At 46.0% G+C, this 115,343-nt stretch carries 103 protein-coding genes, 9 tRNA genes and 3 pseudogenes (2 of these 115 running past the window's edge); 76 read left to right on the top strand and 39 right to left on the bottom strand.

Annotated features, from left to right (window positions below; all coding sequences use genetic code 11):
• From FTT89_RS03560 to fahA, 7 genes are all read right to left on the bottom strand, one after another.
• Positions 1 to 948, bottom strand: partial view of an OmpP1/FadL family transporter gene (locus tag FTT89_RS03560; protein ID WP_180172684.1) — the 5' portion only. 204 nt of this gene lie to the left of the window's left edge; 948 of the gene's 1,152 nt are visible here — the first part of the coding sequence; it begins with the start codon at positions 946 to 948; the stop codon falls past the left edge of the window.
• Positions 949 to 1,258: 310 nt separating this feature from the next.
• A complete protein-coding gene (locus tag FTT89_RS03555; RefSeq protein WP_160242894.1) occupies positions 1,259 to 2,761 on the bottom strand; it encodes an outer membrane protein transport protein in 1,503 nt (500 codons plus the stop codon).
• A 450-nt stretch (positions 2,762 to 3,211) separates the two neighbouring features.
• Entirely contained in the window at positions 3,212 to 3,859 is a 648-nt protein-coding gene (locus FTT89_RS03550; protein ID WP_104470933.1) for a 3-oxoacid CoA-transferase subunit B, read from the bottom strand.
• A gap of 3 nt (positions 3,860 to 3,862) precedes the next feature.
• Positions 3,863 to 4,564 carry a CoA transferase subunit A gene (locus FTT89_RS03545; RefSeq protein ID WP_180172683.1) on the bottom strand — a complete coding sequence of 234 codons (702 nt, stop codon included), beginning with the start codon at positions 4,562 to 4,564 and terminating at the stop codon, positions 3,863 to 3,865.
• 18 nt (positions 4,565 to 4,582) lie between these two features.
• Positions 4,583 to 5,158, bottom strand: coding sequence for a VOC family protein (locus tag FTT89_RS03540; RefSeq protein WP_180172682.1), 576 nt, complete (start codon positions 5,156 to 5,158; stop codon positions 4,583 to 4,585).
• A 25-nt stretch (positions 5,159 to 5,183) separates the two neighbouring features.
• Entirely contained in the window at positions 5,184 to 5,822 is a 639-nt protein-coding gene (gene maiA, locus FTT89_RS03535; RefSeq protein ID WP_104472661.1) for a maleylacetoacetate isomerase, read from the bottom strand.
• Positions 5,809 to 7,119: a fumarylacetoacetase gene (gene fahA, locus FTT89_RS03530; RefSeq protein ID WP_180172681.1), complete on the bottom strand. Its 1,311-nt coding sequence runs from the start codon at positions 7,117 to 7,119 to the stop codon at positions 5,809 to 5,811. Before fahA ends, maiA begins: the two co-directional genes overlap by 14 nt.
• A 233-nt stretch (positions 7,120 to 7,352) precedes the next feature.
• On the opposite strand from fahA, the gene FTT89_RS03525 reads away from it, so the two are divergent.
• Entirely contained in the window at positions 7,353 to 8,129 is a 777-nt protein-coding gene (locus FTT89_RS03525; RefSeq protein WP_005179671.1) for an IclR family transcriptional regulator, read from the top strand.
• A 105-nt stretch (positions 8,130 to 8,234) separates the two neighbouring features.
• On the opposite strand, the gene FTT89_RS03520 is transcribed toward FTT89_RS03525, so the two are convergent.
• Positions 8,235 to 8,310 (bottom strand) — tRNA-Arg (locus FTT89_RS03520).
• An 85-nt stretch (positions 8,311 to 8,395) separates the two neighbouring features.
• Positions 8,396 to 9,751 carry an amino acid permease gene (locus tag FTT89_RS03515; protein WP_034597873.1) on the bottom strand — a complete coding sequence of 452 codons (1,356 nt, stop codon included), beginning with the start codon at positions 9,749 to 9,751 and terminating at the stop codon, positions 8,396 to 8,398.
• A 328-nt stretch (positions 9,752 to 10,079) separates the two neighbouring features.
• Between FTT89_RS03515 and prpF the strand changes: the two genes are divergently transcribed.
• Positions 10,080 to 11,270 (top strand): 2-methylaconitate cis-trans isomerase PrpF, encoded by a 1,191-nt coding sequence (gene prpF, locus FTT89_RS03510; protein WP_180172680.1) that lies wholly within the window; start codon positions 10,080 to 10,082, stop codon positions 11,268 to 11,270.
• A gap of 209 nt (positions 11,271 to 11,479) precedes the next feature.
• Entirely contained in the window at positions 11,480 to 12,388 is a 909-nt protein-coding gene (locus FTT89_RS03505) for a farnesyl diphosphate synthase (RefSeq protein ID WP_005179661.1), read from the top strand.
• Positions 12,389 to 12,424: 36 nt separating this feature from the next.
• Here the strand turns inward: FTT89_RS03505 and FTT89_RS03500 are convergent, their stop codons facing one another.
• On the bottom strand, positions 12,425 to 12,781 hold the full coding sequence (locus FTT89_RS03500; RefSeq protein WP_005179658.1) for a hypothetical protein: 357 nt from the start codon (positions 12,779 to 12,781) through the stop codon (positions 12,425 to 12,427).
• A gap of 470 nt (positions 12,782 to 13,251) precedes the next feature.
• Here FTT89_RS03500 and ndhC point away from each other — a divergent pair, with 470 nt between their 5' ends.
• The 16 genes from ndhC (at position 13,252) to FTT89_RS03420 (ending at position 30,238) form a co-directional block, all read left to right on the top strand.
• Positions 13,252 to 13,797 carry an NADH-quinone oxidoreductase subunit A gene (gene ndhC, locus FTT89_RS03495; protein WP_005179655.1) on the top strand — a complete coding sequence of 182 codons (546 nt, stop codon included), beginning with the start codon at positions 13,252 to 13,254 and terminating at the stop codon, positions 13,795 to 13,797.
• Positions 13,798 to 13,803: 6 nt separating this feature from the next.
• Positions 13,804 to 14,481 carry an NADH-quinone oxidoreductase subunit B family protein gene (locus tag FTT89_RS03490; RefSeq protein WP_005179652.1) on the top strand — a complete coding sequence of 226 codons (678 nt, stop codon included), beginning with the start codon at positions 13,804 to 13,806 and terminating at the stop codon, positions 14,479 to 14,481.
• 87 nt (positions 14,482 to 14,568) lie between these two features.
• Complete coding sequence (gene nuoC, locus FTT89_RS03485; RefSeq protein ID WP_005179647.1) at positions 14,569 to 16,356, top strand: NADH-quinone oxidoreductase subunit C/D; 1,788 nt, start codon at positions 14,569 to 14,571, stop codon at positions 16,354 to 16,356.
• 14 nt (positions 16,357 to 16,370) lie between these two features.
• Positions 16,371 to 16,880, top strand: a complete 510-nt coding sequence (gene nuoE / locus FTT89_RS03480; RefSeq protein WP_005179645.1) for an NADH-quinone oxidoreductase subunit NuoE — start codon at positions 16,371 to 16,373, stop codon at positions 16,878 to 16,880.
• Positions 16,877 to 18,208, top strand: a complete 1,332-nt coding sequence (gene nuoF, locus FTT89_RS03475) for an NADH-quinone oxidoreductase subunit NuoF (protein WP_005179643.1) — start codon at positions 16,877 to 16,879, stop codon at positions 18,206 to 18,208. The genes nuoE and nuoF overlap by 4 nt, the downstream gene beginning before the upstream one ends.
• A gap of 11 nt (positions 18,209 to 18,219) precedes the next feature.
• Entirely contained in the window at positions 18,220 to 20,898 is a 2,679-nt protein-coding gene (gene nuoG / locus FTT89_RS03470; RefSeq protein ID WP_005179641.1) for an NADH-quinone oxidoreductase subunit NuoG, read from the top strand.
• A 3-nt stretch (positions 20,899 to 20,901) separates the two neighbouring features.
• Positions 20,902 to 21,903 carry an NADH-quinone oxidoreductase subunit NuoH gene (gene nuoH, locus FTT89_RS03465; RefSeq protein ID WP_005179637.1) on the top strand — a complete coding sequence of 334 codons (1,002 nt, stop codon included), beginning with the start codon at positions 20,902 to 20,904 and terminating at the stop codon, positions 21,901 to 21,903.
• Between the two features lie 16 nt (positions 21,904 to 21,919).
• The gene (gene nuoI, locus FTT89_RS03460; protein ID WP_005179629.1) at positions 21,920 to 22,462 is read left to right on the top strand and encodes an NADH-quinone oxidoreductase subunit NuoI; all 543 of its coding nucleotides are present in this window, start codon (positions 21,920 to 21,922) and stop codon (positions 22,460 to 22,462) included.
• On the top strand, positions 22,462 to 22,980 hold the full coding sequence (gene nuoJ / locus FTT89_RS03455; protein WP_171065113.1) for an NADH-quinone oxidoreductase subunit J: 519 nt from the start codon (positions 22,462 to 22,464) through the stop codon (positions 22,978 to 22,980). The genes nuoI and nuoJ overlap by 1 nt, the downstream gene beginning before the upstream one ends.
• Positions 22,980 to 23,288, top strand: coding sequence for an NADH-quinone oxidoreductase subunit NuoK (nuoK, locus tag FTT89_RS03450; RefSeq protein ID WP_005179622.1), 309 nt, complete (start codon positions 22,980 to 22,982; stop codon positions 23,286 to 23,288). The genes nuoJ and nuoK overlap by 1 nt, the downstream gene beginning before the upstream one ends.
• Entirely contained in the window at positions 23,285 to 25,180 is a 1,896-nt protein-coding gene (nuoL, locus tag FTT89_RS03445) for an NADH-quinone oxidoreductase subunit L (protein ID WP_005179621.1), read from the top strand. The genes nuoK and nuoL overlap by 4 nt, the downstream gene beginning before the upstream one ends.
• Before the next feature lies 1 nt (position 25,181).
• Entirely contained in the window at positions 25,182 to 26,795 is a 1,614-nt protein-coding gene (gene nuoM, locus FTT89_RS03440) for an NADH-quinone oxidoreductase subunit M (protein ID WP_104491474.1), read from the top strand.
• Between the two features lie 3 nt (positions 26,796 to 26,798).
• Positions 26,799 to 28,292, top strand: coding sequence for an NADH-quinone oxidoreductase subunit NuoN (nuoN, locus tag FTT89_RS03435; RefSeq protein WP_005179615.1), 1,494 nt, complete (start codon positions 26,799 to 26,801; stop codon positions 28,290 to 28,292).
• A gap of 122 nt (positions 28,293 to 28,414) precedes the next feature.
• The gene (gene upp / locus FTT89_RS03430; protein ID WP_045796291.1) at positions 28,415 to 29,050 is read left to right on the top strand and encodes a uracil phosphoribosyltransferase; all 636 of its coding nucleotides are present in this window, start codon (positions 28,415 to 28,417) and stop codon (positions 29,048 to 29,050) included.
• Positions 29,051 to 29,130: 80 nt separating this feature from the next.
• Positions 29,131 to 29,424, top strand: coding sequence for a cold-shock protein (locus FTT89_RS03425; RefSeq protein WP_005179613.1), 294 nt, complete (start codon positions 29,131 to 29,133; stop codon positions 29,422 to 29,424).
• 112 nt (positions 29,425 to 29,536) lie between these two features.
• Positions 29,537 to 30,238 carry an excalibur calcium-binding domain-containing protein gene (locus tag FTT89_RS03420; protein ID WP_180172679.1) on the top strand — a complete coding sequence of 234 codons (702 nt, stop codon included), beginning with the start codon at positions 29,537 to 29,539 and terminating at the stop codon, positions 30,236 to 30,238.
• A 50-nt stretch (positions 30,239 to 30,288) separates the two neighbouring features.
• Here the strand turns inward: FTT89_RS03420 and gigC are convergent, their stop codons facing one another.
• Positions 30,289 to 31,170, bottom strand: coding sequence for a LysR family transcriptional regulator GigC (gene gigC / locus FTT89_RS03415; RefSeq protein ID WP_005179612.1), 882 nt, complete (start codon positions 31,168 to 31,170; stop codon positions 30,289 to 30,291).
• Positions 31,171 to 31,255: 85 nt separating this feature from the next.
• On the opposite strand from gigC, the gene FTT89_RS03410 reads away from it, so the two are divergent.
• Entirely contained in the window at positions 31,256 to 32,017 is a 762-nt protein-coding gene (locus FTT89_RS03410) for a ferredoxin--NADP reductase (RefSeq protein ID WP_034597870.1), read from the top strand.
• Between the two features lie 70 nt (positions 32,018 to 32,087).
• Positions 32,088 to 32,750 (top strand): hypothetical protein, encoded by a 663-nt coding sequence (locus tag FTT89_RS03405; RefSeq protein WP_180172678.1) that lies wholly within the window; start codon positions 32,088 to 32,090, stop codon positions 32,748 to 32,750.
• Between the two features lie 94 nt (positions 32,751 to 32,844).
• Here the strand turns inward: FTT89_RS03405 and FTT89_RS03400 are convergent, their stop codons facing one another.
• The gene (locus FTT89_RS03400; protein ID WP_034598216.1) at positions 32,845 to 33,267 is read right to left on the bottom strand and encodes a hypothetical protein; all 423 of its coding nucleotides are present in this window, start codon (positions 33,265 to 33,267) and stop codon (positions 32,845 to 32,847) included.
• 441 nt (positions 33,268 to 33,708) lie between these two features.
• Between FTT89_RS03400 and FTT89_RS03395 the strand changes: the two genes are divergently transcribed.
• The 4 genes from FTT89_RS03395 to FTT89_RS03380 all read left to right on the top strand — a co-directional run bounded on the left by FTT89_RS03395 (position 33,709) and on the right by FTT89_RS03380 (position 36,581).
• Positions 33,709 to 34,041: a hypothetical protein gene (locus tag FTT89_RS03395; RefSeq protein ID WP_005179600.1), complete on the top strand. Its 333-nt coding sequence runs from the start codon at positions 33,709 to 33,711 to the stop codon at positions 34,039 to 34,041.
• A 198-nt stretch (positions 34,042 to 34,239) separates the two neighbouring features.
• Complete coding sequence (locus FTT89_RS03390) at positions 34,240 to 36,030, top strand: mechanosensitive ion channel (RefSeq protein ID WP_180006960.1); 1,791 nt, start codon at positions 34,240 to 34,242, stop codon at positions 36,028 to 36,030.
• A gap of 79 nt (positions 36,031 to 36,109) precedes the next feature.
• A complete protein-coding gene (locus tag FTT89_RS03385) occupies positions 36,110 to 36,301 on the top strand; it encodes a hypothetical protein (protein WP_104470037.1) in 192 nt (63 codons plus the stop codon).
• 133 nt (positions 36,302 to 36,434) lie between these two features.
• The gene (locus tag FTT89_RS03380; protein ID WP_164844933.1) at positions 36,435 to 36,581 is read left to right on the top strand and encodes a hypothetical protein; all 147 of its coding nucleotides are present in this window, start codon (positions 36,435 to 36,437) and stop codon (positions 36,579 to 36,581) included.
• Between the two features lie 24 nt (positions 36,582 to 36,605).
• Here the strand turns inward: FTT89_RS03380 and FTT89_RS03375 are convergent, their stop codons facing one another.
• Positions 36,606 to 37,808 (bottom strand): NAD(P)/FAD-dependent oxidoreductase, encoded by a 1,203-nt coding sequence (locus tag FTT89_RS03375; protein ID WP_075167132.1) that lies wholly within the window; start codon positions 37,806 to 37,808, stop codon positions 36,606 to 36,608.
• A 331-nt stretch (positions 37,809 to 38,139) separates the two neighbouring features.
• Between FTT89_RS03375 and FTT89_RS03370 the strand changes: the two genes are divergently transcribed.
• The 3 genes from FTT89_RS03370 to FTT89_RS03360 all read left to right on the top strand — a co-directional run bounded on the left by FTT89_RS03370 (position 38,140) and on the right by FTT89_RS03360 (position 40,610).
• A complete protein-coding gene (locus tag FTT89_RS03370; RefSeq protein WP_180074717.1) occupies positions 38,140 to 39,438 on the top strand; it encodes a YncE family protein in 1,299 nt (432 codons plus the stop codon).
• Positions 39,439 to 39,448: 10 nt separating this feature from the next.
• Positions 39,449 to 40,018, top strand: a complete 570-nt coding sequence (locus FTT89_RS03365; RefSeq protein ID WP_180172677.1) for a hypothetical protein — start codon at positions 39,449 to 39,451, stop codon at positions 40,016 to 40,018.
• A gap of 262 nt (positions 40,019 to 40,280) precedes the next feature.
• Entirely contained in the window at positions 40,281 to 40,610 is a 330-nt protein-coding gene (locus tag FTT89_RS03360; protein ID WP_104487491.1) for a hypothetical protein, read from the top strand.
• 25 nt (positions 40,611 to 40,635) lie between these two features.
• Here the strand turns inward: FTT89_RS03360 and FTT89_RS03355 are convergent, their stop codons facing one another.
• Complete coding sequence (locus FTT89_RS03355) at positions 40,636 to 41,496, bottom strand: 1-aminocyclopropane-1-carboxylate deaminase/D-cysteine desulfhydrase (protein ID WP_180172676.1); 861 nt, start codon at positions 41,494 to 41,496, stop codon at positions 40,636 to 40,638.
• 160 nt (positions 41,497 to 41,656) lie between these two features.
• Here FTT89_RS03355 and FTT89_RS03350 point away from each other — a divergent pair, with 160 nt between their 5' ends.
• On the top strand, positions 41,657 to 41,863 hold the full coding sequence (locus tag FTT89_RS03350) for an NF038215 family lipoprotein (protein ID WP_168397518.1): 207 nt from the start codon (positions 41,657 to 41,659) through the stop codon (positions 41,861 to 41,863).
• 235 nt (positions 41,864 to 42,098) lie between these two features.
• Positions 42,099 to 42,722, top strand: coding sequence for a LysE family translocator (locus FTT89_RS03345; RefSeq protein WP_168395409.1), 624 nt, complete (start codon positions 42,099 to 42,101; stop codon positions 42,720 to 42,722).
• Positions 42,723 to 42,795: 73 nt separating this feature from the next.
• On the opposite strand, the gene FTT89_RS03340 is transcribed toward FTT89_RS03345, so the two are convergent.
• A complete protein-coding gene (locus tag FTT89_RS03340) occupies positions 42,796 to 43,800 on the bottom strand; it encodes an ammonium transporter (protein ID WP_180172675.1) in 1,005 nt (334 codons plus the stop codon).
• A gap of 449 nt (positions 43,801 to 44,249) precedes the next feature.
• On the bottom strand, positions 44,250 to 45,221 hold the full coding sequence (locus FTT89_RS03335) for an MBL fold metallo-hydrolase (RefSeq protein ID WP_180172674.1): 972 nt from the start codon (positions 45,219 to 45,221) through the stop codon (positions 44,250 to 44,252).
• Positions 45,222 to 45,319: 98 nt separating this feature from the next.
• On the opposite strand from FTT89_RS03335, the gene FTT89_RS03330 reads away from it, so the two are divergent.
• On the top strand, positions 45,320 to 46,375 hold the full coding sequence (locus tag FTT89_RS03330; RefSeq protein WP_016659352.1) for a hypothetical protein: 1,056 nt from the start codon (positions 45,320 to 45,322) through the stop codon (positions 46,373 to 46,375).
• 66 nt (positions 46,376 to 46,441) lie between these two features.
• On the opposite strand, the gene metG is transcribed toward FTT89_RS03330, so the two are convergent.
• The gene (metG, locus tag FTT89_RS03325; RefSeq protein ID WP_180172673.1) at positions 46,442 to 48,499 is read right to left on the bottom strand and encodes a methionine--tRNA ligase; all 2,058 of its coding nucleotides are present in this window, start codon (positions 48,497 to 48,499) and stop codon (positions 46,442 to 46,444) included.
• Between the two features lie 250 nt (positions 48,500 to 48,749).
• Between metG and apbC the strand changes: the two genes are divergently transcribed.
• A complete protein-coding gene (gene apbC / locus FTT89_RS03320; RefSeq protein WP_005179565.1) occupies positions 48,750 to 50,027 on the top strand; it encodes an iron-sulfur cluster carrier protein ApbC in 1,278 nt (425 codons plus the stop codon).
• Positions 50,028 to 50,080: 53 nt separating this feature from the next.
• On the opposite strand, the gene FTT89_RS03315 is transcribed toward apbC, so the two are convergent.
• Genes FTT89_RS03315 through FTT89_RS03305 form a run of 3 tightly spaced genes read right to left on the bottom strand, consistent with a single transcriptional unit; the run spans position 50,081 to position 53,594 of the window.
• Entirely contained in the window at positions 50,081 to 52,099 is a 2,019-nt protein-coding gene (locus FTT89_RS03315) for a TRAP transporter permease (RefSeq protein WP_104484228.1), read from the bottom strand.
• Positions 52,096 to 52,593, bottom strand: coding sequence for a DUF1850 domain-containing protein (locus FTT89_RS03310; RefSeq protein ID WP_180172672.1), 498 nt, complete (start codon positions 52,591 to 52,593; stop codon positions 52,096 to 52,098). The genes FTT89_RS03315 and FTT89_RS03310 overlap by 4 nt, the downstream gene beginning before the upstream one ends.
• Positions 52,593 to 53,594, bottom strand: a complete 1,002-nt coding sequence (locus FTT89_RS03305; protein WP_104490423.1) for a TAXI family TRAP transporter solute-binding subunit — start codon at positions 53,592 to 53,594, stop codon at positions 52,593 to 52,595. Before FTT89_RS03305 ends, FTT89_RS03310 begins: the two co-directional genes overlap by 1 nt.
• Before the next feature lie 407 nt (positions 53,595 to 54,001).
• Here FTT89_RS03305 and FTT89_RS03300 point away from each other — a divergent pair, with 407 nt between their 5' ends.
• The 6 genes from FTT89_RS03300 (at position 54,002) to FTT89_RS03275 (ending at position 61,395) form a co-directional block, all read left to right on the top strand.
• Positions 54,002 to 54,613, top strand: coding sequence for a LysE family translocator (locus tag FTT89_RS03300; RefSeq protein ID WP_180172671.1), 612 nt, complete (start codon positions 54,002 to 54,004; stop codon positions 54,611 to 54,613).
• Between the two features lie 112 nt (positions 54,614 to 54,725).
• Positions 54,726 to 55,295, top strand: coding sequence for a dCTP deaminase (gene dcd, locus FTT89_RS03295; protein ID WP_005179553.1), 570 nt, complete (start codon positions 54,726 to 54,728; stop codon positions 55,293 to 55,295).
• Positions 55,296 to 55,539: 244 nt separating this feature from the next.
• Positions 55,540 to 57,000, top strand: coding sequence for a hypothetical protein (locus FTT89_RS03290; protein WP_180172670.1), 1,461 nt, complete (start codon positions 55,540 to 55,542; stop codon positions 56,998 to 57,000).
• Positions 57,001 to 57,013: 13 nt separating this feature from the next.
• Positions 57,014 to 57,667 carry a hypothetical protein gene (locus FTT89_RS03285; protein ID WP_005179550.1) on the top strand — a complete coding sequence of 218 codons (654 nt, stop codon included), beginning with the start codon at positions 57,014 to 57,016 and terminating at the stop codon, positions 57,665 to 57,667.
• A gap of 27 nt (positions 57,668 to 57,694) precedes the next feature.
• Positions 57,695 to 59,950 (top strand): DUF6160 family protein, encoded by a 2,256-nt coding sequence (locus tag FTT89_RS03280; protein WP_180172669.1) that lies wholly within the window; start codon positions 57,695 to 57,697, stop codon positions 59,948 to 59,950.
• Between the two features lie 29 nt (positions 59,951 to 59,979).
• Entirely contained in the window at positions 59,980 to 61,395 is a 1,416-nt protein-coding gene (locus FTT89_RS03275; protein ID WP_180172668.1) for a hypothetical protein, read from the top strand.
• A gap of 54 nt (positions 61,396 to 61,449) precedes the next feature.
• Here the strand turns inward: FTT89_RS03275 and FTT89_RS03270 are convergent, their stop codons facing one another.
• The 4 genes from FTT89_RS03270 to FTT89_RS03255 form a co-directional block, all read right to left on the bottom strand.
• Positions 61,450 to 63,165, bottom strand: coding sequence for a proline--tRNA ligase (locus tag FTT89_RS03270; RefSeq protein ID WP_127801595.1), 1,716 nt, complete (start codon positions 63,163 to 63,165; stop codon positions 61,450 to 61,452).
• Positions 63,166 to 63,262: 97 nt separating this feature from the next.
• Positions 63,263 to 66,367 carry an efflux RND transporter permease subunit gene (locus FTT89_RS03265; protein WP_104488692.1) on the bottom strand — a complete coding sequence of 1,035 codons (3,105 nt, stop codon included), beginning with the start codon at positions 66,365 to 66,367 and terminating at the stop codon, positions 63,263 to 63,265.
• 6 nt (positions 66,368 to 66,373) lie between these two features.
• Positions 66,374 to 67,519: an efflux RND transporter periplasmic adaptor subunit gene (locus tag FTT89_RS03260; RefSeq protein WP_180172667.1), complete on the bottom strand. Its 1,146-nt coding sequence runs from the start codon at positions 67,517 to 67,519 to the stop codon at positions 66,374 to 66,376.
• A 54-nt stretch (positions 67,520 to 67,573) separates the two neighbouring features.
• Positions 67,574 to 68,167 carry a hypothetical protein gene (locus tag FTT89_RS03255; RefSeq protein WP_171525083.1) on the bottom strand — a complete coding sequence of 198 codons (594 nt, stop codon included), beginning with the start codon at positions 68,165 to 68,167 and terminating at the stop codon, positions 67,574 to 67,576.
• A gap of 329 nt (positions 68,168 to 68,496) precedes the next feature.
• Between FTT89_RS03255 and pilG the strand changes: the two genes are divergently transcribed.
• From pilG to FTT89_RS03225, 6 genes are all read left to right on the top strand, one after another.
• Positions 68,497 to 68,880, top strand: a complete 384-nt coding sequence (gene pilG, locus FTT89_RS03250; protein ID WP_005179541.1) for a twitching motility response regulator PilG — start codon at positions 68,497 to 68,499, stop codon at positions 68,878 to 68,880.
• 16 nt (positions 68,881 to 68,896) lie between these two features.
• The gene (locus FTT89_RS03245) at positions 68,897 to 69,265 is read left to right on the top strand and encodes a PleD family two-component system response regulator (protein ID WP_005179539.1); all 369 of its coding nucleotides are present in this window, start codon (positions 68,897 to 68,899) and stop codon (positions 69,263 to 69,265) included.
• A gap of 3 nt (positions 69,266 to 69,268) precedes the next feature.
• The gene (locus tag FTT89_RS03240; protein ID WP_005179538.1) at positions 69,269 to 69,805 is read left to right on the top strand and encodes a chemotaxis protein CheW; all 537 of its coding nucleotides are present in this window, start codon (positions 69,269 to 69,271) and stop codon (positions 69,803 to 69,805) included.
• 45 nt (positions 69,806 to 69,850) lie between these two features.
• Entirely contained in the window at positions 69,851 to 71,923 is a 2,073-nt protein-coding gene (locus tag FTT89_RS03235) for a methyl-accepting chemotaxis protein (protein WP_160241098.1), read from the top strand.
• 156 nt (positions 71,924 to 72,079) lie between these two features.
• A complete protein-coding gene (locus FTT89_RS03230; protein ID WP_104488694.1) occupies positions 72,080 to 76,573 on the top strand; it encodes an Hpt domain-containing protein in 4,494 nt (1,497 codons plus the stop codon).
• Positions 76,570 to 77,031, top strand: coding sequence for a hypothetical protein (locus FTT89_RS03225; protein ID WP_180172666.1), 462 nt, complete (start codon positions 76,570 to 76,572; stop codon positions 77,029 to 77,031). The genes FTT89_RS03230 and FTT89_RS03225 overlap by 4 nt, the downstream gene beginning before the upstream one ends.
• A 69-nt stretch (positions 77,032 to 77,100) precedes the next feature.
• Here the strand turns inward: FTT89_RS03225 and dapE are convergent, their stop codons facing one another.
• The 3 genes from dapE to FTT89_RS03210 form a co-directional block, all read right to left on the bottom strand.
• Positions 77,101 to 78,234, bottom strand: a complete 1,134-nt coding sequence (gene dapE, locus FTT89_RS03220) for a succinyl-diaminopimelate desuccinylase (protein ID WP_104488695.1) — start codon at positions 78,232 to 78,234, stop codon at positions 77,101 to 77,103.
• Between the two features lie 128 nt (positions 78,235 to 78,362).
• Positions 78,363 to 78,509: an entericidin A/B family lipoprotein gene (locus FTT89_RS03215; protein WP_005179532.1), complete on the bottom strand. Its 147-nt coding sequence runs from the start codon at positions 78,507 to 78,509 to the stop codon at positions 78,363 to 78,365.
• 100 nt (positions 78,510 to 78,609) lie between these two features.
• Positions 78,610 to 79,512 carry a DUF1853 family protein gene (locus FTT89_RS03210; protein WP_168396748.1) on the bottom strand — a complete coding sequence of 301 codons (903 nt, stop codon included), beginning with the start codon at positions 79,510 to 79,512 and terminating at the stop codon, positions 78,610 to 78,612.
• Positions 79,513 to 79,602: 90 nt separating this feature from the next.
• Here FTT89_RS03210 and FTT89_RS03205 point away from each other — a divergent pair, with 90 nt between their 5' ends.
• From FTT89_RS03205 to FTT89_RS03155, 11 genes are all read left to right on the top strand, one after another.
• Complete coding sequence (locus FTT89_RS03205) at positions 79,603 to 79,992, top strand: YbaN family protein (protein ID WP_180006974.1); 390 nt, start codon at positions 79,603 to 79,605, stop codon at positions 79,990 to 79,992.
• Positions 79,989 to 80,519 carry a cell wall-recycling L,D-carboxypeptidase ElsL gene (gene elsL, locus FTT89_RS03200; RefSeq protein WP_104488696.1) on the top strand — a complete coding sequence of 177 codons (531 nt, stop codon included), beginning with the start codon at positions 79,989 to 79,991 and terminating at the stop codon, positions 80,517 to 80,519. The genes FTT89_RS03205 and elsL overlap by 4 nt, the downstream gene beginning before the upstream one ends.
• A 277-nt stretch (positions 80,520 to 80,796) precedes the next feature.
• A tRNA-Val gene (locus tag FTT89_RS03195) sits at positions 80,797 to 80,872 on the top strand.
• A gap of 26 nt (positions 80,873 to 80,898) precedes the next feature.
• Positions 80,899 to 80,975: transfer RNA gene (locus FTT89_RS03190), tRNA-Asp, on the top strand.
• Between the two features lie 51 nt (positions 80,976 to 81,026).
• A tRNA-Asp gene (locus FTT89_RS03185) sits at positions 81,027 to 81,103 on the top strand.
• Positions 81,104 to 81,123: 20 nt separating this feature from the next.
• Positions 81,124 to 81,199: transfer RNA gene (locus tag FTT89_RS03180), tRNA-Val, on the top strand.
• A gap of 15 nt (positions 81,200 to 81,214) precedes the next feature.
• Positions 81,215 to 81,291: transfer RNA gene (locus FTT89_RS03175), tRNA-Asp, on the top strand.
• 65 nt (positions 81,292 to 81,356) lie between these two features.
• A tRNA-Val gene (locus FTT89_RS03170) sits at positions 81,357 to 81,432 on the top strand.
• A gap of 51 nt (positions 81,433 to 81,483) precedes the next feature.
• Positions 81,484 to 81,560, top strand: a tRNA-Asp gene (locus tag FTT89_RS03165).
• A 99-nt stretch (positions 81,561 to 81,659) separates the two neighbouring features.
• Positions 81,660 to 81,735: transfer RNA gene (locus tag FTT89_RS03160), tRNA-Val, on the top strand.
• 75 nt (positions 81,736 to 81,810) lie between these two features.
• Positions 81,811 to 82,272 (top strand): DUF2750 domain-containing protein, encoded by a 462-nt coding sequence (locus FTT89_RS03155; RefSeq protein WP_005179520.1) that lies wholly within the window; start codon positions 81,811 to 81,813, stop codon positions 82,270 to 82,272.
• 13 nt (positions 82,273 to 82,285) lie between these two features.
• Here FTT89_RS03155 and FTT89_RS03150 read toward each other — a convergent pair whose 3' ends face one another.
• The 4 genes from FTT89_RS03150 to yccS form a co-directional block, all read right to left on the bottom strand.
• Positions 82,286 to 83,080 carry a YdcF family protein gene (locus FTT89_RS03150; protein WP_168406253.1) on the bottom strand — a complete coding sequence of 265 codons (795 nt, stop codon included), beginning with the start codon at positions 83,078 to 83,080 and terminating at the stop codon, positions 82,286 to 82,288.
• A gap of 114 nt (positions 83,081 to 83,194) precedes the next feature.
• Positions 83,195 to 85,795 (bottom strand): sulfite reductase flavoprotein subunit alpha, encoded by a 2,601-nt coding sequence (locus tag FTT89_RS03145; protein WP_180108441.1) that lies wholly within the window; start codon positions 85,793 to 85,795, stop codon positions 83,195 to 83,197.
• Positions 85,796 to 85,961: 166 nt separating this feature from the next.
• Positions 85,962 to 86,522 carry a YcxB family protein gene (locus FTT89_RS03140; RefSeq protein ID WP_005179510.1) on the bottom strand — a complete coding sequence of 187 codons (561 nt, stop codon included), beginning with the start codon at positions 86,520 to 86,522 and terminating at the stop codon, positions 85,962 to 85,964.
• 84 nt (positions 86,523 to 86,606) lie between these two features.
• Entirely contained in the window at positions 86,607 to 88,781 is a 2,175-nt protein-coding gene (gene yccS / locus FTT89_RS03135) for a YccS family putative transporter (protein ID WP_168399061.1), read from the bottom strand.
• 135 nt (positions 88,782 to 88,916) lie between these two features.
• On the opposite strand from yccS, the gene FTT89_RS03130 reads away from it, so the two are divergent.
• Entirely contained in the window at positions 88,917 to 90,137 is a 1,221-nt protein-coding gene (locus FTT89_RS03130) for a multidrug effflux MFS transporter (protein ID WP_180172665.1), read from the top strand.
• A gap of 93 nt (positions 90,138 to 90,230) precedes the next feature.
• Here the strand turns inward: FTT89_RS03130 and FTT89_RS03125 are convergent, their stop codons facing one another.
• On the bottom strand, positions 90,231 to 90,935 hold the full coding sequence (locus FTT89_RS03125) for a nitroreductase (protein ID WP_104471189.1): 705 nt from the start codon (positions 90,933 to 90,935) through the stop codon (positions 90,231 to 90,233).
• Positions 90,936 to 91,319: 384 nt separating this feature from the next.
• On the opposite strand from FTT89_RS03125, the gene FTT89_RS03120 reads away from it, so the two are divergent.
• From FTT89_RS03120 to FTT89_RS03110, 3 genes are all read left to right on the top strand, one after another.
• On the top strand, positions 91,320 to 92,576 hold the full coding sequence (locus FTT89_RS03120; protein WP_180172664.1) for a DcaP family trimeric outer membrane transporter: 1,257 nt from the start codon (positions 91,320 to 91,322) through the stop codon (positions 92,574 to 92,576).
• 598 nt (positions 92,577 to 93,174) lie between these two features.
• A complete protein-coding gene (gltS, locus tag FTT89_RS03115) occupies positions 93,175 to 94,413 on the top strand; it encodes a sodium/glutamate symporter (protein WP_016659325.1) in 1,239 nt (412 codons plus the stop codon).
• Positions 94,414 to 94,487: 74 nt separating this feature from the next.
• Positions 94,488 to 95,963, top strand: a complete 1,476-nt coding sequence (locus tag FTT89_RS03110; RefSeq protein ID WP_180087678.1) for a sodium:alanine symporter family protein — start codon at positions 94,488 to 94,490, stop codon at positions 95,961 to 95,963.
• Positions 95,964 to 96,029: 66 nt separating this feature from the next.
• Here the strand turns inward: FTT89_RS03110 and chrA are convergent, their stop codons facing one another.
• Positions 96,030 to 97,229, bottom strand: coding sequence for a chromate efflux transporter (gene chrA / locus FTT89_RS03105; RefSeq protein ID WP_180087679.1), 1,200 nt, complete (start codon positions 97,227 to 97,229; stop codon positions 96,030 to 96,032).
• Between the two features lie 129 nt (positions 97,230 to 97,358).
• Between chrA and FTT89_RS03100 the strand changes: the two genes are divergently transcribed.
• The 7 genes from FTT89_RS03100 to FTT89_RS03070 all read left to right on the top strand — a co-directional run bounded on the left by FTT89_RS03100 (position 97,359) and on the right by FTT89_RS03070 (position 103,246).
• On the top strand, positions 97,359 to 98,390 hold the full coding sequence (locus tag FTT89_RS03100) for a patatin-like phospholipase family protein (protein WP_180087680.1): 1,032 nt from the start codon (positions 97,359 to 97,361) through the stop codon (positions 98,388 to 98,390).
• Between the two features lie 269 nt (positions 98,391 to 98,659).
• The gene (locus FTT89_RS03095; protein ID WP_225876368.1) at positions 98,660 to 98,839 is read left to right on the top strand and encodes a hypothetical protein; all 180 of its coding nucleotides are present in this window, start codon (positions 98,660 to 98,662) and stop codon (positions 98,837 to 98,839) included.
• Between the two features lie 286 nt (positions 98,840 to 99,125).
• Positions 99,126 to 99,641: an acyl-CoA thioesterase gene (locus FTT89_RS03090; RefSeq protein ID WP_005179490.1), complete on the top strand. Its 516-nt coding sequence runs from the start codon at positions 99,126 to 99,128 to the stop codon at positions 99,639 to 99,641.
• A 153-nt stretch (positions 99,642 to 99,794) separates the two neighbouring features.
• Positions 99,795 to 100,376, top strand: a complete 582-nt coding sequence (locus FTT89_RS03085) for a TetR/AcrR family transcriptional regulator (RefSeq protein WP_160241108.1) — start codon at positions 99,795 to 99,797, stop codon at positions 100,374 to 100,376.
• A 4-nt stretch (positions 100,377 to 100,380) separates the two neighbouring features.
• Positions 100,381 to 101,580: an MFS transporter gene (locus tag FTT89_RS03080; RefSeq protein ID WP_168370091.1), complete on the top strand. Its 1,200-nt coding sequence runs from the start codon at positions 100,381 to 100,383 to the stop codon at positions 101,578 to 101,580.
• Between the two features lie 11 nt (positions 101,581 to 101,591).
• Positions 101,592 to 102,485, top strand: a complete 894-nt coding sequence (locus FTT89_RS03075; RefSeq protein ID WP_075174579.1) for a LysR substrate-binding domain-containing protein — start codon at positions 101,592 to 101,594, stop codon at positions 102,483 to 102,485.
• 143 nt (positions 102,486 to 102,628) lie between these two features.
• The gene (locus tag FTT89_RS03070) at positions 102,629 to 103,246 is read left to right on the top strand and encodes a glutathione S-transferase family protein (RefSeq protein ID WP_005179481.1); all 618 of its coding nucleotides are present in this window, start codon (positions 102,629 to 102,631) and stop codon (positions 103,244 to 103,246) included.
• Between the two features lie 70 nt (positions 103,247 to 103,316).
• Here FTT89_RS03070 and FTT89_RS03065 read toward each other — a convergent pair whose 3' ends face one another.
• Complete coding sequence (locus tag FTT89_RS03065) at positions 103,317 to 104,921, bottom strand: bifunctional 3-(3-hydroxy-phenyl)propionate/3-hydroxycinnamic acid hydroxylase (protein WP_180134255.1); 1,605 nt, start codon at positions 104,919 to 104,921, stop codon at positions 103,317 to 103,319.
• A gap of 311 nt (positions 104,922 to 105,232) precedes the next feature.
• Positions 105,233 to 105,445 (bottom strand): hypothetical protein, encoded by a 213-nt coding sequence (locus tag FTT89_RS03060; RefSeq protein ID WP_168384290.1) that lies wholly within the window; start codon positions 105,443 to 105,445, stop codon positions 105,233 to 105,235.
• A 456-nt stretch (positions 105,446 to 105,901) separates the two neighbouring features.
• Here FTT89_RS03060 and FTT89_RS03055 point away from each other — a divergent pair, with 456 nt between their 5' ends.
• From FTT89_RS03055 to FTT89_RS03040, 4 genes are all read left to right on the top strand, one after another.
• Positions 105,902 to 106,909 carry a GTP-binding protein gene (locus FTT89_RS03055; protein ID WP_104505543.1) on the top strand — a complete coding sequence of 336 codons (1,008 nt, stop codon included), beginning with the start codon at positions 105,902 to 105,904 and terminating at the stop codon, positions 106,907 to 106,909.
• A gap of 63 nt (positions 106,910 to 106,972) precedes the next feature.
• Positions 106,973 to 107,503 carry a YaeQ family protein gene (locus FTT89_RS03050; protein ID WP_180108435.1) on the top strand — a complete coding sequence of 177 codons (531 nt, stop codon included), beginning with the start codon at positions 106,973 to 106,975 and terminating at the stop codon, positions 107,501 to 107,503.
• Between the two features lie 125 nt (positions 107,504 to 107,628).
• Positions 107,629 to 107,970 carry an FKBP-type peptidyl-prolyl cis-trans isomerase gene (locus tag FTT89_RS03045; protein WP_005179461.1) on the top strand — a complete coding sequence of 114 codons (342 nt, stop codon included), beginning with the start codon at positions 107,629 to 107,631 and terminating at the stop codon, positions 107,968 to 107,970.
• A 117-nt stretch (positions 107,971 to 108,087) separates the two neighbouring features.
• Positions 108,088 to 109,971 (top strand): diguanylate cyclase, encoded by a 1,884-nt coding sequence (locus FTT89_RS03040; RefSeq protein WP_180108434.1) that lies wholly within the window; start codon positions 108,088 to 108,090, stop codon positions 109,969 to 109,971.
• A gap of 15 nt (positions 109,972 to 109,986) precedes the next feature.
• Here the strand turns inward: FTT89_RS03040 and FTT89_RS03035 are convergent, their stop codons facing one another.
• The gene (locus tag FTT89_RS03035) at positions 109,987 to 110,385 is read right to left on the bottom strand and encodes a GNAT family N-acetyltransferase (RefSeq protein WP_228148571.1); all 399 of its coding nucleotides are present in this window, start codon (positions 110,383 to 110,385) and stop codon (positions 109,987 to 109,989) included.
• Positions 110,386 to 110,742: 357 nt separating this feature from the next.
• On the opposite strand from FTT89_RS03035, the gene FTT89_RS03030 reads away from it, so the two are divergent.
• From FTT89_RS03030 to FTT89_RS03010, 5 genes are all read left to right on the top strand, one after another.
• On the top strand, positions 110,743 to 111,207 hold the full coding sequence (locus FTT89_RS03030) for a hypothetical protein (RefSeq protein ID WP_104505545.1): 465 nt from the start codon (positions 110,743 to 110,745) through the stop codon (positions 111,205 to 111,207).
• A gap of 119 nt (positions 111,208 to 111,326) precedes the next feature.
• Positions 111,327 to 111,905: a nicotinamide riboside transporter PnuC gene (gene pnuC, locus FTT89_RS03025; RefSeq protein ID WP_104488711.1), complete on the top strand. Its 579-nt coding sequence runs from the start codon at positions 111,327 to 111,329 to the stop codon at positions 111,903 to 111,905.
• Between the two features lie 9 nt (positions 111,906 to 111,914).
• On the top strand, positions 111,915 to 112,208 hold the full coding sequence (locus FTT89_RS03020; protein ID WP_104488712.1) for a hypothetical protein: 294 nt from the start codon (positions 111,915 to 111,917) through the stop codon (positions 112,206 to 112,208).
• Between the two features lie 156 nt (positions 112,209 to 112,364).
• Positions 112,365 to 112,862, top strand: a complete 498-nt coding sequence (locus FTT89_RS03015) for a DUF2505 domain-containing protein (RefSeq protein WP_104488713.1) — start codon at positions 112,365 to 112,367, stop codon at positions 112,860 to 112,862.
• 217 nt (positions 112,863 to 113,079) lie between these two features.
• Positions 113,080 to 113,499 (top strand): DsrE family protein, encoded by a 420-nt coding sequence (locus tag FTT89_RS03010; protein WP_104505546.1) that lies wholly within the window; start codon positions 113,080 to 113,082, stop codon positions 113,497 to 113,499.
• A gap of 63 nt (positions 113,500 to 113,562) precedes the next feature.
• Here FTT89_RS03010 and FTT89_RS03005 read toward each other — a convergent pair.
• A pseudogene (locus FTT89_RS03005) lies at positions 113,563 to 113,979 on the bottom strand (helix-turn-helix domain-containing protein); the annotation flags it as partial.
• On the opposite strand from FTT89_RS03005, the pseudogene FTT89_RS03000 reads away from it, so the two are divergent.
• A pseudogene (locus FTT89_RS03000) lies at positions 113,970 to 114,557 on the top strand (IS3 family transposase); the annotation flags it as partial. The pseudogenes FTT89_RS03005 and FTT89_RS03000 sit on opposite strands and share 10 nt — an antisense overlap.
• Before the next feature lie 35 nt (positions 114,558 to 114,592).
• On the opposite strand, the pseudogene FTT89_RS02995 reads toward FTT89_RS03000, so the two are convergent.
• Both FTT89_RS02995 and FTT89_RS02990 read right to left on the bottom strand, forming a co-directional pair.
• A pseudogene (locus tag FTT89_RS02995) lies at positions 114,593 to 114,727 on the bottom strand (IS982 family transposase); the annotation flags it as partial.
• A 74-nt stretch (positions 114,728 to 114,801) separates the two neighbouring features.
• Positions 114,802 to 115,343 carry the 3' portion of a hypothetical protein gene (locus tag FTT89_RS02990; protein ID WP_228153072.1) on the bottom strand. The gene runs 25 nt beyond the window's last position, so only the last 542 of its 567 coding nucleotides appear in the window; the start codon falls outside the window, past its right edge; its stop codon occupies positions 114,802 to 114,804.

The following is a 115,343-nucleotide window of genomic DNA, read 5'->3' as shown; positions in this document are numbered from 1 at the left end:
AGGGTTACCTGCACCAGAATCCCAACCTACAGATGCAGAACCAGACCATTTGCTAGTAAATTTATGACCTACACCAACGGTTGCAGAAATTTGATCATCTAAATAGTCAATTAAATTTTGAGCTTTACCTTTAGCGAGTTTACTAGCACTTGCTAAAGCTGCTGGGCTTACGGCAAACTGATCCCAATGTACCCAACGTAGATTAGCAAAAGCTAAAGTATCTTTTGCAATACCTGTTTGGAAATCAAGGTTCACAGATTGTGGTGTAACCACTTCTGTTTGGCTTGTCATAGAACGTAGATCAATACCGTATGATGGAATATAAACATTTGAAGTTTCTGTAGTATCTAATTCATGTTTAATTTCAGAGCGATACGTGATCGCTGCTTTTAGAGCAATTTCAGGGATTTGGTAAGCTGCACCAGCTAACCAACCAAATGCATCGTCTTCTTTCAGGTCAATGTTGTAGCCAGAAAGTAATGAGTAGGCTGTACCGCGTAAAGATACATTACCTTTAACTGTTTGATAAACAGGACCTGCGTAGAAATTCCAGTTTTCTGTAGGTTGGTAACCAATTAAAGCTGAAAGATTGTGTGTTTCTACTTCTACTTGGGTTGCTTCACCATTCGCGCCAAAAACTAGATTATTTGAAGGGTAGAGAGATTCGGCGCCAAATGGTTGGTCATATAAAAGACCTATAGAAATGTGTTCAGTTGCTTGTACTTTAAGCGCAGCAGAAGGGAAATAATAATCTTCTGCCATATCGTTAACTTTCAATTGATTAGATTGAACTTTGGGATCTAAAACTGAAATACCTGCTTCTGCATAATTACCCGGTTGTAAAAATGCAGCAATAGATTGACCAGAACGGTCTAAGCCAGCAGCAAGCGCAGGTGTAAGTGGGAGAGTGCTAAGTAAAATAGCCGAATAGATTTTATTGAGCTTCATGGTCGTTCCCTGATGCTTTATGTAACAAAAAGTGCAGGAAAAGTAACATATTTGAAAAAAGAGTAAATGCTCAACTTCGCAGAATAAATGAACTGAATAAGTTATAAATAGCAGTTGATTAGAGTGAAAGTACTATTTTTAGGTCTTAAGTAAATGAATTTTATTAAATAATTTTTTAGGGTGGTATTTGGGTAAATATGTGTTTAATTGTTTTAAATTTGAACATTTAGTTAACACTTGTATAAAAAAGAGGAGTTTTAAGTGCAAAAAAAGCCACCTCGAAGGGTGGCTCTTTTGAAAAATATTGGAATTAGAAGCGGTAACCGATTTTGAGGCCATACGCCCAAGCATCGTTATCTTCGAACTCTGCTACATACTCATTGCCGCCTGCTTGAGCACCGGTCTGTGCTTTAGCATCACCTAACATGAAATATTTAACGCCCCCAGCAATGAAGTAGTTTGGTGCAGGTGAATATTGAACACCTAAACCGACATTCCAATAACCTTCTGTTGGGCCAAGTGTTGATACAGGGTTACCTGCACCTGAATCCCAACCTACAGAAACGTTACCCGCCCATTGCTCACTTAGTTTGCGACCTACACCTACAGTTGCAGAAATTTGGTCATCTTCATACTCAACTAGATTGAAGCCATTAGGACGTTCAACGATAGGGCCAACTGCTTCGGAAATTAAACCGAACTTATATGGGCGAATTGAGAAGTTAGACCAATCTACCCAACGTACATTTGCGAAGGCAACAGTATTGGCCATAATACCTGTTTGGAAATCTAGATTAACAGATTGAGGTGTAGTAATTTTAGTTTCACCACTTGCCGCTGCAATAGCTGCTGCTGCTTCAGCACCTCCATCTAAAAGTGCTAAAGCAGGAAGGGTAGGAATATTCTCATTAATATTAACGTTGTGATCAATCTCTGAACGATACGTTAGGGATGCTTTTAATGCAATTTCAGGAATTTGATAAGCAATACCTGCTAACCAACCTACAGCGCTGTCTTCTGGAATGGAGGCATCATAGCCATTGTATAGGCTGTATGCCTGACCACGTAAAGATACATTACCTTTAATAGTTTGATAAACAGCACCACCATAAATATTCCAGTTCTCAGTCGGTTGATAACCCATTACAAACGATAGATTTTGAGTATCAACTTCAACTTGAGTATTGCCTACACCCAGTAAACCATTGACATTGGCCAATCCTGCATCAACTTGAGCTTCTACTCCAGCGAGAACACCTGCATCAATTTGTTCTTTTACTGCATCAATAGTGTTGTATGCGGTTAAAGTGGTGGTGTATTCAGCTTGTCCAGCTGCCGTTGTTAAATCAACTCCTTGAGCTTGTAATGCTGCGCCAACTCGTTGTTCTGGCGTTAGACTATTAAAGGCAGTATCAATAGTTTCTTGGCGAATTCCAGCGAGGGCAGCGGGATCCAGAATTGTATTTGTTTCATCGGAAACAAAGATGTTATTTCCGCTATATGCGGCATCTGCTCCATATGGTTGATCGTATAAAATACCAAATGAGAAGTTTTTAGTTGGTTGCAGTTTTAAAGCAGCACTTGGGAAATAATAATCATCTGCCATGTCACCGATGTGGCGACTAGTGTTACTAGTGCCAGCTTCTTTACCAGTAACTTTTGGGTCTAATACAGAAATCCCTGCTTCAAAATAGTTACCTGGTTGTAAAAATGCAGCCATAGATTGGCCAGAACGATCTAGAGCTGCGGCAAAAGCACCCGTCATTGGTACTGTCGCCAAAATCATTGCTGCGCTAAGCGTTTTTAATTTCATTCTTCATTTTCCCTTGATGCACAAAGTTTTAACAAAATTTTCTGATGCTTGTTTGTTTGTTGACTCTGGAGAGATCAGTGTTTTATCACTGAAATCCTTTGTTACTCCATGTGACAAAAATAGCACAATTAAAATAAGAGTAAATGCTCTACATGGGTTATTGCGTATAAAAATCAGCCTGCTTAGAGCTTAAACTCTAAATTTATTTTATTTCTTGCTTATTAATATTTGATAAATAAAAAGAAAATAATAAAAATAGATATTTTTTGCATATTCTATTTGAGTGAAATTTGATCAATTTTGGTGGTTGAAAATTTGAGGCTTATTTATTTGAAACTATAATTTTTGAGATTTAATTCAAAATTTTAGAAACCGGCGTGCTCTTAAAAATCAGGTGATTAGTGGGTTAAAAACAGAAGCAGCTATGTGGCTGCTCCTGATCGGTGGAATTTAAGCTGCATCTAGCCCCGTTGTGATCAGCTTTGCCCCTGTAGCAGCCTGAATTTGTGCAAGGGTCACATCTTTGGCCAGTTCTACGAGCTTTAAGCCCTGTTCAGTCACATCAATCACGCCGAGATCACTAATAATCCGGTTGACGACGCCTTGACCGGTCAGGGGTAGACTACATTCGGAAAGTAGTTTTGGGCTGCCATCTTTGGCACAGTGTTCCATGAGCACCACGACTTTCTGTACCCCAACCACCAGATCCATGGCGCCGCCCATGCCTTTGACTTTTTTACCTGGAATCATCCAGTTAGCCAAATCGCCACGTTCCGACACCTCCATGGCACCTAAAATGGCAATGTTGACATGCCCACCGCGAATCATAGCGAAGGACTCTGCGCTCGAGAAAAATGATGCACCCGCTTGTGCGGTTACCGTCTGTTTCCCGGCATTAATTAGATCGGGATCAACCGTGTCCTGAGTCGGAAACTCACCAATGCCCAGCAGGCCATTTTCAGACTGTAGCCAGACGTTGATATGTTCTGGAATATAGTTGGCGACCAGGGTGGGCAGGCCAATCCCTAAATTAACATAAAAGCCATCTTGCAGCTCAAGCGCAGCACGCTGGGCCATTTCATTTCGCGTCCATGCCATGGTTTAAGCCTCCGCCTTTAAGGTCATCTGTTCAATCCGCTTTTCGGGTGTGCTGTTTAGTACCACGCGGTTGATATAAATTCCAGGCAGATGGATCTCATCCGGGTCCAGCTCGCCGATTTCCACAATCTGCTCGACTTCCGCAATGGTAAATTTGCCGGCCATGGCACATTCAGGATTAAAGTTACGGGAAGTTTTGCGGAATATTAAATTTCCGGCTTTATCTGCCTTGTAAGCTTTAATTAATGCAACATCGGCAGTTAAGGCGTGTTCCAGAATATAGGATTTTCCTTCAAATTCACGAACTTCTTTGCCTTCGGCAATCAGCGTGCCGACCCCGGTTTGTGTATAAAATGCCGGAATCCCCGCGCCGCCAGCACGTAATTTTTCTGCCAGTGTGCCCTGAGGGGTTAGTTCCACTTCCAGTTCACCGCTTAAATACTGGCGCTCAAATTCCTTGTTTTCACCAACATAGGAAGAGATCATCTTTTTAATCTGTTTGGTCTGTAGCAATTTACCCAAACCAAAATCATCGATCCCAGCATTGTTGGAAATACAGGTCAGTCCCGTCACCCCGGTATTTTTTAGCGCTTCAATTAAGGCTTCAGGAATGCCACAGAGGCCAAAACCACCCACTGCGAGCGTTTGCTGATCGGCCACCACATCGGCCAACGCCAGCTCAGCAGTTGCTACTACTTTATTCATTTGTTTTAACCTGCTTGTTTAGCTGTCGACTTTGGCACTGCCAGCGTTGTGGTCTAACTCGGAGGCATGCAGGAAATGGGTATGATGCGGCGCGCGTTTGGTTTTGCTCCATTGCTCCAGCATTTCATGCTTCATGTCTTCGGTAATCAGGGCGATTTTTTCTGGCGCAGCTTCATCATCGTAGGCCAGTTCCAGACGATGGCCATTCGGATCAAAAAAGTAAATTGAATGGAAAATGCCATGATTGGTCACGCCTAAAACCTCGACACCATTGGCTTCCAGATGCGCTTTGGCTTCGAGCAGTGCAGCGCGGTCTTTGACTTTCAGGGCAATATGCTGCACCCATTTCGGGGTGTTTTCATCACGGCCCATTTCTGGCTGGGTCGGCAGTTCAAAAAAGGCCAGTACATTGCCATTGCCGGCATCCAGGAATAAATGCATGTATGGGTCAAAGGCTTTGGTCGACGGTACATAGTCTTCGGCAAAAGCCAGAATAAAGTCCATATTCAGGTTTTTTTTGTACCACTCGACGGTTTCTTTGGCATCTTTACAGCGATAGGCAACGTGGTGAATTTTTTCAATTTGAATGGTCATGGTTCAATATCCTTATTGATGAATCTTAAGCGGCATCTGCCTGTGCTTCGGGTGCGGCCTGTTGAAATGAAGGCAGAGTGAAACAATGGCTATAAATCGCGGCAATTTTTGGAAAGTCGGTTAAATCGACATGAAAGCGCTGGGCGTTATAGACCTGTGGAATCAGGCAGCAGTCTGCAAAAGTGGGCTGATCGCCAAAACAGAAACGGCCATTGGAATCGGTCAATTGTGCCTCCAGACTCTGAAAGCCCAAAGTCACCCAATGCTGATACCATGCCGTTTTCTGTTCATCGCTGAGTTGTAGCGTTCCGCTTAAATATTGCAGCACGCGCAGGTTATTAATCGGATGAATATCGCAGGCAATGCTCTGGCAAAAGGCGCGGATTTTGGCGCGTTGCTGTAGATCGGCCGGTAACAGGGCTGGCTGCGGATATTTTTCTTGCAGATATTCCAGAATGCTCAGCGACTGGCTCAGCTGAAAATCATCCTCCACCCAGGCCGGAATCAGGCCGCTTGGGTTGATTTGACGATAGGCAGGCTGATGCTGTTCGCCGCCATTGTTTAGCAAATGTACCGGAATAATCTCAGCTTTTAAGCCCTTCAGGTTCAGCGCAATCCGCACCCGGTAAGCAGCTGAACTGCGAAAATAACTATACAGTTTCATGGGCAGCATCCTGCGCTTCATCTGTGGCAAAGTTAAATTGCACTGCAGGCAAGACGGTGCCGCTGACTTCACCAAAGCCAATGCGCAGGCCATCTTTTTCACAGTAGCCTTTCATGATTAGCGTGTCGCCATCTTCCAGGAAGCCGCGTTGTTGACCGTTGGCCAAGGTTAACGGTTTGCTGGTGTTCCAGGTCAGTTCCAGCAAGGAGCCATAAGAATCCGGCGTTGGACCAGAAATGGTGCCGGAACCCATTAAATCGCCAACCTGAACATTACAGCCTGAAACGGTGTGATGGGTCAGCTGCTGTGCCATTGACCAGTACATATATTTAAAGTTGGTCTGGCAGATCACATCGCTCTGTTCCGATTGTGCGGCTTTGAGCTCAACCGACAAATGGATGTCATAGCTGTTATCGATCTGTTCTTCACGTAAATAGACCAGGGGACGTGGCTCTTGCACCGGGGTACGGGTTTTAAACGGTTCCAGCGCCTCCATGGTCACAATCCATGGTGAAATGGATGAAGCAAAGGTCTTGGCATTAAACGGCCCTAAAGGCACATATTCCCATTGCTGGATATCACGTGCTGACCAGTCATTGAACAGCACCATACCAAAAATATGCTCCCAGGCATTTTCAATCGAGATGGGTTCACCCAGTTTGTTCGGTTTGCCAACAATAAAGCCGGTTTCCAGTTCAAAATCGAGTTTACGGCAGGCCGAGAAAATAGGACGTTCGGCATTCGGTAACTTGATCTGGCCGGATGGACGTACCACCGGTGTACCACTCACCACCACAGAACTGGCGCGGCCGTTATAACCGACCGGTAATTCTGACCAGTTTGGTAGCAGGGCATTCTTCGGATCGCGGAAAATGCAGCCGACATTGGTGGCATGTTCTTTAGATGAATAGAAATCGGTATAGCCCGGAATATGCACCGGCAGATGCATATACACTTCTGCCTGAGCGAAGAAAGCCTGTGCACGTAAACTGTCATTGTCACGTAATGTCGGGTTGTCGGCAGACAGCAGGCTTTGTAATTCCTGACGGATTTTGCGCCAGTTGTGTTGACCCGATTCAATAAATTTATTCAAGGTCGGCTGATTAAAATAACTTTCGCCGGCCTGAATGCTGAGAAAACCGTTCGCTTCCAGCATGGCCAAATCCACCACCCATTCACCTAAGGCTACACCAATACGGCGATGGCCCGTTGGGCTTTCGCTAAATACGCCATACGGCAGGTTCTGAATCGGGAAATCTGAATGTGCTGCAACGTCTACAAATGCTTGCTGAGTCATATGGGGTTCCTGCATATCTCGATGAAAACGGTCCAGTGTTTTCTATCTGGGGAGTGATCTGGATCACTTGATTTTTGTCATAAATCTCATCATACTCATTTTTATTAATTACGCAATAGTTAATTAAATTACGAATATCGTAAAAATGTAAATAAAAGAATTCTGCAGAGATGCATTTATAAATCAGAACAGCACGCTAAAATGCTCGGTGTTTACAGGAGAGTAAAATTCTTATGTCAGAAAAGAATCAGGTGGGCGTGCAATCTTTAGAGGTGGGTTTAACCGTGCTGGATGCGCTGATGACCTATCGTCATCCGGTCATGCTCAAAGATTTATCTGAAAAACTGGCTATGCATCCGGCCAAGGTGCACCGTTATATGGTCAGTCTGGTACGTATGAATTATGCCAAGCAGCTGGAAGATGGTCGTTATGCACTGGGCGATCAGGCTTATCGTTTTGGTCTGAGCTGTATCCAGCGCAGTGACAGTCTGCAGGCGGCACAGGCACAGATTAATGAACTGCACCGGCATTTGGATTGTGGATTGCAGATTAGCAAATGGACGACGCAAGGCCCACTGATTGTACAGTGGCTGGAGCCGAATCAGCCAGTTTCGGTAATTACCCGTGTCGGTTCGATCATGCCGATGCTGAATTCGGCCACCGGCCGGGCTTATGCTGCGTTTATGCCGGAAGCATTGGTGCGACCTTTGCTGGAAAAAGAATGGCAGCAGCATCAGGCACAGCAGAAAGTGGTCTATCCGCAGAACTGGGATGAATTTTTAACTTTAAAACAGCAGATTCTAAGTGAAGGTGTGGCCACGGTCGCAGGCGATTTGCTGGCCGGAATTCATGCGATTTGTGTGCCGGTATTAAATCAGCACCATGAAATTGAATATGCGATTTCGGTGTTGGGCACTGCTTCGGATTTGCCGCTGGATATGCAGCATCCAAAAATCCAGTATTTAAGAGAGATGGCAGCACGTTTAAGCGCACAGTTACAGCCGATTTAAAATGGTGGGGGAATTCGCCAAGGCAGCTACGCGAGTTGCTTCATCTCGGTGAAGTGCTGAAGATAAAAAAGGAAGGAGATGCGCCTTCCTTTTTTATAGATACGATGGTGTGCCCTGCGGGACTCGAACCCACGCCGGTCGCTTAGGAGGCAACTGCTCTATCCAGTTAAGCTAAGGGCACAAAACGCCCTTAATTTAGCTGAAAAAAAGCTGAAAAAAAAGTTATTACCGAAGTAATAACTTTTTCTTTTGTCAGTAAAAATAACTTAGCTGTTTTTTTGTTTTAGCAATTTAAACAGACCCCACATCAGCACAATCCAGACCGGAATCATATACACCGATTCGCTAAAGCCTTGGGTCCACATAATGTACAGGATAGTGGCAATAAACAGCAGCACAATCACGTTACCCACAGGTGACCACAGTGCAGGGAAAGAGGTGGTTTGACCTGAGTTTTTCATGGCCTGAATAAACTTCAGGTGAGTCAGGGTAATCATGGCCCAGTTCAGTACCAAGGCACCGACCACAATATAAATCAGGTGACTTAAAGCATCTTCCGGTACAAAGTAGTTCAATAACACACAGCCAAAAATCAGCAGGGCAGAGAACAGCACCGCAGGAATTGGCACGCCTTGCTTGTTCACTTTCAGGAATACTTTTGGCGCATTGCCTTGTTGGGCCAGACCGAACAGCATCCGGCTATTGGCATACATACCACTGTTATAAACCGACAGCGCCGCCGTTAAAATAATAAAGTTCAGCAGATGTGCCGCCCAGCCAATGCCTAACTGGCTAAAGATCATCACGAATGGGCTTTTATCCAGACCGCCCAGTTCCAGCTGATTCCATGGCACTAACGACAGTAAAATCGTCAATGAACCAACATAGAAAATCAGGATACGGAACACCACCTGATTGATGGCTTTGGGAATGGTCTTTTTCGGATCCTGCGCTTCTGCTGCTGCCATACCAATTAGCTCGATCCCGCCAAAGGCAAACATCAGGAAGGCCAGCATGAAGAATAAGCCTTCAAAGCCGTGCGGGAAGAATCCGCCATGGCTCCAGAGGTTGCTAAATGAAGCAGTCGAGTTGGCATCTGCGGTCAACAGGAGGTACAGACCAAAAATGATCATCGATACTACTGCGGCCACTTTAATAATTGCCAGCCAGAATTCTGATTCCCCATAAAATTTTACATTGCCGAGGTTGATCAGGGTAATGACAATAAAGAAAAACAGGACCGAGGACCAGGCCGGAATATGCGGCCACCAGTAGTTAATATATTTGGCGACAGCGGTGAGTTCGGTCATGGCGACCAGAATATATAAAATCCAGTAATTCCAGCCGGCCAGGAAGCCAGGGAATTTCCCCCAATAGCGATAAGCAAAATGGCTGAAAGAACCTGCAACCGGTTCATGAACAATCATTTCGCCCAGTTGGCGCATAATTAAAAATGCAATCAAACCCCCAATCGCATAGCCTAAAATAATAGAGGGACCTGCGGATTGGATGACTTGAGCGGAACCTAAGAATAAGCCAGTACCAATCGCGCCGCCCATGGCGATGAGTTGGATATGACGGTTCTTTAAGCCACGCTGAAGTTGAGAAGACTCGTTGTTCAAAGTGTTCAGCCCGACAATGTATAATAAGTGGCTCGATTGTAATAGATAGTTGCAAATTAGCCTAGTAGATCACCAGTCGCTTCAGAACAGCTCATAAAATCGAAAAATGGTCATTTTGTTGAAACAATAATTGAATCAAGATATTAATTTTATTGGCTATATTTTTTTAGGCTTGAAAATTTCAAGTCTACAGCCCAAGATTTGGGTAAATTTTATACTTAAGTCCAGTTCGCCTGATTTTTTAAGCAAAAGACGTTATCATTTAAAGTAAGCAAAAACCTTGCTTTGGATTATGTAATACAACGAAAAATCAAAGGATTAGATAAGAATGCGCTGCGCTCCACAAATTAAAATTGCAGCCACCTATATGCGTGGCGGTACCAGTAAAGGTGTCTTTTTCAAATTAGATGACTTACCAGTCGAAGCGCAAGTGCCTGGAAAAATTCGTGATCAGCTACTGCTACGGGTCATTGGCAGCCCGGACCCTTATGGCAAGCAGATTGATGGCATGGGCGGCGCCACTTCCAGTACCAGTAAAACCGTGATTCTGGCCAAAAGCAGCCAGCCGGAGCATGATGTCGATTATCTATTTGGTCAGGTGGCAATTGATCAGCCTTTTGTGGACTGGAGCGGTAACTGTGGCAACCTGACTGCTGCGGTGGGTGCTTTTGCCATCAGTCAGGGGCTAGTGGATGCCGATAAAATTCCGGAAAACGGTCTGTGTACCGTACGCATCTGGCAGAAAAATATTCAGAAAACCATTATCGCGCATGTGCCAATCACCAATGGTCAGGTGCAGGAAACCGGTGATTTTGAGCTGGATGGTGTGACTTTTCCGGCAGCAGAAGTACAAATTGAATTTTTAGATCCGGCCGATGATGGCGAAGAGGGCGGGGCCATGTTTCCGACTGGCAATGTGGTGGATACCTTTGTGGTACCAGATGTCGGGACTTTTCAGGCGACTTTTATTAATGCCGGTATTCCGACCATCTTTTTAAATGCCGATGAAATTGGCTATAGCGGCACCGAATTGCAGGATGACATTAATAGTAATCCGGAGGCGCTGGCGCGTTTTGAAAAAATCCGGGCCTATGGGGCCAAGCAGATGGGCTTGATTGATGATGTAGCGGAAGCGGCAAAACGTCAGCATACCCCGAAAATTGCTTTTGTCGCGCGTCCACAGAGCTATACCGCATCAAGTGGTAAAAATATTCAGGCTGAAGATGTCGATTTGCTGGTGCGTGCCTTGTCGATGGGTAAACTGCACCATGCCATGATGGGCACTGCTGCGGTGGCCATTGGGACAGCCGCTGCCGTGCCGGGGAGCTTGGTGAATCTGGCTGCTGGTGGTGGCAAGCGTGAAGCGGTGCGTTTTGGTCATCCTTCTGGGACTTTACGCGTCGGCGCGCAAGCGGTGCAGGAAAACGGTCAGTGGCAGGTGAAAAAAGCGGTGATGAGCCGTAGTGCGCGGGTGCTGATGGAAGGCTGGGTACGTGTACCGGCCGAGGTGCTGGAATAACGCTGACTTGATTTTGCCTGAATTAATGAATTCGCCTCTATGTTCAATAGGGGCGTTTTTTATGGATTGAGATCGAAAGCTGAAAAAAACTGAAATATCCGCTTGTCTGTAGTTAAGGCTTAAAAAAACTTAAATTAGAGGTACAATGCGAACAGGGGGTTGGCCAGTGACGGCTAACAATCTTATAGAACAACCAATTCGAGGCAAATGTGTCATCTCTCACTGACGTCCCTGTAACCGTGTTGACTGAAGCGCAACAACGTATCCAACAAGATTTATTGACGGCCTTAGACGCTTTTGCCATTCCTGAGCCTTTAAAAGGGGCAGTCTATCATGCAGTAATGCTGGGTGGAAAACGCGTGCGTCCAGCCTTGTGTTATGCCACAGCAGCCTTAAAACCGAATACCAATATGGCGGCAGTGCGCCGTGCGGCGGTGGCGATTGAGCTGATTCACTGCTATTCGCTGGCGCATGATGATTTGCCTTGTATGGACAATGATTTGCTGCGCCGTGGCCAGCCGACCTGTCATGCCGCCTTTGGTGAAGATACTGCACTGTTGGCGGGTGATATTTTGCAGTCAATGGCCTTTGAGGTATTGGGCAGCCGTTTGTTTGATCAGGGTGCGGCAGTAGATGCGACAATTGTGCTAAAGCAGATGCAGATTCTGGCGACCGCGTCTTCCAAGATGGTGTGCGGACAGGTGCTGGATTTACAGGCCGAAGGCAAGCAGGTCGATCAGGCTGCGTTAGAAACGATTCATCGCAATAAAACCGGTGCTTTAATTTCTGCGGCGATTATGATGGCTGCAGTAGCGATTTTTGAGGGTACCGATCGCGCGATTCCACAACTGCGTGAATATGGGCAGGTGATTGGTCTGGCCTTCCAGGTCCAGGACGATATTCTGGATATTATTTCTGATACTGAAGTGTTAGGAAAAACTGCCGGTAAGGATGAGCAGGTGGAGAAATCGACCTATCCGGCATTGATGGGGCTGGAGCAGGCACAGGCTTATGCCACAGATTTGCATGATCAGGCTTTGCAGGCGCTAGACTATTTTGCTGAAGATGCCGCCGCATTAAGAGCCATTTCACAATTTTTATGGCAACGTAAAAGTTAATTAAAAAAGCGTGTTGTCAAAACACGCTTTTTTGTTTTATTCCTGGATTTTGGCATCCGGAGCAATCAGGGCTTTGCCTTTCTTAAGGCCTTCCAGTGCAGCCTGATTAAAGTCAAACAGCAGCTTATTGTCTTTGGCATCAATACTGTAACGGCTAATCAGTTTCTGGTCACCGTCCAGGGTATCCACCGTGTACTCATCAGCAATATTTAAAATACCATCGAGGTTAATACTGGCTGAGGCTTTGTCCTGACGGAACAGCTCGTAAATATCACGTAAATCGAAAATGGCATTGTTCGCGTCTGGATGTTTCTCAATATAATTTTCAATATGACGCATAATTAGCTGGGCAAAGAGAAAGTACTCAGGATGATGGGTAAATTTTAAGCTCATGTATGTACTCCTTATTATTGAAATTTATAGTTCTTCTTAGGAATACCATAAGCCTTCAGATTGATGAAGCCTTAAGCGCTTTAAATTGCAAAAATATACAAATCACGCCGGCATTCAGGCGCAGAATAAGATCATCATTTTAATTCGGTGTAAATGAAGCCGAATACGGCTGGCAGGATTGGCCATTGCAAAGTTAGTGATCAATAGCAGCGACTCACGCAAAATTTTGGAAAAATTAATAAATAAACACATCTTGATTTAGTAAAGCGATTATGGCCTGTAGGGGCCAACAGAATGGTGCTCTGGCATTTGTTTCGCGGAAAAATCATCCGAAAGACTAAGGCTTATAAGCTAGCAAGTGAAATCATAAATCAGGTACAATTGGCGGGATTAATTTTGTGTTTGGTGTATTTGAAGGCCAATACATACATTCTTTGTTAATAAATAGGCCTGCCAGGAGTTATCCCCGCATGAGTGCCATTACTCCATACGAATGGGCAATTATTGCCTTCGTGATCGGCGTTACATTTTTATGCGTCTTTATGCTCACTGTCCCGTTACTCCTAGGGGGTAAATCATGGGGCCGTGCTAAGCAGGAGCAGTTTGAGTCAGGTGTTGTGAGTGCAGGTGGTGCACGCATTCGCTTGTCTGCCAAGTTCTATTTAGTTGCGATTTTCTTCGTTGTGTTCGACTTAGAAGCCCTCTATCTCTACGCATGGGCAGCTTCTGTTCGTGAAGTAGGCTGGGTTGGTTTTGCAACTGCTGCTGTATTTATTTTAGTTTTACTCGTTGGTTTGATTTACGAACTGTCAACCGGTGCACTGAACTGGGCTCCATCTGACAAACGTAAAGCTGCAGGGATTAAACCTAAAATCGGTTCACCAAATATGGATCTTGCAGAAATTACCCGCTTTAACTCAATTGAAGAGCTGGTAATCGACCCTACTGGTCAAATTCCTGCTCAATCTGCTGGTCATGTGAAAAAATCACAGGCTATATCATCTGATAAGGAGTAACTCGGGATGAAATATACCTTAACCCGTGCGAATCCGGATGCTGATCAATATCCACTTCAGGAGCGCCAGATCGTTACAGATCCGCTTGAAGAAGAAGTGAATAAAAATGTGTTCATGACTCGTTTAGAAGACTTGGCACATACAGCAGTAAACTGGGGGCGTAAGAACTCAGTTTGGCCGTTTAACTTTGGTACATCTTGCTGCTACGTAGAGTATGCAACGACTTTAACCGGCGTGCATGACTTGTCACGTTTTGGTGCCGAGGTTATTCGTGCTTCACCTCGTCAGGCCGACCTCATGATTGTCGCCGGTACCTGTTTCGTGAAAATGGCCCCAGTAATCCAGCGTTTGTACGAGCAAATGCTTGAGCCAAAATGGGTCATCTCAATGGGTGCATGTGCAAACTCAGGCGGTATGTACGATATTTATTCGGTTGTACAAGGTGTGGATAAAATCATTCCTGTCGATGTGTATATCCCAGGTTGCCCACCACGTCCTGAAGCCTTAATTCAGGCATTAATGTTGTTGCAAGACCAAATTCAATTAGAGCGCCGTCCGCTGTCTGCGGTGATTGGTGATGATCTTAAGCCAGTGTATAAGCCAAAGATGATGCCAGAACGTGACCGTAAGCAAGCACAGCGTATTGCGGTGAAAAACCTGCGCTCTATGGATGAAATTAAATAATTTAAGCGACAAAATCGTGGTGCACCCGTTATGGGTGTAGTTGTCGTTTAGGTTGACTGAATTTGTATTAAATAGGAAGCCAAGCCAATGGCTGAAACTGACATTGCTATGCCAGAATCAACAGCAGTTGATTCCCGCCCAGCATTTGCAATTGTAGAAGAGCTCAAAACCAAATTTGGTGAGAACTTCTATGTGCAAACGACTTTTGAAGATTTTCCAACGGTCTGGGTTGAGCGCGCACGCGTACAAGAAGTCTTGATGTTCTTGCGTACAGTGTCACGTCCATACGTGATGCTGTTTGACCTGTCTGCGGTAGATGAGCGTTTACGTACGCACCGCGACGGATTGCCTGCATCTGACTTTACCGTGTTCTATCACCTGTTGTCGTTAGAACGTAACAGCGATATCCGTGTCAAAGTTGCGCTAAATGAGAACGATCTGAATATTCCGACTGCGACCAATATCTGGCCAAATGCCAACTGGTACGAGCGTGAAGCTTACGATATGTTCGGCATTAACTTCGAAGGGCATCCAATGCTCCGTCGTATCTTGCTGCCAACCTATTGGGAAGGTCACCCGCTGCGCAAGGAATATTCTGCACGTGCCACTGAATATACCCCGTATATGCAGAACCAGGCCAAGCAGGATTTTGAACAGGAACACTTGCGTTTCGTACCGGAAGACTGGGGTCTGACCCGTGGTAACGAAGACGAAGACTTCATGTTCCTGAACTTGGGTCCTAACCACCCATCTGCACACGGTGCGTTCCGTGTCATCTTGCAGCTGGATGGTGAAGAAGTAAAAGACTGTGTACCCGACATCGGCTATCACCACCGTGGTGTGGAAAAAATGGCTGAGCGTCAAACCTGGCACTCATTCATTCCGTATACCGACCGTGTCGACTACCTCGGTGGTTGTGCGCAAAACATGCCGTATGTGATGGGTGTGGAGCAGCTGGCCGGTATTCAGGTGCCAGAGCGTGCACAATGTATCCGTGTGATGATGTCGGAACTGTTCCGTATCAATAACCACTTGCTTTATATCGGTACAGCAATTCAGGATGCCGGCGGTATGACCCCAGTATTCTATATGTTCGCCGACCGTCAGAAGATTTATGATGCGATTGAAGCGATCACCGGTTACCGTATGCACCCAGCCTGGTTCCGTATTGGTGGTACCGCGCATGACCTTCCAAACAACTGGCAGCACCTGATCCGCGAGATTCTGGAGTGGATGCCAAAACGTCTGAAGGAATACCACACTGCAGCGCTGAAAAACTCGGTGTTTGAAGGCCGTACCCGCAATGTAGCGCAGTACGATGCAAAATCTGCATTGGCCTGGGGTGTGACAGGTACCGGTTTACGTGCAACAGGTATCGACTTTGACGTACGTAAATACCGTCCATACAGCGGCTATGAAAACTATGACTTCGAAGTGCCGGTGGAGTACGAAGGTGATGCCTATGCGCGTGTCATCGTTCACTACCGCGAAATCGAACAGTCTTTAAAAATCATCAAGCAGTGCTTGGATAACATGCCATCTGGTCCATATAAAGCGGATCATCCTCTGGCTGTTCCACCACCAAAAGACAAGACATTACAAGATATTGAAACCCTGATTACGCACTTCTTGAGCGTGTCTTGGGGTCCTGTCATGCCGGCAGGTGAAGCATCTGTAATGGCAGAAGTGGTGAAAGGGGCGTCGAACTACTACTTGACTTCAGACAAGTCAACCATGAGTTATCGTACCCGTATCCGTACACCAACCTTCACGCACTTACAGCAAATTCCTTCGGTGATTAACGGCAGTCTGGTCTCTGACTTGATCATTTATTTAGCGACAATTGATGTCGTAATGGCTGACGTGGATCGCTAAGGGGTAAACGCATTATGATGATTTTGACTGATAAAAAGCCACGTGTGAATGTTGAAGGGATTTTAACTGCAGATGAAATCCACGAAATCGAACATCACATTGGTCACTATCCGTACCCACGTGCGGCATCTCTGGATGCGCTAAAGTGTGTACAACGCCGTAATGGCTGGATTGATGACGCACAGCTCAATGCGATTGCTCAACTGCTTTCAATCAGTGTTGCTGATTTAGAAGGGGTAGCAACGTTCTATAACCGTATTTACCGTCAACCGGTAGGTCGTCACGTTATTCTTCTGTGTGACTCTATCGCGTGCTTCTTGATGGGGGCGGAAACTTTGGCAGAAGCGTTCCAGCGCGAGCTTGGCATTCAGTTTGGTCAAACGACTGCAGATGGTCGTTTCACTTTGCTGCCAATCTGCTGTCTGGGCAACTGTGACAAAGGTCCAACGTTAATGATTGATGAAGATACTCACGGTCTGGTTGAAGTGACATCAATTAAACAGTTATTGGAGAAGTATGTATGAATACCGAACCAAAACCAATTTATGGCGACGGTAACCCAGAAACTCATCCATTAACTTGGCGTTTGAGTAAACAAGAGCATGTTCGTAATGCAGATGATTACGAAGCGCTTGATGGTTATGCCGGCTTCAAAAAAGCCATTAGCATGACACCGGCCGAAGTACTGGATGTGGTGAAAGCTGCAACCGTTAAAGGTCGTGGTGGTGCAGGCTTCCCGGCAGGCATCAAATGGTCGCTGATGGCGCCAAACGACAATTCAGGTCCACGTTACCTGATCTGTAATGCCGACGAAATGGAACCGGGTACTTTCAAAGACCGTTTGTTGATGGAAAAACTTCCACATCAATTGATTGAAGGTATGCTGATTGCGGCTTATACACTGGAAGCGACTCACGGCTATATCTTTATCCGTGGCGAGTACATCGAAGCTGCACAATATTTAAATGAAGCGATTGAGCAGATTCGTGCCAAAGGTTACCTGGGCGACAACATCCTGGGTTCTGGCTGGAACTTCGAGCTGTATGTGCACACCGGCGCGGGCCGTTATATCTGTGGTGAAGAAACCGCACTGATTAACTCGCTGGAAGGTCGCCGTGCCAATCCGCGTACCAAACCGCCATTCCCGCAAGTTGCAGGGGCGTGGGGTCGTCCTACGATTGTCAACAACGTAGAAACCTACAACAACTTGCCAGCCATTTTGTTACGTGGTCCTGAGTGGTACATCAACCTGTCTGCGGGTAAATCGAAAGATCCAGGTACGAAAATTTACGGTGCATCAGGTAAGGTGAAATTCCCAGGTCTTTGGGAGCTGCCTTTTGGTACCACTGCACGTGAAGTGATTGAAGAACATGCCGGTGGTATGCGTGACGGCCTGAAGCTGAAAGCATGGTTACCAGGTGGTGCATCAACAGACTTCCTGGCTGCTGAGCACATTGACCTGCCGATGGATGCAGAAAGCATCATGAAAGCGGGTTCACGTTTAGGTACCTGTCTGCTGATGGTGGTCGATGAAACCCAATGTATGGTTTCAGCAACCCGTAACTTAGAAGAATTCTTTGCGCGTGAATCATGTGGCTGGTGTACACCTTGCCGTGATGGTTTACCGTGGGCGGTGAAGGCACTGAAAGCACTCGAAGATGGTACGGGTACGAAAGAAGACATCGATCACTTACAGGAACTGACCCGTAAGCTTTGGATTGGTAAAACTTTCTGTGCACACGCACCAGGTGCGATGGAACCGTTAATGGGCGCACTCAAATATTTCCGTGGCGAGTTTGAAGCGAAAGTGGTGAATGCCGCAGCTCAGACCAGCAACGTAGAACAAGCTTAAGGAATTCGACTATGGCTACAATTCATGTCGATGGAAAATCGTATGAAGTCAACGGCTCAGAAAACTTGCTGCAAGCTTGTTTAAGCCTTGGCATCGACATCCCATATTTTTGTTGGCATCCATCCTTAGGTTCTGTCGGTTCTTGCCGTCAATGTGCTGTGACGCAATACGCGAATCCTGAAGATACGCGTGGTCGTCTGGTCATGTCATGTATGACGCCTGCTGCTGACAATACCTACATCTCGATTGAAGACAAAGAAGCAAAAGATTTCCGAGCTTCTGTTGTTGAATTCTTGATGACCAACCACCCGCACGACTGTCCGGTCTGTGAAGAAGGTGGTCACTGTCATTTACAGGATATGACTGTAATGACGCAACACGACCGTCGTCGTTACCGTTTCACCAAGCGTACGCATTACAACCAGGAACTGGGTTCGTTTATTGCGCACGAGATGAACCGCTGTATCGCCTGTTACCGTTGTGTGCGTTACTACAAAGACTATGCTGGCGGTACCGACTTTGGCGTGTATGCCAACGCATCACGTGTGTACTTCGGTCGTCCAGAATCAGGGACTTTAGAATCTGAATTCTCGGGTAACCTGACTGAAGTCTGCCCAACAGGTGTATTCACCGACAAAACTCACTCTGCGCGCTACAACCGTAAGTGGGACATGCAGTATGCGCCTAGCGTATGCCAAGGCTGTTCTTCAGGCTGTAACATTTCTCCAGGTGAGCGTTATGGTGAACTGCGTCGTGTAGAAAACCGTTTCAATGGTGAAGTGAACCAGTACTTCCTGTGTGACAAAGGCCGTTTCGGTACCGGTTATGTGAACCGTGAAGATCGTCCGCGTCAGCCACAATTCCGTGATGGTCAAAATGTCACGACTGTGTCTGTCGATCAGGCATTAGACACCGTGATTGAGAATCTTCAAGGCAAAAAAGTGCTGGGTATTGGCTCACCACGTGCCTCGCTTGAATCGAACTTTGCACTGCGCGAACTGGTTGGTCAGGACAACTACTCAACCGGTATGTCGCAAAAAGAGCAAAGTCTGGTGGAACTGGCGGCATCAATCATGCAAACCGAAGGTGTTTACAACCCGGGTATGCGTGAAATTGAAAGCTATGACGCCGTGTTAATTCTGGGTGAAGACCTGACACAAACTGCACCACGTATGGCTTTATCTGTTCGTCAAGCGGCGAAAAACAAAGCCAAAGAAATGGCGGCAGAGCGTCGTACTCAAGAATGGCTGGCTGAACCAGTACAACGTATTGCGCAAGATGCGAAATCTCCGATTTACATTCTGGCTGCAACTCAAACCCGTCTTGCTGACGTGGCAACTGGTGAAGTGGTTGCATCTCCAAATGACATCGCGCGTTTAGGCTTTGCCATTGCCGCTGGCGTAAAAGGCGAAGTGATTACCGGTTTAGATGACGATGCCAAAGCATTTGCGCAAACCATCGCAGATACCTTAAAAGCGGCGAAGAAGCCTTTAATCATCTCTGGTACAAGCTTACAAGACGCTGCCATCATGGAAGCTGCGGCTCAAGTGGCTCAAAACCTTGGTAATGCAGGCTTAACATTGACTGTTCCTGAAGTGAACTCAATGGGCTTGGCGATCTTTGGTGGTCAGAGCTTGGAGCAAGCCTTTGCACAAGACTATGACACTGTGATTGTGGTGGAAAATGACCTTTACCGTCGTTTACCAGCGGCTCAGGTCGATGCTGCACTTGCAGGTAAAGACATTATTGTGCTGGACCACTCTGAAACTGCGACTGTGGCGAAAGCAGACATCGTACTTTCAGCAGCAAGCTTCGCTGAAGGTGATGGTACTGTGGTATCGCAAGAAGGCCGTGCACAGCGTTTCTATCAAGTGTATGACCCAAGCTACTACAAGCCGGAACTGGCGATTAAAGAATCTTGGCGCTGGTTACATGCCCTTGAAACTGGCATGAAAGGTAAAGCGATTTCATGGACCTTGCTGGATGATGTGATCGAGTCTGTAGCGAAAAACGTACCGGCATTAGAAGGTATTTTAGACGTTGCACCAGATGCGGGCTTCCGTGTCCATGGTCTGAAAGTGGCACGTGAACCACGTCGTTACTCAGGCCGTACTGCCATTCGTGCACCGCTTTCGATTCACGAACCAAAACAGCCGACCGATGTCGATTCTGCATTAACTTTCTCGATGGAAGGTTATGTCGGTAATCAGACGCCATCTGCACTGGTGCCATTTGCGTGGTCTGCAGGCTGGAACTCGCCACAGGCCTGGAACAAATTCCAGGACAACGTGGGCGGTCACTTAAAAGGTGGTGATTCAGGCGTACGTTTATTCGACCGTTTACCAAAACGTCCAGCACGTAGCTTCGTAGCACCAAGCCCTGTATTGGCCAATCCGGACAGCTTCCGTTTGGTGCCAATGCATCATATTTTTGCGTCAGGTGAATTCACCATTAAAACACCAGCGATGGAATCACGTATTCCTGAAGCCATGTTTGCCGTGGGTGAACAGGATGCAAGCCGTTTGAACCTGAAAGATGGTCAGAAGATCACTGTGAAAGCAGGCGAGACTTCAATTGTTCTTCCAGTTCAAGTGATTGAATATTTACCTACAGGTTATATTGGTTACCCAATTGGTCTAGCACCGACGGTATCTCTTGCTGAGCCTGTGTCAGTCGCGGTAGGAGTATAATTCATGGAACAAGAATTAATGCGTCAAACACCGCTTTGGGCTGAGAACTGGCCAATTGCCTATTCAGTCATTCAAGCGATTGTGATCTTGCTGGTTGTGGTACTGGTTGCAGCATTAATGTCATTTATCGAGCGTCGTCTGCTCGGTTTATGGCAAGACCGTTATGGTCCGAACCGTGTAGGTCCGGGCGGTATGTTCCAGATTGTCGCCGACATGCTTAAAATCATGTTCAAAGAAGACTGGACACCTAAATTTGCCGACAAACTAACCTTCCGTATGGCACCAGCAGTTGCAATGGCAACTGCGGTACTGTCGTTCATGGTTATTCCTGTATCACCTTATTTAGGTGTTGCAGACATGAGCATTGGCCTGTTGTTCTTTATGGCAATGGCTGGTATTGCAGTCTATGCGGTTCTGTTTGGTGGTTGGTCATCAAACAACAAATACGCATTGCTTGGTGGTCTACGTTCAGCAGCTCAAACCATTTCGTATGAAGTGTTCCTGGGTATTTCCCTGATGGGTGTGGTGGCAATTGCCGGCTCATTCAACATGCGTGAAATTGTAGAAGCACAACAAGATGTCTGGTTTGTAATTCCTCAGTTCTTGGGCTTCTTGATTTTCGTGGTTGCAGGTGTTGCGGTAACGCACCGTCACCCGTTTGACCAACCAGAAGCAGAACAAGAATTGGCAGAAGGTTATCACGTAGAATATGGCGGTATGAAATGGGGTATGTTCTTCGTTGCGGAATACGTCAACGTGGTGCTGATCTCTGCGCTGATCGTGACGTTATTCTTCGGTGGCTGGTTAGCGCCATTCGGACTTGATTTCTTACCTCCAGCATTCTGGTTCATTATCAAAACAGCATTCTTTGTAATGATGTTCGTTCTGGCACGTGGTTCTTTAATGCGTCCACGTTATGACCAGGTAATGAACTTTGGCTGGAAAATTTGCTTGCCATTAGCGTTGGTGAACCTGCTGGTTACTGGCGCGGTTATCTTGTGGTAAGGGCAGGGAGAACAAAATGTATAAGTTTCTAGCTGGATTTGGGTCAATCGTGCGCTCGTTGTGGATGGTGTTCAGCCACGCAACCCGCAAACGTGACACCATTTTATATCCGGAAGTGCCAGCCGAAGAAATCGTACCACCGCGTTTCCGTGGTCGTATCGTGCTTACACGTGACCCAGATGGCGAAGAGCGCTGCGTTGCCTGTAACCTGTGTGCCGTTGCATGTCCAGTGGGTTGTATTTCACTGCAAAAAGCAGAGCAGGAAGATGGTCGTTGGTATCCGGAATTTTTCCGTATCAACTTCTCTCGCTGTATCTTCTGCGGTATGTGTGAAGAAGCCTGCCCGACAACTGCAATTCAGCTGACACCAGACTTTGAATTGGGTGAATATGTTCGTCAGGACCTGGTCTATGAAAAAGAACATTTGCTGATTTCAGGTCCGGGTAAATATCCTGACTATAACTTCTACCGTGTAACCGGTATGGCAGTTACAGGTAAAGACAAAGGTCAAGCACAAAAAGAAAGTGCACCTGTTGATGTACGGAGTCTATTACCATGATGTGGCCGTTTTATTTGATGGCACTCGTGGCCATTATCTCTACTGTTCGTGTTGTCACCAACACGAACCCAGTACATGCGTTACTGAGCTTGATCGTGTCATTACTTGCTGTTGCAGGGATGTTCATGATTGTGGGTGCACCGTTTGCCGGTGCCCTGGAAATTATTGTGTATGCCGGCGCGATCATGGTGTTATTCGTGTTCGTGGTGATGATGTTGAACTTGGGTCAGCAAACTGTTGAACAAGAGAGCAAATGGCTCAACTCATCTGCATGGGCATATCCAGCATTAATGAGCTTCTTGATGGGTCTGGTTCTGGTATGGATGCTTGCATCGGATTACTCCAGCACGCCAGCTGTCATGGGAACCGAAATTGTTGGTCCTAAAGAAGTCGGTCAAGCACTCTTTACTCACTATTTATTATTGGTTGAAGTTGCCGCGATGTTATTGCTAGCAGCCCTGGTTGCAGCATTCCACTTAGGTAAACGTGAACCAGGTGCAGAAGAGGAAAAACAATAATGGGCAACATCCCTTTAGAACATGGTTTGATCGTTGCAACCATTCTTTTTGCACTGGGTTTTTACGGTGTAATGGTGCGACGCAACCTGTTATTCATTTTAATGAGCCTTGAAATCATGATGAACGCTGCGGCACTGGCGTTTGTTCTGGCGGGTAGTGCCTGGGTACAACCAGATGGCCAGATCATGTTCATCTTGATTCTGACGCTGGCTGCGGCAGAGGCATGTATCGGTCTTGCGATCGTCCTTCAGTTCTATCATCGCTTCCATCACCTGGATGTGGATGCTGCTAGTGAGATGCGCGGATGAGTTATTTATATTTAACAATTTTGTTCCCGCTAATCGGTTTTATTTTATTAGCGGCAGGGCGTCACAATCTTCCTGAGAAAGTTGCGGCGATTATCGGGGTAGGGGCAGTTGGTCTATCGGCATTATTTGCCCTGATTGCCGGCCTTGACTTTGTCAATAACGGTAAAGAACTTTACGTTCAGCATTTGTGGACGTGGTTTAGCGTGGGTGATTTTGCCCCAGGCATCAGCTTGCAGCTTGACGGCTTATCGTTGCTGATGATGGGCATGATTACCGGTGTTGGTTTCCTGATTCACATCTTCGCATCTTGGTATATGCGTGGTGAGGAAGACTTTGCACGTTTCTTCTCTTACTTCAACCTGTTCGTAGCCAGCATGTTACTGCTGGTACTGGGCGATAACCTGGCGTTATTGTTCTTGGGTTGGGAAGGTGTAGGTCTGTGTTCTTACCTGTTAATCGGTTATTACTACCAGAACCCGGCCAACGGTTTTGCTGCCATTAAAGCATTTACCGTAACGCGTGTTGGTGATGTATTCCTGCTGATTGCACTGTTCTTACTGTACCAACAGTTCGGTACCCTGAATACACAGTACATCGTTGAGAATGCTGCTGCGGTTATGACCCAAAGCTCATCAATTACCATCTGGACAGCCTTAATGTTGTTCCTGGGTGCTGCCGGTAAATCTGCGCAAATCCCGTTACAAACCTGGTTGGCAGATGCGATGGCAGGTCCGACGCCAGTATCTGCGTTAATCCACGCGGCAACCATGGTGACTGCGGGTGTTTATCTATGCTGCCGTATGTTCAGCGTATTTGAACTTGCACCAGAAGTGATGATCTTCATTTCTATTACCGGTGCGGTAACCTTGCTGGTGGCTGGTTTTGCAGCGCTGGTTCAAACCGACATCAAACGTATTCTGGCTTACTCAACCATGAGTCAGCTCGGTTATATGTTTATGGCCGTAGGTGCTGAAGCGTACCAGGCGGGTCTGTTCCACATGCTGACTCACGCATTCTTCAAGGCATTATTATTCTTGTCTTCAGGTGCGGTGATTCTGGCTTACCATCATGAACAAAACATCTTCAAGATGGGTGGTCTGTTCTACAAGAACAAATTCCTGTTTGCATGTTTCGCGATTGGTGGCGGTGCCTTGGCAGCCATTCCATTCCTGACCATCGGCTTCTTCTCTAAAGATGCGATTCTGGCCGCGGTGTGGACACAAAGTCATTTAGCTGGCGTACCAGTCTTCAATACACTGTATTGGGTGGGTGTTGCAGGTGCGTTCTTAACGTCTATTTATACTTTCCGTTTAATCTGGGTAGTATTCTTCGGCAAAGAAAACACGCCTTATCATGAAATCAAAGGCATTACTTACTGGGCTCCACTGGCAATTCTGGCAGTGCTTTCAACGGGTCTGGCGATTGTGCTGAAAGCACCAGTGATGAGCATTCTGGATGCTGCACAAATTCCAGCCTTCATTATTCCTGAAGCGCTTGAAGCCGGTGCACATGGTGCTGAATACATCGCGATTGGGGTTGCTTTGGCAGGTCTTGCTGTTGGCGTGGTGCTGTTTGCGTTTGCTTACAATGCCGTAAAAGGCTTTGCTCAGACTTCTCTGGGTTCAGGTCTGGCCAATATCTGCCGTAATGCACTTGGTTTCGATGCGTTGTATGACATCGTATTCGTGAAGCCTTACCTGCTTATCGCTAAAATTTTAGGTCGCGATCCGATTGATGGCTTGTGGCTGGTGCTTCCTGCAATTGTTAAAGCAGGCAACAGCTTTACCAGTTCACGTCAAACCGGTTCATTGCGCGAATACGCCTCTAGTATGGCCCTCGGTGTTGTTGTTTTACTGCTGGTCGTGGTCGTGACTCAGGTCGTGGGGAAATAAGATGGAAGCTCCAAACAATATCATTTTACCCGCACTGATCCTCGTTCCGTTCATTGCAGGTTTTATTTGTTGGATCGTCGACAAGCTCGACGACAAACTGCCGCGCTATATTGCGCTGGTGGGTATGCTGGTAACGCTGGGTCTGACCCTGGCGTTATGGCAATCAGGTACGTATCAATATGAATTGGGTGCACAGGTTCCAAGCTGGGCTGCCCAATTCCAGTTGCCTTGGATTCAAACCCTGGGCATTAACATTCACCTGGCGGTAGATGGCTTATCATTACTCATGGTTGGCCTGACAGCGCTGCTGGGTATTTTGGCCGTCGGCTGTTCTTGGGGTGAAATCCAGAAGAACGTGGGCTTCTTCCACCTGAACCTGTTATGGTCTTTAGGTGGCGTAATTGGTGTATTCCTGGCGATTGACCTGTTCCTGTTCTTCTTCTTCTGGGAGATGATGCTGGTTCCAATCTACTTCCTGATTGCGCTTTGGGGGCATAAAGGGGCAGATGGTAAATCGCGTGTTTACGCAGCAACCAAGTTCTTCATCTATACACAGGTTGCAGGTCTGATCATGCTGATCGGTATCCTGGGGCTGGTGATTTACGGTTACATGCTGTCAGGTACCATCTCGTTCAACTACCACTATCTGTTAGCGGTGGCGAATACGCTTGATGCACAGTTACCGGCAGTGGCTTATGCCTTCATGATCTGTATGTTCATCGGCTTTGCGGTAAAACTTCCAGTTTTCCCGTTACACGGCTGGTTACCAGATGCCCACGCACAGGCACCAACAGCGGGTTCTGTTGACCTTGCAGGTATCTTGATTAAGACTGCAGCGTACGGTTTACTCCGTTTCGTGATTCCATTCTTCCCGGCGGCTTCTGCACAGTTTGCAGACATCGCGATTATTTTCGGTTTAATTGGTATTTTCTACGGCGCTTGGTGTGCCTTCCAGCAAACCGATATGAAACGCCTGTTGGCTTATACCTCTATTTCGCACATGGGCTTTGTGTTACTGGCGATTTACGCAGGTAATATCCTGACTTACCAAGGCTTAATGATCATGATGCTGGCACATGGCTTGTCATCTGCTGCATTGTTCATTATGTGTGGTCAGGTCTATGAACGTGTGCATACCCGTGACATGCGTCTGATGGGTGGTATTCGTGGTCAATTCCCGTATCTGGCCTTCTTCCTGATGTTCTTCGTGGCAGCATTGGTCGGTATCCCGGGTCTGGGTAACTTTATTGGTGAATTCCTGATTCTGATGGGTTCATTCAACCAGTTCCCTGTATTTACAATCATTGCTGCAGTGAGTCTGGTGTTTGCAGGTCTTTATGGTCTGATCCTGATTCACAAAGCATTATTTGGTACACCAAACGAAGAGCAAAAACAGCATTACAGCAATCCGTTAAAAGATCTGGATGCGCGTGAAATTGTGATTCTGTTAATTTGTGCCGTTGGTCTGTTATGGCTTGGTCTGTATCCACAAAGCTTCCTTGATATTTCCAATTCAAGCATGGCGTGGTTAGCAAACAGCTACATTCCAGTTCAAGAGCTAGTTGAAGTGACCGAACAGGTAAGCACTCAACTCGAAAATGTGGAGATCCAATAAGTCATGAACTTCACAATGTCATTTTCCGAGCTTATGCCATTAGCTCCTGTGATGATCGTGGCTTTAACTGCGATCGTCGTGATGATTCTCACCGCAATCAAGCGTAACCATAACCTGATTGCGACAGCATCTGTAGTGGGCTTAAACCTTGCTGCAGCGTATATTCTGCTCTCATTATTCGGTGGTGCTTTTGCACCAGCGAATGTCATGGGCATGTTTATGATTGATCAGTTCACACTGGTTTATCAGTTACTGATCCTGGTTGCTGCACTGGCTTGCTGTACCTTGTCACATGCTTATATTGAAAGCTATAAAGACAATCGTGAAGAGCTGTACATCCTGATGTTGTCCTCAGTTGCAGGCGCAATGCTCATGGTGGCAAGCTCGCACTATGCTTCATTCTTCATCAGCCTGGAATTGATGTCGATTCCGGTGTATGGCTTGTTAGCCTATACGCATCAGCGTTCGAAGTCTTTAGAAGCAGGGGTGAAATACCTGGTACTTTCAGCAACCGCATCTGCGATGTTGCTGATGGGTATGGCGTATATTTATGCCTACACCGGTTCACTGTCATTCTATGACTCTGTACAGGCGCTTATGCAGAACCTGCACCAGCCACTGGTCATTTTAGGTATTGCCTTAATTATCTTTGCGGTTGCATTCAAACTGTCTTTGGCACCATTCCACAAATGGACACCAGATGTGTATGCGGGTGCTCCAGCACCAATCGCGACCTTCCTGGCAACGGCTGCCAAAGTGGCGACCATTGGTTTGTTCGTACGTTACTTGCTGACTTCAGGTGCCATCCTGCAAGAATCAGTTATTACACTGCTGACCATTATTGCCGTACTGTCGATTGTTGTCGGTAACTTCCTGGCGGTACGCCAAGTGAACCTGAAGCGTGTTTTGGCATACTCTTCAATCGCACACTTCGGTTATCTGCTGATTGGTCTGATCAGTCTGACTTATGCCAGCTTGGGTAATGTGACTGTTTATGTAATTACCTATGTATTAACCACGATTGGTGCTTTCGGTGCCGTAGCGTTAATGTCGAGTCCATATAACAACACTTCAGAAGCAGAAAGTCTGGCTGAATACCGTGGTCTGTTCTGGCGTCGTCCAGTGCTGACTGCTGTATTAACCGTGATGATGCTGTCTCTGGCCGGTATTCCACTGACTGCAGGCTTTATTGGTAAGTTCCTGATTGTCATGGCTGCGGTAACAACCCAGCACTGGTTCCTGGCAGCGATGATTATTGTCGGTTCGGGTATTGGTCTGTATTACTATTTACGTGTGATGGTGGTGATGTATATGACTCCGCCAGAAACACCAAAAATGGATGCAGTCGATCACTGGGGTCAACGTGTTGGCGGGATCATGGTTCTGCTGGCTGCACTGGCGGTATTGGTGATTGGTGTTTATCCGGATCCAATTATCCAGATGGCGCTTGAAGCCGAGATTTTATCTCCAATTCACTTCATGCTGTCTCAGCAATAATCTTGAAAAAGAGAATTGTCTAGCAAAAAGCCCTCAATATTTGAGGGCTTTTTTGTTTTTATCAGGGTCAAAAAATGATTATAATAGACGGAATTTTATCTTAACCTTTTAGGTGTTCTCCCGTGGCTATCCATGAAATTCGTCATCCGCTCATTCGTCATAAACTCGGTTTACTGCGTCGTGCAGATATCAGCACTAAAAACTTCCGCGAGCTGGCGCAAGAAGTGACCATGCTGTTGACCTATGAGGCGACCAAAGATTTGCCAATGGTCGAGCATGAAATTGACGGCTGGAATGGTGCGGTCACGGTAGACCGTATTGCCGGTAAAAAAATTACGGTGGTACCAATTTTACGTGCCGGTATTGGCATGCTGGATGGTTTCCTGAACCTGATTCCAAGCGCCAAAGTGTCTGTACTGGGCTTAGAGCGTGATGAAGAAACGCTGGAAGCACGTACCTACTACAAAAAACTGGTACCGGATGTACAAAACCGTATTGCCATGATCATTGACCCAATGTTGGCCACCGGTTCATCTTTAGTGGCGGCGATTGATGTGTTAAAAGCCAGCGGCTGTAAAGATATTCGCGTGATGGTGCTGGTGGCTGCGCCAGAAGGCATTCAGCGTGTAGAAGCAGCGCATCCGGATGTGGTAATTTTCACTGCCTCTGTGGATCAGGGCCTGAATGAAAATGGCTATATCGTACCGGGCCTGGGTGATGCCGGTGACAAAATTTTCGGTTCCGTGCAAAAAGACTGATTTTGCTAGTGAACAGAGAAGGGGCTTTTATAGCCTCTTTTTTATATACTAAGCTTGAAGCGCAAAAGGGGGACAGGTCGATGAGCAACGAACAATATCAGGGTAAAGTTAAGCAATACAACGCAGACAAGGGTTACGGCTTTATTGCCTGTCCGGAAGGCGAAGTGTTTTTTCATATTTCCGATTTCCCGGCCGATGGGATAGAACCGAAGCGAAATGACCGGGTGAAATTTAATGTGGTCAAAAACGGCAACAAGTTTAAAGCAGTGAAAATTGAGCGGGTTGAAGACCAGTCGGCCAAAGCCAAAAAATCCAAAGTGGCCGCCCATAACCAGTCGATTACTTCTTCCCTGCTGTCCAATTTCCGACGTTAGTACTGAGGTAGAATTTATATATTCTGCTTAAGTCGAGTATAAGAATAGAAAAGAGGCTTTTTAGCTTCTTTTTTATTACAATTATTAAAAATATCAAAGATAAGAGCGCATTATGTTTCAAGAGGGGAAAATCAAAAGCTATCATGAAGATCGTGGTTTTGGTTCTATTCAGATAGAGAAAGAGTCAAAAGATTTATTTTTCCACATCAAAGATTTTCCCAATAAGAATGTTCCACCTAAAATCGGTGAAAATCTAAAATTTATAATTGTTGAAGATGCAGGAAAATTTAAAGCCGCGAATATTGTGCGCTTAGACCTAAAAGTATCAGAGCCTGCTGAACAGAACAATCTACGATACAGAAATATCGAGGGTAAAGTTTCGTCAAGAGATAAAAAGAAGTCTTCATGGCTTAACTCAAAGATCATTACTGTATTAGGCTTAATCATTATTTTAGGATTAAGTATTTTGGTATATAAGAAATATCAAGAATATCAAGCTCAGAAACAGCAAAAACTTGAAGAACTGATGATTGCTCAGCAACAGATCGTAGCTGAGCAAAGAGCGGTACATGGCGAATTACCGGAACTTGGACTTAGTGAAAAAGGGAAAAAGAATTTAGAAAATGTCCAAGAGAATGTAGAGCAAGCGCTGCCGGTAAGTAGCAGCTCATCTGAACAATTTAAATGTGATGGCCGCGAGCATTGTAGTCAGATGAAGTCTTATGAGGAGGCTTTATTCTTTATTCGTAATTGCCCAAATACCAAAATGGATGGTGATGGCGACGGGATTCCATGTGAAAGCCAATTTCGATAAGGTATGAAAAAAGCGCCTGCAGGCGCTTTTTTTATGGATTAAATACAGTCTTATTTGCTGTCACAGAACTTCATAAAGGCTTTCAGACCTGGACCCTGGTATTTCTGACGATGCACCAGCATAAATAAAGGCCGCGCCAGTTGCCAGAATGGAGTGTCTAAAATCACCAGCTGGCCTTTTTCACGTAAAGGCTCAATCGCCAGTTTTGAAATACAGGACATGCCTAAGCCGCCGGCCACAATTTTCAGAATGGCTTCATTATGACCCAGGGTTAAACGGATTTTGGCATCTGGCACATCTTTTAAAATGGCGTTATCAAATACTTCACGCGTGCCTGAACCTTCTTCTCGTAAAATCCATTCCACCTGTTTAAAGTCTTCTGCGGTTAAGGCACGGTCTAGCTGCGCCAGCGGATGATTCGGTGAACAGCAGACCGCCAGTTCATCATCACGCCAGTGGATACATTGCAGCTGCGGTAAATGACAGGAACCTTCAATCAGGGCTAAATCGAGCTGGAACTGGTTGACTGCTTCAATCATTTGACGGGTATTACCGACTTGCAGCTGTAAATGCGCCTGTGGCTGAATTTGCAGGAAGTTGGCCATTAAATCTGGCATCAGGTAATCGGAAATGGTCAGGGTCGCGCCCAGGCGCAAATCAATGCTTTGCAGCTCGCCTTTGGCGGCCTGTTCAAAGGCTTCACAGCGGCCTAGAATTTCAAGCGCCTGCGGGAGTAAAAAACGGCCCAGATCATTCAATTGCAGGCGTTTACCTAAACGGTCAAACAGGGGTGCGCCTAAACCATCTTCCAGATCTGCTAAAGCCATACTCGCCGCACTTTGCGTCAGTTTGACGGCATCACTGGCCTTGGTTACTGTGCCTTCTTGAGCGACTGCTACAAAAACAGCCAATTGGCGTAAAGTCATGCGCATGAATATAGCCTTAACATTTAAAAAATATTAATAAATTATGCTGCCATGCTACCATGAGCGCAGTCTTTCATGCCACGTACAAATTATGTCAATTGAAAAATTTAGCCTAGAAACGGTGTTATCTGTACATCGCTGGACCGATACCTTGTTCAGCTTTACCATGACGCGTCCAGCCCACTTTAAATTTACTGCCGGGCAATTTGCGCGTATTGGCCTTAAAGTCGGCGATGAACTGGTGGTGCGGGCCTATTCAGTGGTGTCCTCACCTTTTGATGAAACCCTGGAATTCTTTTCAATTGTCGTACCCGATGGGGCCTTTACTTCCAATCTGCAACATCTGCAGGTTGGCGATGAGCTGTATCTGGAAAAAGTACCGTATGGCTTTTTAACCTTGGCGCGCTATCAGTTGCCTTTGCCACAAGACTTATGGCTTTTGGGTACCGGCACCGGACTGGCGCCATTCCTGTCGATGCTGCAAGATTTTGACACCTGGAATAAATACCAGCATATCCATCTGGTCTATAGTGTCCGTACTGCCGCTGAACTGGCCTATGTCGAGCGGATTGAAGAAATTGCAGCGACTTTTGGCGAAGGGCATACAGGTTTTAAATTTGTGCCGATTATTACCCGTGATCCGAACGCACCTTTGCATGACCGTCTGCCGGTGTTAATCGCCAATGGCGAGCTGGAAAAAGCTGTGGGCCTGTCTTTTAATCCGGACAGCAGTCATGTGATGCTATGTGGTAACCCGCAAATGGTGGAAGATACCAAAGAAGCCCTAAAAGCGCGTGGCCTGAGCATGAATCGCCGTGGAGAAGGCAATATCGCGGTAGAGAATTACTGGTAAGCTTGAGTGCTACAGGCTTACTTCAATGGTCTGCTGTTCTCAGCCTGGTTTATTGTTCTGTGAGGATGTGATGCAAGTGTTCCAATCCATGCTTATGGCCAGCGTCGCGCTGGTGGCGGCAACTACGCTACAGGCGAATACTACAGGCACGGAAACAGAAGTGACGGTACATGAAGATGTGCTGATCTATGCTGGCCCGCTCAGCCCAGATGCCAATACCCGTGCAGCTGCCTTGTTGAAGCAGTTCCCGCAAGTACAGACCCTGAAAATCACCAGTCAAGGGGGTGAAATTGGTCTGGGAATGGATTTGGGTGATCTGGTCTATGCGCATCAGCTGAATGTAGAAGTCGGGCAATACTGTTTTTCCTCCTGCGCCAATTATGTGTTTCCGGCCGGAAATATCAAATATCTGAACTGGCGCAGTCAGCTGGGCTGGCATGGCGGCGCCATGCAACCAATGCAGTTTGATGATGCAGACATGGAGCAGGCCTATCAGCAGTATATTGGCCCGATGCGCGCCAGAGAAACCGCGTTTTTCCAGAAAATTCAGGTCCAGCAGGCATCGACTACAGCAGGGCAAGCGCCTGAATATGCGCGCTATCAAGATTGTATTGGCTGGCGCTATACACGCCAGAAAATGCAAAGTTTTGGAATAGATCAGGTGCGCTATAAACAGCTGATCTGGCTACCCAAATCCAGTTTTAAGCAGCAGTGTATTTTTACCATTCGCTAGCGGATTAAATGAAACGTATATTCTATTAAAAAACCTCATCTGTATGATTCAGATGAGGTTTTTTTGATGAAGTGTCAGCACCACTTGAATATGCTTAATGCACAAACATATCCATAAAATGACGGATTTCCTGAATCGCTGTTTCTGTATCAGTAGTCAGCCAAGTTGGTTCAAAAAAGCCGGCATAGTGTTCGACACGGTCTGCAGGGACCACCAGACGCACTGGACATTCTTCTTCCAGTAAGCGCCATGGAATAATCGGCACTTCATTATCGAGCCAGGCCGCGACATTACGCACATCAATCACCATGGCATTAATGCAGTCTGGAAACGGCATCACTGAAAACTCTTCAGTACGACGGCGGAAATATTCCAGATCACCCCATTTCAGAAGAAAGCTCGGCTTACTGAACTCAATAATCCCGATTAAATGCTGATCACGCGTGTAGTGCAAAGCACATTGATGTGTGACGTCAGTGTCAAGATCAAGCGTTACACTTTGTTGACGATACGCCATAAAATTCTGGAGCATGAAAAAAAGAGTGACGTATTATAGCGCATTTGTATGCGTTAAGGCAGCGCTTGTGGTGGGCGATCTGAAGCAAATTGTTACCTGGCATTTTGCTGTATCAAGCAAGGAGGGGCTGATCAGGACTGGAGGATGCTCAGGCTGCTGATTTTTTTCTCTCATCTAGGCGATTCTATATTCCTTTTCATGTGCTTATTCTTCTAATTTTGCATCAGTTATTCATCTGCTTATTGCGACTAAAAAGTATACAAGTCCTGTCAGCTGCTAAATCCAGTTTACGTCAAAATTTTGAATAAAATGAAAGCAGTAAAAACTTCATTTTTTGTAATTACATTTTTCACCATCTCACAATGCTTTGTCACACAACACAACAATGCTTCTTGTTAGTATAAAAATTCGACAAGCGAATAGAAAAGAAGTGAGGGAAACATGAGCCATGATTTTAACAAGCCACCTCATGTCACAAGCGCAGAAGAAGTACAAAAGAAAAAACGTATGCCAGTTTTTATCTTGATTGCTGTGGGTGTTTTTCTGCTGGCACTGGTGGTGTACATGTTTGCGGATCGTGATCCTAAACCGAGTGAGGCACCACCTGGGCATCCGAATGCCAATGTAGAACAGGCTACACCCAATAACAGTACGCCTGCAATGGCTGAAGAAGGTGTGGCGACCACAGGTGTGGATGGCGACATTGGCACCGCTGTAGATGGTGATTCAGCCACTGCCACTGATGGCGATACCGCTACGGCCACCGCTCAATAAGTCTGAAGATTGCATAAACCCTGACCGTCAGTTCAGGGTTTTTTGCGATAGCCGTGCATTCTTACACGCTTGGTACTTCATAAAAACACGGTACTTAAAAACACAAAGTACTTAAACCTTTCATTTTACCATGATCAAGATGCGCATCTTTTGCCATGAACAACGAATGTAGAAAGTCATAACAAGAGGGCAAGACATATGAATGATTATTTTGATGGAAACCCGAGAGGTGCAGGCTTCGATGCCATGTACTACTGGGAACAGTTTCATCCCATTTTATCGGCGATTGCCATACTTATTATTGGTTGGATTATTGCATTAATTGTCGGTGCAGCCATTAAAAAAGGCTTAGAAAAGCTGGGCATCAACCAGAAGCTGTCGCATGCCACCGGGCACCGTCCCAATGTAGAAAGTATCCTGTCCAGAGTTGCCTTCTGGATCATCATGATTATCGCGATTATCGCGGCGCTGAATGTGCTGAACCTGACAAGTGTCAGTGGGCCGTTTAGCAATATGATTCAAAGCTTCCTGGTCTTTATTCCCCAGTTGCTGGCAGCCATTGCGGTCGGTTTTATTGCCTGGATTGTCGCAACGCTGGTCAAAATGGGCCTGCAGCGCGTACTGAACCGTACCCAGCTGGATGAAAAGCTCAGTGCCGATGTCGGGGTTAGCCCGATTAGCCGCAATATCAGTGATATTGTGTACTGGTTAATCCTGCTACTGTTCTTGCCAATTGTGCTGTCGATTCTGGGCTTAAACGGCCTGTTGTATCCAGTACAAAACATGGTGACTGAAGCCATTTCTTATCTGCCGAATATCTTTATTGCCGGCGTGATTATTTTTGTCGGTTATATTCTGGCTAAAATTGTCCGTGGTATTGTCGAAGGTTTAATTGGTAGCCTGAATCTGCAACAGCAGGCGCAAAAAATTGGCCTGTTCAAGAACTCTAACTTGCCGAAGCTGGTCGGTTCTTTTGTTTTCGCCATTATTATCATTACTGCATTAATTATTGCATTTGAAGCCTTGGGTATTGAGGCGATTTCTCAGCCGGCAACCGCCATGCTGCATGAAATCATGTATGCAATCCCGCATATTATTGCCGCCGGTTTAATCCTGATCATTGCCTATGTGGTGTCGCGTTTCGTGGCCAATCTGGTGGTTGAAATTATTTCAGGCACAGGTGTCGATGAAATTCCGGCCAAACTGGGTGTACAGCGTTTCCTCGGTACCACCAAAGTATCGACCATGGTTGGTTGTCTGATCGTGTTCTTTACCATGCTGTTTGCTGTGTCTGAAGCGGCTAACCGTCTTGGTTTCGAGCAGGTGAGTGGTCTGATTTCCATGTTCATTTACTTCGGTGCCAATATCCTGCTGGGTGCGGTCATTCTGGTGGTCGGTTTCTGGCTGGCGAATGTGGTGGCCAAAGTGGTCGAGCGTGGTGAATACAACAGTTCACGCTGGTTAGCGACGCTGGTACGCGTACTGATTATGGGTCTGGTCGTAGCAATGGGCTTACGTGCCATGGGCATTGCCGATTCTATTGTGAACCTGGCCTTCGGTCTAACCTTGGGTGCAGTTGCGGTGGCCTTTGCTCTGGCCTTTGGTCTGGGTGGCCGTCAACCGGCAGAACGTGTTTTAACCGATCTGATTGATAAAGCTAAACGCGAAGCCAAGCAGCCGAATCCGTTGAAACAGGAGCAGGACAGTGCGGCCAATAGCGGCTTTATGACCCCAGGAGTAAATCCAATGAACAAACAGGACCCGTCACAAGGGACAAATGCCCCAATGACCACGGATTTGTCGAATACCACACCGGCAACGCTGACCACTGCACCGCAGGAAGATGAAGCATCCGGTGCAGATCAGGTTACACCTGATACGCTGAAGGTGGATCCGGCGCATCCGGCCAGCAATAATCCGTTTGGTTCAACTGGTGAAAAAGAACCGGATGTCGATGCACATCAACCACGAAAAGATGACCCGAAATAACCTGTCATCTATCTACAAGGTCGATCAAACTGAGTGTTGATCGACCTCGTTTTTTGTTGAAAACTGGAGAAGCAGAATGATGAAAAAGAAAGCGCCTTCCAATCTTTTTGCACCCGTAGTGATTGCAGGGATTACCCTTGGCTTTTTGGCCAGCGCCTATAAATTTATTTTTGCCAAAACTCAAAACCAAAATCAAAACCAACCCGGCCAGAGCGCTGATGATTCGGGCGATACCGGGCAAGCTGCGACCAAAGTCGATGATGTTGTATAAATGAACAATTTTTTGTTATAGTAAAGCTTCATAAAAAAGGAATAAATATTTCATATATTTTAGATGCTTATATTTAATCTGTATGAAATATTCAGGGAATAAAATCGACGAAAGTCTATTTGGGGAAGACCTTATGTTAAAAATTAGCTTAAAACAATCAGAACAGCCGGCAGTATTACCAAAGCATATTCAGTGCGCCGTGGTGAAAATGCAGCAGACTATTTTACGTGTACAACGCCAGAATCATCTGTGCTTATTGCGCACAGATTATCTGGAATAATTCATCCACCAGTTTTATAAACCATCAGACATATTGGGCGGCGGCATGCGCTGACGCCCAGGCCCACTGGAAGTTATAACCACCTAAATGGCCCGTCACATCCAGCACCTCACCGACAAAATACAAGCCTTTCTGCTTTTTACTTTCCATGGTTTTGGAAGAAACTTCAGTGGTATCGACGCCACCTAAAGTCACCTCTGCGGTACGGTAGCCTTCGGTACCTGACGGTTTGACTTCAAAGCTGTGCAGGCGCGCTGCAATCTGCTCCAGTTTTTCATCACTCAGCTGTCCGATGGCGCTTTCCGCCTGTTCCGGCCAGATCAGCTGTTGCAGCTCTGCCACCACACTTTTCGGTAAATGTTCGGCCAGTAAGGTACGTAACAGCACTTTCGGCTGGCTGGATTTTTTGGCTTTAAAAAACTCGGCTAAATCCACGGCCGGCAGGAAGTCGATATGAAAACTTTGGCCGACATCCCAGTAATTGGACAGCTGCAGCGAACTTGGTCCGCTTAAACCGCGGTGAGTAAACAGCAAGGCTTCGGTAAAGCTGTTTAGCGCATTGGAAAGAGTCGCTTCTACAGCATTACCACTGAGGCGGGTGGTGACTTCTTTAAAACTGTCGGAAAAGGTAAACGGCACCAAGCCGGCACGGGTTGGATAGACATGATGACCAAACTGCTTGGCAATTTCATAACCGATTCCGGAACCCCCTAGCGTCGGAATGGACAGGCCGCCACTGGCGACGACCACAGATTCCGCCTGAAAATAACCTAAAGTGGTTGCGACCTGAAAACCCAAATCATCTATGGCGGTCATGGCTTTGACTTCACAGCTGGTTTTAATCTCGACCAGACCGGTTTTGTCACACTCGGCCAGCAGCATATTCAGAATGTCTTTGGCGCCATTTAAGGTAAACAGCTGCCCATGTTTACGTTCTTCATAGTCAATGCCGTATTCGCAGACCAGCCCGATAAAATCCCAATTGGTATAACGACTGAGCGCGGAAATCACAAAATGCGGATTATGTGAAATATAGTTGCTTGGCTCGACATAGAGGTTGGTGAAATTGCATTTGCCACCGCCCGACATGAGGATTTTCTTGCCGACTTTATTGGCTTTTTCCAGCACCAATACTTTGCGTCCGCGCTGGGCAGCCATATAGGCGGTCATTAAACCAGACGCACCGGCACCCAAAACTAGAACATCGTATTGATTTGCTGTTGCCATGTTGCACCGAGAGAAAATGAAAGCGGACTATTATAGACTTTATCGTTTGATGATGCCGCATTTTCCAGATTGAAATGTGCGCAGAATATTTACTTTTCCTATAAAGCAGGAATGGTCTATCAATAAACCAAATCATCGTTAGCAAGGCCACATTTTACTGTTTTAAGGTGATTTTTTACGCGGCAAAGTCGTGTTTATTTGATCTGGTTTTATTTTAAAGTTGTTTTAAATCAATAGTTTAGTATTTATTAAAGGGGGCATTGTTGTTCAGAATAAATAGCAATTTTTAGACATATTTTTTATGTCATGACTTTGTCTCTTGGGGAACACAATGAATAAAACATTATTAAGCCTGGCGGTAATTTTGAGTATGGCTCTCACTGGCTGCGGTGGCGGCGGTGGCAGTGACAGCAATACGGCAGCATCTTCAAATCCATCTGCACCGGCTCCTGTGACGCCAACTTCACCTGGTTCAACACCTGATACCACGCCTGTCACTGCCAGCTTGATCAATGACGTTCGCTTTGCAGATCTGGTCACCGAATTTAGTGCCCAGACTTTTGGTCTGGACAGCTGGAATCCGAAAGCGATGGTGGTGCATCAGGATATTTTGTATGTGGCCAATGACAGCGCCGAGGCAAGCATTTTGCGTTATGACCTGAAAGCCAAGCGAGTCTTGAGTTCGATCCATGCCCAGAATATTTCCGGCATTGGTCGGCCGTGGAATCGGTTGTTTGATTTAAGTGTACATAACGACCGCTTATATGCGGCTTCTTATTCGTCTAACCGGGTCGATGTCTTTGATTTAGGCTCAGGCGAACCACAATTTCTGATGTCGTTGGGAACCGGCAGTTGGTCGGGTGATCAGCACAATACCGTGGTGGTGCATCCCATGTCGGTGGCAGCGAATGATCAATATGTATTTGCCACAGATACGCATAGCCGGATTAATGTCTGGAAGCAAAGTGAGATCAGTAGCACCAATCATTTAAAAGCCAAAAAATATGCACGTTTGTCCTTGCCGAACTGTGGTTATAACTGTAGTGCGCGTTTGGAAGCTGTCGGTAATTTGCTGTATGCCAGTTTTAATAATGGCATGAGCTATGTATATGACCTGACTCATCTTGAAGAAGGCGCAACAAACGTGGCGGCGACACGACAGGAAAATGTGGGAACACGGGTATTTCATGCCGCGGATGACCAGCGTTTTTATGCAGCCCATACTTCAGGCCGGATCGACAGTTCAGCTTTACCAAATACGCAAAATCTACAGAATATTTTTCCAGCCGCAGAAGAAAGTTTTTATAAATATCGTACGGCAGGGGCGAGTACCGATCAGCAACTGGCCGGTGCCTTAGATATTCAGGTTAGTCAGGAACATTTATTCAGCCTGTTTAACGGCAAAATTGTCATGATGCCGCTTAAGCGATTGCAGCAGTTCCAGTCCAATACTGCTGCCACAGTCACGGCACTCAAGCAGCAGCAGGCCCAAAGCCGCAGTTATGTGCTGCAAGATGGGGAAAGCTGGGAAACCCTGACCAATGAAAACCTGCGCCATTTTTATATGGATAATATTTTATCGGCAAATTTACAGCATCTGGGGCAAAATTACTCCAGCCTATGCGCGTGAATGGGTGATTATGATTACCAATTTTGCCTATCTGGTGAATAGCCCTGAGTTTAAACACATCTGGTTTAACCATAAAGCGGTCATGGGGCATGACTTCTTTGGCAACAAGGGCCAAGTGGTCGGAGATGGCGGTTACTTTACCGCAGCGGAGTATCAAAAATATTATGATGAGATTATGAACCGTGGCAAAGTGACGCTCGGGGTGACCACCGTGGGCGGCGGTTTAGGCGGACGAAATGTGCTGGGAGTCGATACCTGGCTGTTCTATGTGCATTATTTTAATACCAGTATTGGCATTGTGGGCCATGAGTTCGGCCATCACTGGGGCAGCCACGACAGCGCCTGGGCCAAAGGCGGCTACGGTTTACAGGAAATTAATCAGCAATTGCATCAATATTTACAGCGTAAACAGCGCTTGCCGTATATGGACCCAGAGCTGAATAAATTCCACTTAATGCCACGGGCTGAGCTCTATAACGGGGTCGCAGAAAATATGCGCCGGCCACGTCCGGATTCACATGTGAATCATCTGGAGCGCTATTTTGCCGCCAATCCATTGCCAGAGACCAATCAGCCTTAAGTTTTGATTTTCCTTCCATCCAGTTGAAACTGTATCCGCTGGATGGAAGCCCGATTGAGGACGTCACAACAGATGAACTTTGAATTTCACAGCACATACAGATCATCAACAAAACTTTCATCAGACTTTTTTATGATCTGTTTATATGAAGATGTCGAGCTTCAACTTGACGCAGTTGCACTTTGATTGGCTTAACAATAAACAGAAATGTCGGCTAGACATCTATATCTGGTGGCGAACTTTATAAAAAAGGAAAAAATCAATGAATCAAACCGCGGGGCTGGATCAGCTCAAACAATACAACCTGATCACCTATATTCTGTATATCGCCGGCTTTTTTGTCGGTGTTACGCCAATTATTGCCATTATCATGAATTATTTAAAACGCGCGGAAATGCGTGGTACCTGGCTGGAAAGTCATGTGAACTGGCAAATCAAAACCTTTTGGGTGACGCTGATTGCCTATCTGGTCGGTGCGGTTCTGACCACCATTCTGATTGGTTTTATTGTGCTGTTGCTGGCCTTTATCTGGCATATCTACCGTTTGGTGAAAGGCCTGATGGCGCTAAACAATAACCAGCCGGTATCATAAATAGACTGCACTTGAAGCTGATGCTTTAAAACGCGCGTCCCTGTAGCCCGCCAGTATGAATCAGTAAAATTTTCTGGTCTGGCCCAATTTTATCTTGATCAATCAGATCAAAGATGCCGCGCAGCATTTTGCCGGTATAAACCTGCTCCAGCGGAATATTATAACGCTGCTCAAACGTCTGAATAAACTGGATTAATTCGGGTGTGGTTTTGGCATAACCGCCACAGCAATAATCATCCAGAATACGCCAGTTGCGTTTGGTCGTGAGCTGCGCGACCTCCTGAGTTAAAAAATCACCTTTTAAGGCCGAAAATCCCAACAATTGCTGATGTTGCTGGCTGGCCTCAATCAATCCGGCAAGCGTACCACCCGTACCGACAGCACAGCAGATCAGGTCAAATTGCGCATCTTCCGCTGTCAGAATTTCCCGACAACCTTGAATAGCCAGCGCATTGGTGCCACCTTCCGGAATCAGATAAAAATCGGGATATTGCTGTTGCAGACGCTGCAAAAAATCGGGCTGATCTTTCTGGCGATAGGCATTGCGGGAGATAAATTCCAGCTGCATGCCAAATTGCTGTGCCGTGGCCAGGGTCGGGTTGAAAGGACGCTGCGCCAGTTCTTCACCGCGAATCATGCCTAAGCTCTGAAAACCAAACTTATGCGCGGCAAAAGCGGTTGCAGCAATATGATTGGAATAGGCCCCACCAAAGGTCAGCACTTTTTCAAACCCCTGTTGCCGGGCGGCCAGCAGGTTGTATTTCAGTTTAAAAAACTTGTTGCCCGAAATCTGCGGATGAATCAGATCCAGCCGCTTGATGCTGATGCGCTGGTGGCGATATTCAATGTGCTGATAAGGCACTTGCTGGGCAATAGAATCAAACATAGACAGAACGGAACGTTTTTGACAATTCTAACTGAAAACGGGGCACGGCCATCAATGATGGCTAAATAATCTTTCACGATAAAAGCCGGATCAGGCTTGCATAAAAATAGTAACTGTGCAAAAAATAAACGGATAGACTTTGCAGAAAGGGAGAATAATGATGAAAAGAATCATCTTCCTGCTTATTTTAATCCAGGGCGCTTTACTGGCGGCTTGTGACCCGACCAAAGATTTAAACCAGCCCAAAACGGAAGAAACACGCAGCATGATTATTGGCGGTGTGCCGGTGCATGATCAGGATTATCTGCTGCCCAAACAAGAATCGAGTGTGAGGCCAGAACAGACCGATCCATCACAGATTTATTAATATTGTATTTAATTGATCATATTGAAAAGCGCTCAGGCCATGCTGGTATCTGGGTGCTTTTTTATGGCAAGCAAATTTCAGCGGATTGATTAAAATACGGAGTGAATTTTATAAGGTCAATGCAAATATTTGTAGTGAAAAATATCGTGAAAATCAAAACAACTGGTAAAAAATAGGAAGATATTCAAAGCACTTGCTTGTAAAATGCCGGCAGATCATTGTATTGGATAGGACTGTGGAATCCGTTTTTATTTTGGGATCAATTGCGCTGGCATTGATGTTGGGGGCCATGAGTCCGGGGCCAACATCAATTTATGTGGCGAAAAACTCGATTGCGATTTCACGTCAGCATGGTCTGTTTACCGCGCTGGGCACCGGTTTGGGCGCAGCCATCTTTGGTTTGCTTGCGGTGCTGGGCTTACAGGCCTTTTTACTGGCTGTGCCATCGGCTTATCTGGCCTTAAAAATTTGTGGCGGTTTATACCTGCTGTGGCTGGCATTTAAAATTATTAAACATGCCAAAGACCCGATTCAGGCCGATCATGCTGCCGGCACGCAAATGTCCTTACACCGTGCTTTTATGACCGGTCTGATTACCCAATTGTCGAATCCTAAAATTGCCATTGTGCTGGCCAGTATTTTTACCGCGCTATTACCCAAAGAGATTCCGCTGTATTTTTATTTTGTCCTGCCTATTCTGTGTTTCTTTATTGATGCCGGCTGGTGTTCCTTGCTGGCGGTGGCACTATCGGCGGAAAAACCGCGCGCAGTCTATTTAAAGTTTAAAAAAGTGTTTGATCGTGCGGCCGGTGTGGTGATGACGGTGCTGGGTCTAAAGCTGATTTTTGGTATGAAATAGATGGCTTAAATTGTGTTGATCGTTGATCAACATATCTCAAAAAAGCCTCCGTTTTGTCGGAGGCTTTTTTATCTTAGAACATATTTTCTTCAGAATTGGCGGAAATCCGGTGGATAGATAAATCTGCGCCATTAAATTCTTCTTCTTGGCTTAAACGGATCCCCATCAGCAGTTTCAGTACGCTGTAAACCAGGAACCCCCCGGCCAGCGCAATCAGAATTGCCAGCGCTGTGCCGAACAGCTGGGAGATCAGGGATACGCCCCCCATACCACCAAGCCATTGCTGCCCAAAGATACCGACTGCCAGCCCACCAAAAGCACCACATACGCCATGCAATGGCCAGACACCAAGCACATCATCAATCTTGAGTTTATTCTGGGTATAGGTGAAGAGTTTGACAAACATAATCCCGGCGATGCCGCCAATCACAAAGGCACCGAGTGGATGTACCACATCGGAGCCGGCGCAGATGGCCACCAGACCGGCAAGTGGACCATTATGTAAAAAGCCCGGGTCATCTTTGCCTGCAATTTTATAGCGCCCATAACGCGCGCCCAGCAGAATCACCGCGGCCAGTGCAATCCAGCCCCCCATGGCATGTACCACCACCGAACCGGCAAAATCATGGAAACTGGCACCAAAGCTGTGTGCTAGCCAGAGTTGCAGACCAAAGTTGCCATTCCAGATCATCCCTTCAAAAAATGGATAAATCAGTGCCACCAGAAATAAGGTCGCCAAGGCCTGCGAACGCATTTTGGCACGTTCGGCAATCCCACCAGAAATAATGGCCGGAATCGCCGCTGCAAAGGTCAGCAGGAAAAAACAGCGCATCAGGTTGTAGCCATGATCGGCCGCCAGAGTGGTCGAGCTATGGAAAAAATGCTGGCCATAGGCAATGTAATAGCCCACCAGAAAATAGGCCACTGCAGAAATAGCAAAGTCTGTGAGAATCTTGCTTAGGGCATTGACCTGATTTTTATGCCGAACGGTGCCGAGCTCTAAAAATGCAAATCCGGCATGCATGGCCAGCACCAGCACTGCACCAAGAAGGAGAAATAATAAGTCGATATTTGGCATTGTGCGTTCCAATTGAGTGCACGGGATCAGGAAAAGAAACTCAGTATATCGAGGCGAATAGATTGTAAAAGAGGGGCAGACTGCGGAAATTTTGATGAAGAATTTCGTGAAATGAATAAGACTCGATATAAAGCACAGTGCGGTTTTTTGCACCAAATCAAGTCTTTTTTAAACGCTGTAAAACTCAATATTTTGGGCTATTTTTGAAGGATTTAAATTGATTGATACAAAGATGTGCAGCAGTTTGTATGTTTACGGTGCATTTTGAAACAGGCTGGACTGTTTATAAAATTTTAAAAATTAAGGCGAAAATTGCTGCGAGGGCTAATGTGGTTGCGTGTAGGAACAGAAAAAGTGCGAAAAAATAGCAAGGAATACTGGATGTAAAACAGCAGAACCCCATTAGCGGGGTTCTGTTTATAAAACTGACTTAGCTCAAGAGAACTGAGTTAATCGGTAAAATGTACTGGAATCCATTGATAGCTTTTGCCATCTTTTGAATAAATATGGCCGATGCCCGGGAATGGTAAATGCGCGGCCGCAATGGTCTGACCGTCTTTGGCATATTCAGCAAAATGCTTGAGACGAGTGGCGACCGCCGCTTTCGGGTCAATATCGAACTCAATGGCGGTTTCAGGCTTATCAAACTGAATGGTATGCGAATGTACAATATCACCAATAAATACCAGTTCCTGCTGCTCATGCTTTAATTTAAAACTGTAATGTCCCGGTGTATGCCCGAATGACGGTTTAAACTCGACACCACCAAAGGCCAGAGATTTATCGGAGAAGACTTTAATCTTTTTGGCTTTTTCATAAGGTGCTAAAGCCGCTTTGATTTTTTCCACCGTACCCAAAAAGCCAGCCTGTTTGTCTTTCGGTAGTTTTTTTACGGTATTGGGATTGAGCCAGAAATCATATTCAGTTTTGGCAATATGCAAGGTTGCATTGGGATAATTGGCTACACCATTATTTGAGATGCCACAGACATGGTCAGGGTGTAAATGTGTCAGGAAAACGCCATTCACTTGTTCAGGCTGATGGCCTGAGGCTTTTAAATTGTTATAGATTGAACCTAAGTGATCGCCAAAACAGCTGGCTGCACCGCTATCAACCAGATAAAGCTGGCTGCCGGTATTCACCAGAAAAGCATTGACGGAGGTCTGGATGCCTTTGGCTTGATCGGCATAGTATTTTTGCAGAATCTCGCTAACTTCCTGATCTGCCGCACCTTTAAATTGTGAGCGGTTGAGATAGTTGGTGCCATCGAGCAGGGCGGTAATCTGATAAGGCCCAAACTGATGCTGATAATAGCCCGCGACCTGTTTTTGTTGGGGGATGGTTGGTTCAACGGCTTGGACTGTGGTGATAGTTGTGGTGCTTAAAGCGAATGCTAGGAATAAGGGTTTTAAAGTTTTCATGGGATTCTTATTGGTTTCAGGAACATATTCTATTTTTAGCACATTGTTTAAAAAATTTCTTGGTTATAAAATAAACAATTATCCAATAAGAGAATCGCATGATTGAACCACAGGATTCAGTAAAACCTTTAGCTTATCTAGACCACAATATTTTAGACCTCTTTACAGAGCCAAAATGCTTATTAGGAAAGGATTCCGATTTATTTAAGCTCTTGAAGAATGAAGTACAAGTTGTTTATTCACCTATTACGTTAGAAGAAATTTATAGGTCAATTGTGAATGGTAAAAGTAATACATATGGCTTAGCATTTTTAAATGTTTTGAAAGAATTAGATGCACAATTTATTACTTTGATAAATGAAAATGGTAAAACTATCAATACAATTTTTAGATCTTGGGAAGAACCATTAGTGCATTTTAATTACTATGTTGAAAATAATTATCTAGATAAATTTATTAAACCGCTTAAAAATAACTTATTTGCTATTTATGGCGGGATTAAAGATTATAAAAAATTTGAAACGGAACAGCTTGAAAACTTTGAAAATATTTTGATTTTTATTGAAAGTTTACTAAATTATTTACAAATTTTTGAGAACAAAGATGAATATATTTGTGCAGAAATAAAAAAATACAAAGAAGAACTCCCAAAATTAAGAGCAGAAAAGCTTAAATATGAATCTCATATCAAATTATCTATACAACATTTGGAAGAATCTAATCGGACACAAGCTGCCAATAAAAATTTTCGAGAATCATTAAAAATTAATCACGACAAATTACAAAAAATTGAATTTCCAAATGTTTTAAACCAAATATGGGAAATGCTTCAAAAGAACAACCCGCAATTAGAAAATCTTGAATTAGATAAATTTTTTCAATTACAAAAGGATATTAACTCTGAAAAAGAATACTATATTTTTGAGAAAGTGAATCAAATATATACGATGCTAAATATGATTGGCTATTATCAAGATGAGGGTCTACATAAAGAAAAAAGATTTATAGCTTCATTTAGTGATATGTCTCACGCTTCTTATGGTTGTTTTTGTGAATATCTTTTTACTAGAGATAAGGCATTTTCTAAAAAAACAGCTGTCGCATATGAATACTTAAATATTGCTACTCAAATTTTTACAATTGATATTAATTAATTTCAATGATACCTAATAACAAAAAGCCCCTACAACGTAGAGGCTTTTTTCATCTTAATCTAACAATTAAGACACTTTATCACCCGGTTTAGCACCAGTTTCAGGTGAAATCACCCAAACACCATCGCCATTACCCGCAGCTAACACCATACCGTTTGAAATACCAAAACGCATTTTACGTGGTGCAAGGTTTGCCACCATCACCACCAATTTGCCTTTTAAGTCTTCAGGTTGGTAGAACTCACGAATACCGCTAAATACGTTACGTGGTTCAGCTTCACCCACATTTAAAGTGAGTTGAAGAAGTTTATCGGAACCCTCAACCGTTGCAGCTTCAAGAACTTCCGCTACACGTAGGTCAACTTTCATAAAATCATCAATATTAATGATTTCAGCTTCGCCCACTTTAGGTTCAGCTTTCTTCTCTTTGGCTTTCTCTTTTTTCTTTTCAGCTTTTGGTGCTTCAGCAGGCGCAGCTAAAGAATCTTTAGATGCATCGACCATTGCAGCAACAGCTTTTGGATCTACACGTTGCATCAATGGTTGGAACTGTGCGATTTCATGTGCAAGCAAAATTTGCTGACGCGATGCAAAGTTAAAGCTGTCTAACTGTAAGAACGCTTGAACTTGTTCTGCCAATGTTGGAAGTACAGGTGCAAGATAAACCGCCAATTGACGGAACAGGTTGATCCCGACAGAACACACATCATGCACTTGCTGTTCTTCGCCTTCAATTTTCGCAAGCGCCCAAGGCTTTTTCTCATCAATGTATTGATTGGCTTTATCAGCAAGCGCCATGATTTCACGAATCGCTGTTGAGAATTCACGTACTTCGTATGCTTGCGCGATTGAATCACCAGCGTCAATAAAGCTTTGCACCAGTTCAGGCTCGGCACAGGTTGCACTTAATGTGTTATCAAACTTGGTGTTAATAAATTTGGCACAACGACTGGCAATATTGACCACTTTACCCACCAGGTCAGAGTTTACTTTCTGCACGAAATCATCCAGATTCAGGTCAGAATCTTCAACTTTATCAGACAGTTTAGATGCGAAGTAATAACGCAGATATTCCGGATTCAAGTGCTGTAAATACGTTTCCGCTTTAATAAACGTACCGCGAGATTTCGACATCTTCTGGCCGTTTACAGTCAAGAAACCATTTACAAATAAACCGGTTGGGGTGCGGTAGTTGGCACCTTCCAGCATTGCTGGCCAGAACAGCGCGTGAAAATAGACAATATCTTTACCAATGAAGTGATAGACCTCATTGTCAGAATCTTTTTTCCAGTAATCATCAAAATTCAGGTCTGGACGTTTGGTTTTGACGTAGTTTTCAAAGCTCGACATATAGCCAATAGGTGCATCAACCCAAACGTAGAAATATTTATTTGGCGCATCCGGAATTTCAAAGCCGAAGTAAGGTGCATCACGGGAGATGTCCCAATCGTTCAGGCCATTGTCAAACCATTCATCTAACTTGTTGGCAATTGATACCGGCAAACGGCCTTCATCACGGGTCCATTTTTGCAGGTATTCACCAAAGTTTGGCAGTTTAAAGAAGTAGTGATCCGATGATTTCTCAACTGGTGTAGCACCGCTTAACGTCGATTTCGGATTTAACAGTTCAGTGGCGTTATACGTGGTTCCGCAGACTTCACATGAGTCGCCGTACTGATCTTCGGCTTTACATTTCGGGCAGGTGCCTTTAATGAAACGGTCCGACAGGAACATGCCTTTTTCCGGGTCGAACAGTTGTGTCACAGGACGCACGGCAATATTGCCGGCATCACGGTTCTTGATATAAATTTCTTGCGCGCGTGCCTTGTTGGTGTCGCTATGGGTGGAATCATAATGATCAAAATCGACCTTAAAGCCGGCAAAGTCACGCATATGTTCGGCCTGAACATTGGAAATCTGCTGTTCTGGTGAAATACCGTTGGCTTCAGCACGTAGCATGATGGCGGTACCGTGAGCATCATCCGCACAGACATAAGTCACTTCATGGCCCATTGCACGCATGGCACGAACCCAGATATCTGCCTGGATATAACCGAGTAAGTGGCCCATATGGATTGGACCATTGGCGTATGGAAGGGCGTTGGTGACTAAAATTTTACGCACGGATTAACTCTCTCATTCGTATTCATTATGCAATGTCCGCGATTTTACCTTAGATGATGCAGGCTTGCACAAGGGAATCGGTGAATTCTTTTCAGGACCGGATAAAATCTGCATTTCTGTGCCGAAAAAACAGAAAAAACCAAGTCTTTGACTAAGATTTATAATTCCTGTGGCTGCGCTGGCTTAACCTTCGTTTAAATACCCGTTAAACTAGGGCATTCGGTTGTATATCCAGATTTGGAGTAACTTTATGTCGTGGCTTTCTTCACTAAAATCGGTCTTTGCTCCTGCACAGGAGGTGAAAGAGGAAGAAATCCAGAAGGTACTGCAAAACTATGTACTTCCTGCTTCCCAAAACGCACTCAAAGAGCGTATTTCTCAGGTCAATGTACAGGGACAAATCCTGCAATTAACCATCAATACTTATCCGGAAGAAAAACAGTATTTGCAGCAGATTCATGATGAACTGGCCGATGCACTCGAGCAATGCGGCATCAAGGAACTGAATCTGCATGTGGTGCAGCAAAAAACCGGGGCGAAAAAAGAGGGCGGCTGTGGTCATAACCATGCCGAAGGTGAAAGCTGTTCCAGCAAGCCACAAGTTGCAGCAAAATCCAGTCTGCCACCTGTGGTCGATGCTTCGGCAAGTTCAGATGCGCTCAAGCAAGCCAATGCCAACTATCAACCCCAGCAAGAAGAAGCGCCAATTCAAAAAGCTGCACCGCAGCAGCGTGATGTGCCAAAACATCCACGTATTCAAAACGTAATTCTGGTGTCATCCGGTAAAGGTGGGGTTGGAAAATCAACCACTACCGTTAATCTGGCCTTGGCGATGCAACAGCTGGGTCTGAAAGTGGGTGTATTGGATGCCGATATTTATGGCCCGAGTATTCCAACCATGCTCGGCAATGCCGGCCAAACCCCGATGATTGAAGCCGAGCATTTTGTGCCTTTAGATGCTTATGGGATGGCGGTGCTGTCGATTGGTCATTTAACTGGTGATCATAATACCCCGGTGGCTTGGCGTGGACCAAAAGCTACGGGTGCCCTGATGCAGTTATTCAATCAGACCTTGTGGCCAGATTTAGATGTACTGGTGATTGATATGCCGCCGGGAACCGGTGATATCCAGTTAACCCTGGCGCAGCGTATTCCGGTCACGGGTGCCGTAATTGTCACTACACCGCAAAACGTAGCCTTAATGGATGCGACCAAAGGCATTGAGCTGTTTAACCGTGTACAGATTCCGGTGATAGGTGTGATTGAAAATATGTCGACGCACATCTGTTCTAACTGTGGTTTTGAAGAGCAAATTTTTGGGACCGGTGGTGGCGATCAACTGGCCGAGCAATACGATATTCCATTACTGGGCCGTTTGCCGCTGAATGTACAGATTCGTGAAAATGCCGATGCCGGTAAACCGTCTGTGATTGCCGAAGATGATGCAGCCGACAGCTATCGGGAAATTGCCCAGAAAATCATGGATAAACTGCCAAAAGCAGACAAAGACCAGAACCGGATTTTTTAATTCTGTAATGTAGTGAATAGAAAAAAGCCCAATCTTCAGATTGGGCTTTTATTTTAGGCAGATGATAAACCGGATGGCGTCGATTTTTGCTTTCTGGCTTGCAGCACATTAACAGCCACTGCAATCACCACCATGATGGTACCGGCAATATCGGTATAGGTTTCCGGAATAATCATCATTAAGGCACCCACCCCCATGAAAATTCGCCAGAACCAGTTTAAACCGGTTTTGAAATAGCCCTCGACCGCCGCGCCCAAGGCTAGAATCCCAATAACCGAAGTCACGGTAATGCTGACAATGGTGGTCCAGGCCGGGAAGGCAAATTCACGCGCATTAACGGCCACATTGGTGGTATCAATCATCAGCATGGCCGGGTTATATACAAACAGGAACGGCACAATAAAACCGGCCAGTGACAGTTTCAGTGCCTGAAAACCGGTCCGCATCGGGTCGCCGCCAGCAATCCCGGCACCGGCAAAGGCGGCCAGCGCCACTGGCGGGGTGATATTGGCAAACAGACCAAAATAGAACACAAACATGTGCGCTACCAAGGTCGGAATATCAAAATGGGCCAAAGCCGGCGCAGCCATGGTCGCGGTAATGATATAGGCCGGAATCGAAGGCAGGCCCATGCCCAGAATCATGGAAGCCAGCATGGTAAAGAACAGGGTCAGGAACAGGCTGCCCGCACCAATACTCATAATAGATGAGGTCATGACGGTACCGAAACTGGTCAGGCTGACCACCCCAATAATAATTCCGACCACTGCACAGGCCGCCATCACAGATAAAGACTGCCGGGCACCATCGGCCAGGGCATCCAGAATCTCCCGAATTCCCATGCGGGTAGATTTTCTAAAGGCTGCCACAATAACCGTAAGCACAATGGTATACACTGCGGCATAACTGACCGGAATTGACTGGAACAGGAAAAACACCAGCGCCACAATTGGAATCAGCAAATGTCCGCGCTCTTTCAGCACTTCTTTAACCCGGGGCAAATCTGCTTTGGGTACCCCTTTTAGGTTGTCTTTCCCGGCACGAAAATGGACTTGGGCCATCACGCCTAAATAATACAACAGCGCCGGCAGGGTCGCGGCTAGGGCGATGGTGCCATAACTGACGCCGGTGGTTTCCGCCATAATAAAGGCACTGGCGCCCATCACTGGCGGTAAAATCTGTCCGCCGACCGAAGCACTGGCCTCTACCGCACCGGCAAAATTTTTGTGATAACCAATCTTTTTCATCAGCGGGATGGTAAAGGAACCGGTACCGACCACATTGGCCACTGCCGTACCATTAATACTGCCCATAAAGCCACTGGAAATAACCGCCACCTTGGCCGGGCCACCCTGTTTATGCCCGGCCAGGGCCATGGCCAGATCATTAAATAATTTGCCCATCCCCGATTTAGCCAGAAAGGCGCCAAATAAAATAAACAGGAAAATGAAAGTCACCGATGCGCCAATCGCCGATGAATACAGGCCTTCGGTTTTCAGATACATCTGCCCGAAAATATCACTCACGGTATAAGGCCGGGTCAGCAACCGTTCTGGCATCCAGTTAAAATGACTGATAAAAGGATAAGCCAGGAAAATCAGCCCGAGAATTGGCAGCATCCAGCCCATGACCCGTCGTGCTGCTTCCACTACCAGCACCACGGTCATAATTGAAAACACAATATCCAGTACATTGGGAATCCCGCCGCGGGTGGTCATAATGGCCTGATATTCTTTCCATAAATATAAAAATGAAGCGAGAGAGGCGAGGGCCAGAATCCAGTCGAACCAGACCACATGCTGGCGGGAACTGGACTGTCGTGCCGGATAAAGTAAAAACACCAGTACCAGACCAATGGCCACGTGCGCCGAGCGTTGTAGCAGTTCTGGAAGCGGGTTAAAGGTAATAAACAGATGAAACAGCGAATAGCTGATGGCAATCGCGGCAATAAACCAGCTGACCGATTTGCTAAGAGGTTGGCGCGTGACCGATTCCCGGTCAAATTTTTCCAGCAGGGCCTGCTGTTCTTTTTCATCCAGCTGTTCAATGGTTACTTTTTCTTGTTGTGTCATACGCAGTCTCCTTGACCCCACCATTTCCAGAACGGTCGTTGCTGTACCGAAAAATGCACCACCGTGTAATCAGGAAAATCTTCGGCTATGGGCCAGCGTTTCTGATTGATCTGGAGCTGTCCTTGCATACGGCGTGAAATGGTCCAATGTAATTCTTTTAAATGATGATTGACCTGCATACGTACCTGGCCATTGGCTTGGCGCAGCACAGGATAATGATCCGGTGTACCGGCACCAAAGGACACCAGGTCGGTATGCGTTAAAATAAAATGCTGATCTTCACGCTGATAATGTTCCTGCCAGCGGGTTTTTTCTACCGAATGTTGCCACTGCAACTGAAACTGTTGCGGGCGAATCACACAGCTGGTGTTATGGCCTTTGTGACTCTCTTCAATCTTGACCAGGGTATAACTTTGCGGAAACCACAAGCCGAGCAGGATGATCAGCATCAACAGAAAAAGTGCAGCCCAAACTGCACTTTTATGGCTGAACATTAAGGTGCTGCCACCTCATCATAATAACGTTTCGCCCCTGGGTGCAGCGGTGCAACCAGACCTTGCTGGGCTTTTTCCAGAGTAATATCGGTAGCGGCCTGATGGGCATTTGCCAAATTGCCTAAATTGTCAAAGAAGGTTTTGGTCAGCTTATACACATCATCTTCAGACAGGTCGGAACGTACCACCAAGGCATTCATAATGGCCGCGGTCTGCACATCTTCTGTATTGCCATACGTGCCTTTTGGAATCACCATCGGCAGGAAGTAAGACTGGTTCTGGGCAATCTGTTTGACTTTGTCTGCATTAATACTCACCAGTTGCAGATCAAAACTCTGCTGTAGTTCCATCAATGATGAATTTGGAATACCACTGGTCAGGAAGGCCGCATCCAGTTTGCCACCTTTTAAGGCATCGGCGGCTTCGGCATAACCTAGGTAATCGACTTTGACATCGTCATAGCTAATCCCAAAACCATTCAGCAGGGTACGCGCATTAACTTCAACCCCGGAGTTTTGTGCACCCACGGCAATACGTTTGCCTTTTAAATCTTCAATAGAGCGAATCCCGGATTTTTTTGAAGCCACAATCTGCACATAGTTAGGATATAAAGCCGCAATTTGCTGCACATTGCCAATTTTATCTTTAAAGCTGCCTGTGCCCTGAATGGCTTCGGTCAGACTGTCACTCATCACAAAAGCCATTTCGACTTTATTCTGTTTTAGCAGGTTCAGGTTTTCAACCGAAGCGCCGGTGGTCTGGGTTTTGGAATTAACGCCGTAGGTTTTGTTATACAGTTCGGCCAGACTGGTCCCGATCACGTTATAGGGACCGGAGGCACCGCCCGTGGCAATACTGACAAAACGGGTTTGCAGTTTGTCGGCAGCAGCGGCACTGCTTTGTGGATCGGCCTGGGTGTTGTTCTGGCCTGGATCATTGGAACAAGCACTTACACCAGCTAAGGCCAGCGTCAGTAAGGTCAGTTGCGTCCATTTTTTCATTGACTTCTCCTGTGATTATTATCGTCATCCATTGTTGAAATATTGAAAGATTTCAAACTTAAAGCTGGTTCTGGTTATTCTGGTTAAGGCAGCTTGTTGAGTTAAAAATTAACCGAATAATTTGAACTTGAACAGTTTTTTTACGCATTTATACAATTGGGGGAGAGTAAAAATGGACTAAAAACCCTTGATACATTAGAGATGAACGGCCCAGTTTTGATGACTGTTATATATTCTTTAATATGTTTTTAAGCTTATGATAATTAATGATAAATATATTGTAATTGACTGTGTTTTTAGTTGAGGAATTTATCTGTTTTGCTGCACAATGAGGCCAGTTGCAATTTATTTTTTGCCTATGCCTTGCAACTCCATTACATTTGCAGCATTCGCGCATGAGGCTGGCTATGATTTCATGGTTTTTTATTGGTTTGGTGATCACCATCTTGTTGACACCTGGCCCAACCAACACCTTGCTGGCCTCTTCCGGAATTCAGGTTGGCATCCGTAAATATTTTCATTTAATTCCCGCCGAAGCCTTTGGTTATCTGATTTCCATTACTCTATGGGGCATGCTAATCGGGCAGGTGTCGAGCCAGTTACCGTTATTGCCCACTGTGCTAAAACTGTTTAGTGCGGTTTATATCATTTATCTGGCCATCAAGTTGTGGCGTACTGCCAATGTCGAACAGCAGTTTCAGCAGCCGACCATTCGCGCGCGTGAACTGTTTGTGGCCACTTTACTAAATCCGAAGGCCTTGCTGTTTGCTTCTGCAATTTTTCCGGCCATCGCCTGGACCAGCGCCGCACATTATGTGGCACATATTCTGATGTTTCTGATGTTTCTGATGTTTCTGATCCTGATTATTCCCATTGCATTTTTCTGGACCCTGATTGGTTCCTTTTTGGCCAGCAATAAAATCCGCTGGCTTAATCCGGCCAATCTGCAAAAAACAGCATCCTTGCTGCTGTTCAGTTTTTCAATTCCACTAAGTTATTCTGCGCTTTTAAGACTTTAAACGCCCCATCTGCAGCAGGCAGAAAAGTCGACTTCATGCCTGCTTATTTCCATTGGTGCCGATTTCAGTTAAAGTACAGCGCAGTAAAACATTCGCTTTTGGATAGAAATAAATGGCAATTAAGTCTGATCGTTGGATTCGCGAAATGAGCGAAAAACACGGCATGATTGAACCGTATGCACATAATCAGGTTCGATTTGATGAAAATGGCAACAAACTGATTTCCTATGGCGTTTCAAGTTATGGTTATGACGTCCGTTGTGCACGTGAATTTAAAGTATTCACCAATGTCCATTCTGCTATTGTTGATCCAAAAAACTTTGATGAAAAAAGCTTTATTGATATTGAATCGGATGTCTGCATTATTCCACCAAACTCGTTTGCCTTGGCGCGTACAGTTGAATATTTCCGTATCCCACGTAATGTTTTAACCGTATGTCTGGGCAAATCGACCTATGCGCGCTGCGGTATTATTGTCAATGTCACGCCGCTCGAACCAGAGTGGGAAGGGCATGTGACCTTGGAATTCTCTAATACCACCAACCTGCCTGCACGTATTTACGCGGGTGAAGGCGTTGCACAGATGCTGTTCTTTGAATCAGATGAAGTGTGTGAAACCTCCTATAAAGATCGTGGTGGTAAATATCAGGGCCAAACCGGGGTAACCTTACCGAAAGCCTGATAGTGGAAACTTAAAATAAAAACAAGCGAGCCGTTGTGCTCGCTTGTTTTTTCTCCAATTCATTCATCGGAAAAACGGGCTTTTTGGCCCGTATTTTTTTGCAATTGATAAATTATTACGCATAATGAACAACAATTATGACTTGGTAATCGCATGTTTTTAAGGATAAAAACACATAAATAAATAGCCAAGTTCTGGATAAATAAAAGAATGATGCGGAGCATCTGGGAATAGGATGGTCGAGATGACTGAATATGGAATTGGCCTAAATTTTAGAAAAAGTTGCTTAGCTGCCTTGGTCGGGATGTTGCTAAGTTCTCCTGCATATGCTTTACAGAATCTATCCGATGAACATCTGGCAAATACCACAGGTGAAGGGATTGCCTTGCTTCCTGAAAATTTCAAAATGGTATTTCAGCGCCCGAATGATGTGTCTGCGGCATCAAGTTATACCCGTAATCTCGATAATCCGGAACAATATGACACCGGTTTTATTCGCATCATTCCGGTAGGTGAAAATTACGATAATTTAACCCTCAGTCAGACTGATGCTGCCAATCAGAGAACCAAAGCGGATATTTTTATTTATGGTCTGGCGCTCTCTGAAACCAATAACAATATGAACCAGCGCTATAGTAATCAGGGGTTTGATTGGGGCAGTGCTGCGAATCCCTGGTTATTTCGCGCTGGTACAGCCGAAAATATCCGTCAATTTGACAGTGCGAATGCAGCGGCCGATATCAGTTATATTTCTTTAGAAGCTCCTTTGGCCAAAGTGGATGCTGATGATCAGGACAATAATATTAAACTTGGGCTTTGGTTAGATGCTTTTTCACGCAGCTGGAACTCAAGTAACAAGGTGGACCCAATTACGGGGGCACCTGTCACGACCGATGCGGTCAATGATCCTGACTTATTAAAAAATCAGCGAATTCGTTTGCAATTGGTGGCCAATGGTCTAAGCCTAAGTGGTTCACAGGTTCGACTGTTTCAAACCATGCCTTCTACCAATGCGGTAGAAAGTCAGACTTTAGGTATGGCCAGTCTTATCCGTCTGAATACCAATGATAATCCTGAAGCTCTAATTTATGAAAATACCCAGGCCAATAAAGAACTGCTCAATGCCAGAGGTTTGCGTATAAGTACAGCAACCCTCAATGATGGTACCGCGGTTACGCCTGCACTCGACCGTTCTTTAGCCCCAATTTTCCATGCTGAAGAGGGTTTGTATTTGTATAGCCCTAACATCAATTTAGTGCTCGGCAATATGCACCAACCGTTTATTTTGGGCTCGGAAGGCCAGAATATTATTTTAGAAGTGACCCGCATTCCGAATGTCCCTGAAATTTATAAACAGATTTATACCTATTATGCCGATATTGATGGTGATAACACCGAGATCAACCCTGCTGACTATAAAGGCTCAACCTGTAATGTTGCTTATTGTGGCTCTAATATTTCCCAAGTACTTTCAGGGGCAGGAACCACCAACTATCAGGGAACCAATGCAACACATAGCAGTATTTCAATTGGTAGTGTGACACGTGATCCGACCACGAATCTGTTAAAAGCCAACACTGCGAGTAATTCTACCGGTGTGGTATTTAGAAGTCCGCATGCAACTACAGCACCTGTAAACTTGGGCTCGGTGGCAATTGATGGTGTGCTGATCCAGCACTTGAAGTTTAAGACCACGGGACTATAAGAGGGAATTTGAGATGCTGAAAAAAATCTGCTTTCCACTGGCTCTTTGTGTCAGCACATTCAGTTCTGCTCAACTGGTCAGTTTAAATCAAGATGAACTGTTAAATACGGTCGGGCAGGGCGGTGCCGATTTAAGCTGGACGCTTTCTTTAAACCATAAATATGCCAATGACATGAGTCTCAAGAATATTTCCGAACTCAGTAATGGTGAGGTCACTACGGCAAATTATCAGTATGAATGTAGCAATGATGTGTTATGCCGTTTTGCTTTTTCTCCCAATAATCATCGTGATGAAAATGGTCAGAAGTGGCTGGTGTTTAAACAGATTCAAGGCACGATTCAGATTGATAAATTCTCCTTGGAAGGCACCACCATTATTAATAAGGATAAAAATCCACAAACAGCGATGCTGCTTAAATTTTATGATCAGCATCCTCTGAAAATCAGGAATCTAGGTTTTGCGAGTCTGGCGGTTGAGTCAGGTAATGAAGGTTATTTAAACAATACCCGATATACCACCTATAACAATGGTTCTCAGGTTCCTTCATTTGATCAGGGACAGGAACAGGGATTTATGGGACTGAATGTTCATGGCAACTTGCATCTGTCAGGAGATATCAAAATTTTCAGTTATAACTGCTCAGGAGCTGCAACCAGCCGCTGTTAAGCGTTGGGATTTCAAAAGGACATTGAAATGAACAAAACAATAAAATTAAATGTACTTGCCTTATCTATCTGTTTAGCTCAGCAGGCATACGCACTACAGCCTATTTCTGATCATAGTCTCAGTCAGGTGACCGGGCAGGATGGTATTTCCATTACCCATGAAGTTTCGAAGGTGACAATTGATCAATTGAACTGGGTGGACTATCACAATACCGGCAGTATGAAACTGGGGATGCATGATGTTGAAGTGCTCAGCTCAGGGGGGCAGAATATTAAAAGTACCCTTGATGTTGACGTTGGTACCACAGCAAATGGTGTCGGCATGCATATCCAGGCGAGTATTTCACCATTTAAATCTACGGTTCAGAACATCATGCTCATTTGTGAGCCGAACTGTGGTGATAACCAAACGGATCAGAACCTGGGGTCTTTAAGCTTTCATACTATTTCACCACTACGTTTTAACCTAATTACCAGTAATGGATTATTTAACCGGAATGATCTGGCTCATTTAGATTTTGAGCTTAAAAATGCCAGTATTTCTTATGGTCTAAATGGCCAGAACCTGACCTTAAAAGATTTTAACTTTAAACTGTCTGCAGATGGATATATGTATCTGGATCAGGATGAAGGGATTGTGCTGGCAACTAAAAACAGTCCTACTGGCCAAGACCATATTGTAAATTTAGGGCGGGTAGAAGATCTGACCAATGTATCCGATAACCGGTCAGGAGCAACCAATCCAGGGGTGAATATCGATTTACGTTATGGTCCAGAGGGAAGCCAGAATAACCTGATTCGTATGGGGGCTTCTGGAGCAGTGACCAACGGTAAGCTCTTTATTAATGCCAACCAGGCTGGAATTGGGAAGTTTAATACGGTTAGTCGTAATTCAGGCGATTTGACTGAAACAACACGGCAAGCCGGTGGTTATGATATAGCCGGTCCGGGTGGTTTACATCTGGGTATGTCTGCCGAATTTACCCGAGAAGGCAACCCGCTACTCAATGGCAGGGCTCCGACTACACTCGAGATTGGGCATACAGGTACAGGCAGCTATGCAATTGAATTTTCTAACTTATCGCCACTTGCAGTACGTGATAGTAATAATGTTGATGACTTGACTAAACGCAACGCCTATATTGATTTTGGTGATATTTTTATTAATACCGTTCAGGCCAAATCTTTAAACTTTATTATCAATGAGAATATGCAAAAGGTGCTGGGCAGTAATACTCTAGAATTGATTTATAACATTAGCCCTGATCAGAATGCACAGAATTTAGCGCTTATTGCGGTGCGAGGCATGGACTTTCAGGCCATCGCGCGTAAGGCCAGATTCATTTCAGATAACTCGATTGATGCCATTACCGCAACTTCTGGCGAGTGGGGGATTGGTATTCCAATCTTTAACTTAAATACCAACCTGGCTTTGTATGCAAAAAATTATAGTCGTAATGGTGTTGACCGTTCTGGTTTAGGCTATAACCTGGCACTTTCGACGGAAGGCTATGGTATTGACCAGAAAACAGGCGCACCAAGTACAACCTCTATTCTGATTATTGATGGTGCGACCGGTAAATACAGTGGTGAAGAAGTCAACTATTATGCGGGCCTAAGAAATATAGATGCGTACCTGAAATCGGATGGGGTGATTGGTTTTGAAGAAGATGGCATTTATGTCAAGGCAGATAACTTGCTGCTGGCTGCAAAAGCTGAAATTGCAATTGGTCAGTTGCCAGGCTCTTTATATAACTGTGCTGAAGTAGAATGTCAGAACCGGGTAGTTCCTATCGATAACTTTGCCAGAAAAGATGACATCTTGGCTTCTTTAGCCTTCAAGCTTGATGGTAAAGGTGAACTTATGATTATTCCTGGTCTTGAGTCCACGAATGCCACACCCGATACTAATTTTTTATCTTTAAAAGCAAATTTTGAATTTAATCCGATTGCAGAGACAGATAAAGATAATCCAAGTGTTTTGGGCAGTTATATCAGCCTGATTAATGAAGACCGGAATGGCGTCGGGACTAAAACCTCCAGTGTAAATTTAAACAAAATGCAAGGTCATGTTGGTTTAGATGCCCGTGTTCTAGTGAAACAAGATACGGTGGTCTTAGATAATCAGGTGAACTTTAATTATAAAGCGACAATGCAGTCTGGATTGGGACAAGCTTTTAAAGCAGAAATGGCGATGTCTCCATCTGGAACGATGCAAAAAATTGCTGATTTTGCCATTCCTGGTGGCAATATGCGTAGCACTTTAGGGATCACACCACGCTAAGTAGATGAAATTAGCTTAAGGATTTGAGTATGAAAAAAACAATAATGTGGGCTCTTATAGGTTCAGCTTTATCCATGACGAACACAAGTCATGCCTTATCTGTGCTTGAAGATGCTGAATTATCGGATGTGACAGGACAGGCTCTATTTTCTGTCGTGAAAGAGACAGATGCTAGTCAAGGTTTAGATTTTTTTAAACTGGGAATTGATGCTGAGTTATCACTAAATGCCAATATTAAATCCTTGCAACTTGGCTGTGGCGGTGAAAATGGTGCGGGTGCTTGTGATATTGATATCTCTGCACTGTCATTGGGCTGTGTGGTGGGTGCGAGTGGAAATTGTATTACCTTACCTACCAATATTGCAGGACAGCCCAAAGGTCAAGATTTTGATAACAGTTTAAGTAATCAAAAAGAGTTAAGAGATTTTGTCTTAACGAATCCCTTTTTCCAATTTGCGATCAAAGGAGGCGACCAGGCTGCAACTCGTGAAGTGGTCGGGGTAAGAGTGGGTGCGGATAAAGCCCAAGGCCCGATGAGCATTGGTGCTATGAATAATTTTAGTGGTTATTTAACTGGAATCAATAATTTATATATTCAGGCACAAACCAATGTGGCGGTTACCTGTAAGCAGGGAACAGCAAACTGTTCCGAAGCAGATGCTTCAAAGTATTCTCAAGATTTCGTTGGTGATTATGGTTTTCTTGGTGGTGGGAAAAAGCAACAATATGAAGCAAGTGCATATTTAGGGGTTAAAAATGCTGAAATCCTTAATATTTTGGGTGCTGTAACTGTGGAATATCGTGACCAGACGATTAATACAGCAGCAGCTCAACGGGAAAACTTAGGTATTGTCGCAAACGGAAATCGTATGACCCAAGTACAAATCCATGGTTTGCAATTAGGAAGCTTGGTCGATGATGTTGTACAAAATCTGACAATTAACCAAATGTGTACCGGTCATGATCCTGGCAAGTGTAGTGCTATTGGTACAGAAACGATTGGAAATACGTTATTGCCTTTATTACGTACAGGAATTCAAATTTATATGAAACAGGAAACATTAAAAGGTTTAAATCTTCCTGTTCCTGAGCAAGGTACTTTGGAGCTGGATGGTGCTTATAGTACTAAACTCACTAATTTATTAAATGCCTATGTCTTGCCTTATAATTTAGGCAATGTACATCAAATTGATGTTGACTCTAACTTGTTTGGTATTGCCTTAACTTCTTTAGGGAATGGTATTCGTTTCCCTGGTTTTGCTGAGGATGCAAAAGCAACCAAGGGATGGTCAATGTATTTAGAAGATGCTTTTACGATTAATATTAATCAGCCTTTAACTACCTTAATGTCCAATATTGTACAAACCGGTTTGGCTGCTCAAGGGAATATTACAATGCTTGAGCAACCATACCGTAATTGCTATGGCAGTATGAAATTCTGCTAAGCCTTAAAACTAAAAAATCCCGCTGAAGCGGGATTTTTTATATACAAAGACTTATTATTTTGCGAGCTTCGCCAATAACTCATCTTTGCTTAAGTTGGTTGATTCAGCATCACGGCGACCTTTATATTCAAAAGTACCCGCATCTAAGCCTTTTTCACCAATCACAATACGGTGTGGAATACCGGTTAACTCCAGATCAGAGAATTTCACTCCTGGGCGTTCATTACGGTCATCCAGTAGTACATCATAACCGGCAGCACTTAATTCTGCATATAAGGCTTCCGCAGCTTCTAATGTACGCGGTGACTTGTGTGCATTCATTGGTACAATTGCGACTTCAAACGGAGCAATGGCAGCTGGCCAGATAATCCCTTTCTCATCATAATTCTGTTCAATTGCAGAAGCCACGACACGGGTCACACCAATACCATAACAGCCCATGGTTACTACAAATGGTTTGCCATCTTCGCCTAACACTTTACAGTTCAGTGCTTCAGAATATTTTTGGCCCAGCTGGAAAATATGGCCCACTTCAATTCCGCGTTTAATTTGAAGTACACCTTTACCATCTGGAGATGGATCACCTTCCACCACATTACGAAGATCATAGACCTCAGTAAACTGTGCATCACGCTCCCAGTTCACACCCGTAGCGTGTTGATCTGCGGCGTTGGCACCTGCAACAAAGTCAGACAAGACAGAAGCAGCACGATCGACAATCACGGTCATGCCTTTTTCAACTAGACCTTGTGGGCCCACAAAACCAGTGGTCAGGCCAAGCGCAGCAATTTGCTCTTCAGTGGCGAAGGTTAATGGCGCTGCAATTAAAGGATGCTTTTCAGCTTTAATTTCATTCAGTTCATGGTCGCCGCGCAGGAACAGGGCAATCACCGGAACAGTGCCATTTTCATCGGCAATGCCTTGTACCAGTAAAGCTTTAACAGAATGTGCAGGATCCGTACCGAGGAAGCTTGATACATCCGCGATGGTCTTTTGATTTGGAGTATCTACAACAGTTAAGGCTTGGCTTGGCGCTGCGCGCTCACCGACCAGAATCGCTTCCGCCATTTCAATATTGGCTGCGTAATCTGATTCAGTCGAGAAGGCGATATCATCTTCACCGCTGTCTGCCAGAACGTGGAATTCATGGGAACCTGAACCACCAATTGAACCGGTATCGGCCTGTACCGGACGGAAATCCAGACCAAGACGGCTAAAGATACGGCAGTAAGTGTCATACATGACATCATAGGTTTCTTGCAAAGAAGCCTGATCAACGTGGAAAGAATAGGCATCTTTCATGATGAATTCACGTGAACGCATTACCCCGAAACGTGGACGGATTTCGTCACGGAATTTGGTCTGAATCTGATAGAAGTTCATTGGCAGCTGCTTGTAACTTTTCAGTTCAGTACGTGCCAGATCGGTAATCACTTCTTCATGGGTTGGGCCCAGCACAAACGGGTTGTTGTGACGGTCGGTAAAACGCAGTAATTCCGGACCATATTGCACATAACGGCCTGATTCTTCCCATAACGATGCAGGCTGGGTCACTGGCATAAAGGTTTCTAAAGCGCCGGCGCGGTTCATTTCTTCACGGACAATCGCTTCGACTTTATTTAATACGCGTACCCCCATCGGCAACCAGGTATACAGACCTGAAGCCAATTTACGGATCATCCCCGCACGTAACATGAGCTGATGTGAAATCACTTCAGCATCATTTGGGGTTTCTCTTAACGTAGCAAACAAAAAGCGACTCGCGCGCATGGAAACTGTCCTGATAATTAATCGTGAAAGCAGAGATTATACGATAAAAAAATGAGGTGAACATTCGGAATGTCACCTCATTGTGTTTTCTTCTGGCTCAAGACATCAGTTTGCGGCTTTGGCGTAGCATGAAATTCTTGAAATCATCCAGATAGGTGAAGATGACGGGCACCACCACCAGCGTGAGCAGGGTCGAGGTAATCACCCCGCCAATTACCGCATGGGCCATGGGGGCACTCTGTTCGCCGCCTTCACCCAGACCGAGTGCCAGCGGGACCATGCCCATTACCATGGCAGACGTGGTCATTAGAATCGGGCGTAAACGGGTTTTACCGGCCTGAATAATCGCCTCATAACGCGGCTCACCTCTGTCCATGGCCTTTTTAATAAAGTCGATCAGCAGGATGGCGTTCTTGGTGACCAGTCCCATCAGCATGATAATCCCGATAATCGAGAACAGGTTCATGGTGGAGTTCAGCAGGAACAGCGCCAAAAACACCCCAATCAGCGACAGTGGCAACGAGGCCATAATCGCAGCTGGGTGAATAAAGCTGTTAAATTGCGAGCCCAGCACAATGTAAATAAACACAATCGACAGGGTGATGGCGGTCAGTGCATAACCCGCAGATTCAGCCATATCAGCATTGGAACCTTGGGTATCGAAGCTGTAACCCGGCGGCAATTCAAAGTTATTTTGAATGGCTTCAATGTCCCGGCCAATATCACCAGCTGGGCGACCTGCGGTATTGGCTTCGACCAGAACCTCACGGGCCAGATCACGACGGTTAATCTGTGAAGCGCCGAGGTTTTCTTCAAAGCTGGCCACACTGGCCAACGGCACCAGAATGGCTTGACCATTGGCATCGGTTTTTTGTGAGGTCAGCGACATTTGCTGGACATCACCCGGCAGGCTGCGGCGGTCTTCAGTCAGACGGACATTTACATCATAGGTTTCGCCGTTTTCATCTTGCCAGGTGGTGACGTCATCGCCGGCAATCAGCGGACGAATCACGTTGGCAATCTGGTTCACAGAGAGGCCTAAATCACTGGCCAGTACCCGGTTGATTTGCACTTCCAGTGTCGGTTTCGGTTCTTTCAAGGAGCTTTCCAGATCGACAATACCGTCTACTTTGGCAATTTCCAGCATAAAGCGGTCGGAAATCTGTTGTAGCTGGTTTAAATCCGGCCCTTTAATCGAAATCATCACCGGTTTTTGCCCGCCTGATACGGTTTCATCCGCCGAGGCCACCGAGGTGACACGAATGCCAGCCACGGTTTGCAGGCGTTCACGGAATTCATTATTCAGGTCAGTCAGGGTTTGTTCACGTTCATTGCGCGGCGTAACCCGTACGCGTAAATTGACATGGTTTTTACCGCGATCAGTCAGGCTGTTAACCGAACCATAGGTAGAAATAACCTGTGGATGCTGGCGAATAATCTGATCGACCTGTTTCAGTTTGGCTTGTGAATATTCCAGCGAGGCATCCACCGGAGTTTCAAACTTAATCCGGATTTCACCTTTGTCCGGCACCGGTACAAATTCGGTACCAATCAGTTTGGATAAACCGAGTGCGCCAAATAACGAGGCTACGGCAATCAGCAGGGTAATCAGGCGGAAGCGTAAGGCCAGTTTCAGCAGCTTTTCATAGACATGACTAAGATTGTCCAGTTTGTTGGAAATCCAGTTCAGGAAACGTTTCACCCGGCCTGGCTGTTTGTTGGGGTTTTTACGCTCGGCCCAGTGTGCCGACAGCATCGGGTCCAGGGTAAAGCTGACAAACATGGAAATTAAAACTGCGGTACTGACCGTGACCCCAAACTGATAGAAGAAACGGCCAATAATCCCGCCCATAAAGGCCACCGGCAGGAATACCGCGACAATGGTCAGGGTGGTGGCCAGAACTGCCAGACCAATTTCTTTGGTACCATCCAGCGCTGCGCTAACATGGTCTTTGCCCATGTCGGCATGACGGACAATATTTTCCCGCACCACAATCGCGTCATCAATCAGCAGACCAATACTTAAAGACAGGGCCAGCAAGGTCATCATGTTGATGGTAAAACCAAAGGCCCAGATAAAGGTCAATGTGCCGAGCAGGGCAATTGGCAGGGTCAGGCCGGTAATGGCGGTGGAGCGGAACGAGCCTAAAAACAGCAGGACGATCAGTACTGCCAGCGCTGCACCTTCAATAATGGTACGGGCCACATCACGGATACTGCCGCGAATGCCTTTGGAACTGTCGACCACCACTTTGGCTGTGGTGCCCTCAGGCAATTGTTGCTGAAGGTCATCCAGCACTTTATAGGTATTATCGACCACCTCGATGACATTAGAATCTGAACTGCGCAGAATATCCACCGCAACTGCAGTTTTGCCATCTAAAAAGGCACTGGACTCTAGCTCGGCCTGGCTATCCTGAATGTCAGCGACCTGTTTCAGATAAATCGGTGCACCATTTTTATTGGCAATAATCAGGTCCCCAAAGGCCAGCGGATGGATAACCTTGGAGTTAATTTCAACCACCAGCTCGCTGTTGGCCTGTTTCAGGGTGCCGCCCGGCACTTCAACATTTTCTGCTTTTAGGGTGTTGATGACCTGATCTACGCCAATCCCGAAACTTTGCAGTTTTTCTGGTTGTACTTCAATCCGGATCTGGCGCTGTGCATCACCGAGTAAATTGACTGTTCCCACCCCCGGTACAGTGCGCAGTTGCGGCACAATGCGCTGGTCCAGATAAGCACTTAAATCACGCAGTGACATCTGCTCGGATTCAAACACAATCGACATAATCGCGTTGGCCGTCGGGTCGTAACGCTCCACCACCGGGTCCTGGATTTCATCACGGAATTCGGCGGTGACACTGGCAATTTTATCGCGTACATCCTGCGCTGCTACGGCAGAAGATACCTCCAAGTTGAACTCGGCAATAATGGTGGAGAGGCCCTCACTGGACTGGGAAATTACCTGTTTGAGACCGGAAATGGTGTTGATCTGATCTTCCATTTTCTTGGTAATTTCAGATTCAACCGTTTCCGGCGAGGCGCCCGGATAGTTGGTATAGACCACCACAAACGGGAAATCGACATCCGGAAATTCTTCAACGCCCATACGCTGCCAGGAAGCCAGACCCAGCACCATCAGACACAGCATCATCATGACCGTAAAAACGGGATATTTGACACTAATTCGGGTAAACCACATAGTTTTCTATCCTGAGGCGTTTTCGGCGGTCTGGCTGATGCTGACCGGTTGCTGTTCATTCTGCGGACTAAACTTGACCCGACTCACTAAATCGCCGGCCTGCAATCCGCTTACAATGGCGGTATTGTCACTATAGCGCTGCTCGAGCACGTGAATATCAACCCGGACAATCTTGTTCTGGCGAATGACCCAGACATAAGGTTTGTTTTGTATATCCTGAATGGTGTCTAAAGGAATCAGCTGACCAGAAATCGAGTTGGATGAAACAATATTGCCTTCAACAAAGGCACCGATGCTGAGCGAGTTGATGGATTCATTGGGTGTGGCAAAAAACTCGATCTGACGGCTGGCCAGATCGGCAATCGGGGATACCCGGCTTAAGGTGGCGGTCAGCTGGGCCGGATTGCCCTGAATTTTATATTCAATCTTTTGGCCGACCTTGAGCGCAGACTGCTGGTCACTTGGCAGTTTGGCCTGAATTTCCAGCCGGTCCGGATTGACAATTTCAAACAGGGTCTGGCCGGCAGAAACCGTCTGGCCGGGTTCGACCTGACGCTGGGTAATCACGCCGCTAATCGGGCTGAGAATGGTGCCATCACGGTCGGCTTTTTCGGCAATATCGACGTTGGCCTGCTGGGCACGGACATTTTCCAGCTGGGCACGATAATCGACCTGACTTTGTTCATATTCAACTTTGGAAATAAAGCCCTGATTCAGCAGGCGACGTTTACGCTCCATCATCACCCGGGCCTGATTGGCTTGTGCCTGCGTGGAGGCAAGGTTGGCGCGTGCTTGTGCCAGACGTGCGGCATTATCCTGATTGTTTAAACGGACCAGCACCTGACCTTTGCTAACCCGCTGGCCCACTTGCGCATTGACTGTACTGGCGGTGGCAGTGACCTGTGCCTGAATGCTGCTGTGTTGTACGGCACGGATGGTGCCGGTAAAGGCAGTTTTGGACACCGAGTCGCCGGTTTGTACGGCCACCACATCATCCTGAATCAGTTCAATGGTTTCTGGTTCGCTACGGGCCTGTTCCGGTTCTGAGTTCTGGCAGGCGGTCAGCAGCAGGCACAGGCAAAGTGTACTGAGGCCGAGTAGGGGCGTACGAAAACGGGTAGAAGTATGTGATATACGCGGTGCTGGTCGCATGCATATTTATCCTTATTTTTCTTGTCACATGACAATTCAATTAAAAACTTCACTTTATTCAAGTGCTTTTAAGCGAGTAATAATTCTGTCGTATTCTGCCTGTGTTTTTCGATAGCTCGTTTGTAACGATTGAATCTGCTGTCTTTTCTGATTTAAGTTGGTCAGGTTGTTGTTTAAATTGTTTTTCAGCTGTTCCGGGACCGGTTTGACTTTGCGCAGATATTCCATTTCCTGACGTTTAAACACAATCCGGTCATTCTGTAATTGTTTTAACTGTTCCTGCTGAAAGGCAATCTGCTTTTTAATATGTGCCAGCGCATTGTCACGTTGCTGGGTAGCAATATGACTGTTGGTATAGGCCTGTTTTAGTTTTAAATCCTGCTCGCGCTGACGGGCCTGCGCGGCACGTTGTGGCGCCTGACGGGCATCGGTTTCGCTATTATAGGGACGCGCACGCTGAATCACCTGCATGTTGCGGTCCAGTGCTTCATAGCCATAGCGGATATGGTTTGGCGTAACATTGCTGCTGATATTGGCCACGCCGTTTTTATCGTAGTAGCGATACCACGCCGGCTTGTTGTCGGTATTGGCAGACAGCTGTCCTATCTGTAAAGCCAGCAGCAGGCCCAGCAACGATTTACTGAACAATGATGTATGCGCCCTTTTTGTGAGAGCTTTTTGAAAAAAAGTACGCACAAGCTTCCCCGAGATAAAGTTGACTAATTTACTTATTTTTAAGTCTTTAAACTGTTATATTAGACCAGAATCAGAAATTTAAAAAATACAATAGACAAAAAAAAATCAATGGTCATGGAAAAGTGTGAAGCAGTTATACAAAGTTTCTATAAAGTGTGGGTTTGGGCAAAAACTGTTCATTGAAACCTAAAGTAAAGATATGTTAAAAATAACCATAATTATGTAAATAAAATTCTACTACACCGAATTGCTTGTACAAACAAAATGGGAAGGGTCATTAAATGGACGATAAACTCCAAAATCTAAAAGTCATGGTGATTGATGATTCAAAAACCATTCGTCGTACAGCTGAAACTTTATTACAGCGTGAAGGCTATGAAGTGGTCACTGCCGTCGACGGTTTTGAAGCATTGTCTAAAATTGCCGATGCAAATCCGGATATCGTTTTTGTTGACATCATGATGCCACGTCTAGATGGCTATCAAACCTGCGCATTAATTAAAAACTCGCAAAACTACCAGAATATTCCAGTCATCATGCTGTCCAGTAAAGATGGTCTGTTCGATCAGGCCAAAGGCCGCGTGGTGGGTTCAGATGAATATTTAACCAAACCTTTTAGTAAAGATGAGCTTTTAAACGCGATTCGTAATCACGTAAGCGCATAACTCGGGGAATATAAAGATGGCACGTATTTTAATTGTAGATGATTCTCCAACAGAAACATTCCGCTTCAAAGAAATTCTGACCAAGCATGGTTTTGAAGTGCTTGAAGCAGCCAATGGTGCAGACGGGGTGACCATGGCACAGGCCGAGCTTCCTGACTTGGTGCTGATGGATGTGGTGATGCCGGGTGTAAACGGTTTCCAGGCGACCCGTCAAATTGCCCGTGGGGATACCACCAAGCATATTCCAATTGTGATCGTGAGTACCAAAGACCAAGCCACTGACCGCGTTTGGGGGAAACGTCAGGGTGCCAGCGATTATCTGACTAAACCTGTAGATGAACAACAATTAATAGATGTTATTAATCAACACCTGAATGCAGGATAACTTATGGCCGCAAATGGATTTATCGAATTACTTCGGTTGTCTAAACGGGGAAATAAAAACTACGTTACAACTGAAAATGAAGTAAACCGATGGTCTGGCATTGCGTTTGAGATGATGGGGCAATATTTCGTTGCCCCGTTAGGGGAAGTCACTGAGGTTATCTATCCACCAAAATATACGCCGGTACCTAACACCCAGAACTGGGTGATGGGACTGGCCAATATCCGGGGCCGATTACTCTCAGTTTCAGACTTGGCACATTATGTTTCTGGACATAGCAGTGCTTATTCACCGACTCAAAAAGTAATGTGTATTAGTCATCAAGACCATTATGTCGGTTTGGTTGTAGATCAAGTTTTGGGGATCCAACACTTTAATAAGAAAAGTTTCTTTTCTAAACACAATGATTTAGATAGTAATTTACAAGAATATTGTCAGGGGTATTTCCACCAGCATAACCAGCAATGGCATATTTTCTTATTTAGTCGTTTATTGCAAAACCCAAAATTTATGAACGCATCTATAAAATTTATAAATTAACTATCGCGTACGCATATATAAAGGCGAAAATCGGGGAGAAGCTGCATGGGCTTTAAACTTAAAAAGAAAAACTCAGGCGATGGAACCAACCGCAAAAGCGGTTCGGCATCGGTCGCAAAATTACAGACGCAAATTGACCAGTTTGCGCGTGTATTCGGTGATACCAATAAATCAAAGCCACTTATTTTCATTGCCGCAGTTGCGCTGTTGGTCTCGATTATCAGTCTTTTGTCTTTATTCTATAGCGTACCGCGTACCAACCAGTTAACCCAGAGTCTGGGTGAATTACGTTTGTTATCGCAGACCATTTCACGTCAGGCCACTGAAGCCACTGCTTCAGGCACCAAAGAATCGATCCAGAAGCTGACCCAGTCACAACAAAGCTTTAAAGAAAATCTGGAAACGGTAAAAGATATTGGCAGTAACTCGGCCGAGCTGGAAAAAGTCGAAGCCGACTGGGCCAAAGTTTCTCAGAATATTGATGCGATCAGCTCGCAACAGGCCATTATTAGCAAACTGTATGACACCAACATCGCGATCAGTGAAACCATTCCGGGGATTCAGGCCGAATATAACCTGATGGTTGACCAGATGGCACGTCAGGACATGCCAAGTAGCCAGGTGGTTATTGCCAAGAACCAGGTGTTCATTGCAGAACGTATCCTGCGTTCAATCAGCTCGGTATTAACCGGTTCAGAAAACTCGCGTGAATCTGCCGATGACTTCAGTGCCGATACCGAGACATTCGGTGCTTACTTGAATGCCCAGCTGAACGGTAGTGCAGAGCTCGGTGTACAGCGTATTGCGGACCCAGGCCTACGTGAAGCTTTAGAAGGCATCCAGTTTGAATATGATGACGTTTTAAAATCTGCATCGGCAACGGTATTAAATAACTCGGCGCAGATTGTACGTGTACGTCAGGCTGCATCGGACATTTTCAGTCAGTCAGATGAGCTGTTAAACCAGTTAAACAAATTATCCAGCGGTGCAGGCCCGGCAGTCATTATTCCGGCCGTACTGTTAATTGCCAGCTTATTGGTCTTCCTGGTACTGGTATTCAAATTACTGACGTTACGTGGTCAATCCGATAAACAACGTGTAACCCGTCTGCAAGACGAATATGACCGTAACCAGAACGCGATTTTACGTTTACTGGATGAAATTGCCGACCTGGCGGATGGTGACTTACGTTCATACGCGACCGTATCGGAAGACTTTACCGGTGCGATTGCCGACTCGATTAACTTCGCAATTGACCAGTTACGTGACCTGGTATCGCGTATTCATGAAACTTCTCACGAAGTAGCGCGTTATACCGCCAATACTCAGGAAATTACCAACCAGCTGGCCGAAGCATCTGAACACCAGGCGCAGGAAATTGCCGGTGCATCTGCTGCGATTAACGAAATGGCGATGTCGATTGACCAGGTATCTGCCAACGCCGAAGAATCTGCAGCGGTTGCGGAACGTTCAGTACAAATTGCATCGAATGGTGCGGAAGTTGTAAACCGTTCAATTCAGGGTATGGATATCATTCGTGAGCAGATTCAGGAAACCTCGAAACGTATTAAACGTCTGGGTGAATCTTCGCAGGAAATTGGTAACATCGTTGCCCTGATTAACGATATTGCCGACCAGACTAACATTCTGGCTTTAAACGCAGCAATTCAGGCGTCGATGGCCGGTGAAGCAGGTCGTGGTTTCGCGGTCGTAGCCGACGAAGTACAGCGTCTTGCGGAACGTTCAGCATCTGCAACCAAGCAGATTGAAACCCTGGTTAAAACCATTCAGACCGATACCAACGAAGCGGTAATTTCGATGGAACAAACCACCTCTGAGGTTGTTCGTGGTGCGAACTTGACCAAGGATGCCGGTGTGGCACTGGATGAAATTCAGACTGTATCGAATAACCTGGCGAAACTGATTGCCAACATTTCTGACGCTGCGAAACTGCAGTCGGCTTCGGCGGGTCATATTGCGACCACGATGAACGTCGTACAGGAAATTACGTCGCAAACCACGACGGCCACCTTTGATACGGCACGTTCGGTTTCTGAACTGGCCAGCATGGCAGAATCATTACGTGAATCTGTAACCGACTTTAAACTTCCGGACTAAGGAAGCCACAGAGAGCTTCTTTCGGGAAGCTCGCTGTTTTAAACAGATCAAGCCAAGCATCGACAAGATCAGCTTAACTTCAGGGTTAGGTTATACGTGATGGTTACAATTAAGTTTGAGTGCCGCTGGGCGCTGAAAACATAAGAAGCCTTAGCTATGAAAGAAATATTAAAAAATTTAGTTGAAACGACTGCGCTTCCTGAAGATAGTTATCTTGATCAAGATGCAGAAATTCTAGAAATTTTTGTTGAAGAAATTGAAGAAATCTTCGTTGAGCTAAAAGACCTGTTGGCTCAATGGGCCACGCAGCCTAACGATCAGGAAACGCTAACCACCATTCGCCGTCATTTTCATACCTTAAAAGGTTCGGGACGTATGGTTGGGGCCAAGTCGGCAGGGGAGCTGGCCTGGACGGTTGAAGATACCTTAAACCGGGTCATTTCCGGTAGCCTGACCCTGTCAGCGCAGGTGCAGCAGTTTGCAACCGCGGTGGCGAACGTCTTTGAATACAAACTTTATCCAAGCTTTAAACATGCCCAGCCGATGGCACTGGACCTGCGTCCATTGGTGCTATTAGGACAACAACTACAACAAAATTTAAGTCCTGAACCGGCCTTAGAAGAACTTCTACAACTGGCGAGCAGCCTAACATCCAGCGACAGTATTACTGGTCTGGAGTTTGATACAGCAAGCACTGATGAGCAGGTTGCTGTAGACACCGAGCTGGCTGTGGCTGATAGTATTGAAGAAGATCCGTTAGCGGCTGAAACACTGGCCATCTTTATTGAAGAAGCGGAAGAACACCTGTTAACAGTGGATCGCTTCCTGGCACATGATGAGCTGAAAACTCAAGATTACAATGGCCTGATTCGTGCCCTGCATACCTTGCGCGGCAGTTCATCCATGGCACACATCGAGCAGATTTTTGATGCCAGCTCCAAGGTCGAAAACCTGTTCAAGACCCTGTTGCAGGATGAAATTGAATCGACCTCTAAAGAAACCGCACTGTTGCTGCAATATGCTGAATTTGTGCGGGATTATCTGCATCTGTTGCCGCAGAATGACAGTGCCGGCATGGACCGGATTTATCAGACCTTCAATACTGCATGGCAGAACTACGGCTTTAGCCTGGAAGATGTTGATGAGTCAGTGAATCCGCAAGGTCTGGTATCCAAGCTGATTGAACTGAATATTGATCAGTTGCTCGATGCTGAGTTCGAATTTGACCAGCGTGCGCAGGCTGAATATCCGGAATATATCCAGACCCTGAGCCATCAGGCGAAGCTGCTGGTAGAGCGTACCGATAACCGCGCCTCTCAGGGTATTCATGATTTTACCCAGGAATTACAACTGGCCTATGCGGCCTTGCTGGACAAGCCAAGCCTGCTGCATAGCGATTATGCCTTTGAATTATTTGGACAGGCGCATCAGGAATTTATCCATCTGTTTGATACCCTGGCTGCCGGGCAACGCGTCAGCTTAAGCGAAGATGCTCAGCAGATCATCAATAACCTGAGTGCCTTTGTACAGCAGGATATTGAAGCACTAAGCCCAGAAACTGATACCACAGAAGCTGTAACCGAAACGGTTGAAGCCGGTGCCGGGCTGAATCTGGCCGTATTGTCACAGCGTCTGGAAGCTGACCGTCAATACATGGATAGCGCTGAAGCCAACAAGGACTTTGATCCAGACCTGCTGGACATTTTCCTGGAAGAGGCCGAAGAGTTACTTACGGGTATTGACCAGGATGTTAACAGCTGGAGCCAAGACCCGAGCAATACTGCTGCGCTGAACAATCTGATGCGCCATTTGCACACCTTAAAAGGTGGTGCCAACATGATTGCAGCCAGCCATATCGGTCTGATTGCGCACCATTTAGAAACCATTTATGAGCGCATCATTAACCGTCAGATGAGCGCATCGACCGCATTGATCCAGATTATCCGTCTGGTTCAGGACAATATTGCGGACCGTATCCAGACCATCCGTGAACAGCAGGTCGATTATCCGGCGCAAGAATCACTGGCGATTCTGGAAAATATTAGCGAACTGGCCCAAGGTCAACTGGTTGAAGCTGAATCGCTGGCAGTGGCGGCTGAAGCAACCTCTAGCGCAGATGTACAACAGTCTGATGCATCTGCACTTGAGTTTGAACTGGAACAGCCAGCACCTGCAGAAACAGCCTATACTGCGCCTGAAGATGAGCAGCCAGACACCAGCAGCGAACCGGTACTGGAAGATGCACCGACCCTGGCTGAGCAAACCATCCCTACAGATGCGGTATCTACTACTGAAAATGACGGTGAAGACAATCTGCATTCGATTGTAGAAGAAACCTTCCTGGAAGAAGCTGAAGAGCTGCTCGACACCACAGAAAGCCTGTTAAAGCAGTGGTTTGACCATCGTAGTGACCGAAGCATTTTGCTGCAGTTACAACGTGCTGCGCACAGCCTGAAAGGCGGCGCGCGTATGGCCGAAATCGAGCCGGTGGCCGTGATTGCCTATCAGCTGGAAAATACCTTTGAACAGTTCGCGGTGCATCAGTTTAATTCCAATGCCTATGATGCCTTGCTCAACACCACTGTGGCTTGGTTAAAAGAAGCCATCTTCCAGCGCGATTACAGCAATTTTGATAGCCTGAAAGCCAGCCTGGAGTCGATTGAATACGTCAATGCGACGGCGCAGCTGCCAGAACGCTTCAATACCGCCGATCTGCTGGCGCCAAGCAAAACCTTCGAATTTGTGCAGGGTGATGGTGCCGAGCCGCCATCCATGCAGGGCGAATGGAGCGAAACCGCACAGCTGGATAACAGCAATGAGATGATCCGTATTTCGGCTGATCTGGTTGAGAAGATGATTGACCTGTCGGGTGAAAACGCGATTAACCGCTCGCGAATCGAGATGGAGCTGGGTCAGCTGGGCGGTACCCTGAATGAAATGGAACTGGCGATTAAACGTCTGGCCGATCAGTTACGCCGAATGGAAGGCGAGCTGGAAAGCCAGATTATTGCCAAACATGGTGATGAACATTCACGCTATACCGACTTTGACCCGCTGGAGATGGACCAGTATTCATCCTTGAACCAGCTGTCGAAATCGTTGGCGGAATCGGCATCGGACTTGGTGGACTTTAAGACCACGCTGGCGGACAAGATTCGTGATGCCGAAGGTCTGTTACTGCAACAGTCGCGGATTCAGGCAGAAATTCAGGAAAGCCTGATGCGCACCCGCCTGGTACCGTTCTCGCGTATGTTGCCACGTTTACAGCGGATTGTGCGTCAGACCTCATCGACCTTAAACCGTCCTGCCGAGCTGGTAGTACACAATACCGAAGGCGAGCTGGACCGGACCATTCTGGAACGCCTGATTTCACCATTTGAACACATGCTGCGTAATGCGGTGGACCATGGCCTGGAAGATGCCGCTGTACGTAAACAGGCAGCGAAGCCGGAAGTGGGCCAGATTGAGCTGAACATTGGCCGTCAGGGCACTGATGTACTGATTAGCTTTACCGATGATGGTAAGGGGATTGATGAAACCAAGATTCACGCCAAAGCTCTGAGCCTTGGCCTGATTCAGCCAGAGCAGCAGCTGGACAAGAAAGAAATCCTGCAGCTGATTTTCCATCCGGGCTTTAGTACCGCACAAGCCGTGACCCAGATTTCAGGTCGTGGCGTCGGTCTGGACGTGGTGCAAAGCGAAATTAAAGCGCTGGGCGGCCATGTCGAGGTCGATTCTGAACTCGGTAAAGGCACCACCTTCAGTATTCGCGTACCGACCACAGTGGCGGTATCCGATGCCCTGATGGTAAAAGTTGGCGATCAGCAGTTCGCAATTCCATTGGCGCAAATTGACCGTATTGTACGAATTTCACCTTCTGCACTGGAAAGTTACTTCAGCAGCAAAGATGACTACTTCAAGATTGATCAGCAAAACTATAAGTTGCGCTATCTGTCCGAGTTTGTCGCTAATCAGCCATTGCCGCGTTTAAGCAATATCGCACATTCATTGCCGGTGCTGCTGATTAAAGGCAATACTGGTCAGACCATTGCCTTACTGGTCGATCAGCTGATTGGTTCGCGTGGCCAGATTGTGATGAAACCGATTGGGCAGCAGTTCTCCAGCGTGGGCTCGATTGCCGGCGCGACCATTCTCGGTGATGGTCAGGTCTGTCTGATTCTGGATGGTCAGAATATTGCCCGTCAGATTCAGGCAACCCAGCGCATCAAGCATGTGATGGAACCGCGTGAAGTACAGCGTCGTGATACCCGTCGTCTGGTGATGATTGTGGATGACTCGGTGACCGTACGTAAGGTCACGTCACGTCTGCTCGAACGTCAGGGCTTTGATGTGGTCACGGCCAAAGACGGTGTCGATGCGATTGAGCAGCTGGAAAATGTTAAACCGGATCTGATGCTGCTGGATATTGAAATGCCGCGTATGGATGGCTTTGAGGTGACCAACCTGGTACGCCACCATGACATCCATCGTGACTTGCCAATTATCATGATTACCTCGCGTACCGGTGAAAAACACCGCGAACGTGCCTTTAGCTTGGGGGTAACGCACTATATGGGTAAACCGTTCCAGGAAGCAGAATTGCTTGCCAATATTGAAAACATTTTGCATAGCAGTGAGGCTAAAGCATGAGTCAAAGCAACAGCACCAGCAAAATCGACCAGATTAGCCAGCAGGAACTGCAACATCTGATTACCGTTTCGACCGGCTTTATTGATGCCTATATTGTGGAATGTCATGATCAGGAAGATATGCTGATTCCGCAGAATATTGTCCTGTCGGCGCTGGACAGTTCTACCGCGGTCGATCATGTCGAGTGGCATGATCTAAAACTGCCAGTATATCGTGTTACCCATCCAGAGCAAAATCAGGGCGTTGCCTTGGTGATTGAAGGCGATGAAATTGACCAGCGTTTTGCCCTGATGTGTAATGCCATGCCAAAAACCATCCGTCTGCGTATTTCGGAAGTGGTTGATGATGAGCGTGAAGGCCAACATCCGGCGGTATTCCAGTATGTGCGTATGGGTGAGCAGGTATTCCATGTCCCGAATCTGGCACATATTCAGGCCAGTCTGGGTTTGAATAACTAATTTAACAGTTGGCAACAGACACAAAAAAAGGAACTCCGCGGAGTTCCTTTTTTATGCAACAGCAAAAAATTAAGTCAGCAGGCCTTCAAGAATCTGCTCATAAATTTCAGCCAGTGGTTCTAAATCATCAATATTCACGTGTTCATTGATCTGGTGAATGGTCGCGTTCAGCACACCGAGTTCCAGCACTTGTGCACCGGTTGGCGCGATAAAGCGGCCATCTGATGTTCCGCCCGAAGTAGACAGTTCAGTCTCAACACCGGTCACATTGCGAATCGCATTTTTGGCGGCATTGACCAGTTCACCAACTGGGGTCAGGAATGGTAAACCGGACAGTGTCCATTGAATGTCATAGTTCAGTTGATGACGGTCCAGAATTTCCAGTACCCGGGCTTTGAGCTGCTCAGCAGTCACTTCAGTCGAGTAACGGAAGTTAAAGGTCACGGTCATGGTGCCCGGTACCACGTTGGTTGCACCGGTACCGGCCTGAATATTCGACACCTGGAAAGAGGTGGCCGGGAAGTATTCGTTGCCATTGTCCCAAACAGTTTCGCACAGTTCAGCCAGCGCTTTAGAGGCGGTATGAATCGGGTTAATCGCCAGATGTGGATAAGCCACATGGCCCTGTTTGCCTTTCACGGTTAATACCGCATTTAATGAACCGCGACGGCCATTTTTGACAATATCACCCAGACGATGGGTGCTTGATGGTTCACCGACCAGACACCAGTCCATTTTTTCATTGCGTGCTTCCAGGGTTTCAACCACTTTCACGGTACCGTTAATGGATGGGCCTTCTTCATCTGAGGTAATTAAGAACGCAATTGAGCCTTTATGATCTGGATGTTTGGCCACAAAGCGTTCTGAAGCCACCACCATGGCTGCCAATGCTGTTTTCATATCGGCACTGCCGCGGCCATAGAGCTTGCCATTACGAATTTCTGGAGCAAACGGGTCAGAATGCCAGGCATCTAAACTACCGGTAGGGACCACATCGGTATGACCGGCAAAACAGAATACCGGGCCTTCTGTGCCTTTACGCGCCCAAAGATTATCGACATCTTCAAAACGCATTGATTCAATATTAAAGCCAATCTTTTTTAAGCGTTCCGCCATGATGTCTTGGCAGTTATGATCAACAGGTGTTACGGAAGGTTGACGTAATAACTGTAAGCTGAGCTCGAGCGTATCTGAGTGGTTCATGGCTTTGGAATCATGCAAAAAAATTTGCCCCTATAATAGGGGAATCATGCCGAGAAGGGGAGTTTTTAATATAAAAAAAACCTTATCAGGAGATAAGGTTTTTGCCGGGAATTTGCATTGAAATTTGATTATTGACGGATTTCGTCCTGAGTTTTTTCAGCCGTATTACTTACCGCATTACCTGCTGAAGAGACATCTTCACCTAGACCTTTTACTGTATTACAACCAGTCAGAACAAACATCATTAGTAATGAAGTCGCTAGAATTTTTTTCATCATCATCTCCGTATCATTAAGCATAAATTATTCTGATGTGAAAATTAGAGTAAGAAATATACAGCCAAAAAAATATAGTGCTTTGATTGTGGTTGAGTAATTAAATGTTGTTCAAAGATAGGCTTTTAGTCCAATAGTGCTGATAACACGCATCCATCAGCACCGGGTTGCGATACATATAAAATGCAGACTGCTCCTGATTCAGATATAAGCCATTGCTCCAGAATGCGTTGGCTGAACTGCTTGGACTGGCATGTGGGCAAATCCATTCATGCCGTTGCAGTCGGTAAAAATCCTGATGATTTTTCGGCAAATGCTGGCCCCAGGTGCCAATTCTGCGCTCGGGATTGACCCAGTCAGGAAGAGCCTGTGCAGTAGCATGTTCAGGCAGATACAGCTGGCCTTTTAACACGGCAAAGCGCTGTTGAATGGTATGACCTTGGGCCTGCTGAAACTGAAACTGCTTTTGGGTAAAGTGGGTTAACTTGCGTAATAAGGTGTCGCTGCGGTTCAGCCCATACCAGTAGGGCAGACTCAAATCACGTTCAGCCAGATAATATTTGAGCGCCACTTCCCAATGTTCAACTTGCTGGTGGTCATGGTTTAGCAGCAGAAAATCGAGTTCGCCCGTGGTGCGTGGTCCATCAATTATCTGAATGCTATGTCCGAGCAATTCATAAGGATGATAGTCACGCTCGGTCAGCCAGAACCAGAGCAGCATTTCAAACCGCAGCCCTAGCCGGGTACTTTTGAGCTGGCTTAAAAAATCTTCCAGTGCAGCCGGATGCTGGTCTAAATGCTTCAGCCGGCTTTGATAATGATCAAAGTGCTGCAACCAGCAATCTGTAGGATGAAAATCAAAGCCATAACGCTGCTCCAGTGCTGGTGGCAGCTGCTGTAAAATGTTGGGACTGGCCACGCTAAAGGCCAGTTGCCGCACCAGCGGATTGCGGAAATTTAACCAGGGTTCAGCAGAAATATCAGTAAAGGTGTTAGGCGACATCAGTAAATCCATGGTTAAACAGCAGAATTACAACGAAGAAAAGTTTAAAAACGCTTTATACTAGCGCAATTCGACGGGTAGGGTTGCGGTATGAGAGTATTGTTTTGGCGAAGTTTGGTGGTGATTTTTGTCATCCTCGGCTTCATTGGTGCAGTGTTGCCCGGTATGCCAACAACAGTCTTTCTGATTTTAGCGGCCTGGGCTGCATCCAAAGGCTGGCCGCAAATGGATGCCTGGTTGTTGAACCATCCCAAATATGGCCAGACCTTAAGAGACTGGCGTGCCAATGGCACCGTACCGCGTAAAGCCAAATGGTTTGCCACCATCATGATGCTGATCAGTGCCTGCATCATGTTATTTACCACGGCTCCGCTGGCAGTCAAAATTTTTACCAACCTGACCATGTTTGTGGTGGCAATCTGGTTATGGCTACGCCCTGAACCTGTTGTTGTCACTCCACCAAAGGTAAAGAAAGAATGATCTACCCTCTACATGCTGCGGATATTCTGGTTGATTTATCTGAGCAGACCTTATATCTACCAAAACACAATAAACTGTATGTGGTGTCTACCGGTGAAAAGGGCATTGGTGAAGCAGAAAATAGTGGCAAAACCCCACGTGGCTGGCATCAGGTGGCCCTCAAGTTTGGTGCAGATGCGCCGGAAAATACCGTGTTTATTGCCCGTCAGCCAACGGGTGAAATTTATGATGATGAGCTGGCCGAACAGTTTCCTGAACGTGACTGGATTTTGTCCCGTATTTTATGGCTATCAGGGCTGGAGGATGGTTTTAACCAGGGCGCTGGCTGTGACACCTTTAAACGTTATATTTATTTGCATGGCACGCCAGATACCGAACCGATGGGCATTCCCAAGTCACATGGCTGTATCCGGATGCGCAATCGCGACATTATCGAGCTGTTCGAGCTGATTCCAGAACAGGCATTGGTGTATTTGTCTGAAAAGCGGCTGGATTTTAGCCCCTTGGCCATTGAACCCCAGCCATAAGACTTAAGCCTGAATTTTGCTGCCATTTTTCACAGGGAAAAAATAAAAATGTGCAGGCGAGCAGGGGGGTAATTGCAAGAAATTTCTTCTATTCTCAAGTGAGCTAAAAATAAAATTTTTTGAATAAAGTCAAATAACATACAGAATTTGTTTGTTTTTCTAGCGAATCACTTATTTTTTAATCACTCAGTCATAAAAAAGTGAAAACTGGCAGAAAAGCGTTTGACAGGCGGTAAAGATTCTCTATAATGCACCTCACAAACGATGAAGACGTTAAGGGCGCTTAGCTCAGTTGGTAGAGCGTCTGCCTTACAAGCAGAATGTCGGCGGTTCGATCCCGTCAGCGCCCACCAAGCCTTTACGTTAAAGATTCTTACGTGCAGCGGTAGTTCAGTTGGTTAGAATACCGGCCTGTCACGCCGGGGGTCGCGGGTTCGAGCCCCGTCCGCTGCGCCACTTAAGCTTCTTTAATATTCGTTTGAACCACAATAGTGACTTTGTGTAAGTGCAGCGGTAGTTCAGTTGGTTAGAATACCGGCCTGTCACGCCGGGGGTCGCGGGTTCGAGCCCCGTCCGCTGCGCCATTTACATAAAACGCTTTTGAGGGCGCTTAGCTCAGTTGGTAGAGCGTCTGCCTTACAAGCAGAATGTCGGCGGTTCGATCCCGTCAGCGCCCACCATGATTCTTTTGCGATGCAGCGGTAGTTCAGTTGGTTAGAATACCGGCCTGTCACGCCGGGGGTCGCGGGTTCGAGCCCCGTCCGCTGCGCCATCTCAAAGAATAGCCCTATAAGTTTCCTGAGCTTATAGTGGAATCAAGATTGACAATCTTAATCAGGGCGCTTAGCTCAGTTGGTAGAGCGTCTGCCTTACAAGCAGAATGTCGGCGGTTCGATCCCGTCAGCGCCCACCATATTCAAGCTGTAAAGCTTAAAAGACCTTAATTGCTTACGCAATTACCGTTGCAGCGGTAGTTCAGTTGGTTAGAATACCGGCCTGTCACGCCGGGGGTCGCGGGTTCGAGCCCCGTCCGCTGCGCCATTTTTCATGCCCTGATGTGAAAAATGTGATCAATTACCAAGACTACACACTTCGTTGGTCTTGCGTCGTAAAAAATAATATATTATTTTTTACTCTTCAGGGCGCTTAGCTCAGTTGGTAGAGCGTCTGCCTTACAAGCAGAATGTCGGCGGTTCGATCCCGTCAGCGCCCACCATATCTTTCTTGCCTAAATCTTAAATATTCCATAGAATCCCAGCATTATAAAACAATAAAATGGACTGGATGATCTATGCGCAATCCATATCAACGCAAGGCCGCGTCTAAATCTCAAACTTCAAGCTATAATGTTCAAGATATTTACAAACAGTTTATTGAAATCATGGTCAGCCAGGGACAAGTGTTTGCGCTGTATCATGACGGCTGGGCCTTATGTGCCACACCCACCGGACAGCGCGCTTTTGCGGTCTGGCAAAATAAAAGTCTGGCCAAACTGCTGGTCAAAGACAACTGGGAAAATTACGATATTCAGGAAGTCAGCTTTAAAGATTTTATTGAAAAAGTCCTGCCATTTTTAAGGCAGGAAAGCACACTGGTGTCGATGAATCTTAGTCCCGAAGGGCAGAATGTGCTGGTAGCACCGGAAAAGCTGCTGCTGGATATTAAAAACTATCTTTACCAGATTTATTTGCAAAAACCTGAGGTCTATAAAAACCTGCAACTGCCTTCGCCACGTTCCATTCGCCTTAATTAATATTTATTGGGTATTAATATTCATTGAGTAGCCAACCACTTACATAAGCAAAATATTCGCGTAACCAGGAGTTATAGCGAATATAGAGTGGTGTAGGAGCGCTATAGGGCAAGGGCTGCTGATAGCCCTGTTTGCGGGCAATGGCCAGCGCACGCGGTAAATGAAAATCACTGGTCACCACGGCAATCGGATCACTGAGCTGAATATCGTGTTGTACCAGCAAGGCCTTGGAATTGTGGAAATTCAGAGCGGTACTGGTACTGCGTGCTTCCAATAGAATTCGTGTTTTCGGAAGATGATGCTGCTCTGTTAAATAGTGCGCCATCACTTCGGCTTCGGTCCACTGATTCCCAAAAGCGGCGCCACCACTGACGATAATGGGAATCTGTGGCAGCTGCTTGGCCAACGTGGCACCTGCATTTAGGCGTTTGGCCAAGGTCGGTGTTGGCTGGTTGTGCTGGATTCCCCCGCCTAAAATCAGAATCGCCTGCGTATTTGGATTGGGTTGGCTATGCAGGCTTTGCCAGTGTAAGTAGCCAAAGAACAGTACCACACTGAGTAGCCAGACCCAGAAAGCACCCCATACTAAACGCCAGCCTTGTTGATAGATCGGGCGCTGTCGAATCCAGCGCTGTAGCGGAACATAACACAAGGCATAAATGAACAGTGCTGCACCGAGCAGCATCGGCAGCAGGGTACCAAAATGAAAGCTGTTCAGACTGAGCAACCACAGACCATTGGCCAGTAGTAGAATTGCAGCCATCAGGCTCAGAAGACGTTTCAGTGGGGCGTGGCTGTGACTCTGCATGGCGGAATAATCATAAATAGCGTGATGTATCTACAGATTATAAAAGATCAAGATGAAAAAACCGGACATCAAGTCCGGTTTTTTCAATTTTAGTTTTCAGCAAGTTAGCAAAACTTAGTAGACATCACGGCGGTAACGGCCTTCACTGCGTAACTGATCCACCGTAGCTTCACCAAGCAGTTCAATCAGGGTCTGGTCAACATCGCTGGCCATGCCATCAATACTGCCGCAGACATAAATCACGGCACCTTGCTCAATCCAGCGTTGCAGTTCTTTGGCCTGTTCACGCAATTTATGGTGTACATAGACTTTCTGTTCCTGATCACGCGAGAAGGCCACATCCAGACGCTGCAACATGCCGGTGCTTTGCCATGCAGACACAATATTTTCATAGAAAAAGTCATGTGCGCGCTGACGTTCACCGAAAATCAGCCAGTTCTGGGTATAGTCATGACGGATACGTGCCTGTAATAGACTCATTAGCCCGGCAATACCAGTCCCGTTACCAATACAGATGATTGGACGGTTGTCATCAATCAGGTGGAACGATTCATTGGTGCGAATGCGCAGGGCAATACTGCTCTGTAGCGGCGCATGTTGGGTGAGCCAGCCCGAACCAAGACCCAGTTGACCTTGGGCATCGGATTGCTGGCGGACCACCAGACGCAAAATCTGCTGCGATGGAATGCTGGCAATCGAATATTCACGTGCAGGCAGGGTCGGTAACTGTTCCAGTAAATGTTCCAGATTGGCAAACGGCTCGATTTCAACCGTCAGATCTTTGTCCCAGAGCGCCTGTTCAATCGGTTCACCGGTCGAATCTAGCAGGGTACCCCGCTGAATCTGATGCTGTTGTATAAAGGCTGCCAGACGCTCAGGACTGTTCCCTGGCTGGATTTCGGCAATATCACCGGCTTCCCAGTGTGCTTCGTGTTGCGGCGCCAGCTCGATATTATAGGCTGGTGCACCCAGACTGTTCGGATTGAGCAGATCACGCTGTTTCAGAATCCAGCTGTCAAAGGTCTTGTGAATGTCCATGCCTTGCAATTCAAGCTGGGTGGCTTGAGCCAGTGCTGTATTCCAGCGTTGGATATCTTCATTGCTGGCATTGTCCACTTCAATGGTGGCAAACAGAGGCTGCGCCTGATTGCGTTGTAACCACTGATCAATTTTATGACCAAAGCTGCAGTAGCTGTCCGGATATTCCTTGGAGCCCAGCGCCAGTACCGCATAACGAAGATGCTGTAAATTGGCCGAGCTGCTCAGGATTTTCTTGTCAAAGCTGGAGGCTAAATCAGGTGCTTCACCGGTACCATAGGTACTGGCTACAAACAGCACCTGTTCTACCGATTGCAGATCTTCCAGACTCAATTGCTGTACCGGTTTCACGGTCACTGGTTGACGCGCTTCCTGCAAACTGGTCGCAGTACGCCAGGCCAGCTGTTCAGCCACGCCGGTTTGGGTGGCGTAGGCAATCAGCCACGGTTTGGCATTTGGATCAACCGTGACGGCGCTTGCGCTATTCCGTGCTGCCTGGGTCAGTTTCTTCTGCTTGCGACGTTTCAGATACAGCATCCAGCCGGTGACAAAGAACAGCGGCATCAGCAGGGAAGCGACCATGGCAAAGAACTGGTACACCGGACCAAAGAAGCTGCCACGGTGAACCGGTAACATGCTGCTCATGATTTTTTCATTGAGCTTTTTATCTTCATACAGGCTGATGTCGGTGAGGCTGGCCGTCTGATAGTTATAGGTTGCACTATTGCGGGCACGTTCATGCTGCGGTACTGCATCGACAAAGTTCAGGCTGACTTCACCATTGGCCTGTTTGGGCAGGTTCAGGGTCATGGTTGAGTAGTCACGTCCCAGTTGTGCCTGTACGCCAATCCAGGTCTGGTTCAATACCGCCTGCATTTGCAGCGAATCCAGTCCTTCTGCACGCTCACCACGACCTTCACGCGCAGCACCTTCGCCACGTTCACGGCCTTGCGGCGCACCACGCTGACCTTGCGGCGCGGCATTGGCCTGCATTTGCGGTTGTGGACGCTCTACGCCCAGCACCTTGAACATGCCATTACGCCACCAGTCATAGGACCAGTACAGACCGGTACAGGCCAGAATCAGGTAGAAAATCACCACCCAGGTGCCGACAACGGCGTGTAAATCCCAGATGAAGTTCCGGCCTTTAAGTTTCGGCTTCACAAAGAACCACTGTTTTACCGAATGCTTTTTCGGCCAGCGTAAATACAGACCACTCAAGACAAAGAAAATCAGCATCAAGGCACAGGCGCCGGTAATCTGCTTGCCGACCGGGCCAACGGTCAGGTTACGGTGTAACTGCTGGATAAACTGGAAAAATTCACGGCCTTTAATCTCGGGTAACACTTCTGCGCTGTAGGGGTTAATCAGCACATTCTGGCCGCGACGTGCGCCTTCTTTGGCAATATTGACACTCGAAGATGCTGCCGGATCGGAGGCGATAGTAATGCTATTAATTTTGGTTTCAGGTTGAGTCAGCTGAAAATGCTGATAGATTTCCGCCGGGGTGAGCTTGGCCCGGTTTTCGACCTGCACGGTATAACTGTCCGGATTCATCCATTTTAGAATTTGTTGTTCATAGGAATAAATCGCACCGGTAACACCCATCAGTGCGAGAATCAGGCCCGCACTAATTCCAAGGAACCAGTGCAGCTGGAAAAATATTTTTTTAAGCATAGCAATACAGCAGCAGTGTGAAGAGAACAATGGGCGAAATTATAACTGAAGAATAGCGAGATGGAATAGAGTTTGAATATAATATTTATTCTCATTATCATTTAGATTGGTACAAACCGGATAAAAAAACCTCCAGCAGGGTGGAGGTTTTTTTGAGCTTACAGGCTTAAAGCTGTTTTGGCTCACCTACAGATTCAAGCAGGTGCTTACGAATGGTTTTAAAAGAAAAGTTTTTAGAATCCAGACGTTTTGGCAAGATATAAGCGCCTTGCTGACCTTTGACGGTAAAGTTCACCAGAATGAAATCCGGGGTAGAATACCATTCATAAATGTCTTTCCAGCTAATCGCGCCCATGCCTTCTTGCAGGCCCATTTGCTGACGCATGATGATGCCGTGCGGTTGTACGCCTAGACGGATGCCTTTAATTTCCTGTACCGGAAATTCATTCATTTTGCGTTTGGCATACCATTCCAGACCGAATTTACGGATCAGGAAGTACAGCACTACACAGACCAGAGCCACCCAGCAGAAAATGGTGGAATAGTTCTTGATCAGGATAATCCCCAGAATAGACAGGGCCGTAATAATGCCCATGATCGCCCAGGCTTTGGTGCCAATTTTGTTGGTGCTACGCCAAATTAAAAGCTGGGCATGACGTTGCTCGGCTTCGCTAATGTCGTAGTTCACAGGCTGTAAAGTATAAGCGTATAAATTTTTCGCGGTCATAGTGGGACTAACAAATTTCAAACTCAGAAAAGTTTAGCATTAATTACAGCATTTCAGGAGTCTATTGTTGCAAAATCATCCGAATTATAACGAGGCCAGTTCGGTGGCATCCTGATCACGGTCATGGCTTAAACTCTGTTTTAGCTGACTCAGTTGATGCAGGATGGTCAGCATCAGCGATAACTGCTGCAAAATAATCAATCCCTGTTGATCTTCCTGATGATTTTGGCTTAAACGCTGCCGGATGGTATGCAGCATATTTTGTGAAGACAGATCCGGTACTTCATCGTTCAGCAAGGCACCGCGAATATCTTCCAGCGCTTTATCCAGCAGGGTTAAAATCTCCGGATCTTCAATTTTTTCCCGGTGTGCGCCCAGCGCGGCAATATAGCTGATAAAGGTATGATTCAGGCACAGCAATTCAAAAGCCTGGGCTTTTTGCGAGGCATCAAAATCCGGCTCAGTGGCCAGGGTAGAAATGAGCGAGGCCAGTTCGGCATCGGTATTATGCGCTGCACGGCGTACCACGCGATAGGTCAGGCCGTTATTGCGCCCGGTTTTGTATTGCTCGATCACTTCGGTCAGATAATCACACTGCGCATTTAAGGCACGGCGAATGGTGCGCGGTAAACGGCGGAATTTCCAGTCCGGGAAAATAAAACTGACGCCAAACCAGGCCAGTGCGCAGCCAATTAAGGTATCAATCATACGCGGCAGGGCAGCGGCAAAGCCCATGCCATCGAGGTTAAAGTTAATCAGTGCCAGAATGGTAATAAAGGCGGTGGCTTGTGCATACTGCTTACTGCGTAATTCAAAGAACAGAATTCCGCTGACTACCAGCAGCAACAGCTGACCTTCGACCGACGGAATAAAATATAAGATGCTATAACCGACCAGAATCCCGACCAGGGTGCCGACAATCCGCAGGCGTAAGCGGCGTTTGGTGGCGTTAAAGTTGGGTTGGGTCACAAACAGTGCGGTCAGTAAAATCCAGTAGCCGTATTCAATATTGGTGACCTGGACAAAAATATAGCCAATCAGCAGCACCGCCGATAATCGAATGGCATGCCGGAACAGCACCGATTCCGGAGTTAAATGCTGCTTGATCCGGATGACCATATCATCCCAGCCTTTCAGGTCATCATCTTTAAGCTGGTTTTCAATATGTTTGGTTTTATCCAGCTTGATATAACGCTCGGTTTCCAGGTTGCGTAACTGCGCGTCAATAGATTTAAGGTTCTGATACAGGGCAAACAGGGCATTGACCCAGACCTGATCATACTGCTGTTCGCTACGTAGCTTTTGCAGCGAGTGTTTCAGGTTTTCAAAGGCATGTTTAAAACGTTTGCTGTGAATATAGGGTTCACGCTTCAGGATGCTTTCGCTTAAATCTTTACAGGCTTTGCCCTGAATCGCCAGAATGCGCTGGAAACGGAACAGAATGTCGCTGTGCTCAAAAATTTTGGCCAGTTTCTGATAGTCAATATGCGCGGAGTCGGCGCGTTCATGAATATCCTGGGCAATAAAATAATACTGCAGGCTGCGGCGGGTATCTTTCTGGCCACGGTCACCTTTTAAACGGGTCAGTAGCGCGGTTTTCAGTTCATTAAACAGGCCAATCAGCTTGCCATTTTCCATTGACAGGTCAATCAGGCTTTGCTGATAGCTGCCGGGTGTCATATCGACATCAAACAGATTGGATTTGCCAAACAGGAAATCGCCTAACGAGGCATAGCTTTGCGAAAGTTTGTCTTGTAGCTGCCGTACCGGAAACAGTAAAAAGCTGATGGTGGAAATCAGCCCGTACCAGACTGCACCAACCACCAGCAAGGCTGGCTGGGTGTACCAGTCTTCAAACAGGTCCACGCCGAGCATGGCATAAACCGAAATCACCAGACAGCCATAGGCAATGGTGGCATAACGCCGGCCCAGAGAACCAAGCAGAATCAGGCCGATACAGGAGATAATCAGGCCAATGGCAAACAGCACCGGATGTGGAAACAACAGCTGAATGGAGGCGGCGGTAATAAAAAAGCCGATATAGGTATAAGTCTGGTTCAGGATTCTTAAAGAGAAGCGGTCATCAATATCGCTTAAACCGGCTGCGACCACGCCCAAGGTTAGCGGAATGGTGGCCAGCTGATAGCCGAGCAGATAAGGAACAAAGGCGGTGCCGGCAAAGGCGATCATCATCCGGATGTTATAGATAAAGGCCGTGTTGTAGGCAAAGTGTTTGAGACGTGTGAGCCAGGATTTCAAGACTGTTCCTTAAACGAAGCCAGATGCTATGCAGCGGGCAGCAATTATGTGAAACTTCACTTTCAGTACCCTGAAATAATACTATGGACTGTGTACTTTGTCTTTAAATCAGTCATTTAAAAAAGAAATATGAATATGTCCGATTCCCATGCCAGTGCAAGCCCGCAGCAGTATCCATCTTCCTGGATTTTACTGCTGGCTTTGCTGACCTCGCTTGGTCCGCTATCAATTGATATGTATCTGCCGGCCTTGCCTCAAATGGCAGATGATTTTGGCGTCAGCACGCAAATGGTGGCCAACAGTCTGCCGGCTTATTTTCTGGGGCTGGCGATTGGACAGTTAATTTATGGCCCTTTGAGTGACCGGATTGGCCGTAAAACCCCACTGTATTTTGGTCTGGGACTGTATTTTCTGGCCAGTCTGCTCTGTGTTTATGCCCAAGATGAATGGAGCCTGATTGTAGCGCGGGTGTTGCAGGCCTTAGGGGGCTGTGTCGGGGTGGTAATTGCCCGTGCGGCAATTCGTGACCGGCTGGATATGCAGGCTTCCGCGCAGGCTTTTTCCAGCATGATGATTGTGACCGCAATTGCGCCCATTATTGCGCCGGGTCTGGGGGCGATTGTGCTGAGCTTTTTTGACTGGCAGGCGATTTTTGTCTGTCTGGCCATCATGAGTTTAGTCTGCTGGTTATGTGTTCATTTTTTCTTTCAGGAAACCTTGCCGCCAGAGCGCCGTCTGAAATTGAATTTCTATCAGGTGCTGACCCTCTATCTGGCGATTTTTAAGGACCGCAGTTTTTATTTACCGATGATTGCCGGCTGTTTTACCGGCGGGGCGATGTTCTGTTATATCAGCAGTTCTGCCGCTGTTCTGATGGATGGTTATGGCCTGAACCAGCAGCAGTTTTCGATTGCTTTTGGTGCCAATGCGGTCGGTATTATGCTGGCCTCGACCTTAAACAAGCATTTGGCAACCAGCAGCTCTTTAATGACCCGTTTAAAAATAGGCGGTACGGTGCAGGGCACTGGCGCGCTAATTCTGGTCATCGCCGGGCTGATGAGCCATGCGCCGATTGTTGTGGTTTTTGCCGGGCTGTTTTTAGCTGTGGCCGGAATTGGTTTTACTGGCCCCAATGCCATGGCGTTGGCGATGTCGGAGCAGGGTGCCCGTGCCGGTACAGCTAGCGCGATTATGGGCAGTATGCAATTTAGCTGCGGTTTAATTGGCGGCTTAATGTTGAATGTACTGATCTGGGATGCTTTATTAAATATGGGCAGTGTGATGCTGCTGTTTATTCTGATTGGGGTGAGTGCGATGTATATCATGCATCGGGAGCGGAAATTAAAAACAGCCTAACCCCGATTCATTCTTATAAATAAAAAGAAGAAACCCGGGCGGTTTCTTCTTTGCTCTTTAAGCTGTTGCAGCGTGAGGGCCAGAGCTAAAAAATTATTCTACAAATACGGCAAATTCTTCGACCGGTACGCGCGGGGTAATAAAGCTATTTACAATATGCTCTGGATCGGCATAACCCAAGGCCATACCACAGACCAGTTCTTCATCGGCCGGGGCATTTAAGACCTCCAGTACAATGCGATGAAAACTATTCCATGCCGCTTGTGGGCAGGTGTCCAGCCCGCGTGCCTTGGCGGCAATCATCACGTTTTGCATCATCATAGAAAGATCCATTTTCGAACCAATTTCCAGGTCACGATGCAGGGTGAAAAACAGGCCTACCGGTGCATCAAACAGCTGAAAATTACGCAGATGCTGCGCGGCCATCTTCTGTTTTTCGCCTTTTTCAATATTGAGCAGGCCATACAGTCCCCAGCCATTTTCACGGCGCCGCTCAATAAACGGCGAGAACCATTGTTCCGGATAATAGGAAAAGGTGGCCTGATAATCGGCCGCACGTTCAGGATGCAAATACAGTTCAGTTTGTGCCTGACAGACCCGATCAATGAGTTCCTGACGCTTTTGACCGGTCACTACATACACCTTCCACGGCTGAATATTGGTGCCGGATGGTGCGCGGCTGGCCACGCTTAGAATATCTTTAATCATTTGCGGATCGACCGGACGATCTAAAAAGGCGCGCACCGAATGACGCGAGCTAATGGCCTGATCGACCAGTTGTACTTGTCCTTTATCCATGAAAAATCCCTTAAAATGTTTATGTTCTAATCAACTGTCGCTATATACAATAGTCTAATATTTAACCGGGTAGGCAGCTTTTACTTTTCGATAAAACCATGATAATTCGATATTTTTGCAAATGAGAATTAGAAAAATTGATCAGTCCTTTATCCTTATACGTTAAAAGTGATTTTAATAAAATAAATTAATTGTTAGATTGAAAGCATAAAACGATTACAGTTTTGTGTAATTCTTTATCGATAAGACTTTTAATTATTTGATAAATAGCAAAAGTGTGATGATTAAATGACATTTAAATCAGGGATGCTTGCCATCTGAGTCAGTATTTAAAATGTCTTAAAAGAGCACGGATGAGCATTATTTTTTACTCTGGAGAAACTCATGGATCGTAAAATCCAAACTTCACTTATCACAAAAACATTAGCGGTCGCAATTACAGCAGCAATGGCCTCTACGGTACAGGCAGCAAGCACTGAACAACAACAAATTCAAGAATTACGCCAGGAAGTACAAGCACTCAAAGCTTTAATTCAACAGCAGCAACAGGTTCAGCAACAGCAACAAGTCCAGATTCAGCAAGTTCAGGCACAACCGGCACCTGCAGCAAAATCGGCTTCACCATTTTCCTTAAAGTCGAAGGGCGGTGCTGAAGTCAATCTGTACGGTTTTGTGCGTGGTGATGCTAACTATATTGTTGAAGGTGCAGACAATGACTTCAACTCGGTACATACCAGCACAGGTGCTGCTAAAGACAAATTACGTGCAACCCCAAAAACTACACGTTTAGGTCTCGATTTCTCTTCACCAGTAGGTGACCGTAAAGTGGGCGGTAAAATTGAAGTTGACTTTGCTGGAACCAACGATGCATTACGTATCCGTCATGCATACTTAACGCTGGACAACTGGTTATTGGGTCAAACCACCTCTAACTTCCTGTCAAATCATGCACCAGAAATGATTGACTTTGGTACCAACGTCGGCGGCGGTACTACCCGTATTCCACAAGTGCGTTATAGCCACAAACTGGCACCGGCGACTCAATTGTTGGTTTCTGCTGAAGAAGGGAATAGCTCTGCTACTGGTAGTGATGTGACTTATCGTGTACCAACGGTAACAGCTAAATTGACTCAAGGCTTTGCTGAAGGTAAAGGTGCCGCATCAGCACGTGCATTAGTTGAACACTATAAGGCTGAATCAGGTGATGACAAAACAGGTTGGGGTGTAGCTGCTGGTGCGCACTATCAGGTGACAGAACCTTTAAAAATTTCAGCAGATGTCTCTCATGTAGTCGGCAATAGTAATTATTTATATGGTTCGAATACGGCTTACAGTTTAGACGGCAGAAATATTGAACAAAATGAGTTTACTGCTTTCCAGGTCGGTGCAACCTATAAGTTTGCGCCAAACTTGCGTTCAACACTGGGCTATGGTGCTATTTTTTCAGATGATGGCACAGACTACGCAGCCTTAAATGAAGATGCAAATAAAGAAGTGTATCAAGCATGGTTAAACTTCATTTATTCGCCAGTAAAACCAGTTGATTTGGGTATTGAATATATCAACGGTGAGCGTGAAACCTTTGCAGGTGAAACGTTTAAAGACAACCGTTTTGGTTTAATGGCACGTTATAACTTCTAAGTGCTGAACCAAAAAAGAGGTGGCTTGCCACCTCTTTTTTTTATTTACCAATTTTTAAAAAAACAATTTTAAATTCAGTTGCTTAAATTTATAGTTAAAAGCAATAAGTTAGACTAATAGCGAATAGCGTTAAAAAAATAAAGATTTTTAGAGAAAAAGATGCATAATGTGCGATTTTTTAAGCTGTATTGTTCAGCTTTTTCTATGAATTAAGATGTATTTGTTGGCTACATGAAGCAATGCATTTTCTATGTTTAGGAGCCTATATGAGATTATCTTTCTATAGTAAGCCTATTCAGAGATTTCAGCCTGACATTACCCTGCCACTGAAGTGTCTGTATTTTATTTTTCACTCCCTCTTTTTCAGGCAGTGCCGGTTGATATGAATTTGAGGAGCGACGCTGAGTCTTGCGCTCCAGCTCAGATGCTTCTTCGCCAACTCAGAACTTTTTCTGATTTACATTATTCATATTGCAGAGTTTTCCCGTTTATTTAAATTAAACAGAGCAGCCTTATCATAAAAGGTGCTTATATCATCAGGTTTAAATAATCAGAACCGGAAAACAATAAGCATTGACCATATTAAATGGATATTGCCATGGAATTTACTTTTAATGCGTTTTACACCTTAATTGCGGCTGTAATCGTTCTCCTTTTGGGACGTTTTTTAGTTAACAATATTGATTTTCTAAGACGTTACAACATCCCGGAACCTGTCGCGGGCGGTTTGGTCGCTGCGGTAGTGTCTTTAATCGTGCACAATTTCTGGGGCTACAGCATTACTACCAGTAGTGCGCTACAAACCAGTTTTATGCTGATTTTCTTTGCCTCCATCGGTTTAAGTGCCAACTTTGCCAAACTGCGGGAAGGCGGTATTGGTCTGGTGATCTTTCTGATCGCAATTTCACTATTCATCATTGTACAAAACTTTGTCGGGATTAGTCTGGCGACAGTATTGGGCATTGATCCGCTAATTGGTATGATTGCCGGTTCCATTACCTTAACCGGTGGTCACGGGACTGCGGGTGCATGGGGTGAAATCCTTGAGGTTGAACATGGTATTCAGGGGGCTTTGGCCCTGGGGATGGCCAGTGCGACCTTCGGTCTGATTATTGGTGGTATTATTGGTGGGCCATTGGCCAAACTGCTGATCAACCGTTATCAGTTGGCTACACCAAGTACCGATGCGCAAATTGAACAGCGTGACAATACGCCAGTTGAACCGGTACCGGGTGAGTTTGTGCCATTTGAATATCCGCATCAGGTGCGTTTAATTACTGCAGACAATGCCATTACCACTTTAGGTTTATTTGCAGCCTGTCTGGCCTTTGCCGAGTTTATGACCGGTTATGCCAAAGGTACGCTGTTTGAGTTGCCAACTTTCGTCTGGGCTTTGGCTGGTGGGGTAATTCTGCGTAACGTATTAGAAGGTATTTTCAAAGTCACTATTTTTGACCGTGCGATTGACGTATTTGGTAACGCTTCATTGTCTTTATATTTGGCGATGGCATTGCTGTCATTGAAATTATGGCAACTGGCAGATCTGGCGGGCCCGCTAATGGTCATTCTAGGCGCGCAAACCATCACCATGGCCTTGTATGCGGCCTTCATTACCTTCCGTGTTATGGGTAAAAACTATGATGCTGCTGTACTGGCTGCGGGTCACTGTGGTTTTGGTATGGGTGCAACACCTACTGCGGTTGCCAACATGCAGGCCATTACCAATATGTACGGTGCTTCTCATAAAGCCTTCCTGATTGTACCGCTGTGTGGTGCTTTCTTTGTCGACTTGATTAATGCGACTGTCATTCAAGTCATTCTTAAGTTTTTTGTTTAAGTAATTTGAGTGGAAAAGCCTTGTTAAAAGGCTTTTCTTTTTAGGATGACTCAATCAGCAAAGGGTGCGAAAAAATGAATGAACAATTAAATGAAACCCTAATGTCCTGGGTGACGCTTCTAAATACCCCGCTGTGGGATTTTCTGGTGATCTTTCTGGTTGGTGTCGGGATATTTTATACCCTGATCACCGGCGCTGTACAAATTCGCCTGTTCTGGCACAGTATTAAAGCCATGAGGTCGAGCCGTAAAAAAGGCGAAGACAGTTATGGGATTACCCCATTTCAGGCCCTTGTGACCGGTTTGGCCAGTCGGGTCGGGGTCGGTAACGTTGCCGGTGTTGCGATTGCGATTGCGATTGGTGGTCCGGGTGCGGTGTTCTGGATGTGGTTTACCGCATTTTTAGGCATGAGTTCGGCCTTTGTCGAATCTTCACTGGCGCAGCTATTTAAGGTGCGTGATACCAGCAACCATCAGTTCCGTGGTGGTCCGGCCTATTACATTACCCAAGGCCTGAAACAGAAATGGCTGGGTGTAGTATTTGCGGTTGCCCTGATTTTAACTTACGGTTTCGTGTTTAACGCGGTGCAGGCCAACTCGATTATCAGTGCCACATCACATGCTTGGGGCTGGAATCAGGCCAATCTGACTGTTCCAATGGGTGCGTTCAGTTTTGAATTGTCCTGGTTGGGCCTGGTTCTGGTTGTCATGACCGCTATGATTATTTTTGGCGGGATTAAACGCATTGCCAAAGTGGCGGAGAAGTTTGTCCCGATTATGGCGCTGTTATATCTGGTGGTGGCGCTATATATCGCAGTGATTAACCTGCCGATTATTCCGGATATTTTCCGCCTGATTTTCAGTAAGGCCTTTGAGTTTGATGCCGCTGCCGGTGGTTTCTTTGGGGCGATGGTGTCGATGGCGATGATGATGGGCATCAAGCGTGGTCTGTTCTCCAATGAAGCGGGGATGGGTTCTGCACCAAACGCGGCTGCTGTGTCGGATGTAAAACATCCAGTGAATCAGGGGCTGGTACAGATGCTGGGCGTATTCGTGGACACCTTTATTGTCTGTTCATGTACCGCAATCATCATTTTGTCTTCCGGTTTATATCAGAATGCCGGTTTTGAAGGGGTGACCCTGACCCAGATGGCGCTGGAAAGCCAGATTGGCCATTGGGGTGATGACTTCCTGGCCATTCTCCTGTTTATGTTTGCTTATTCGTCGATTATTGGGAACTACGCCTATGCCGAAGGTAACGTGCAGTTCATTAACAACAACCGCAAGATCATGCTGATTTTCCGTCTGCTGGTGCTGTTTATGGTGTATTTCGGCGCGATTGCCACCGTACCACTGATCTGGTCGATGGCCGATCTGTTTATGGGCGTGATGGCCATCATCAACCTGTTTGCCATTTTACTGCTGACGCCATTTGTGCTGATGTTGCTAAAAGACTTCAAAGCACAGCTGAAGCGTGGCGTGAAAGAGCCGGAATTTAAACTGGACAATCATCCTAAATTTAAAGACCGGGTTAATTCCGATATTTGGTAATACAAACAGCAACAGCCTCATCATGAGGCTGTTGTTTTATTAATAGCAGGTTATCTTTTAGATGCTTTAGCTTAGCAAAGACAGCAAACCCATATACACGCCAAAGCTGCCTATCAGGCTGACCCACACTGGCAGTTTGCTTTTCAGTAAAACAATCACAAACATTACAAAAGCCAGATCCAGCACCGATGTTAAATAATCCTGTCCCAGATCAACAATAAGCGCCAGCAATAAACCGACCACCGCGGCATTAATACCAATCACCGCATGTTTGATTTTGTCCTGATGCATCAGCCACGACCAATGCGGCAGGGTAGCAAAAATCAGAAAGAACGAGGGCAGGAAAATGGCGATGGTGGCAATAATCGCGTTCAGCACAGGATAGGCAGTTAAATCCAGAAAATAGCCGACATAGCTGGCAAAGCTGAATAAAGGACCGGGCATGAGCTGGGCAAAGGCATAGCCTAAATCAAACTGCTGGGCTGAGATCATGCCGGTACTGACAAAGTCCTGATGCAGCAGCGGTAAAATAATATGCCCACCACCAAAGACCAGTGCAGCAGACTGATAAAAGCCTAAAAAGCCTTCAGCCAGCAGATTCGGATTGATCCAGTTCAGCGCACCGAGCAGCAGAAATGGACAGATAAATAAGATTAGCCAGAGTGTAGTCGAGCCGAAACTGCGCTGTTCCAGCTGAAAACTCGGCGTGGTATGACTGCCGCTTTGAGGTTGTGTTTTGGCAATCCACATGCCGGCCAGACCAGCCAGCACAATCACTAGAATTTGGTTATATGACAGTGGCAGGAACCAGATCATGAGTGCGGACACGAGCATCAGTAGGTATTGCCACCAGCTTTTGCAAAAGTTTTGCAGCATTTGCCAGAAGGCCCAGAACACCACCGCCAGTACAATCAGTTGAATGGCATGAAAATACGCCGAACTGATCCATGGAAATAACTGCTGACCGATAAAGGCCAGTAGGGTCATCAGCAAGGCCGAGGGCAGGGTAAAACCCAGCCAGGCCACCACCGAGCCTAAATAGCCACGTTTTAAATAGCCAATGGCCAGTCCAACCTGACTGCTGGTCGGGCCGGGTAACAGTTGCGCTAAAGCGACGACCTGGGCATAGTCTTCATCTTTGAGCCAGTGCAAACGCTGCACAAAGGTCTGGTGAAAAAATACCAGATGCGCGGCTGGGCCCCCGAAAGACAAGCATCCCAGCTTAAAGAAAATCAGAAAAATCTGTGAATAAGATAAAGAAGACATTGGCTAGAATTTTAAAAAACCCGACTTAAGTTTAAACTGAGCAGATGACAGTTTAACGAATTTAAACAATGCACTGCAGAAAATCTCCTTAGACTACAGCAGGCCTGTCGAGTTCAGATCGAGGAATTCATGTTGAATAAAAATCTTGGCTTTATCAGTGTGATGGGGGCAGTCATGCTGACCTTAGGCGCCTGTCAGCATCTGCCAGAACAGCATCAGCGGGTGTCCTCCCAATTAATGGCAACCCCGGCAATGGCAGAGGCCAGCCAGCAGAACGCACGCATGAACTTTAAAACGTTGCCGCAATATACCGGACAGGACCCGGTCATTGCCTTGGCGCTGGGCAGCGGCGGCGCGCGCGGTTATGCCCATATTGGCGTAATTGAAGTGCTGGAACAAAATGGCATCCGTCCGGATTTTATCGTCGGGACCAGTGCCGGCAGTATTGTCGGGTCGATTTATGCCAGCGGCAAAAGCGCGCATGAGCTGCGTCAGATTGCCCTGAACATGAAGGCTAATGATGTCCGTGACATCAAGCTGGATATGAAAGGCTTCTTTGATGGCAAAAAAGTCGAGAACTATGTCAATACGCAGGTCAACCAGTTGCCTTTAGAGCAGCTGCCAATTCCGATGTATGTGGTGGCCACCGAATTAAAACAGGGCAAGAAAGTGGTGTTTAATGCCGGCAATACCGGACAGGCGGTACGGGCGTCGGTGTCTATTCCAAGCATGTTTATTCCGACCCGAATTGCCGATGCCGAATATGTCGATGGTGGACTGGTCAGCCCGGTGCCGGTAAATGTCGCCCGCGAGCTGGGTGCGGACATTGTGATTGCAGTCGATATTCTGGCCCAGCCGATGTATACCGAAACCAGCCATGTCTGGGGACTATTTAACCAGAATATTAATATCATGCAGAAGCATCTGGCCCAGGAAGAGCTGAAACATGCCGATATTGTAATTCAGCCAGATTTACGCGAAAAAGCACATATTTTTGATGTGCAGGGTCGTGAAGCCACCATGCAGGCCGGTGTGGTCGCCGCCTATGGCAAGCTGGGGCAGATTTCGCAGGTCTATCAGCATAAAGGCTATGCCGATGGTCACCGGATTCAAACCTATAACCTGCAACAAAATACTGTTGAGATACATTCGGGGCGCTAGAATGCTGCCGGTTTTTTCTATAACTTAAGTCGAATAAAAATGACAAGAATGCTCATATCGCAATTTGCTTTTGGCGTTAATTGCCTGATGTTATTCAATAAAGGTATTTCGATTCATGCTCAAAAGGTTGTGATTAATATTTAAAGTTTATATATAAGTGTATTTTAATTCAGCTATTTAAGTTTACCTGTTGTTAATAAAGCTCTTATACTGGCCGCATCAGAATATAACGATTTATCTTAGAAGCTAAAACTGAGCAGGGCATGAGCATGAAGCAATTACACATTGGACAATCTGTACAACTGGCCAACATGGAACAAATTATTTTTACCATTAAAAAAATTAATGCCGATGGTTCCTATGAAATTGAAGCCCAGCTCGATGTACAAAATGTTTTAAATTATGGTCACGTGTCGCCGGAAATGTTGCGTCATATCAACCCGGCTTAAAAGCTCAGGCAGTAAAAAGTCCAATTTTGGGCTGAACTCATCTGCCCGAATGGAAAAAATCCACCTCCTGACGCGCCTGCTGAAATCCTGTTCAAGTGGTGTCGGGATGTGGATAAATAATTGAAAATTCAAGTAATAGCGCAAAACACTATATATTTTTCTAAATAATACCCCAATCACCATAAATAATAATGATGACTTTATTGCCGAATTGAACATTTAATTTGTGTTAAAAACGATATAATAATATTCACATATCCTGTCTTTTATAAGAGCCGAAAACAAGATGTCCCCATTAGATCAGCTTAAACCCATCTTAGAAGATCAATCTGAATTAACCATGTCGGTGTTAATGACGCCAGATATGGCAAACTTTTCCGGTAATGTTCATGGGGGAACAATTCTAAAATTACTGGATCAGGTGGCTTATGCCTGTGCCAGCCGTTATTCAGGCAGCTATGTGGTGACACTTTCGGTAGATAAAGTGAACTTTAAGGAACCAATTCATGTCGGCGAGTTGGTGACTTTCCTGGCCAGTGTGAACCATGTAGGCCGTACTTCCATGGAAATTGGCATTCGCGTCGAAGCGCAGAACATTCAAAAACGCACCGTGCGTCATACCAACAGTTGCTATTTTACCATGGTCGCAGTTGATGAGCAGGGCAAACCCAAACAGGTGCCGGCCTTAAATCTGGACAATGACTGGAAACGCTGCCGTTTTGAAGCGGCAGAACAGCGTAAAGTGGCGCGTTTACAGGAAGGTACTCATCCATCTTGCAGTATTTACAAGAAGTCGATTTAAGTCTGACTTTCACTGTGTTGAAGAAAGACCTGAAATTTTAGGTCTTTTTTTATTGCCAAATTTTTTCATACCAGACGACAAAAGAATCACTCGCCAGCCGGCACCAACTGGCTTATTATAAAACGATACGTATCGTTTCGTTTTGGGCTAGGTATGGAAACTGAAAAATCATCACGGCGGCAGCAATGTATTTTAAATGCTGTGGTCGAGGCACTGGCAGAGTATGACTATAGCCATCTGACCATTGAGGATATTGCGACGCGGGCCGGTGTGGGGAAATCGACCATCTACCGCTGGTGGAAACATAAATCCGAACTGGTGTTCGATGCCTTTAAGCTGCAAACCGCCTCGATTTTTGAACTCGACTTTAGCCAGTCTTTGCAGTTTAACCTGACCCAGCAATTGTTTAAGCTGAGTCAGGCGCTGAACCATCAGGTTGGGCGGGCGGTACTGGTGGTGATGGCCGAGCAGCGTGAAACTGCCGCAGCATTTTTTCGTGAATATTTGCTGCCACGGCGTGAACAGATGCGCAAGCTGATTCAGCTGGCGATTCAGCGTGGCGAAATTGTGGCGCAGTATCCGTTTGAACTGATGCTCGACACGCTATATGCACCGATTCATTACCAGATTATTTTCTTTAACCGGATGCCCGATGCCGACTATATTCAGCAGCTGATTGAGATGGTGCTGGCACCAGTCCGGCTTCAGCCGCTTATTGATGCGCAGGAGCGCTAAGCCTATGTCTGCTCAAAGTTCTGCTGCATTATGGAATCGTGCATTTATTCTGTGTCTTTTCAATAACCTGTTTCTGTTTGTTTATTATTTTGCCCTGCTAGCCGTATTACCAATTTATATCATGAATGATCTGGGCGGCACGGTCAAAGAAGCCGGTTTGGCTCTGACCCTGTTTCTGGTGTCCTCGATTGCCATCCGGCCGTTTTCCGGTTTAATCGTGGAAAAGCTGGGCAAGAAACTGTCTTTTCGTGGTTCTGAGCTGTGCTTTGTGCTGTTTGCCTTTTGCTATATCTGGATTGACAGCATGTGGAGCCTGCTGCTGGTGCGTTTTTTACATGGCATCTGGTTCAGTATTTTAACCACGGTGGCGGTGCCGGTGGCCAGTGACTTTATTCCAGAAGCGCGTAAAGGCGAGGGCATTGGTTATTTTGTGATGTCGACCAATTTGGGCGTGGTTTTTGGGCCTTTAATTGCCTTAACCACCATCCAGTTCACCAGTTTTCGGGTGCTGTTTGCTGTGCTGGCGGTGATTATGGCGATGGGTTTTCTGTTCTGCCTTAGCCTGAAATTACAGGATGATCGGGTCAAACCAGCTAATCTGTCTGATCCATCTGCCACGAAACCCCGGCTGAGCCTGCATGATATTGTCGAAACCCGGGTCATTCCGGTGGGGCTGGTGGCCATGCTGACTGCCTTGGCCTATTCCAGCGTGATCAGTTTTATTACTGCCTATAGTGAAGCCAAGCAGTTACTGGCCTATACCAGTCTGTTCTTTGTGGTCTTTGCTGTGTCCATGATTGTGGTGCGGCCGTGGGTCGGCAAGCGTTATGATCGTAAAGGTCCAAGTGCGGTGATGTATCCGTCCTTTGTGTGTTTTGCCATGGGACTGGTGATTGTCAGCTTTTTATCTAATCCGTGGATTTTATGGCTGTCGGCGGTGTTTATTGGTATTGGCTACGGCACCTTGTTTCCGTGTCTGCAAACCGTGGCCATTCAAACGGTCAATAAACAGCGCATGGGTCATGCGATTTCAACGTTCTTTACCCTGTTTGATCTGGGGCTGGCACTCGGTTCCGTGCTGATGGGCATCCTGATTGCCTGGATGGGCTTCCAGCTGACCTATTTACTCTGCGCCGTGCTGGTGCTGTTGACCTTGCTGCTTTACAAAGCCATGGTCACACCAACCTTGCGTCAGGCTCCCTAAGAGGCTTCAACATGGAATTAAGACATTTACGTTATTTTGTTGCGGTGGCAGAAGAGCTGAACTTTACCCGGGCCGCAGCCAGAATGTATACCGTGCAGCCATCTTTAAGCCAGCAAATTAAAGATCTGGAACAGGAGGTCGGGGTGCAGTTATTGCTGCGTTCCAACCGTAAAGTAGAACTGACTCCAGAAGGCGAGGCCTTTTTAAAGCAGGCGCGTTTGTGTCTGGACTATGCCGACAAAGCTATTCAGGAGGCGCGTCAGGTGGCACAGGCACAGAAAGCACAGCTGAATATCGGCTTTGTGCCGGTGGCTGAAATGAAAGTGTTTCCTTATATCATGCCGAATATTCGCGCCCAGTTTCCCGATTTAAAAATCCATTTTCATAGCCTGCCGGATGCCGAGCAGTTTAAGGCCTTAAGTCGGGCGGAAATTGATATTGCTTTTACCCGCTATCCAGATGAATCGGGAGCGTTTGAGTCAATCCGGATTTTTGATGAACCGCTGACCCTGATTGTGCCGAAGGATTCTCCGGCGGCCAGCTTAAAACATATCAGCATCAAAAGTTTTCAGCAGCAGGATTTTGTGATTAGTGATGAGCACGCTTCACCGCAGCTGTACAAAATTATTCAGGACTTTTTAAAGCAGTCCAGGCTGGAGATTCATGTGGTGCAGCATTCCACCAATATTCTGATGAACGTTAATCTGGTCGGGATGGGCGTCGGCTGGAGTCTGGTGCCCGCTTATGTGATTCCGCTACTTGGCGATAAAATTGTGGTGAAAAACACATTGGAACCACTGCCGATGATTGGCCTCTATGCCAGCTATCGCAAACAACATCGCAGCGAAGCGATTGAGCTGATTTTAAAAGTGTTAAAAGCGCAGTTTTATATGGATTTTGGCTAAAGCGTGTGTTACGCCTAACTGCATATCGGCGCAGCCGGTTTTTTAAAACTGGTGAAGCCGTTAAAGATGGACACAAATCAACAGCGTTTCTCGCCGGACAGCAAGCTTAAAATATAAGCATTGATGCTGTCGAGGAACTCCACATGCAACTGTATACGCATCCTCAATCACGTGGTCAGACCCTGATGCCGCTATTACAGGAGTTGCAGATTCAGGATCAGATCGAGATTATTCAGGTCAGTTGGGAAGATCTGCAACAGCCAGAGTATCGGGCCATGAATCCTTTGGGCAAAGTGCCGCTACTGGTCGATGGCCCGGTTTTTATTAGTGAAACCCCGGCAATTTTTGCCTATCTGGCTGATCATTTCTTTGAACAAGGTTTGGCCCCGGCCCTGGATGATCCGCAGCGCGGCGCCTATTTCAAATGGCTATTTTTCTGTCATGGCCCATTAACCGAATGGATTGACTTGAGCAATTTCCAGATCAGTCAGGCCCAGCTCGAACAGCATAAACGCGGTTTAGGGATGGGATTGCCGGAAGATCTGATGGCGTTTTTAAAACAGGGACTGCAGCAGGCCAACCCCTATTTGCTCGGTGAGCGTATGAGTGCCGCAGATTTGTATCTGGCGTACTGGCTGGCCTATGCCATTGCTCTGAAGGCCATTCCTTATTTGGAAGAATTCCGGCCGTATCTGCAATGGATGGCGCAGCGGCCATCCTTAAGTCAGGTGATCTGGTTTCAGCAGCTGGATCAGCATTGAAACAGCGGCATGAACATGAGCGCGAATAGCAAAAAACCACGCCTGAGCGTGGTTTTTTGAAGGGTTCATCTTATTGGGCATGCAGTTTCTGGAACAGTTGCTGACTGGTACTTTCCAGGGTTTGCGGAATTGCCAGCGCCGCAACGAAACGGTCAGGGCGTAAAATTACCACCGAGCCTGTGGTTTTGCCAAACCAGCTGCGAATTTCTGTGCCCAGATCACCAATGGTGATGACATCTGCAGAGTGTTTCGGCTGTGGATGTTTGAGCTGCACCGCAGGAATTACCTGAATAAATTTCACCCCCAGTTTCTGCCATTGCTGCATGCTGCTGTCAGACAGTCCCCATTTTGGATCAACGCCCCAGGCGATAATCGCAAAGTCATTGCCCAGTACGTCATCCAGCAGCACCGTTTCACCTGAGGCCAGTTGTACCTGCGGCTGAATAAACATTTTACCGACTGGCGAGTGTTTATCGGTTTGTGGCAACAGGGCGCCATCCTGATATTTCGGCATCGGCTTAAAGCGCATTTCCAGTAAATACTGTTTAATGGGCTTGATGTAATTCAGCACATAGGAAATACCATCACGGATAATACCTTGCCATTGTTTTGGCGGTGCCAGCACATGCCCGGCCATCACCGATAAATCAATCATGGCTTTGGCATGGTCTTTACGTTCAATCTGGTATGAATCGAGCAGCTCGGCAGCGGCTTTGCCCTGAATCACCAGCGCCATTTTCCAGGCCAGGTTAAAGGCATCACGCATGCCGCTGTTATAGCCCTGACCCTGCCACACCGGCATAATATGTGCTGCATCACCGGCCAGTAAAATCCGGCCGACACGGAATTTTTCGGCAATACGCGCATTGTGGGTATAGACGCGCTGGCGAATCACCTCGATGCCATCGGTGGTTGGCAGTATTTTAGACAGTAACTTGGCGATATTTTCCGGTTTGCTCAGTTCTTCCTGGGTTTCGCCCGGCATCACCATAAACTCGAAACGGCGGATGCCATGTGGCAGGGCGGCGGACACATAAGGACGCACCGGGTCACAGCACAGATAAATATGCGGCGTGGCCAGTGGGTCATTATCAATATCAATCACAATCCACTGGTTCGGAGCTGTTTTACCATCAAAGGCAATATTCAGACGACGGCGTACCAGAGAATTGCCGCCATCGCAGGCAATCAGATATTGTGCCTGAATCACTTCCTGCTGACCCTCACGGGTATGCAGTTTGAGCGTCACGCCGTTGGCATCCTGAATAAATTCGGTCAGTTCCCGGGAAAAAAGCACTTGGGTCTGTTCATATTGGGTCAAGCCGTTTAACAGCACCTGATCGACCTGCGGCTGGATAAAGGCATTACGGCGCGAGAAACCAAATTCGCGGGTCAGCGGTTGAATATCGGCGAAGCAGCGGCCTTTTGGGGTAAGAAAGCGCATGGCATGATTGGGCGTGGTATGCGGCAAGACCTGATCGACCAGACCTAAAGACTGAATAGTCCGCAACGATTCATCATCAATCCCGATGGCGCGTGGGTAATCAATCAGGCGATCCAGCTGTTCCACCACCATCACCTGAATACCTTGTTTGCTTAAATAGTTGGCGATGGTTAAGCCGACCGGACCGGCACCCAGAATTGCCACTTCAGTTGTATAGTTTGTTGTGTTCATCGCGAGGTCCATCCATCACGTCAGATTAACGCCCATTAACGGTGAAAGGCCGGGATTCAACAAGTTATGCCATAGTGGAAACAGAGGTCGACTGTAGAGGGTAGTAAATAAGATAATTTTTATAATTGATTGATTGGAATAATTTTTTTAATCAATACGCGATCATTCAGGATGATGTTACGATCATTTATTTCTATAGTAAGAAGATCATTTTTATAAAAGTGAAACCGCATCAAAGCGGTTCCACCTTCACGCAATAGTATTGAATACGGTGCTGCCATCAAAGATAGCAACGCACAGTATGGCAACTCTTAACGTGCAGTTTTCTCTTTGTCATCGCTTGACGCGGCTTCAGACGCAGGCTGATCTGCTGCACCGGCATTGGCCGCTGATGCTGGTTGTTCCTGGGTGCTGACAATCACTTTGTCTTCAGTTTGGGTATTGGCTGGTGCTGCCGGTGCAGCAAAAGTGGTTGCGGTAGCAGCCGCAAACGTGGTCGCAAGTAAAATTTGAGTTAATTTCATGTTAGGCATCCTTTAATATTCATTTTAGAGTTGACCTCGTATGCACATCACCTGCATCGAGGACAGGCTTCATGCTATGCCGCAGTAGGAGATTGAGCAATCGAAGCAACAAAGCAAAAAATCTGCTTAACATTGGCTCTACATGAATGAAGAAAATGTAGCAATTGGGTAAGAATTTACCGTTTTTTGCATCTAAAATTGGCGAACTTGCAGAGGAGATGGCCAGAGTTATCCCCATGCCGGGATAAATAAAATTACATTGCCGCCGATATTGCAGCGTTACGGAGAAAAACTGCAGGCAGATAAATGTAATTAAATTTTTCTAAAAGATAGCAAAGGTAGGTGCATTTTCTGGCTCAAGCTGAAAAAATCTCAGCCAGAAAGCTGCAGTGCTGGCTTGAACCACATGGCAATCTTGCATAGCATGCAAACGTTGCCCAGCCAAAGAGTAGACCTGTGAAACTGATTGCACCGACACGCGCCGTTCCGACCCATATTATTTCCGGTTTTCTGGGGGCCGGGAAAACCACGCTGTTACAGCAATTGCTGCGTCAAAAGCCGGAGCAGGAAGTCTGGGCGGTGCTGATGAACGAATTTGGCCAGATCGGCATCGACCAGCAGATTTTGCCGCAAAGTGAAGGTTTTGAAATTAAGGAACTGCTCGGTGGCTGTTTATGTTGCAGCAGCCAGTTACCAATGCAGATTGCCTTGTCTCGCTTGCTGGATGAAGCCAAGCCCGACCGGCTGTTTATTGAACCCACCGGATTGGGCCATCCGCTGCAATTGCTGGAACAGTTGACTGAACCGCACTGGCACAGCCATCTGGACATGCGTGCCTTGGTGACTGTAGTGGATGGTTCACGTTTGCACGATGCCGACTGGACCCAGCAAAACCTGTATACCGACCAGTTAAAAGCCGCCCAGATTATTGTGATTTCACATCCGGATCAGATGCAGCCGGCAGATGAACAGGGCCTGGAAAAATTAAAACAGGAATATCAGGCCTATGCACCGCGCTGGCTAGCTGCTGAAAACGGTCAGCTGCCATTGGCTGAAATTGATCTGGCCCATGTCGGCATCCAGCGTAAAATCCAGCCTTTATTGCAGCTGCAACGCACACTGCCGGCACAGGCAGAGCTGCCGGAAATTAAACAGTTGCCCTATCATTATGTAGAAACGGCGCAGGGGTATTCGGTGGCCGGCTGGAAATTTTCCCGGCGCTGGCAATTTGACTTTTATGCATTGCTGGATCTGCTCTGTGAACAGCAGGACTGGTTGCGGATTAAAGCAATTTTTCACACCAATCAGGGCTGGAAAACCTTTAATTTCAATCCGCAGCAATTTAACTATCAGTCATCGCCCGAAAATACCGATAACCGGATCGAGCTGATTTATCGTAACACCCGGGACTGGAGCGCGTTTGAGGAACAGCTGCTGGCCTGTCGCATTGACAATACTGCCTAGAATCTGTTCAGCACGGGGCAGCAAAATCCGATATGCTAGGCGCCAAATTTGAGGATCACGTGTATGGCGCTTAAAGCAACAATTTATAAAGCAGATTTAAATATTGCCAATATGGATGTGCATCAATATGGTGACTATCAGCTCACCATGGCCTTGCATCCGTCTGAAACCATCGAGCGCCTGATGGTGCGTATTCTGGCATTTGCCCGCTATGCCGATGAGGCACTGGAATTCACCAAAGACCTGTTTGAAACCGATGAGCCGGCGCTGTGGCAAAAAGATCTCACAGGTCAGCTAATAAACTGGATTGAAGTCGGCTGCCCGGATGAAGACAAGGTCAAAAAAGCCAGCGCCCGTTGCCAACAGGTGGCGGTGGTGGCCTATGGCAGCAATGTCGATGACTGGTATAAACGCTCCAGCAAGCTGAAAACCCTGAAAAATGTTCAGGTCTGGAAACTGTCTACCGCCACCACCGAAGCAATTCAGCAACTGTGTGAACGTACCATGCAGCTACAGTTAAATGTGATGGATGGCGAATGGATCTTAATTGGCGATCAGGCCCAGGCTGTGATTGAATGGGAACAGTTGCAGTAACCCATCCGGTTGCTGCTGTGGTGTCAGGTCAATAAACGGCTGCAATTTAGCGGCCTAAATTATGCAGCTGTCATCAATTCCTTTTATACTCATGCACAATTGATTTGGTTGAAGAGAGCAGACGCATGTCAAAAGAATTAGAAATTATTGATTTAAAAGTGGGTGAGGGCAAAGAAGCGGTCAAAGGCGCTTTAATTACCACTCACTATACCGGCTGGCTGGAAGATGGTACCAAGTTCGACTCTTCCATTGACCGCGGTAACTATTTTGAAACCGTGATTGGTACCGGCCGTGTGATTAAAGGTTGGGATCAGGGCATTCTCGGGATGAAAGTTGGCGGTAAGCGCAAGCTGATCGTGCCATCCCATTTGGCATATGGCGAGCGTAAAATTGGCAATATTATTCCGGCCAATTCCAACCTGATTTTTGAAATTGAATTATTTGACGTGAAAACCCGCGACGAATAAGCCTTCCACATTCCCTGACCGGAGAACAGGATGTCTCTGGTCGGCTTGTGCAAAAATAGTGCAAAAAGTAATTTGAAAGCCCTTCAATACACAGTACATTAAAATCATTCCTTTCCAATGTCTGCAGGGATTATCATTCTATTGGAACAGCGCGCGTACTTTCGGATTTCTCTCCTGTTGATGGCCTGGCTGTGTCTGTGTGCACTCAGCCTTGCTCCGGCGCGAGCACATCATTATGATTCCCCACCAGACTCCTATTATCAGCAGCAGCTGATTACGACCCTGCAGTTTAGTGAACGCTCCAGCACCAATTTGGATGGCTCGTGGCTGTTTTACAATCAGCAGTTTATTCAACAGCCCAGTGCAGTACTGACTGCAGAACGGGTGCATTTACCGGCTTCTTTTCAGCAACTGACTGGCCAAATGGAAGGCTATGGCACATTTATTGGGCATTTTCAGTTGCCAAAAGAGTTTGTCGGTCGCCGCATTGCGATCTGGATGCCTAGCCAGCAGGGTGCCTACCGGGTGTATTTAAATGGTGAGCCGCTGGCACGCGTGGGGGAAGCCGGTCCTGATGCTGCCCGCCATGAAAACGGCAATAGTCATCGGCTTGCCTATTTTATTGCCGACAGTGAATATTTTACCCTGGCGATTCAGGCCTCCAGTTTCCAAAACTTCAGGGGCGGGCTGGAACATTCAATAAAAATTGGACTCAGCCGTACCATAAACTACCAATACCAGCGCCTGATGATGAGCGTGGCCATGATCAGCGGTGGGGTGCTCGGGATTGGACTGTTTACCCTGGTCTTTTCCTTTTTCCGTGGGGTGATGCCGCCGAATGCACAAAGTGTGTTTGTATTTGGCATTTTTATTGTGTTTCTGGCGCTGCATAACCTGTTTGCAGCCCCGTATGCCTATACCGCCTTTACCGACATCAACTGGATCTGGGGACTGCGGCTGCAATATCTGTTCAGCTTTCTGGCCATTTTATTTTTCTTGAGCTATATGTTCCTATTTAACCAGCGTTATTTACATCGCTGGGTATATTGTGCTGCGCTGTTGCTCATTGCCATTAATCTGGTCGCTGCATTATGGGCACCGCCGATGGTGCTGGAACAGCTGGCGTTATGGAGTTCTTTATTCAGTCTGCTGGTACTGGTCAATTTTATCTACGGTTTTGCCGAAACTTTGCGGCAGAAACTGAGTTATTCCAAATTAACCATATGTGCGGTATTGCTGCTGTTTGGCAGCTTTATTCATGATCTGTTGCTGGCCTTAAACCTGATTGAATCAATTCCTTTATCGTTTATTTCTACCAGTCTGTATGCCTTGCTGATTATGCTGCAGCAGGCACGTAACTATGCGCGTGATACTGCCTATATTGAAAAACTGAATAACCGTTTGCTGAGCCTGAATAATTCGCTGGATGTTAAAGTCAAGGAACGTACCGCCCAGTTAAGCCAGTTAAATGCCAAGCTGGAATTGCAGGTAAAAATTGATGCGCTGACCGGTGCCTATAATCGCCGTGCCTTGAATGATGAAATCCTGCTACGTTTTGAGCAGACCTGTCAGCAGCCTGAACATACCCTGGCGTTTGTGATGCTGGATGTCGATTATTTTAAAAAATATAACGATCATTATGGCCACTTAAAAGGAGATCAGGTTTTGCAGCAGCTGGTGCTGATCTTAAATCGTGCCTTGCCTGAAAATGCCTATGTGGCACGTTATGGCGGTGAAGAATTTGCCTTGATACTGCACAATGTCCCGATTGCCTTATTAGAGCCGATGATGGTACAGGTATTACAGGCGGTTCGTGCCGAGCAAATGCAGCACATTGCCCGTCAGGATACGAAAGACTATGTTACGGTCAGTATGGGCGTGGCCTGGATGACCGGCAAGCAGCCCTATGCCAGTGTACTGGAATTTATGAAAGCAGCCGATCAGCAGCTGTATCTGGCCAAAGAAGCCGGCCGGGATCAGTGCAGGATTGCCGGACATTAAGCCAGAGAAAAATCTTTAGTCCAGATATTTGACCAAAGGAATATGTAAAACAGGCTCAATTGCCTGCGGCTGAATCTGAAAGCCATATTTTTGATAAAAGGGCAGCGCCGTGCGAGTGCTGGCCAGCACAATCCGTTTCATCTGGCGTTGCTGATAATAATGCAGCACTTCATTGAGCAGCAGCTTGCCAATACCGCGCTGCTGGACATCGGGCGCGACATAATTCATTAATACTTCACCCTGATCGCTGGCCAGAATAAAACCGACCACCTGATGCTGTAGCTCATACACCCAGCAGTTGTTATAGTGCATCAGTAACAGCAGATTTTCCTGATTTTTATTTTCGAGCAGGCGTTGAATCTTGATTTCACGATGTTGATGATCGAGGCTACAGGATCGGATACTGTCGTGCAAAACGCGAATAAGGCTCGGGACATCTTGAATTCGAGCGGATCTAATCATTGTGTTGGTAAAGGCATAAACAAGCACCTATTTGAATGTAAATAAACCTTCAATAAAATGACAATCTTGTTGTGATTTACGCAGTTTTTTAGGCGTTGTGAGAATTTTTTATTGGGGGATTGATACTGTTTTGTGTCAAAATGAATAAAAATACAGCAGTTTGGCAGCGTAGATGCGATAGGATCATTTTCATGAGCGCATGGAGTCACCCTCATCGTCAGGCATGATCCATCTGTAAGAGTGCTGAGATAAGAGACACGAGACCAAACGTTGGGAAATGAGAACCGAACCATTGAGGTAAGCGGGCTTATGGCAAAAATACTGGCAATCCTCCTGATTTTTCTGGCCTTTTATGCGCTGTGGAAAGTCATGATCAAAATCAGAATTAACCGTGCCTTTCAGAAACATCAGGCCGCCTATTGCAATATGGTGCAAGGCCCGATTAGCCAGAAATGCCCGCGACCGGTTGAAGAGGTGATTGAAGAAGTCGCTGCCTATGAACAGCAATTATTTGACGATGTCGCAGCGTTATTTTTAAGCCTAAAAGTTTCTACTTCCGACCCTGATGATGCCACAACCATACAGCAAGAATTACTCAATAAAATGCCTGCTAAAGCCCAAACGCAGATTCGTCAGTTAGATTTAGGTGAGTGGTCGATTTACTGGAGTTTTTATCAACAATCTTTGGAATATTATGTGGGTAAATATGGTGTTTTTATTACCCATGTAGACCGTTTTGGACAAGAACATAAATATAATCATGCAGATGTATAAAGCCAATTTTATCGGGTGTTTATTTTTTATTGTTTTGACTTGTGCTTAACTCAGTCTGAGTTTGAGCAGTATTACAGAAACAAGGTATCATGCATTTTTCTTTTTCATAGGCTGCATCAATGTCGGTTTTAGAAATAATTGCTGTATTGATCAGTGTCTTAGGCGTGACGTTAACCATCAAACGGCATATTGCTTGTTGGGTGGTAAATTTTATTGCCTGTTTGTTGTATGCCTATTTATTCTTTGAATATCAATTGTATGGCGAAACAGTATTGCAAACCTTATTTATGGTAATGGCAATTTACGGTTTTTACCAGTGGAAAACTACACAGCAAGACACTCAAGCCATCGTGATTCAGACCTTATCGCAAAATAAAATGCTGCAGCAGCTTATACTCAGTATGGGCTTGGGGCTTATTTTTGGTCTAAGTTTAATGCAGTGGACGCAGGCATCTGTACCGTTATTAGATGCACAACTTGCAGCTTTGAGTCTGTTGGCAACCTATTGGACCAGTCGTAAATATTTGGCTACATGGTTGCTTTGGATTGTGGTCGATCTACTCTACGTAGGCATGTTTATTTATAAAGCTTTATTTTTAACCGCAGCGCTTTATGTAGGATTTGTGGTATTGGCTTATTTAGGATGGCGTGAATGGAGCAAAATACGTCAGCAACAACATGTGCAAGTTTTGCCTTAAAGGATAAGCATGAGTAACCTGATCCATTTTAAACAGGCACAGCTTGCTCAGTTTGATCATCTTGCACAAAATATTCTGTCTAATCCAGAACGTTATTTACAGTTCGATTCAATTGCAGATTTTTATCAAGCCCAATGGTTGGATGATTTTCCTCAAGGCACCACTTGGTATGCCACAGGATTGGATGATGGGGCAGAGCATTTTTATGCCAAAATCGAATTTTGTGGGCATTATCTTACTTTATATAGTCATGATATTTATGCTGCTGAATTTGGCATCCTACACACAGATTTGAACAATTAGAGTCAATGACAACAGGTGGAAAAAATACTTTAATAGCCTGAAAATAAAGTTGTATTTAGGATATAAAACAACTTATACCCGTTGAGCATCAGCCAAATTATATTGCACGATGATGCTAGACCTACTCCATCAATAAACAAAATAAAAGGAACTCAAATGGCTCATCAATTTACTGTTAATGCCACTATTCATGGCGTTTCAATTGACGAATTTAAGCGTTTAGTGGCAGATATTGCGTTACATGAAGCGGTGTGTAAACGTATTCCAGGTGAAAATTTAGAAATTTTAGAATCAAAAAAGAATGGTGATATTTACACCCTGCGTCGTGCTTATAACTTGGATGTGAATATTCCAGATATGGCAAAAAAACTATTAAAAGATGCATTTCGTTTAAAACGTAATGATGTGACCAACTTATCAGCACTTACTTCTACAGTTGAGTTGGGCGCTAACTTACCTTTGGAAGCCAAAGGCGAGCGTACCGTTACAGGTAATCAAGAAAAAATTGAAATTCAGTTGGACTGGACCATTAAAGTTAAAGTTCCATTGATTGGTGGTATGTTAGAAAAACATGCAGAAGGTGAAATCCGTCGTTTCAGTGAGCTAGAAATTAGCATTGTAGAAGATGAGCTTAAGAAAAATTTAGCCGCTTAAACTGTTTATTTAAAACACGAATGCTTAATTTGTATTTAGCGCTGCCTATTGGGTGGCGCTTTGTTTTTTTTGTAGCTGGGATGGCTGCACTTGGTCATTTGCAGCACTGGTTTTTAAGTCAATTGTAGATGCGAAGCATAATATATTAATTATTTAAATATATTATATTTATTATGCTACTATTTTAATCACATCTAAATTGACTCTGAGATCAACCATGAAATTGATTAAGCTGTTGTGTCTGTCTTTATTCCTGAGCTTTGCAAGTCTATCGCCTGCTATGGCAGAGAATAACAAAGATCCGCTATTTGTATTGCTCACCAGTAATGATGCACACCGTACCAAAATGGCAATTGGCATGAGCAATAACCAGTTTGGCAAAGGTCATCCACTGACCATTTACTTGGTTGATCAGGGTGTGATGTTGGCATCTAACCGTTTTGAACATAAATATGCTGAGCATCAAAAAATGCTAAAAAGCATTATGGCCAAAGGTGGTGAGGTCTATATTTGCAAAATGTGTATGGATCAGTATGGTGTTGCCGAGGGTGATTTAATCAAAGGTTTAAAATATTCAAATCCAGATGTGATGGGTGAAGCGATTTTCCGCCCAGGCACACAGACCCTGAGTTGGTAATATTGCTGCTTTAAAGTGCAAAAGCCTTGTTGAAAAACAAGGCTTTTTTTATTGAAGGAAGTTTTAACGCATGGCGTATTTTTTTAAACGATAATCCAGTGCGGCAAGTGAAATTCCCAATAAGCGGGCAGCTTCAGATACATTCTGTTTGGCTTTTTGCATGGCGGTCATAATCAATTGTTGCTCATGCTGTTCTAAGTCAAAACCTTCGGTGACCAATCTGTCTAAATCTGTGCTGTCTTGCACATCTTCAGCATCGTGTTCATGCTTTTGTGGGAATAACGCATTCAGTTTAATCATTTGTTGCGCTTCGGTGAGCAGTACTGCACGCTCCAACAAGTTTTCCAGTTCACGAATGTTGCCTGGCCAAGCATAACTTTGCATAAAGGCGGTGGCTTTTTCACTTACTCCCTGAATTTGTTTGTCGTACATTTTTTCAAAGCGTTTTAAAAAGTGCTCAACTAAAAGGAGGATATCTTCAGAATCACAAGCGGGTTTACCGCATTTACTGTGAGTTGGCACTGAATCTGCGTATTAAACCGAGAAGAAGACTAAAACGGCATGCGCCTGAACCATTGAAAGAACCAATCCGAGAAAATCAGGTTTGGTCATTAGATTTTATGCATGATCAGCTTTCCGATGGTCGCAAGTTTCGATTATTGAATGTGATTGATGATTACCGCCGCGAAGGCCTAGCCATTGAAGCAGGGTTCTCATTGCCCACAATCAGGGTTATTCGTACGTTGAATCAATTGCTGGAGTGGAGAGAAAAACCGTTAGTGATCCGATGCGATAATGGTCCCGAATTTATCAGTCACGAATTTGTGCGCTGGGCGACTGAGCACGGTATTCGTATTGAATATATTCAACCGGGTAAGCCACAGCAGAATGCGTATATTGAACGCTATAATCGGACCATACGTTATAGTTGGCTGAGCAAGCATTTATTTGATACTTTGGATGAAGTACAAGATTATGCAACAAACTGGTTGTGGCATTACAACCATGAAAGACCACATCAAGCTAACAAAGGAAAGCCACCTCTAATGGCTGCTTAACCTCTACTTTTAACTTCGGTTATTTATGGGAGGATTACCTCTGAAATTGTGAGTTGAGCAGTTCTGATTCTTAAGGAACCACAGTTTTGTTTGAGAAACTCCCAATAAGTTGATTCAAATTTAAGAAAAAAATCATCAATTACGCAGAATAATTCGGTACTATTGAACATCAGGACTAGAGTTGTGAGTTTGGTGTGGTAACTCAACTGATGGCTCTAGTCCTCTTATTTTTCAAGTCAATTTCTTATCCGCGATTCAGGTTACTTAAAATCTGGTTGGTCGGCTGTAATACCACAAACAGATACAGGGTGCGCAGCGCAATCACCGCACTTAACAGCAACAGTGACAGGCGTAACAGGCGATCCAGTTTCTGCTTGAGCTTGACCTGATATAAAGCCTTTAAATTATGCGAAAAAATCAGGGTAATGGTGATGGTCAGCACCAGCATCCGCTGTGCATATTGCTCATCAAACACCGAAAAATACACATAAATTGACTCGGCAATGGTAATTAGCACCAGAAGAAATGCCCAGCGCGTAGTGACATTCAGCCGTAAATGAATGGCATGGGTGAACATCGCACAGCTGATAAACAGCAGCGTGGACGGAATAAAGCTAAAGGTCGGCAACACTTGGGCGGAGACCACGGTAATGATCAGTACGGCCAGACCCGTACACAAGGTCGATGCGGCATACCACAGAAAATAGGTGGGAATCGGTTGGAACAGCCGCAGCAGCAGAATGACGCTGCCAAAGGCCATCATAAACAGCGGGATTAGCACACTGT

Origin of the sequence: Acinetobacter sp. YH01025 (assembly GCF_013420185.1) — a bacterium.
GTDB classification, from domain to species: domain Bacteria; phylum Pseudomonadota; class Gammaproteobacteria; order Pseudomonadales; family Moraxellaceae; genus Acinetobacter; species Acinetobacter indicus.
The sequence above is the reverse complement of the archived record's forward strand: the minus strand, read 5'-3'. Positions and strand labels throughout refer to the sequence as shown.

Bases quoted from the DNA above. Each gene is read 5' to 3' on its own strand.
- FTT89_RS03355 (WP_180172676.1), bottom strand. From the start codon at position 41,496: ATGTTTGATTCTATTGCCCAGCAAGTGCCTTATCAGCACATTGAATAT.
- FTT89_RS03270 (WP_127801595.1), bottom strand. From the start codon at position 63,165: ATGCGCGCGAGTCGCTTTTTGTTTGCTACGTTAAGAGAAACCCCAAAT.
- FTT89_RS03240 (WP_005179538.1), top strand. From the start codon at position 69,269: ATGGCCGCAAATGGATTTATCGAATTACTTCGGTTGTCTAAACGGGGA.
- FTT89_RS03235 (WP_160241098.1), top strand. From the start codon at position 69,851: ATGGGCTTTAAACTTAAAAAGAAAAACTCAGGCGATGGAACCAACCGC.
- FTT89_RS03315 (WP_104484228.1), bottom strand. From the start codon at position 52,099: ATGACACAACAAGAAAAAGTAACCATTGAACAGCTGGATGAAAAAGAA.
- nuoK (WP_005179622.1), top strand. From the start codon at position 22,980: ATGGGCAACATCCCTTTAGAACATGGTTTGATCGTTGCAACCATTCTT.
- nuoM (WP_104491474.1), top strand. From the start codon at position 25,182: ATGGAAGCTCCAAACAATATCATTTTACCCGCACTGATCCTCGTTCCG.
- chrA (WP_180087679.1), bottom strand. From the start codon at position 97,229: ATGTCTTCTTTATCTTATTCACAGATTTTTCTGATTTTCTTTAAGCTG.
- nuoF (WP_005179643.1), top strand. From the start codon at position 16,877: ATGAATACCGAACCAAAACCAATTTATGGCGACGGTAACCCAGAAACT.
- FTT89_RS03540 (WP_180172682.1), bottom strand. From the start codon at position 5,158: ATGACCATTCAAATTGAAAAAATTCACCACGTTGCCTATCGCTGTAAA.
- FTT89_RS03285 (WP_005179550.1), top strand. From the start codon at position 57,014: ATGCTGAAAAAAATCTGCTTTCCACTGGCTCTTTGTGTCAGCACATTC.
- FTT89_RS03075 (WP_075174579.1), top strand. From the start codon at position 101,592: ATGGAATTAAGACATTTACGTTATTTTGTTGCGGTGGCAGAAGAGCTG.
- nuoJ (WP_171065113.1), top strand. From the start codon at position 22,462: ATGTGGCCGTTTTATTTGATGGCACTCGTGGCCATTATCTCTACTGTT.
- nuoE (WP_005179645.1), top strand. From the start codon at position 16,371: ATGATGATTTTGACTGATAAAAAGCCACGTGTGAATGTTGAAGGGATT.
- FTT89_RS03215 (WP_005179532.1), bottom strand. From the start codon at position 78,509: ATGAAAAAAATTCTAGCGACTTCATTACTAATGATGTTTGTTCTGACT.
- FTT89_RS03395 (WP_005179600.1), top strand. From the start codon at position 33,709: ATGAGCCATGATTTTAACAAGCCACCTCATGTCACAAGCGCAGAAGAA.
- FTT89_RS03150 (WP_168406253.1), bottom strand. From the start codon at position 83,080: ATGCAGAGTCACAGCCACGCCCCACTGAAACGTCTTCTGAGCCTGATG.
- FTT89_RS03230 (WP_104488694.1), top strand. From the start codon at position 72,080: ATGAAAGAAATATTAAAAAATTTAGTTGAAACGACTGCGCTTCCTGAA.
- FTT89_RS03095 (WP_225876368.1), top strand. From the start codon at position 98,660: ATGAAGCAATTACACATTGGACAATCTGTACAACTGGCCAACATGGAA.
- FTT89_RS03550 (WP_104470933.1), bottom strand. From the start codon at position 3,859: ATGGCATGGACGCGAAATGAAATGGCCCAGCGTGCTGCGCTTGAGCTG.
- FTT89_RS03405 (WP_180172678.1), top strand. From the start codon at position 32,088: ATGCAAGTGTTCCAATCCATGCTTATGGCCAGCGTCGCGCTGGTGGCG.
- FTT89_RS03545 (WP_180172683.1), bottom strand. From the start codon at position 4,564: ATGAATAAAGTAGTAGCAACTGCTGAGCTGGCGTTGGCCGATGTGGTG.
- FTT89_RS03015 (WP_104488713.1), top strand. From the start codon at position 112,365: ATGGCTCATCAATTTACTGTTAATGCCACTATTCATGGCGTTTCAATT.
- FTT89_RS03125 (WP_104471189.1), bottom strand. From the start codon at position 90,935: ATGGATAAAGGACAAGTACAACTGGTCGATCAGGCCATTAGCTCGCGT.
- FTT89_RS03080 (WP_168370091.1), top strand. From the start codon at position 100,381: ATGTCTGCTCAAAGTTCTGCTGCATTATGGAATCGTGCATTTATTCTG.
- FTT89_RS03205 (WP_180006974.1), top strand. From the start codon at position 79,603: ATGAGAGTATTGTTTTGGCGAAGTTTGGTGGTGATTTTTGTCATCCTC.
- apbC (WP_005179565.1), top strand. From the start codon at position 48,750: ATGTCGTGGCTTTCTTCACTAAAATCGGTCTTTGCTCCTGCACAGGAG.
- FTT89_RS03340 (WP_180172675.1), bottom strand. From the start codon at position 43,800: ATGCCAAATATCGACTTATTATTTCTCCTTCTTGGTGCAGTGCTGGTG.
- FTT89_RS03060 (WP_168384290.1), bottom strand. From the start codon at position 105,445: ATGAAATTAACTCAAATTTTACTTGCGACCACGTTTGCGGCTGCTACC.
- nuoG (WP_005179641.1), top strand. From the start codon at position 18,220: ATGGCTACAATTCATGTCGATGGAAAATCGTATGAAGTCAACGGCTCA.
- FTT89_RS03130 (WP_180172665.1), top strand. From the start codon at position 88,917: ATGTCCGATTCCCATGCCAGTGCAAGCCCGCAGCAGTATCCATCTTCC.
- FTT89_RS03390 (WP_180006960.1), top strand. From the start codon at position 34,240: ATGAATGATTATTTTGATGGAAACCCGAGAGGTGCAGGCTTCGATGCC.
- nuoN (WP_005179615.1), top strand. From the start codon at position 26,799: ATGAACTTCACAATGTCATTTTCCGAGCTTATGCCATTAGCTCCTGTG.
- nuoH (WP_005179637.1), top strand. From the start codon at position 20,902: ATGGAACAAGAATTAATGCGTCAAACACCGCTTTGGGCTGAGAACTGG.
- FTT89_RS03085 (WP_160241108.1), top strand. From the start codon at position 99,795: ATGGAAACTGAAAAATCATCACGGCGGCAGCAATGTATTTTAAATGCT.
- FTT89_RS03420 (WP_180172679.1), top strand. From the start codon at position 29,537: ATGTTTCAAGAGGGGAAAATCAAAAGCTATCATGAAGATCGTGGTTTT.
- FTT89_RS03045 (WP_005179461.1), top strand. From the start codon at position 107,629: ATGTCAAAAGAATTAGAAATTATTGATTTAAAAGTGGGTGAGGGCAAA.
- dcd (WP_005179553.1), top strand. From the start codon at position 54,726: ATGGCAATTAAGTCTGATCGTTGGATTCGCGAAATGAGCGAAAAACAC.
- FTT89_RS03410 (WP_034597870.1), top strand. From the start codon at position 31,256: ATGTCAATTGAAAAATTTAGCCTAGAAACGGTGTTATCTGTACATCGC.
- nuoL (WP_005179621.1), top strand. From the start codon at position 23,285: ATGAGTTATTTATATTTAACAATTTTGTTCCCGCTAATCGGTTTTATT.
- FTT89_RS03555 (WP_160242894.1), bottom strand. From the start codon at position 2,761: ATGAAATTAAAAACGCTTAGCGCAGCAATGATTTTGGCGACAGTACCA.
- FTT89_RS03020 (WP_104488712.1), top strand. From the start codon at position 111,915: ATGAGTAACCTGATCCATTTTAAACAGGCACAGCTTGCTCAGTTTGAT.
- FTT89_RS03090 (WP_005179490.1), top strand. From the start codon at position 99,126: ATGTCCCCATTAGATCAGCTTAAACCCATCTTAGAAGATCAATCTGAA.
- FTT89_RS03070 (WP_005179481.1), top strand. From the start codon at position 102,629: ATGCAACTGTATACGCATCCTCAATCACGTGGTCAGACCCTGATGCCG.
- FTT89_RS03400 (WP_034598216.1), bottom strand. From the start codon at position 33,267: ATGGCGTATCGTCAACAAAGTGTAACGCTTGATCTTGACACTGACGTC.
- FTT89_RS03210 (WP_168396748.1), bottom strand. From the start codon at position 79,512: ATGTCGCCTAACACCTTTACTGATATTTCTGCTGAACCCTGGTTAAAT.
- nuoC (WP_005179647.1), top strand. From the start codon at position 14,569: ATGGCTGAAACTGACATTGCTATGCCAGAATCAACAGCAGTTGATTCC.
- FTT89_RS03335 (WP_180172674.1), bottom strand. From the start codon at position 45,221: ATGAAAACTTTAAAACCCTTATTCCTAGCATTCGCTTTAAGCACCACA.
- FTT89_RS03120 (WP_180172664.1), top strand. From the start codon at position 91,320: ATGGATCGTAAAATCCAAACTTCACTTATCACAAAAACATTAGCGGTC.
- FTT89_RS03490 (WP_005179652.1), top strand. From the start codon at position 13,804: ATGAAATATACCTTAACCCGTGCGAATCCGGATGCTGATCAATATCCA.
- prpF (WP_180172680.1), top strand. From the start codon at position 10,080: ATGCGCTGCGCTCCACAAATTAAAATTGCAGCCACCTATATGCGTGGC.
- FTT89_RS03290 (WP_180172670.1), top strand. From the start codon at position 55,540: ATGACTGAATATGGAATTGGCCTAAATTTTAGAAAAAGTTGCTTAGCT.
- FTT89_RS03050 (WP_180108435.1), top strand. From the start codon at position 106,973: ATGGCGCTTAAAGCAACAATTTATAAAGCAGATTTAAATATTGCCAAT.
- FTT89_RS03375 (WP_075167132.1), bottom strand. From the start codon at position 37,808: ATGGCAACAGCAAATCAATACGATGTTCTAGTTTTGGGTGCCGGTGCG.
- FTT89_RS03110 (WP_180087678.1), top strand. From the start codon at position 94,488: ATGAATGAACAATTAAATGAAACCCTAATGTCCTGGGTGACGCTTCTA.
- FTT89_RS03010 (WP_104505546.1), top strand. From the start codon at position 113,080: ATGAAATTGATTAAGCTGTTGTGTCTGTCTTTATTCCTGAGCTTTGCA.
- FTT89_RS03305 (WP_104490423.1), bottom strand. From the start codon at position 53,594: ATGAAAAAATGGACGCAACTGACCTTACTGACGCTGGCCTTAGCTGGT.
- FTT89_RS03265 (WP_104488692.1), bottom strand. From the start codon at position 66,367: ATGTGGTTTACCCGAATTAGTGTCAAATATCCCGTTTTTACGGTCATG.
- FTT89_RS03100 (WP_180087680.1), top strand. From the start codon at position 97,359: ATGTTGAATAAAAATCTTGGCTTTATCAGTGTGATGGGGGCAGTCATG.
- FTT89_RS03425 (WP_005179613.1), top strand. From the start codon at position 29,131: ATGAGCAACGAACAATATCAGGGTAAAGTTAAGCAATACAACGCAGAC.
- FTT89_RS03300 (WP_180172671.1), top strand. From the start codon at position 54,002: ATGATTTCATGGTTTTTTATTGGTTTGGTGATCACCATCTTGTTGACA.
- FTT89_RS03065 (WP_180134255.1), bottom strand. From the start codon at position 104,921: ATGAACACAACAAACTATACAACTGAAGTGGCAATTCTGGGTGCCGGT.
- FTT89_RS03030 (WP_104505545.1), top strand. From the start codon at position 110,743: ATGGCAAAAATACTGGCAATCCTCCTGATTTTTCTGGCCTTTTATGCG.
- FTT89_RS03360 (WP_104487491.1), top strand. From the start codon at position 40,281: ATGAATCAAACCGCGGGGCTGGATCAGCTCAAACAATACAACCTGATC.
- FTT89_RS03370 (WP_180074717.1), top strand. From the start codon at position 38,140: ATGAATAAAACATTATTAAGCCTGGCGGTAATTTTGAGTATGGCTCTC.
- FTT89_RS03275 (WP_180172668.1), top strand. From the start codon at position 59,980: ATGAAAAAAACAATAATGTGGGCTCTTATAGGTTCAGCTTTATCCATG.
- FTT89_RS03350 (WP_168397518.1), top strand. From the start codon at position 41,657: ATGAAAAGAATCATCTTCCTGCTTATTTTAATCCAGGGCGCTTTACTG.
- FTT89_RS03365 (WP_180172677.1), top strand. From the start codon at position 39,449: ATGATTACCAATTTTGCCTATCTGGTGAATAGCCCTGAGTTTAAACAC.
- pilG (WP_005179541.1), top strand. From the start codon at position 68,497: ATGGACGATAAACTCCAAAATCTAAAAGTCATGGTGATTGATGATTCA.
- gltS (WP_016659325.1), top strand. From the start codon at position 93,175: ATGGAATTTACTTTTAATGCGTTTTACACCTTAATTGCGGCTGTAATC.
- FTT89_RS03385 (WP_104470037.1), top strand. From the start codon at position 36,110: ATGAAAAAGAAAGCGCCTTCCAATCTTTTTGCACCCGTAGTGATTGCA.
- FTT89_RS03260 (WP_180172667.1), bottom strand. From the start codon at position 67,519: ATGCGACCAGCACCGCGTATATCACATACTTCTACCCGTTTTCGTACG.
- FTT89_RS03040 (WP_180108434.1), top strand. From the start codon at position 108,088: ATGTCTGCAGGGATTATCATTCTATTGGAACAGCGCGCGTACTTTCGG.
- FTT89_RS03280 (WP_180172669.1), top strand. From the start codon at position 57,695: ATGAACAAAACAATAAAATTAAATGTACTTGCCTTATCTATCTGTTTA.
- FTT89_RS03225 (WP_180172666.1), top strand. From the start codon at position 76,570: ATGAGTCAAAGCAACAGCACCAGCAAAATCGACCAGATTAGCCAGCAG.
- pnuC (WP_104488711.1), top strand. From the start codon at position 111,327: ATGTCGGTTTTAGAAATAATTGCTGTATTGATCAGTGTCTTAGGCGTG.
- gigC (WP_005179612.1), bottom strand. From the start codon at position 31,170: ATGCGCATGACTTTACGCCAATTGGCTGTTTTTGTAGCAGTCGCTCAA.
- FTT89_RS03525 (WP_005179671.1), top strand. From the start codon at position 7,353: ATGTCAGAAAAGAATCAGGTGGGCGTGCAATCTTTAGAGGTGGGTTTA.
- FTT89_RS03155 (WP_005179520.1), top strand. From the start codon at position 81,811: ATGCGCAATCCATATCAACGCAAGGCCGCGTCTAAATCTCAAACTTCA.
- ndhC (WP_005179655.1), top strand. From the start codon at position 13,252: ATGAGTGCCATTACTCCATACGAATGGGCAATTATTGCCTTCGTGATC.
- nuoI (WP_005179629.1), top strand. From the start codon at position 21,920: ATGTATAAGTTTCTAGCTGGATTTGGGTCAATCGTGCGCTCGTTGTGG.
- FTT89_RS03330 (WP_016659352.1), top strand. From the start codon at position 45,320: ATGATTGAACCACAGGATTCAGTAAAACCTTTAGCTTATCTAGACCAC.
- dapE (WP_104488695.1), bottom strand. From the start codon at position 78,234: ATGAACCACTCAGATACGCTCGAGCTCAGCTTACAGTTATTACGTCAA.
- FTT89_RS03310 (WP_180172672.1), bottom strand. From the start codon at position 52,593: ATGTTCAGCCATAAAAGTGCAGTTTGGGCTGCACTTTTTCTGTTGATG.
- FTT89_RS03245 (WP_005179539.1), top strand. From the start codon at position 68,897: ATGGCACGTATTTTAATTGTAGATGATTCTCCAACAGAAACATTCCGC.
- FTT89_RS03500 (WP_005179658.1), bottom strand. From the start codon at position 12,781: ATGAGCTTAAAATTTACCCATCATCCTGAGTACTTTCTCTTTGCCCAG.
- FTT89_RS03145 (WP_180108441.1), bottom strand. From the start codon at position 85,795: ATGCTTAAAAAAATATTTTTCCAGCTGCACTGGTTCCTTGGAATTAGT.
- maiA (WP_104472661.1), bottom strand. From the start codon at position 5,822: ATGAAACTGTATAGTTATTTTCGCAGTTCAGCTGCTTACCGGGTGCGG.
- FTT89_RS03380 (WP_164844933.1), top strand. From the start codon at position 36,435: ATGTTAAAAATTAGCTTAAAACAATCAGAACAGCCGGCAGTATTACCA.
- fahA (WP_180172681.1), bottom strand. From the start codon at position 7,119: ATGACTCAGCAAGCATTTGTAGACGTTGCAGCACATTCAGATTTCCCG.
- FTT89_RS03140 (WP_005179510.1), bottom strand. From the start codon at position 86,522: ATGACCGCGAAAAATTTATACGCTTATACTTTACAGCCTGTGAACTAC.
- elsL (WP_104488696.1), top strand. From the start codon at position 79,989: ATGATCTACCCTCTACATGCTGCGGATATTCTGGTTGATTTATCTGAG.